Source organism: Streptomyces asoensis (genome assembly GCF_016860545.1).
Taxonomy (GTDB): Bacteria; Actinomycetota; Actinomycetes; order Streptomycetales; family Streptomycetaceae; genus Streptomyces; species Streptomyces asoensis.
Map to the genome: position 1 here is coordinate 285,659 of NZ_BNEB01000002.1, position 113,774 is coordinate 399,432.

Below are 113,774 nucleotides of genomic sequence, written 5' to 3' on the forward strand. Positions count from 1 at the left end.
CCTCCCCGCGACCTCGTAAGGTCGTGTCCGTGTTGGAGGAGATGCGGATACGGTCGCTCGGAGTCATCGACGACGCGGTCGTCGAGCTGTCGCCAGGCTTCACCGCCGTCACGGGTGAGACGGGCGCGGGCAAGACCATGGTGGTCACCAGCCTCGGGCTGCTGCTGGGCGGGCGCGCGGACCCGGCGCTCGTGCGGATCGGCGCCGAGAAGGCGGTCGTGGAGGGGCGGATCGCCCTGCCCGCGGACGCCTCGGTGCTGGTGCGGGCCGAGGAGGCGGGGGCCGAGCTCGACGACGGGGCGTTGCTCATCAGCCGTACCGTTTCCGCCGAGGGGCGGTCACGGGCGCACGTGGGCGGGCGCAGTGTGCCGATGGGCGTGCTGGCCGAGCTCGCCGACGAGCTGGTCGCCGTCCACGGGCAGACCGACCAGCAGGGGCTGCTGAAACTGTCCCGGCAGCGGCAGGCGCTCGACCGGTACGCGGGCGACGCGGTGACCGTGCCGCTCGCCAAGTACACCGGGGCCTACCGGCGGCTGCGGGCCGTGACCGCCGAGCTGGACGAGATCGTCACCCGCGCGCGCGAGCGGGCCCAGGAGGCCGACCTGCTGCGCTTCGGGCTCGACGAGATCGCCGCGGTGGAACCGCGGGCCGGCGAGGACGTGGAGCTGGCGGAGGAGGCGGAGCGGCTCGGGCACGCCGAGGCCCTGTCGTCCGCCGCCACGGCCGCCCACGCGGCCCTCGCGGGTGTTCCGGAGGACCCCGAGGGCATCGAGGCCACCACGCTCGTGGCGGGTGCGCAGCGGGCCCTGGAGGCCGTCCGCTCGCACGACCCGGCGCTGTCGGCGCTCGCCGACCGGATCGGGGAGATCGGCATCCTGCTGGGCGACGTGGCGGGCGAGCTCGCCGGGTACGCCGACGACCTGGACGCCGATCCGCTGCGGCTGTCGGCCGTGGAGGAGCGCCGGGCCGCGCTCACCGCCCTCACCCGCAAGTACGGCGAGGACGTGGGAGCGGTGCTCGCCTGGGCCGAGCGCAGCGCCGCCCGGCTCACCGAGCTGGACGGCGACGACGAGCGCATCGACGAGCTGACCGCCGAGCGGGACGCCCTGCGCGGCGAGCTCGGCGGCCTGGCCCAGGCGCTCACCGACGCGCGCACGGAGGCCGCCGAGCGGTTCGCCGCCGCGGTGACCGCCGAACTGGCGTCGCTGGCGATGCCGCACGCGCGTGTGTCCTTCGAGATCCGGCAGAGCGAGGACCCGGAGGGCGTCGAGGTCGGCGGCCGGCCGGTCGCCTACGGGCCGGCCGGCGTGGACGAGGTCGAGCTGCTGCTCGCGCCGCACCCGGGGGCGCCGCCGCGGCCCATCGCGAAGGGCGCCTCGGGCGGTGAGCTCTCGCGTGTGATGCTCGCGGTGGAGGTCGTGTTCGCGGGGACGGACCCGGTGCCGACGTACCTCTTCGACGAGGTCGACGCGGGGGTCGGCGGCAAGGCGGCCGTCGAGATCGGGCGGCGTCTCGCCCGGCTGGCCAGGACCGCTCAGGTCGTGGTCGTGACGCACCTCCCGCAGGTCGCCGCGTTCGCCGACCGGCAGCTGCTGGTCGAGAAGACCAACGACGGCTCGGTGACCCGGTCCGGGGTGAAGGTCCTGGAGGGCGAGGACCGCATCCGGGAGCTGTCGCGGATGCTGGCGGGCCAGGAGGACTCCGAGACGGCCCGGGCGCACGCGGAGGAGCTGCTGGCGGCGGCCCGCGCGGACGGCTGAGGAGGACGCCCTGCGGCCTCCTCCCGCAGGAGGAGGCCGGATCCACGCGCGCGGCACACGACGCGGCCCCGGCCGCGGCGGCCGCCCCGCCCCGGCCCGGCCGGGACGACCTGGACGGCGACTGCCGTGCTGGGCGCGGTGCCGTCCCGTGCGGCGCGCACGCCGGAAGCGGACGAACCACGCGGGCCGGACGGCCGAGCCGCACCCCGGCCCGCCCATCGCCTTGGCGGGCGCGCTCACGGCGGCCCGTATTGCCCCGGCCGCCGCGTTCGCTTTGGTCGCCGCCGGGGCCTGCGGGACTTAGGACGGTGTCGCCGGTGCCGGTGCCGGTGATGCGCGGCGCGGTGAAGCTGTCCGGGGTCTCGGCGGGCGCGCTGACGGAGGGACGGCCCGTGGACGGCGCCGGTCGCGGCGGCGGGACGTCAGGGTAGCGCGGGGCGCATGCGCGGGGCGCGCTGCCCGGGGCGGCGGTGGCCGCCGGGAACGGGCGTGCGGATCCGCTCGCGCACGCCGTCGCCGTGGTGACCGCGGGGGTGTTCGGGGACCGGGTGAGCGAAACGGCGAGGTCGGTATTCGGGTAATCGAACGGAACCCCGACTTCGCTCACCCGTGCGGGTGATGCCGTAGGCGCTGTGACCGGGTGTCAGGGCGCTCGGCGGCACGGAACACCCGTGCGTGCTGGCATCCTTGGGCGTAGTGCGTGGAGGACTTCCGGCGGTCCACCCCTCCGCCCGGTCCTTCTGTACGTTTCTTCGTGACCGTCCGACGCCGAACCAGGAGCCCGGCCACGTGAGCAGCCACTCACCGCACGGCCAGTCGCCGCTGCGCACCGTGCAGGTGCTGGGCGGCGGCAACGCCGGCAGCAGCGCGCACGTGCGCTCCCTGGCCGCGGGGCTCGTCGCACGGGGCGTGCGGGTGACGGTGTGCGCCCCCTTCGAGGCCGACGACGCCTACGACTTCACGGGTACCGGCGCCGCACACGTGCACGTGCCGCGCAGCAGCGACCCGGGCTCCGTCGCGGTGCTCCGGGCGGCCTGCACCGACGCCGACCTCGTCCACGCGCACGGGCTGCACGCCTCCTTCCGGGCCGTCCTCGCGCTCAGCGGCCGACGCACCCCGCTCATCGTCACCTGGCACGACCGCGCGCACGCCGAGGGCGCCCGCGCCCATCTGCTGAGGCTGCTGGAACGGCGGGTCGCGAGGGCCGCGACCGTGCTGCTGGGCACCAGCTCCGACCTCGTCGACCGGGCCCGCGGGACGGGCGCGCGCGACGCCCGGCTCGCCGCCGTGGCGCTGCCCCGGTCCCGCCGGACCGCACACGAGGGCACCGAGGCGGCAGGACCGCGGTCGGCCAAGCTGCGGGCCGAACTCGGCGCGACGGGACGCCCGTTGTTCGTGGCCGTCGGCTCCCTGGAGCGCCGTCGCGGCCACGGGCTCCTGCTGGACGCCGCCCGCGTGTGGCGCGAGCTGGACCCGTCGCCGCTGGTCGTGGTCGCGGGGGAGGGGCCGCAGCGGGCCGAGCTCCAGCGCCGCATCGAGGACGAGGAACTGCCGGTCCGCCTCCTCGGACGTCGGGACGACGTGAGCGAGCTGCTCTCCGCCGCCGATCTGGCCCTGCTGCCCGGCCGCGGGGAGTCGCGGTCGGTCCTGGCGCAGGAGGCGCTGCACGCGCGCGTGCCGCTGGTCGCCGTGGTGTCGGGCGGCATCCGTGAACTCGTCGGCGACGCCGCCGAACTGGTCCCGCCGCACGACCCGGCGGCCTTCGCCGCGGCCGTCGTCCGCCTCCTCGACGACCCGGGACGGGCCGAGCAGCTGCGTGACCTCGGCACCCGGCAGGCGGCCGGCTGGCCCACCGAGGACGAGACCGTCGCCCAGGTGCTCAGCGTCTACGACGAGCTGACGCAGCCCCAGCCGATGATCTGACGGCTCACGGCACGTGCCGCCGGGCCCGCAGGGCCAGGCTCAACGCCAGCACCGTCTGCGGGTCGTCGAGGTCGGTGCCCAGCAACTCACCGATGCGGGCGAGGCGGTTGTACAGCGTCTGGCGGTTCAGGTGCAGTTCGCGGGCCGTCTCGGCCTTGCGGCCCGCGTGCGCCAGATAGACCTCCAGGGTGGGCAGCAGCGGCGGCTTGGAGCGGTGGTCGTGGTCGCGCACCGGGCCGATCGCGCGGTCCACGAAGGCCGCCAGGTCGGGGTGGTCGCGCAGCCGCCACAGCAGGAGGTCGATGTCCAGCCGGCGGGCGTCGAACCAGGGACGGTCCGGCAGCCCCTGGGCGGCGGTCGCCGTCTCCGCCGCGTGCCGCAGCCCCGCCGAGGCCGCCGCCCAGCCGCCCGCCATCCCGACCACCACCACGGGCGGCTGCGCGCCGGGCCGCTGCATCCCCGCCCGCTCCACCCCGGCCCGCAGCGCCGCCGCGACCCGGTCCGCGACCGCCGGCCGCTCCTGCTCCGACCGCAGCCCCAGCAGCAGCGGCACCCGGCCCTCCACCGGCCGCACGCCCAGCAGCGCGGGCACACCCACCGACGCCAGCTCCTCGGCGACCGCCCGCGCGAGCACCGCCCAGCCGCCGCCGGGGGCGAGGCCGTCGCCCAGCCGCATGACGACCGGGAGCAAGGGGCCGGTGCCCGGCTTGAAGCCGAGGACCCGGGCCTGCGCCGGCGCGTCCTCCGCGACGATCCGGCCCTCGGCGAGGTCCGTGAGGAAGTCGCCGCGGCCCCGTGCCGCGAGCTCCTCCTCCTGGCGGGCCTGCATCAGCACCACGGCCAGGATCCCGGCCGCCCGCTCGGCGGCGATCCGGTGCACGGGTGCCAGCGGCCCCCGCACGGGCAGCAGCACCAGCCGGGCGCGCACCGACCCCGTCCCCGGCCCGCCCCCGGGCACGTCCACCAGCACCGAGCCGGCCGGCGGCGGCGCGTCCTTGTGCGGCCCGCGCAGCCCCTCCCACACCTGGAGCGGATCGGTACCCTCGGGACCGGCCCCGGCTGCGTACAGCAGCTGGCCCTCGGTCGTCTCCAGGAAGACGGGGTTGTCGCCGAAGTCCGCCAGGATGCCCAGGACCTGCGGTGTACCGCCCCCGCCCAGGAGGGCCTGCGTACAGCGCCGGTGCACCTCCTCGGCCTGCTGGAGCAGCGCGTAGTGGCCGTTGACGATCTCGGTGTGGATCTCCTCGGTGACCGTCACGAACGGCACCTCGCGGTGCAGCTGCACCAGGGGCAGCCCGGTCGCGCGGGCCGTCTCGACCAGGGCCGCGGGCAGCCGGGCGAAGCGCGGGCCCAGCTCGATCACCAGGGCCGCGATGCCCCGTTCGGCCAGGGTCCGCACGAACACCCGCTGCTCGGCCGGACGCGTCCCCAGGCCGTAGCCGGTGGTCAGCAGCAGTTCGCCGCCCTTGAGCAGCGAGGCGATGTTCGGCACCTCGCCCGCGTGCACCCAGCGCACCGTGCGGCCCAGCCGGTCGGCGCCCGCGAGGATCTCGGGCAGTCCGCTGCGCAGGCCGGGCAGTTCCAGCGCGCGTCGCACGGTGATACCGGCGCTGCTGCTGTCGAATCGGTGGTCGGGGCGGCTGTCCATGCAGCGGACGCTACCCGCGCGGGCCCTGCGGTGACATCCGCGGGCCGTGTCTCAGGCGGGCCGGATGTTGTGGTTGAAGCGGAACACGTTGTCGGGGTCGTACCGGCGCTTCACGTCCGCGAGGCGCCGGGCGTTCGTCTCGCCGACGCCCGCCACGACCCGGTCGGCGCCCTCGTCGCCGATGAAGTTCAGGTACACCGCTCCCGTGCTCCACGGCTGTGCGTCGGCCCGGACGTCGCGCACCCACCGCACGCACCGCTCGTCGTCCGCCGGGTCCTCCCAGAGCCCGAAGGGGTGCACGCCCCAGGGAGCGTCCCGGTACGGCACGGGGAACTCGTGGGGGCCGCTGCCGATCGCGCCGCCCTGCGGGAACAGCGCGTGCATGGTGCCGGTGGGCACGGGCAGGGCGAGACCGCGGGCGCAGTACACGTCGACGAAGTCGTCCGGGGCGCCCGTCAGGTACTCCGCCGACCAGTAGTTCCGCATGCCCGGCGGGTCGTCGAGCATGCACTGGACGTCGGCGTAGGGCATCGCCCCGACGACCTCCGCCTCGTGCGGCAGCGCCAGCAGCGGCTGCGCGAGCTTGCGCAGGTCCTCCTCGGTGCCGGCGTACGTCAGGAGCATCCCGCACAGCAGGGTGCCCACCAGGTGCGGAGGGACGAACTCGGCCGGCGGGCCGGTCAGGTAGAGCACCGCGCCGCCCGCCTCGTCCGGGCCGGCCGCGATCACGTCCCGGTAGGTGCGGGTGACCTCGGGGCCGAACTCGGGCCGGAAGAGCAGGAGGGCGATGGAGAACTCGGGCAGTTCGTGCAGCTTCAGGGTGAGGGCGGTGGCGACGCCGAAGTTGCCGCCGCCGCCGTGCAGCGCCCAGAACAGGTCCGGGTTCTCGTCGGCGTCCGTGTGCACGAGCCGGCCCTCGGCGGTGACCAGTTCGACGCCGAGCAGGTTGTCCACCGCCAGGCCGAACCGGCGGTCGAGCCAGCCGGTGCCGCCGCCGAGGACGAAGCCGCCGACGCCGGTGGTGGAGGCCCGGCCGCCGGTCGTGGCCAGCGCGTGGGGCTGGCAGGCGCGGTCCAGATCGCTCATCGTGGCCCCGCCGGCTACCCGCACGGTCCGCGCCTCGGGATCCACCAAGGCCGCGCGCATGTGACGCAGGTCCACCACCACGGCCCCGTCGCCCAGGGCCATGCCCGCGACGCTGTGCCCGCCCCCGCGCACCGCGAGGGGCAGGTCCAGCTCACGGGCGAAACGCACCGTCCGCACGACGTCGGACTCGTCCACGCACTGCGCGATCACGGCCGGACGGCGGTCGATCATCGCGTTGAAGACCGTCCGGGCCTCGTCGTAACCGGGATCCCCCGGGGCGAACACGTCGCCGACCAGATCCTCGCGCAGCGCGGCAAGGGCCACGCCCGCCTTCGATGGGGAGGCCATGTGGCGCCCCCTTCCGGAAAGGGGCTGCTGTCGGCTCCCAGCCTAGGCGGGCGGGCCGCGTCGGGCGCGTTCAGCCGCCGTACGCCCCCGACGCCGTCAGGCGCAGGGCCGTGTCGATCAGCGGGACGTGGCTGAAGGCCTGCGGGAAGTTGCCCACCTGGCGCTGGAGGCGCGGGTCCCACTCCTCGGCGAGCAGACCGAGGTCGTTGCGCAGGGAGAGCAGCTTCTCGAACAGCTTGCGGGCCTCGTCGACCCGGCCGATCATCGCGAGGTCGTCCGCCATCCAGAACGAGCAGGCCAGGAAGGCGCCTTCGTCACCGGGCAGGCCGTCGACGCCCTCGTCGCCGCCCGAGGTCGGGTAGCGCAGGATGAAGCCGTCCGTGGTGGACAGTTCACGCTGGATCGCCTCGATGGTGCCGATGACGCGCTTGTCGTCCGGGGGCAGGAAGCCCATCTGCGGGATGAGCAGCAGCGAGGCGTCCAGCTCCTTGGAGCCGTAGGACTGCGTGAAGGTGTTGCGCTCCTTGTCGTAGCCCTTCTCGCACACGTCCCGGTGGATGTCGTCGCGCAGTTCGCGCCACTTCTCCAGCGGGCCGTCCGCGTCGCCGGACTCGATCAGCTTGATGGTGCGGTCCACGGCGACCCAGGCCATCACCTTGGAGTGCACGAAGTGGCGGCGCGGGCCGCGCACCTCCCAGATGCCCTCGTCCGGCTCGTTCCAGTGGTCCTCCAGGTAGCGGATCAGCTTGAGCTGGAGGATGGAGGCGTAGTCGTTGCGGGCCAGGCCGGTCATGTGGCCCAGGTGCAGGGCCTCGGTGACCTCGCCGTACACGTCCAGCTGGAGCTGGTGCGCGGCGCCGTTGCCGACCCGCACGGGTGCGGAGTTCTCGTAGCCGGGCAGCCAGTCCAGCTCGGCCTCGCCCAGCTCGCGCTCGCCCGCGATGCCGTACATGATCTGGAGGTTCTCGGGGTCGCCCGCGACCGCCCGCAGCAGCCATTCGCGCCAGGCGCGGGCCTCCTCGCGGTAGCCGGTGCGCAGCAGCGAGGACAGGGTGATGGCCGCGTCGCGCAGCCAGGTGTAGCGGTAGTCCCAGTTGCGGACGCCGCCGATGTCCTCGGGCAGCGAGGTGGTGGGGGCCGCGACGATGCCGCCGGTGGGGGCGTACGTCAGCGCCTTGAGGGTGATCAGGGAGCGGATCACCGCCTCACGGTAGGGGCCGTGGTACGTACAGTGCTCGACCCACTCGCGCCAGAAGTCCTCGGTCGCCTGGAGCGACTGCTCGGGCTCCGGCAGCGGCGGCGGCTGCTTGTGCGAGGGCTCCCAGGAGATCGTGAACGCGATCCGGTCGCCGGGCGCCACGGTGAAGTCGGCGTACGTCGTCAGCGACTTGCCGTACGTCTCGCAGTCGGTGTCGAACCACACGGAGTCGGGGCCGGCGACGGCGACCGTGCGGCCCTCGTGCTTGTGCACCCAGGGCACGACCCGGCCGTAGGAGAACCGCATCCGCAGCGTGGATCGCATCGGGACCCGGCCCGAGACGCCCTCGACGATGCGGATGAGCTGGGGCGCCCCGTCGCGCGGGGGCATGAAATCGGTCACCCGGACCGTGCCGCGCGGGGTGTCCCACTCCGACTCCAGGATGAGCGAGTCGCCGCGGTAGGCGCGCCGGGCCGCGCGCGGCGGGGGCGCGTCGGAGGCGTGCGCGGGGCCGAGGCGCCAGAAGCCGTGTTCCTCGGTGCCGAGCAGACCCGCGAAGATCGCGTGCGAGTCGAAGCGGGGCAGGCACAGCCAGTCGACTGTGCCGTCCCGGCAGACCAGTGCGGCGGTCTGCATGTCTCCGATGAGTGCGTAGTCTTCGATGCGCCCGGCCACGTGCAACTCCAGTCGAACGGCCACGTCACCCCCGTGCGGAACGGGGGCTGTCGCTAGTGCGGTCAAGGGGTCGTTTGTAATGCGTCGTTGAGCGCTGAAGCAAAGCAGCCGCTCAGCCGTATAGGCAAAACGCCGATTCCTGCTCAACGAACTGACGAGCTCTCGTTGTTCCGGTGGGGGTACGGGCGGGGGTGTGCCGTCTTGCCGACCGGGCTCGGCAGCGAGTGTCCGAGCAGGATACGACGCACGTAGATGATCTGCGTGCCGCTCCCGACAACGCGGGTGGGCCGAACGGGTGAGCAAGCGGTGACGAACCGGTGCTCGGGGGCCACCCGTGTCGGCCCGTGCGCGGAGCGTGGCCGGAAGCCATCTCCCTGAGGCGCTGATACCCTGGTAGCCCGTGGACCGGTGGTCTCGAAGCCCCCGAACCGCACCTCCGAATCGCGACCACGGGAGCCCCCTCTTGGCCATGACGCCCAAATCCACGACGACCAAGCACATCTTCGTCACCGGGGGTGTCGCCTCCTCGCTCGGCAAGGGTCTGACGGCCTCCAGCCTCGGCATGCTGCTGAAGGCGCGCGGTCTGCGGGTCGTCATGCAGAAACTCGACCCGTACCTGAACGTCGATCCGGGCACGATGAACCCCTTCCAGCACGGTGAGGTGTTCGTCACCAACGACGGCGCCGAGACCGACCTCGACATCGGACACTACGAGCGCTTCCTCGACCGCGACTTGGACGGCTCCGCCAATGTCACTACAGGCCAGGTCTACAACACCGTGATCGCCAAGGAGCGGCGCGGCGAGTACCTGGGCGACACCGTGCAGGTCATCCCGCACATCACCAACGAGATCAAGCACCGCATCCGGCGTATGGCGACCGACGAGGTCGACGTCGTGATCACCGAGGTCGGCGGTACGGTCGGCGACATCGAGTCGCTGCCCTTCCTGGAGACGGTCCGCCAGGTCCGGCACGAGGTCGGCCGCGACAACGTGTTCGTGGTGCACATCTCGCTCCTGCCCTACATCGGTCCCTCGGGCGAGCTGAAGACCAAGCCCACCCAGCACTCCGTCGCCGCGCTGCGCAACATCGGTATCCAGCCGGACGCCATCGTGCTGCGCTGCGACCGCGAGGTGCCGACCGCGATCAAGCGCAAGATCTCGCTGATGTGCGACGTCGACGAGGACGCGGTGGTGGCCTGCCCCGACGCCCGGTCGATCTACGACATTCCGAAGACCGTGCACGGCGAGGGTCTGGACGCCTATGTCGTCCGCAAGCTGGACCTGCCGTTCCGCGACGTGGACTGGACGACCTGGGACGACCTGCTCGACCGCGTCCACAACCCCGACCACGAGATCACCCTGGCCCTGGTCGGCAAGTACATCGACCTGCCCGACGCCTACCTCTCGGTCACCGAGGCGCTGCGGGCCGGCGGCTTCGCCAACAAGGCCCGCGTGAAGATCAAGTGGGTCACGTCGGACGACTGCAAGACCCCGGCCGGCGCCAAGGCGCAGCTCGAGGACGTGGACGGCATCTGCATCCCGGGCGGCTTCGGCGACCGCGGTGTGCTCGGCAAGGTCGGCGCGATCCGCTACGCCCGCGAGAACCGCATCCCGCTGCTCGGTCTGTGCCTGGGCCTCCAGTGCATCGTGATCGAGGCCGCGCGCAACCTGGCCGACATCGGCGACGCCAACTCCACCGAGTTCGACCCGGCCACCGCCCACCCGGTCATCTCCACGATGGCCGAGCAGCTCGACATCGTGGCCGGCGAGGGCGACATGGGCGGCACGATGCGGCTCGGGATGTACCCGGCCAAGCTGGCCGAGGGCTCCATCGTGCGCGAGGTGTACGACGGCAAGGAGTACGTCGAGGAGCGGCACCGGCACCGTTACGAGGTGAACAACGCCTACCGGGCCGAGCTGGAGAAGAAGGCGGGCATCCTGTTCTCCGGCACCTCGCCGGACGGCAAGCTCGTGGAGTACGTGGAGTACCCGCGCGACGTCCACCCCTACCTGGTCGCCACCCAGGCGCACCCCGAGCTGCGTTCGCGGCCCACGCGTCCGCACCCGCTCTTCGCCGGTCTGGTGAAGGCGGCGGTGCGGCGGACCGTCGAGGCGGGGAAGAGTTCCGAGTAACACACCAGTTGTACGGTGGCCGGGGTGCAAACCTTCAAAGGTGGGCACCCCGGTTTTCGTTTGCGCACGTCGCACGTGGAAGGACGCATGGCATGACGATCGAGGACACCGCCGAGGCGTGGGAGATCCGGGCGAGCGAGACGCCCTTCGTCGGCAACAAGACCTCCGTCCGCACGGACGAGGTGGTCATGCCCGACGGCTCGGTGGCCCGCCGGGACTACCAGGTCCACCCGGGGTCCGTGGCCGTGCTGGCCCTCGACGACGAGGACCGAGTCCTGCTCATCAAGCAGTACCGCCACCCGGTGCGGCACAAGCTGTGGGAGATCCCGGCCGGTCTGCTCGACGTGCCCGGCGAGAACCCGCTGCACGCCGCCCAGCGCGAGCTGTACGAGGAGGCGCACGTCAAGGCCGAGGACTGGCGGGTGCTGACCGACGTCTACCCGACGGCCGGCGGTTGTGACGAGTCGGTGCGCATCTTCCTGGCCCGCGGTCTGTCCGAGGCCGACGGGGAGCGCTTCGAGGTGGCGGACGAGGAGGCCGACATGGAGCACGCGCGCGTGCCGGTCGGTGAACTCGTGCGGCGGGTGCTGGCGGGCGATGTGCACAGCAACTGCCTCGTCGTGGGGGTCCTCTCCCTGGTCGCCGCGCGGACCGGCGACGGACCGGACGCGCTGCGCCCGGCCGAGGCGCCCTGGCCGGCGCGCCCGTTCGAGGCCTGACGCCGCCCCGCACCCCTGGTCCGCGGGTGCCGCCCGGGCGGCACCCGTGCGCGCACCCCACACCCGTTCGTGAACCCTGGTGCGCGCATCACACCCCCGCCGGTGTGACGATCGGCTGATCCGATCGAGGGATTCCCGGCGGGGCCACCCTGCTCCTCCCGGAACGTCGCAGAGCGTGAACTAGGCTCGGGAATCGCCCGATCCGGAGTCCCGGCGGGCTTGCGCGCGCGGTGGGACGGGAGTGTGGCCCGTGACGGACCAGGCAGTGGACACAGACGGCGTGAAGCTGTCGGGACACGCTGCGACGGAGGGCCATTTCCTGGGCCGCACCCGGGAGTTGAAAGAACTGCGCGCCGACATCGAGCGCACCGGGCTGGACACCATCTCCGGGCGCAAGGCACCTCGCGCGCGCGTGCTCCTCATCGCCGGCCGGCCCGGCTCCGGGCGGACGGCGCTCGCCGAGGAACTCGTCCGGCAGGTCGCCGCCCGCTACCCCGACGGCGTGCTGCGTGCCCGGCTCGCCGAACCCGACGGCACACCCGTGCCGGTCGAGCGCGCCGCCCGTGACCTGCTCGCCGCGCTCGACGTGCCCGCTCCGGCCGGCGCCGACGAGGACGACCTCGCGGCCCTGCTGCGCCAGGCCCTCGCCGGGCGCCGCATGCTGCTCCTGCTCGACGACGCGGCGGGCGCCGAACAGGTCGACGCGCTGCTCCCGGACACCCCCGAGTGCCTGCTCGTCGCCGTGTCCGCAGGACCGCTCACCGGTATCGCCGACGTCCGCCCCTGCACCCTGGGCGGCCTGGACACCAAGTCCGGGCTCGACCTGCTGACCCGGTACACCGGCTCGGTCCGCATCACCGTCGACCCCCTCTCCGCCGAGGGGCTCGTGGAGGCCTGCCAGGGCCAGCCCGCCGCCCTGAACCTGGCCGGCGGCTGGCTCGCCGCCCGTCCCCAGGCGGCCGTCGCCGACCTCGCCAAACAGCTCCACGCGGAGAGCGACGAGGGCACCCCGCTCAGCCGGGTCTTCCGGCTCGTGCACGCGGCGCTGCCCGCCCCCGCCGCCCGGACGCTGCGCCTGCTCTGCCTCGCCCCGGCCGGCCTCGCGGACCCGCACACCGCCTCCGCGCTCGCGGGGTGCTCCGTGGACGCCGCCCGCACCACCCTGGACGGCCTCACCGCCCTGGGCCTCCTGCGGGCCGTGGACTCCCCGCTCCCGCAGTACGAGGTCCCCGGATGCCTGCACCCCCTGCTGCGCGCCGCCGCGGAGGCCCACGACCGCCCGGCCGAGCTCCGGCTGGCCCGTGCCCGCATGCTCGAGCGCACCGTACGGCTGCTCCAGTCCTGCCGGGCCATCACCGAGACCGACAACCCCCAGGCCCGCGAGAAGCTCCAGGGCACCCCGGCGGCCCTGCGCTTCCCCACCCCCCGGGCGGCCGCCGAGTGGCTGCGCGCGCGCCGGCCCGCCCTGCTCGCCTCGGCCCGGCTGGCGGTCGCCGACGGGGAGCTGGACACCCTGGCCAGGCGGCTGATGTCCCAGCTGGTCAGGGCGATGGTGGCGCACTTCGGCACCCAGGCGGCGGCGCCCGACCTGTACGGGGTCCACCAGCTCGTCCTCGACGTCGCCGAGCGCCGCGACCTGCCCCGCGAGAGGGCGGCTGCCCTGCTGAACCTGGCGGACGTCGACGCCAGGACCGGCCGTACGGCGGAGGCGCTGGCACGCTACCGGGCCGCGCTGGACGCCGGCCGTGCGGCGAACGACCCGTACGCGATCGGGCGCGCGATGGAGTCGGTGGGCGGCGCGCATCTCGAGCTCGAGGACTACGACCGGGCCGCCGACTGGTTCGGGCGCGCCCTGGCCCAGCGCCTGGCCCGTGACGAGCGCGCCGAGGCCGCCCGGCTCTACGGGCGCATCGCCACCGCGCACACCTACGCGGGCCGCTACGGCGAGGCCCAGCGGGCCTGGCGGGCCGCGGCCGCCGGACACCGCAAGAACGGCGACGTCGGCGCATACGCGCGCGCGTCGAGCGAGCTGGCCCGGGTCCAGGAGTACGCGGGGCGCCCCGAGGAGTCGCTGCGCACCTGCCAGGAGGCCGTGGAGTGGGCCCGGCGGGCCGAGGACACCCGGTTGCAGGCGGCCGTGCAGCTGAGGATGGCGGACACCCTGGAGCGCCTCGGCGACCCGGCGGCGGCCGGACTGCACCGGAGCGCGGCCGAGCGCATCCTGGGAGAGGAGATCCCGGACCGCGACGCGGAACCGCATCCGCGACCGGGTCCGCGACCGCGGGAGGAACAGGGCCCGCGACCCGGCCCGCGCGCGGGTGCGGATCCGGGGCCCCGGGCCGATCCGGCGCCGAAGGCGGCTCCGGAGCCCGATTCCGGGGCGAGTTCGGGGCCGCAGGCCGAGCCAGAACGGGCGGATCACCTGGAACATCGCGCTAACACCTGCGAAATCCGCAGTACACCTGCTGAAGATTGATGCAATGAAAGGCTAGACAGCGGGAACACCTTCATTAGACTGGCTCTGCCGCACGTTCTCCTGCGGTGCGTCCCGGTGTGCGCATTACCTCCGGGAATGTCTTTCTGTGCCCCCACACCACCCTCTGAGCCAAGGACCGTGATCCACGTGAAGGTCGGCATCCCCCGCGAGGTCAAGAACAACGAGTTCCGGGTGGCCATCACCCCCGCCGGAGTGCACGAGCTCGTGCGCCACGGCCACCAGGTCGTCGTCGAACGAGGCGCCGGTGTCGGCTCGTCCATCACGGACGAGGAGTACCTGGCCGCCGGCGCGCGGATCCTGGAGACCGCCGACGAGGTGTGGGCCACGGCCGACCTGCTGCTCAAGGTCAAGGAGCCCATCGCCGAGGAGTACCACCGCCTCCGCAAGGACCAGACGCTCTTCACCTACCTGCACCTGGCCGCGTCCAAGGAGTGCACCGACGCCCTCGTCGAGTCCGGCACCACGGCGATCGCCTACGAGACCGTGGAGCTGCCCGGTCGCGCGCTGCCGCTGCTCGCCCCGATGTCCGAGGTCGCGGGCCGGCTGGCCCCCCAGGTCGGCGCCTACCACCTGATGCGCGCCAACGGCGGCCGCGGTGTGCTGCCCGGCGGTGTGCCGGGCGTGCTGGCCGCCAAGGCCGTCGTCATCGGCGGCGGCGTCTCCGGCTGGAACGCCGCGCAGATCGCCATCGGCATGGGCTTCCACGTGACCCTGCTCGACAAGGACATCAACAAGCTCAAGGAAGCCGACAAGGTCTTCGGCACGAAGATCCAGACCGTCGTCTCCAACGCCTTCGAGCTGGAGAAGGCCTGCCTCGAGGCCGACCTCGTCATCGGCGCGGTCCTCATCCCGGGCGCCAAGGCCCCGAAGCTGGTCACCAACGAACTGGTGTCCCGGATGAAGCCCGGAAGTGTCCTTGTCGACATCGCGATCGACCAGGGCGGCTGCTTCGAGGACTCCCGTCCCACCACCCACGCGGAGCCGACCTTCCCGGTCCACAACTCGGTGTTCTACTGCGTCGCCAACATGCCCGGCGCGGTCCCCAACACCTCCACCTACGCGCTCACCAACGCCACGCTGCCCTACATCGTCGAACTCGCCGACAAGGGCTGGGTCGAGGCGCTGCGCCGCGACGCCGCACTGGCCAAGGGCCTCAACACCCATGACGGCAAGGTCGTTTACCGCGAGGTCGCGGAGGCGCACGGCCTGGAGCACGTGGAGCTCGACCAGCTGCTCGGCTGAGCCGCCGGGCCGAGCGGATCGGCCAAGTGACCCCCGCGGAAAAGGCGATACGTCAACACAGGTCGTCAACCCCGCACACCCGGCCGGACCTTGCCCGACAAGGTCCGGCCGGATGTGTGTATGGTCACTTTGCGGCTCTCGGTCAACTCGCCTCGAACGTAACCCTTGGACCGATTCGTACACCGGCGAAACCTGCCGTGCGACGGCCGTACGCCCTTGACAGCGGGATGTTTCATTGCCGACACATCGGGCCGGGTCCGGCGGATTGTGTTGCTGCGGACGCCCGACACGCCATAGAGTCGCCGACTGTCGGCATGGTGCCACGCTGACCTTGTCTAGAAGTTTCCTGGTCACCAAGGAGGTAAGACGACTTGTGAATGAGTCGACATTTGCTCCCGGGGGTGGTCAACCAGGAATGCCGACGCGGGCCCAGGTCTCCGCGGGGCCCGAGGCTGTCGGCTCCGTCGCTGTCCGAACCTTCGCAGCCCACCAGAGCCAGCGCAGCACCCATGTGGCTCTGTCAGCACACCAGAGCATGGATGGCCATCACGTGAACGCCATGGCCGGCGACGGAAGTGGCGCGCCCCGCAACCACTTCGCCGACTACGACGAACTGCCCGAAGGGCATTTCTACGACCCCGATGCCGAGTACGAGCCGGATCCGGAATACGCGGCCACGCTCGCGCCCGACGCCGCCCGACAGCGCCGTGAGCGCGTCGGACCGACCGGACGCCCGCTGCCGTACTTCCCGATCCCGGGCCCGCTGACCCAGCACGGCCCCGCGACGATCATCGCGATGTGCAACCAGAAGGGCGGCGTGGGCAAGACGACGTCGACCATCAACCTGGGTGCCGCGCTCGCGGAGTACGGCCGGCGCGTGCTGCTCGTGGACTTCGACCCGCAGGGCGCGCTGTCGGTCGGTCTCGGCGTCAATCCGATGGAGCTCGACCTCACCGTCTACAACCTGCTCATGGAGCGGGGCATGGCGGCGGACGAGGTGCTCCTGAAGACGGCGGTCCCCAACATGGACCTGCTGCCCAGCAACATCGACCTGTCCGCCGCCGAGGTGCAGCTCGTCTCCGAGGTCGCGCGCGAGTCCACGCTCCAGCGTGCGCTCAAGCCGCTGATGGACGACTACGACTACATCGTCATCGACTGCCAGCCCTCGCTCGGCCTGCTCACCGTGAACGCCCTCACCGCCGCCCACAAGGTGATAGTGCCGCTGGAGTGCGAGTTCTTCGCCCTCCGGGGTGTGGCGCTGCTGACCGAGACCATCGAGAAGGTCCAGGAACGGCTCAACCCGGAACTGGAACTCGACGGCATCCTCGCGACGATGTACGACTCGCGCACCGTCCACAGCCGTGAGGTGCTCGCGAGGGTCGTCGAGGCCTTCGACGACCACGTGTACCACACGGTCATCGGGCGCACGGTCCGCTTCCCGGAGACCACGGTCGCCGGTGAGCCGATCACCACGTACGCCTCCAACTCCGTCGGCGCCGCCGCCTACCGTCAGCTCGCCAGGGAGGTGCTCGCCCGGTGTCACGCCGAGTGAGTCTGCCGGGGGCCGACGAACTCTTCCGTACGACAGGGGGAACGGCGCTTCAGCCGTCCGCGCCCCGGCGCTCAGCCAACGGCGAGGCCCGGGTACCGGCGCCGGCCGGTGAGAGCGACGCGGTGGCGGGCGGCGGCGCGCAGGACGCGCCGCCGGCGGTGCCCGCGCAGGGCGGGGACGGCGAGGGCGCCGAGCACGTGGCGGCCGACGGGGGCCGGACCGACGCCGGGGAGTCCCGCACCCGGGGCGCGCCCGGGGACGGCGCCGAACGCCGGCCGGCCCAGCAGGAAGGTTCTGCCTCCGCCGACGCCCAGGCGCGCAAGCGCGGTCGGCAGGCGGCCCGCAGGCCCAGCGGCCGGGAACGGCACGACGAGAAGATCACGGTCTACGTCTCCGCCGAGGAGCTCATGGACCTGGAGCACGCCCGTCTGGTGCTCCGGGGCGAACACGGTCTGGCCGTGGACCGGGGGCGCATCGTCCGCGAGGCGGTCGCCGTGGTCCTCGCCGATCTGGAGAGCCGCGGGGACGCCAGCATCCTCGTACGACGACTTCGCGGACGCTAGCGGTAGCCTGCGGAGGCCATGACCTCGAACGACGCTTCCCCACCTGCTTCCGGCGGATCGGCCGGTCGCAGGCGTGCGCTGGGGCGCGGGCCGGGCTCGGCCCCGCCGTCTCCGGCCCCCTCGGCACCGGAGACGGCGTCACCCCCGGCCCCCGAGCCGCCCACGGCCCCCGGCCCACCCGCCGCGGCCGCCCCACCCGAGCCCCCCACCGCGCCGGAGGCGCCCACCGAGCCGGGGGCTCCTGCCGAACCCGAGGCGCCCGCCGACACCGCGAGGCCCGCCGCATCCGGCCTGCCCGCCGGGCCCGCCCCGCCCCTCGAAGCCGTGCCGCCCGCCGTGGCCGCGCCGGCCGCCGAGGCCGGGGCTCCTGTCGAGGCAGGCGGGGTGTTCAAGGTTCGGCTGGTCAACTTCGAGGGGCCCTTCGACCTGCTGCTCCAGCTGATCTCCAAGCACAAGCTGGACGTCACCGAGGTCGCGCTGTCCAAGGTCACCGACGAGTTCATGGCGCACATCCGGGCGATGGGCCCCGACTGGGACCTGGACCAGACGACCGAGTTCCTGGTCGTGGCCGCGACACTGCTCGACCTCAAGGCGGCCCGGCTGCTGCCCGCCGCCGAGGTGGAGGACGAGGCGGACCTGGCTCTCCTGGAGGCCCGTGACCTGCTGTTCGCCCGGCTCCTCCAGTACCGGGCCTACAAACGGGTCGCCGACATCTTCACGCAGCGGCTGGAGAGCGAGGCCCGGCGTTACCCCCGTACCGTCGGCCTCGAACCGCACCACGCGGAGCTGCTGCCCGAGGTCGTCATCAGCATCGGCCCGGAGGGGTTCGCCAGGCTCGCGGTCAAGGCGATGCAGCCCCGGGCCAAGCCCCAGGTGTACGTGGAGCACATCCACGCCCCGCTGGTGAGCGTGCAGGAACAGGCCGGGGTCGTCGTCGCGCGGCTCAGGGAGCTCGGCGAGGCCAGCTTCCGGACGCTGGTGGAGGACACCGACGACACCCTCACCGTCGTCGCTCGTTTCCTCGCGCTGCTGGAGCTGTACCGGGAGAAGGCCGTGGCGCTCGACCAGGAGACCGCGCTCGGGGAGCTGCTGGTGCGCTGGACCGGCGGGGAGGGGGCCGCCGAGCCCGTGGTCACGGACGAGTTCGACCGGCCGCCCGAGGAGCCCGACAAGGAGACGAAGCCATGAGCGAGGAGAGCGTCGCCGAACTCGACCTCAAGCCGGCCCTGGAGGCCGTCCTGATGGTCGTCGGCGAGCCCGCCACCGAGGAGCACCTCGCGAAGATCCTCCAGCGGCCCCGGCGCAGGATCGCGGACGCGCTGCGCGAGCTGGCCGACGAGTACACCGTGCAGGGGCGCGGCTTCGAGCTCAGGGTCGTCGCCGGAGGCTGGCGGTTCTACTCCCGCCCCGAGTACGCGGCGGCCGTCGAGGGCTTCGTGCTGGACGGGCAGCAGGCCCGCCTCACCCAGGCGGCGCTGGAGACCCTGGCGGTCGTCGCGTACCGCCAGCCGGTCAGCCGCAGCAGGGTCTCGGCGGTGCGCGGAGTGAACTGCGACGGTGTGATGCGCACCCTGCTCCAGCGCGGTCTGGTCGAGGAGGCGGGCGCGGAACCCGAAACAGGTGCGATCCTGTACGTGACGACGAACTACTTTCTGGAGCGGATGGGCCTGCGAGGCCTGGACGAGCTCCCGGAGCTCGCGCCGTTTCTCCCCGAGGCGGAGGCGATCGAGGCCGAGACGCTGGAAGCGGTTCCGTCGTTCGATCCGGACGCACCGGATGCAGACGCAGACGACACGACGACGACGGAACTTTGATGCGAAGCAGTGGCAGCGGCAGTGGCAGGAACAACGGGCGCGGCAGGCCCCGGGGCGCCGGTGGGGGCGGTTCCCAGCCCAGGGGCGGCTCGGGAGGGCGTGACGACCGTCCCCAGGGCGCGGGAGGCCGCGACGACAGGCCCAAGCGTCCCGGCAAGCCCCGCCCCGAGGAGCGCCGCTACGACGTGGGCCCCGGCGCCACCCACGAGGGCCCGAAGGCCGGGCGCGGCGGCGCGGCCCGCGGGGGCGCCAAGGGCGGCCCCAAGCAGGGCCAGCAGCGGGGCGGCCGCACCGAGCCCGCCCGCTCCCGTGAGTACGAGACGCGGGCCGAGGAGCGCAACCGGGACCGGTACGCGGGCAAGAAGGAAGTCCGGCTGCCCAAGACCTTCCCGGGCGCCGAGCAGGAGGGCGAGCGGCTCCAGAAGGTCCTCGCGCGCGCGGGCTACGGCTCCCGGCGGGCCTGCGAGGAGCTGATCGAGCAGGCGCGGGTCGAGGTCAACGGCGAGATCGTCCTGGAGCAGGGCAAGCGGGTCGATCCGGAGAAGGACGAGGTCAAGGTCGACGGCCTGACGGTCGCCACCCAGTCGTACCAGTTCTTCTCGCTGAACAAGCCGGCCGGCGTGGTCTCCACGATGGAGGACACCGAGGGCCGGCAGTGCCTCGGCGACTACGTCACCAACCGTGAGACCCGGCTGTTCCACGTCGGGCGGCTCGACACCGAGACCGAGGGTGTCATCCTGCTCACCAACCACGGCGAGCTGGCGCACCGGCTGACCCACCCCAAGTACGGCGTGAAGAAGGTCTACCTCGCGCACATCGTGGGCCCGATCCCGCGTGACCTGGGCAAGCAGCTCAAGGACGGCATCCAGCTGGAGGACGGGTACGCGAAGGCGGACCACTTCCGGGTCGTCGAGCAGACCGGCAAGAACTACCTGGTCGAGGTGACCCTGCACGAGGGCCGCAAGCACATCGTGCGCCGGATGCTGGCGGAGGCCGGCTTCCCGGTCGACAAGCTGGTCCGCGTCGCCTTCGGCCCGATCACCCTGGGCGACCAGAAGTCCGGCTGGCTGCGGCGGCTGTCCAACACCGAGGTCGGCATGCTCATGAAGGAAGTCGACCTCTAGGGGTTCAGGCCCTTGTGCGCGACCGCACCCCCTTTTTATAGTCGTAGTGACTATTAAGAGGGGGTGTCCGGCGTGCGGGGTTACGACAAGTACGCCCACGAACCCTTCGCCGTCACCGTCGACCTCGCCGTCCTCACGCTGCGCGCGGGCGCCCTGCACGTGCTGCTCGTCGAGCGCGGCCGGGAACCGTACGCCGGCCGGTGGGCGCTGCCCGGAGGCTTCGTGCGGCCGGACGAGTCCGCCGAGACGGCCGCCCGGCGCGAACTCGCCGAGGAGACCGGCCTCGACGACGTCTCCGGGCTCCACCTCGAACAGCTGCGCACCTACAGCGAGCCCGGCCGCGACCCCCGGATGCGGGTCGTGTCCGTCGCCTTCGCCGCGCTGCTGCCCGACGCCCCCGAACCGAGGGGCGGCGGCGACGCGGCCCGCGCGGACTGGCTGCCCCACGGGGGCACCGCACCGCTCGCCTTCGACCACGACCGGATCCTGGCCGACGCCCACGACCGGGTCGGCGCCAAGTTCGAGTACACCTGCCTCGCGACGGCCTTCTGCCCGCCCGAGTTCACCCTCGGCGAGCTCCAGCAGGTCTACGAGACCGTGTGGGGGACGGTGCTCGACCGTCCCAACTTCCGCCGCAAGGTGCTCGCCGTCCCCGGCTTCGTCGAACCCGTGCCCGGCGCCGTACGCCTGACCGGCGGCCGCGGCAAGCCCGCCGCCCTCTACCGCGCGGGCACCGCCACCGCGTTGCACCCGCCCCTGCTGCGACCGCCCCGGGAAGGACGATCCGCATGACCACCTCCACCACCGTCCGCAAGCGCGCCACCGGATCCCTGCTGGGCCTCGCGCTCGGTGACGCGCTCGGATACCCCACTGAGTTCGACGACGTCCCGTCGATCCTCGCCAAGTGCGGCCCGTGGCGCGGCATGGAACTGCCCGGGCGCGCCTTCGTCTCCGACGACACCCAGATGACGCTCGCGGTCGGCCGGGCCATGCGGACCGCCATGGACCGCGGGCTGCTCGTGCCGACGGCGCTCACCCGCACGCTGCGCGAGGAGTTCGTGGACTGGTACCAGTCCCCGGACAACAACCGGGCCCCGGGACGGACCTGCCTGACCGCCTGCGAGCTGCTGAAGGACGACAGGCGCGACTGGCGGGACGCCAGCCGAATCGGCTCCAAGGGCTGCGGTGCCAACATGCGGGTCGCCCCCATGGGCCTCGCGCCCGGGCTCAGCGACGAGCAGCGCGCCGGTGCAGCGCAGCTCCAGTCCGCCCTCACCCACGGGCACCCCACCGCGCTCGCCGCGTCCGACCTCACCGCCCACGCGGTCCGGCTGCTCACCCAGGGCGCCGAGCCGGCGGCCCTGACCGGGCTGCTCCGGGCGTACGCCGTGGAGAACCGCTCCCGGTACCACCACCGCTGGCTGGGTGATCTGTGGACCCGCAGCCAGGACCCGGACCCGGAGCACTTCATCGAGCGTGGCTGGGACGAGTGCCTGCACATCCTGGAACGCCTCGAGGAGGCCCTGCACGCCTCCGACCCCGAGAGCGACCCGTGCCTCGCCACGGGCGCCGGGTGGATCGCGGAGGAGGCCATGGCCACCGGTCTGCTGTGCTTCCTGCTCTTCCCGGACGAACCGGTGACGGCGCTGCGCCGGGCGGCCTGCTCCTCCGGCGACTCCGACTCCATCGCCTGTCTGACGGGCGCGTTCGCGGGCGCGCACGCCGGGGCGGACGCCTGGCCGACGGCGTGGGCGGACCGGGTCGAGTACCAGGGCGAGCTGGTCACGCTCGGGGCGCTCTGGGACCAGTGAGCCCCGGGTGACGCGCCGGCGGGTCAGGCCAGCTTGATCGAGCCGCCCTCGACCGTGATCCGTTCCGCGGGCAGGGGCGACGGCGCCGGGCCGCCGGCCACCGATCCGTCGGCGATGCGGAACTCGCTCCGGTGGCAGGGGCAGTGGATGATGCCGTCGGTGACCGAACCGACGGTGCAGCCCTGATGGGTGCAGACCGCCGAGAACGCCTTGAAGTCCCCCTGCGTCGGCTGGGTGACGACCACCTTCTCCTCGGCGAAGATCTTGCCGCCGCCGACCGGGATGTCGGCCGTCTTCGCCAGCTCCTGGCCGGCCGTGGCCCCGGAGGACTTGTCGGAGGTGGAGCTGTCGCCGTACCGGCTGCATCCGGCGGTGAGCGCCGCTGCCGCGCCGCCCGTCGCCAGGAGGACCGTGCGCCGTGTCGCGGGGTGGGTCATGTCGTCACTCCGAAGGTGCGGAAGAACCAGAGGGCCGAGGTCAGCCAGACCACCGTGAGCACGGCGAAGACGAGTCCGCCGACGACCGGCAGCAGCCATCCCGGGAGTCGCTCCGAACGGAGCAGCAGCATCTTGGCACTGAATGCGCCGAAGAAGAAACAACCCAGGAGGGAGTGCCACATTACGCGCGTTTCGTATGTCTGGTATCCGAGCGCGTACAGGCAGTGCACCGCCACGGGGACCGCGACCAGGAAGGCCGCCCGCCCGGACCAGCGGTGCACGGTGGCGGACCAGGCGGGCCCCGGCAGCCGTCCGTAGAGCATCAGCGCCGAGACGAGCTGGACCAGGGCGAAGAACACCGCGGTCGTCGCCAGCCACGACTTGACCGCGCCGGTGCTGCTGAAGCCGGCCAGGCTGAAGGCCGTCCCGGCCGGGTCGTGGACCTTGCCGTAGACGCCCAGGGCGAGCGCCACCGCGGCGGCGACGAGCGCCGGGACCAGATAGCGGGCCGGGTGCGGGGCGCGCGGGACGGGCCCGGGGAATCCCTGGGTGGCGGCGTTCGGGTCGACGGTCATGGTGGTGGCTCCCTGCTCGAGGGGGTCAGGGGTCAGCGGTCGGGGGCAGGTGTCGGGGGAGGCGTCAGGGCGTGGCGGGGCGGGCCGTGAGCCGCTCTCCGTCGACCGTCACCGCGCCGGTCGCCGGGTCGATGCGGGGCGCGGGGGAGGGCTCGCCGTCGCGGGTGACGATCCCCACCTGCGTGCCGTCCTTCAGCACGATCCAGCCGCCGTCGATCCGCGCGGAGCGCACGGTGGCCGTCGCCCGCCACAGTCCGGACGGCTTTCTCGCCCGGTCCGCCGTGAAGGCGTGCCGCCCGCCGTCCACCGTCACCGTGCCGTCGACGCGCGCGCCGTCCGTCAGGGTGCCGTCGAGTCTCGCGCCGTCCCCGCCGGTGAGCCGCAGCGTGCCGTCGTCCTCGACGTCGCCCTTGAGCCAGGACTCCTCGGCACGGCCGTCGCAGTAGTAGGCGATCGCCCTGCCGTCGTCCACGGAGACGGCGACCGACGCGGTGCCGTCGTCGGTACGGCCGGCGTAGTCGGCGTCGGCGGCCCGCACCCGGGACGGCGAGGGGGAGACGGGGGAGACGGAGCGGGTGGGCGCCGCCGGGGCCGCGCTGCGGACGGCAGCCGGGCCCGGTGACCCCTCCTCGTACGGGGAGGAGGCGGTCCGCGTCCCGGTCGTCGCGTCGAGCGTCAGCAGGGACAGGCCGAGCACCAGTCCCGCGAGAAGGGTGAGCAGGGGTCCTGGACGCTTCATGCCGGGCCTTCCCCGATGGGTGTACTGCCGTCCGACTGCCATGACAGCGCAGGCCGCACCCCGCGTAAAGGGCGTGCGGGGGCGCGGTCGTCTCGGCACGCGGGCGGCGTGCACCGCGGTGGCGCGGGCTGACTAGGCTGGCTGCGACAGGAGTCGTAGTCGGCACGCGCGCGCGAGCAGTGCGCACGTGGGTACGTGAGCAAGGAGCAGCGCCGTGGCGGTACGAGCGGTCCGGGGAGCCGTCCAACTCGACCGGGACGAGGCGGGTCACATGGACGAGCGGGTCGGGGCCCTGCTCACCGCCGTCCTGGAGCGCAACGCGCTCGGCGCGGACGACCTGATCAGCATCTGGTTCACCGCCACCCCCGACCTGCACAGCGACTTCCCGGCGGCCGCGGCCCGCAAGCTCGGCATCGTCGACGTGCCGCTGATCTGTGCCCAGGAACTCGACATCGCGGGCGCCATGCCGCGCGTCGTCCGCATCCTCGCGCACGTCGAGTCCGACCGGGCGCGCGCCGACATCAGCCATGTCTACCTCGGTGCCGCCGCCGCCCTGCGCAAGGACATCGCCCAGTGAGGACGGCGCTCGTCATCGGCACCGGCCTGATCGGCACGTCCGCCGCGCTGGCCCTCGCCCAGCGGGGGGTCGTCGTCCACCTCGCCGACCACGACCCCGGTCAGGCCCGTACGGCGGCGGCGCTCGGCGCCGGCACCGACGAGGAGCCCGCGGGCCCGGTCGACCTCGCGGTGATCGCGGCCCCGCCCGCCCATGTCGCCGCCGTCGTCGCCGACGCGATGCGCCGGGGGGTCGCCCGCGGCTACCTCGACGTGGCCAGCGTGAAGGGCGGCCCGCGCCGGGAGCTCCAGGCGCTCGGTCTCGACCTGTCCGCGTACATCGGCACCCACCCCATGTCCGGCCGGGAGAAGTCGGGCCCGCTGGCCGCGACCGGCGACCTGTTCGAGGGCCGTCCCTGGGTACTGACGCCGACCCGCGACACCGACACCGAGGTGCTGAACCTCGCCCTCGAACTCGTGTCGCACTGCCGGGCCGTCCCGGTGGTCATGGACGCCGACGCCCACGACCGCGCGGTGGCCCTGGTCTCCCACATGCCCCACCTGGTCTCCAGCCTGGTCGCGGCGCGCCTGGAGCACGCCGAGGAGGCCGCCGTACGGCTGTGCGGCCAGGGCATCCGGGACGTCACCCGGATCGCCGCGTCCGACCCCGGGATGTGGATCGACATCCTGTCCGCGAACCCGGGACCGGTGGCCGACCTGCTCACGGACGTCGCCGCCGACCTCCAGGAGACCGTCGGGGCCCTGCGCTCCCTCCAGTCCTCGGACGACGCCGAGCGGCGCGAGGGCGCCGGGGGCATCCAGGACGTGCTGCGCCGCGGCAACGCGGGCCAGGTCCGGGTGCCCGGCAAGCACGGAGCCGCCCCCCGGGTCTACGAGGTGGTCGCGGTGCTCATCGACGACCAGCCGGGCCAGCTCGCCCGTATCTTCGCCGACGCGGGACAGGCGGGCGTCAACATCGAGGACGTCCGCATCGAGCACGCGACCGGGCAGCAGGCGGGCCTCGTCCAGCTGATGGTGGAGCCCAAGTCCGCCGCGGTGCTGTCCTCCGCGCTGCGGGACAGGGGCTGGGCCATCCGGCAGTGAACCCGGGGCCCGGGCCCGGGGGAGCCGACGTGCGGCCGGACGAGTGACCCGTGCCCGGTAACCTTGTGCGGGGCGCGGTCGCGCCCCGCACATCCACCGCCTCGCACCAGGAAGGTGTCCCTCCGTGGAAAACGGCGCCGCCCAGCCCGTGATTGTCGCCATCGACGGCCCCTCGGGCACGGGCAAGTCGAGCACGTCCAAGGCCGTGGCCGCCCGGCTCGGGCTGAGCTACCTGGACACCGGCGCCCAGTACCGGGCGATCACGTGGTGGATGGTGACCAACGGGATCGACATCGAGGACCCCACGGCGATCGCCGCCGTCGCGGGCAAGCCGGAGATCGTCTCGGGCACCGACCCGTCCGCACCCACGATCACGGTCGACGGCACCGACGTGGCCGGCCCGATCCGCACCCAGGACGTCACCTCCAAGGTCAGCGCGGTGAGCGCCGTCCCCGAGGTGCGGACCCGGATCACCGAGCTCCAGCGCTCCCTCGCGGCCTCCGCCGAGCACGGGATCGTCGTCGAGGGCCGGGACATCGGTACGACCGTGCTGCCCGACGCCGACCTCAAGGTCTTCCTCACCGCGTCCCCGGAGGCGCGCGCCGCCCGGCGCAGCGGCGAACTCAAGGGCGCCGACATCCACGTCACCCGTGAGGCGCTGATCAAGCGGGACGCGGCCGACTCCTCCCGCAAGACCTCCCCGCTCGCCAAGGCCGACGACGCCGTCGAGGTGGACACCACCGAGCTCACGCTGACCCAGGTCATCGAGTGCGTCGTCACCCTCGTCGAGGAGAAGCGGGCCACGAGGTGACTTCCGGTTCCGCGCCCTCCCCGAAGGGCGCCGAGGTCGGGCGGCGCATCGGCGTCGGCCTGATGTACGGGCTGTTCAAGCCGCGTGTGCTGGGCGCCTGGAAGGTGCCGGCGAGCGGCCCGCTGATCTTCGCGATCAACCACTCCCACAACGTCGACGGCCCGATGGTGATGGGAGTGGCGCCCCGGCCGACGCACTTCCTGATCAAGAAGGAAGCGTTCGTCGGCCCCCTCGACCCGTTCCTGACCGCCATCGGCCAGCTGAAGGTCGACCGCGACACCACCGACCGGACGGCGATCACCCGCGCGCTGGGCGTGCTGGAGAGCGGCGGGGTCCTCGGGATCTTCCCCGAGGGCACCCGCGGCGAGGGCGACTTCGCCGCGCTGCGGGCCGGCCTCGCGTACTTCGCGGTGCGCGGCGGGGCGCCCATCGTGCCCGTCGCCGTGCTGGGAAGTTCCGAACGGCCGGGACGGTTGATAAAGGCGCTGCCCCCGCTGCGCTCCCGCGTCGACGTCGTCTTCGGCGACCCGTTCGAGGCGGGCGACGGCAGCGGCCGGCGTACCCGCAAGGCCCTGGACGAGGCCACCGGACGCATCCAGAAGCACCTGGCCGCACACCTGGAAAACGCCAGGCGCCTGACCGGGCGCTGAGCGACACTGAATACCGAGTAGTGGATCAGTCCGCACACGACGGCCGCTCCACCGATCACCACGAATGAACGACGAGGTACGGACTTCATGAACGACCACATCCAGCCCGACGGCTCGGACGCCTTCGAGCACGATCACGGGGCGCTCGGCGACGCCGAGTACGCGGAGTTCATGGAGCTCGCCGCCGTCGAGGGCTTCGACATCGAGGACGTCGAGGGCGCGATCGAGGAGGCCGGTCACGGGCCGCTGCCCGTGCTCGCCGTCATCGGCCGCCCCAACGTCGGCAAGTCCACCCTGGTGAACCGGATCATCGGCCGCCGCGAGGCCGTCGTCGAGGACAAGCCGGGCGTCACCCGCGACCGGGTCACCTACGAGGCCGAGTGGGCGGGCCGCCGCTTCAAGCTCGTCGACACCGGCGGCTGGGAGCAGGACGTCCTCGGTATCGACGCGTCCGTGGCCGCGCAGGCCGAGTACGCGATCGAGGCCGCCGACGCCGTCGTCTTCGTCGTGGACGCCAAGGTCGGCGCCACCGACACCGACGAGGCGGTCGTGCGGCTGCTGCGCAAGGCGGGCAAGCCCGTCGTGCTGGCCGCCAACAAGGTCGACGGCCCCAGCGGCGAGGCCGACGCGGCCTACCTGTGGTCCCTGGGCCTCGGCGAGCCGCACCCCATCTCCGCGCTGCACGGCCGCGGCACCGGCGACATGCTGGACGCCGTCCTGGAGGCGCTGCCGGAGGCGCCCGCGCAGTCCTTCGGCACCGCGGTCGGCGGCCCCCGCCGGATCGCGCTCATCGGCCGGCCGAACGTCGGCAAGTCCTCGCTGCTGAACAAGGTGGCGGGCGAGGAGCGCGTCGTCGTCAACGAGATCGCGGGCACCACCCGCGACCCGGTCGACGAGCTGATCGAACTCGGCGGGGTGACCTGGAAGTTCGTCGACACGGCGGGCATCCGCAAGCGCGTCCACCTCCAGCAGGGCGCCGACTACTACGCCTCGCTGCGCACCGCGGCCGCCGTCGAGAAGGCCGAGGTGGCGGTCATCCTGATCGACGCCTCCGAGTCCATCTCGGTCCAGGACCAGCGCATCGTCACCATGGCCGTCGACGCGGGCCGCGCCCTCGTCATCGCCTACAACAAGTGGGACACCCTCGACGAGGAGCGCCGCTACTACCTGGAGCGCGAGATCGAGACCGAGTTCGCCCAGGTGGCGTGGGCGCCCCGGGTGAACGTCTCCGCGTACACCGGCCGGCACATGGAGAAGCTGGTCCCGGCGATCGAGACCGCCCTGGCCGGCTGGGAGACCCGCGTCCCGACGGGCCGTCTCAACGCCTTCCTGGGCGAGCTGGTCGCGGCCCACCCGCACCCGGTCCGGGGCGGCAAGCAGCCGCGCATCCTCTTCGGTACGCAGGCCGGTACCAAGCCGCCGCGGTTCGTGCTGTTCGCCTCCGGCTTCATCGAGGCGGGCTACCGGCGGTTCATCGAGCGCCGGCTGCGCGAGGAGTTCGGCTTCGAGGGGACCCCGATCCACATCTCGGTGCGGGTGCGCGAGAAGCGCGGCGCCACCAAGGGCAAGAAGAAGTAACGCGGCACGACAGGAGGGCGGCACCCGTCACGGGTGCCGCCCTCCTGTCGTGACCGCCGCTCAGAAGGTCCTGCGGGCGGCCGGTGGCAGCGCCGCCGGGATGTGCTGCATCGCGGTGGGCGCGGGCTGCTGGCCGAGCTGTCCCACCCGCTGCCACTGGGACTGCTGTCCCGTTCCGTGCCGTGCGCTCTGCGCCCCCGCGCTGTAGGCGCTGTACGTGCTGCTGAACGACCCGGGGCGGGGCGCCGGATAGGAGCTCGTGCGGTCCGGGATGTTCCCGAAGGCGGTGAACCCCAGGTCTTCCTCGCCGCTGCGGTCGCCCGGCAGCGAGCGGAACGTCTTGACGTACTCGGCGTAGAGCGCGTCGTAGATCGGCGTGGCCGATGGGCCGCCCTGGGAGTCCTGCGCGGGGCGCGCGGACGGGATCGACTGGAAGGACGGGCGGCGGGGGACGTCGTAGGTGTGCACGTATGTCCAAACGACGCGGCACTGGAAGAGATGCGGCCCGGCCTCCGACCCCGGCCCGTCCGCGGCCGGGCCCGCGCCGCGTCTGGCCCGGCATCGGCCCGCGCCGCCCCTGGCCCCGGTCCGGCCCGCCCGTGCCCCGGCTCGCCTCGCGTCCGGTCGGCGCCCCGAGCGCCTCACGTGCGGTCCTTGGCCCGGACCGGGCCGCGGCCCTCGTCCGCACAACGGCTGTGCCGACGCCCGCGCACGGTCCTGACCGGCTGTCCGGGAGGCCGTGTCGCCGCCAGCACGGTTGTACCGGTGCCCGTGTGCGGTGCCGGCCGCTGGTCCGGGGTGTCCGTGCCGTTGGCCGGGCAGGGCCTGGGCCGAGGCCCGGAGACGGACCGGGTCGGTTGTCCGGGCGGCCGTGTCGCTGCCCGCACGGTTGTGCTGGTGCCCGTGTGCGGTGCCGGCCGCTGGTCCGGGCCGCCCGTGCCGTGGGCCGTGGACGTCCTCGGTCGGTGCCCGGGGACGGTTCTGACCGGTTGTCTGCGCCCCCGTGCCGCTGACCGCTCGGCTGTACCGGCGCCTACGTGCGGCTCCGATCGCGGTCCGGGCCGCCGGTGCCAGTGGGCGTACACGGCCCCGGCCGTGGCCCGGAGACGGACCGGGTCGGTTGTCCGGGCGGCCGTGCCGCTGTCCGCGTGACTCCGCCGGTGCCCGCGTGTGGCGCCGACCGCCTGCGTGTGGCGCCGGGCGTCGGTCCGGGGTGCCCGTGCCGTTGGTCGTGCATGGCCAACGGCCGAGGCCCCGGTACGGACCGGGGCGGCGGTCCGTGTCGCTGCCCGCGTGGCTCCGTCGGTGCCTGTGGACGGCTCAGGTGTGCTGTCCGTGGGCCCGGGCTTGGCCGGGGGCGGGTGGTTGCGGACGTCGGTTGCCGGCCGGTCCGGAGGGGGATCAGGTTCCGGCGAGGGGCAGGGCCGCGCCGACCAGCTGGCCGTTGGCCGCGGCCTTGTCCAGCGCGTCCCGCAGCAGGTCCTCGCGGGGCTGACGACCGATGGAGCCCACCGGCGCGGCGAACATCAGCACCTGCTGGTGCTTGTTGGCGGCGGCCCGCCACCCCTCCGTCACCTGCAACGGCTGGTGCGCCTGCCACCAGGCGACCGGCTGCCCGCCGTTCGCCGAGGGCTGGAGCACCGCGTGCAGCTGTCCCATCGCCAGCAGCACGGACCACCCGTGCTGCACCGGCGGCACCTCGGCCAGCTGGGACAACGGCATGAAGCCCTGCTCGATGAGGAGCGGCAGGAAGTCGTCACCGGCGCCGGTGGTGCCGGGCCGCACGATGGGCGCGGTGGGCTCGACGACCAGGGCGGGGTGCAACTCCCCGGCGATCAGCACGAGTCCGCTGGTGACGCCGAGCACCGCCTGCTCGGGCACGACCTTGCCGGGGTCGAGGTCGACCGTGTCGCCGCTGATGGAACGCACCGCGCCCTGGAGCTGCTCCTCGGTGACCTGGACGACCTGGGAGGGCAGGCAGGTGGAGTGGGCGAAGGCGAGCACGGCGGTCTCGTCCCCGATGAACAGGACGGTGCTGGTGTGCTCGTTCTCGGAGTCGCCCGGAGTGCGGCAGGAGGTGCAGTCGTAACTGCCCGGGGCGTTGTCTCCGGCGAGCAGCCGGTCGGCTTCTTCGTCGCCGATCTCGGCGCGTACCTCGTCGCTGACGTCGAGCATGCGCGGCACGGGTGACTCCCTCGGATGCGGTGCGTGGGCGAGGCGGGTGGCTCCCGGCTCGTGACCCGGGTCGGTCCCCGGCTCATGAAGAGACAACGGGCGATCTGTGGCCGGGGTCACGCCGGAAGGCGAACGGAATCGAACCGTCCCGTGCGCGCGGTCACGATCCGCACGGAATCCGCCACTCCCTGTCAAGTAACGGGGAGGTCACGGAAGTTGATTAGGTGAGCTGACTCACAGGTGGCACGGCCGGCCATCCGACAAATACGGAAATGAGGGAACGAAGTGGCTGGCCGGAAATCGACGCTACCAAAGGTAACCGGCAACTGGCCTGGGAGGACGGGCGGTTGGTTGATAACACCCCGTCAGCTGCCTAGATTGCTCCGCCGTGTGCAACGAGCACCGCCCGGGTACGTCCGCCGGCCGCGCAGAGCAAGACATCGCGCAGCACGACCGCCGGCGGACGGGGGCGGAGCGCGCCGACCGCGTCCTTGCGCGGCGGCACGCTCCGGTCAGGGGGAGTCCCGGGTCCGTAGAGAGGGATCCACATGTCCGATTGTGCCGATATCCACACCCGCAAGTCGTCGCGCAGGACGGCGGTCGCAGCCGGGGCGATCCTGCTCGCCCCCCTCGGACTGCTGTCCGCGACCGGTCACGCCTCGGCGGCCGACAGCGGGGTGTGGGACCGCATCGCCCAGTGCGAGAGCGGCGGCAACTGGTCGATCAACACCGGCAACGGCTACTACGGCGGGCTCCAGTTCTCCGCCGGTACCTGGCGCGCGTACGGCGGCACCGCGTACGCGTCGACCGCCGACAAGGCCAGCAAGGCACAGCAGATCTCGGTCGCCACGAAGGTGCAGAACGCCCAGGGGTGGGGCGCGTGGCCGACCTGCTCCGCTCGCGCCGGAGCGTCGGGCGGCGCACCGCAGGGCGGCTCGTCCGTAGGCTCGTCCGAAGGATCCTCCACCCGGTCGGGTTCCTCGAAGTCCGGTTCGTCGGCGTCCCGTTCCTCGGGCTCCTCGCAGCACTCCGCGGAGTCGAGCTCCGCGCACTCCGGTTCGTCCCGGTCGGCCTCGTCGAACCCGCCCGAGCGGTCGTCGACCCCGGCGTCCCGGGGCGCGGACCGCGGCGACTACACCGTCCGCGCGGGCGACACCCTCAGCACCATCGCGGCCCGCAACGGGCTCACCTGGCAGCGGGTCTGGGCCGCCAACAGGGACGTCGTCGGGGCCGACCCCGACCTGATCGTGCCCGGCCAGCGCCTCACGCTCTGACCGTCCCTCCGGGGTACGCGGCGGCGGCCCCACCCGGCGGGACGGCCGGGTGGGGCCGCCGCGCCCCGTGGGACAGACTGTGCGCATGCTGGAGACCTCCGCCCGACTGCTGCGTCTGCTGTCCCTGCTCCAGGCCCACCGCGAGTGGTCCGGCGCGCAGCTCGCCGACCGGCTGGGCGTGACGGTCCGCACGGTCCGCCGGGACGTGGACCGGCTGCGCGAGCTGGGCTACCCGGTCAACGCCAGTCCGGGCACCGGGGGCGGCTACCAGCTGGGCCCCGGCGCCGAGCTGCCGCCGCTGCTGCTGGACGACGACGAAGCGGTCGCCGTCGCGGTGGGACTGCGCACGGCCGCCGGACAGGGCATCGAGGGCATCGGCGAGACCTCCGTGCGGGCCCTGGCCAAGCTGGAACAGGTGCTGCCGCACCGGCTGCGCCGCCGGGTGGGCGCCCTGGCCGCGTTCACCGTGCCGATGCTGCGCGGACCGCGCTCCTCCGCCGTCGACCCGGCCGTCCTGACCGAGGTCGCCCATCTGTGCCGGGACGCCGAACGCCTGCGCTTCGACTATCTGGGCCACGACGGCACGGCATCCCGGCGCACGGTCGAACCGCACCGCCTGGTGTGCACCGAGCGCCGCTGGTACCTGGTCGCCTGGGATGTCGACCGCGCGGACTGGCGGACGTTCCGCGTGGACCGTCTCGTGCCGAGGCCGCCGCACGGGCCGCGCTTCACCCCGCGCGAGCCACCGGCCGAGGACCTCGCCGCCTATGTCTCCCGGGGTGTCTCCACGCGCGCGTACGCCACCAGCGCCACCGTCCGGCTCCTCGTGCCGCTGGCCGAGGCCGCCGAACGGATCTCGCCCTCGGCCGGGACGCTGGAAGCGGACGGCGACCGGGCCTGCCTCCTGCGCACCGGGGCGGCGAGTCTCGACGTCATGGTGATCCACGTGATGATGACCGGCTTCGCGTTCGAGGTGCTGGAGCCCGTCGAGCTCGTCGAGGCGATCAGGACGGCCCGCGACCGTCTCGACGGCGCCCTGTCCCGGGCCGCGGCGGCCGGCCCGCCCGGCGGCGCGTAGCGGGCCCGCGCGGTCCGCAGGATGTGTGGGAAACGTGCATTTCCTATGAGCGCACGACTGCGGTGCCCCGGCCCGAAATCGCAATGGGGTGCGGTCCGGGGACGGTTCTCGGCCCGCTTTCCGCCGGGTTTTGCGGGGCATCCGGACGACGCTCGGTAATTGCGTTCGAATACCCGCGGAAGGCGTACGTAACCGTCCGTCCGTGCGACGGAGTTCGGCCGAAACGTATGTCGTGATCCTGTGACAGAAGTGTGACCCGGATGATCCGCATCGCCGGACCGGGGTTCCCGGGGCGGTGCGCGCGGCCTAGCGTGGCGGTATGGCATCGAATCCCACTCCGCCGCCGGAGCCCCAGGACGATCCGGACCGGTACGTCGGCCTCGAGGGCGCCCGGGCCGAGCGCCTCGCGCGTGAACAGGGGTGGACGACGGTCCGCCCGCTGGCCCCCGGCACCCTCGTCACCATGGAGTACCGCTTCGGGCGGCTCAACCTCGAGATCGACGACGGACGCGTGGTCCGCGCCTGGAAGGGCTGAGGGCGCGGGCACGGCGAAGGCCCCGGTTCCCGTGGTCGGGAACCGGGGCCTTCGTGCGCGGAACCGGGGGTCGTGCGTACCGGGGTCCCGTCGTCCGGGGAGGCTTTCGAGGAGGTCAGCCGCCTGCGAGGGGGCGGGCCGCGGAGGCCGCCGTGCCGCGCGGGAGGCGGTCCGAGTGCGGCGGGCGGCGGCTGCCGACCGGGGTCACCGGCGTGCGCTCCGAACGGGTGGTGTGCGGGCCGGGGGCGAGGTAGACCGGGGCGCGCGGCGAACGGGCCGGCGCGGCCGTCTCGCGGGCCGGCTGCGCGGCCTCGCGGGCCGCGGTGGTCTCGTCCTGGGCCGTAGAGGCCGTCGCGGCCGTCTTGAACGGCACGGGCAGGGCGACGGGGGCGGCCGGCACGGGTGCCGGGATCCTGCCGTCGCGGCGCTCGCGCCAGCGGTCGCGCAGGTCGAAGATCGCGACCTCGGCGCGGGCGATCAGCGGCTCGCACCAGGGCAGCGCCAGCAGGATCAGCAGACCCGCGGCCCAGCCGAGCACCACGTCGCTGAGCCAGTGCGTGCCGAGGTAGACCGTGGCGAGGCCGACGCCGAGCGAGGTCACCGCGGAGAGCGCGGACAGCCAGCGCCGCGCCCTCGGGGTGGAGGCCAGATACGCCAGGATTCCCCAGGTCACGACCGCGTTGGCGGTGTGGCCGCTGGGGAATATATCGCCGCCGAGACCCATCTCGTTGGAACCGATGGTGGTCGCGTAGTGCGGTCCGAGCCGGCCCATGCCCAGTTTCGCGGCGCCGACGGTGAGGTTCAGCAGCAGCAGCGAGGCGCCCAGGGTGAGCAGCGGACGCAGGGTGTGCTGCCGCCAGGATCTCCAGCCGAGCCAGGCGGCGACCATCACCGCGGTCGGTCCGCGCTGGCCGAGGACCACGTAGTAGTCGACGAACCAGTGGATGCCGGACCACTGCTGGTACGGCCGGAAGAACATGACCAGCCAGTCCAGACGGACCAGCCACGACGTGATCACCACGAGCCACACGATCGCCAGATAGAAGGCCAGGGTCGCGCCGAAGAGCGCGATCCTGTGCCTGCTCATCTTCGGCACGTCGAGGTGGGCCGGTCGTTCCGGCTCACGGTCGAGCCTGGCGAACACCCGGTCCAGACGGGTGAGGTTTTGTTCGGTACGCACCTAAACGACGTTACAGCGAGTGAGCTCGGGACCCGGCCGAATCCGCGGGTTTGTGATGACGATGTGATGTGGGATTGCTCTCAGAACGGCGACTATTCCTATGGAACAGCTAATCGTCGCGGCCCGATCCCTTCAATTCCTTTGATCATTCCAGGGGATAGTTTTAGAGAACGTATAAACGGTTCCCCGAAAAGCGGATTCCATCTGTAGGGGGCCGGTGCTCCCTACGGGGGACCGCTGCCGTTCAGCCACCACGCCCCGTACACGGCGGACCCCACCGCCAGGCACCCCAGCACCGCCGCCGACCTGGACGTCCGCAGCCGGCTCAGGGCCACGGCCGGGGGCAGCAGCAGCGGGAAGGCGGGCAGCAGCAGACGCGGTTTGGAGCCGAAGTAGCTCGACGCGCACAGGGCGAGCGCGAGGACCACACCCCCGTACACCAGCAGGGGGAGCGGCTGGCGCTGCCGGACGCAGACGACGTACAGCCACAGCAGCAGGCCGACGCCGGCGATCAGGCCGAGACCGGCCAGGGCGGACGGGAACGACGTGAACTTGGCGGCGACGAAGCGGGCGAACGCGTAGCCGCCGTCGAAGCCGTTGCGCCAGCCCGCCTGGACGTGGAGGTATCCGAGCGGCCCCCGGCCGGTGCGACGGCCGACCCACAGGACGTATCCGGCGGCGCCGAGCGGCGCGAGGAGCATGCCGAGGACGACGGCCGTGCGGGGGGCGCGAGCGCCGACGGACGCGCCGGGCCCGGGCGCCGGGCCGCCGATTCGCCCGGACGGGTCCGCCGGGCGGGCCCCCCGGTCCCGCAGCAGGGACACCGCACCCGCCGCCCACACCGCGGCGACCACCGCGAGCCCGATCGGCCGGGTCAGGCCGGACAGCGACGCGAGGGCCCCGGCGGTCACCCACCGGCCGGTGAGCACCGCGTACAGCGACCAGGCGGCCAGCGCGGTGAACAGCGACTCGCTGTACGCCATCGACTGCACGATCCCGACGGGCAGGGCGGCCCACACCAGCACCGCGCACACCCCGGCGCGGCGCCCGTACACCCGGTCGGCGACCGCGAAGATCCCCCAGGCCGCCGCGAGCGAGGCGAGCAGTGACACGAGGAACCCGGCGCCCCCGTAGGAGAGCGGGGCCGCCGCGTGCAGGAGCCTCTCCAGCCAGGGAAGCAACGGGAAGAAGGCGAGATCGGAGTGGACGTCCCCGTTCGGCAGACGGATCTCGTAGCCGTATCCCCCTCCGGCGACCCGCGCGTACCAGAGGGCGTCCCAGCGGGCGGTCAGCAGCGTGTACGCGTCCTTGTCCCGGGCGGCGCTCCACAGGGCGAGGGCGAGCAGACCCAGGGCGCGCACGGCCGCGTACCCCAGGAGGGCGGGGGCCGCCCGGCGCAGGGCAGCGGCGGGGCCGGGGGGCGCCGCGCGCGTCTGGAGATCGGTCACGGGCCGATTATCGACGCCGCGTGCGCCGGTCCGGACCGGCGCACGTCCGGGCCGCTCCCGCAAGGCGACAGAGAAACGGGGAGCGGAGCGGTGCGGGGAAGTGCCCGTGAGGTGGAACGGGGGTGACGGGGAGGTGGCGCGGGAGTGGCGTACGCCACAGGGGTTGCCTCGGGGCGGTGAGAGGTCCGCCACGTGGCCCTGGCGCGAACTCGCGTACGCTGCGTTCCACTCGTGTTCGTCTGCGCGGGCCGGAGATCACCGCTCCTCTCCGGCCGAGCCGCGGGGAGTCCCCACCCCGTGAGCCCGCCGAACCGGGGGATCACCTGGGAGGTACGTTCATGTCCGGGACGACCACGGCCGCCGCTGGGCTCCGCCGTCGGGCGGCCGGGGCCGGTGCCAACCGCTGGGTCGTCCTGGTGGTGCTGTGCGTCAGCCTGCTGCTGGTCGCGGTCGACGCGACCGTGCTGCACGTGGCGGTGCCCGCCGTCACCGAGGACCTGCGGCCCGGCGCCATCGAGCTGCTCTGGATCGTCGACACCTATCCACTGGTCTGCGCCTCGCTGCTGATCCTGTTCGGCACGCTCGGCGACAAGGTGGGCCGCAGACGGGTCCTGCTGCTCGGTTACGCGCTGTTCGGCGTCGCCTCCGCCCTGGCGGCCTTCGCGGGGAGCGCCGAGACCCTGATCCTGGCGCGCGGTCTGCTGGGCGTGGGCGGCGCGATGATCATGCCCGCGACCCTGTCGATCCTGCGCCAGGTGTTCCCGGACCGGCGTGAGCGGGCGCTCGCGATCGGCATCTGGAGCGCGGTGGCCGCGGTGGGCGCCGCCGTCGGCCCCCTCCTGGGCGGCTTCCTGCTGGAGCACTTCTGGTGGGGCTCGGTCTTCCTCGTCAACATCCCGCTGATGCTGGTCAGCCTGCCGGTGGGGCGCCTGCTGCTGCCCGAGTCGCGGGGCACGTCGGACGGCCCCTGGGACGTGGTCGGCGCGCTGATGGCGGCGGCCGGTCTGTTCGGCGTCGTGCTCGGCGTGAAGCGGCTGGGCGGCGGCGAACTCGGGCCGCTCACCGTGGCCCCGCTGCTGACGGGCGCGGCGCTGATCCTGCTGTTCGTCCGCCGTCAGCGCCGTCGCCGCCACCCTCTGGTGGACCTGCGGATGTTCGGCCGGCCGGCGTTCAGCACCTCGGTGGGCTGCATCGTCCTGGCGATGCTGGCGCTGGTGGGCCTGGAGTTGATCGCCGCGCAGTACCTCCAACTGGTGCTCGGGCTGTCCCCGCTGGAGACGGGCCTGCGGCTGCTGCCCCTGACCTTCGCCGCGATGGCGGCCGGACTGGCCGGGGCGCGGCTGCTGCGGCGCTTCGGACCGCGCCGGATGGTGTGCGGCGGGTTCGTCCTCACCGCCCTGGCGGTGCTGACGCTCACGGCGATGGGCAGCTCCGACAACACGGGGCTGCTGCTGTCCGGGTTCCTGCTGCTCGGCTTCGGCCTGGAGACGACCCTGTTCGCGGCCTACGAGTCGATGCTGAGCGAGGCGCCGCCCGAGCAGGCCGGCGGCGCGGCCGCCATCGGGGAGACGTCGTACCAGCTGGGAGCGGGGATCGGGATCGCGCTGCTCGGCAGCGTGATGAACGCCGCGTACGCGCCCCGGCTGAGGTCGGTGCCGGGTGTGCCCGCGTCGGCCTCGGACGCGGCGGGGCATTCGCTGGGCGAGGCCTACGAGGTCGCCGGGCGGCTCGGGGGGCCGGCCGGGGCGGCCCTGCGACAGGCGGCCCGGGACGGGTTCGTGCACGGTCTGCATGTGACGCTGCTGGTGAGCGCGGGCCTGCTGCTGCTCGGGGCGGTGATGGCGCTGCGGCTGCCGCAGGTCATGCAGTGCGAGGCGCCCGCGGCGCAGGTGTCGCTCCCCTCGCCCAGGGAGGTCGACCGCTCCCGCGTCTCCGCGTGAGCGCCCCGCCCGCGCGGCACCGGTCCGCCGGTTCCCGCGCCCCGGGCGTCCGCCGTGGGGGGTGACCCGGGGACGGCGGCTTGCGGTAGCGTCGGACGCGTTGGTTAGCGGTGCTAGTTTCAGTGTGGCGGAGGGTTTGCCGATGTCTGCGTCCTCGAAGTTGCCCCCGTTCGATCCGGCCGACCCCCTGGGGATCGACGATCTGCTGGAGCCGGAGGATCTCGCGATCCGTGACACCGTGCGCGGCTGGGCGGCGGACCGGGTGCTGCCCCGTGTCGCCGAGTGGTACGAGCGCGGGGAGCTGCCGGAGATCCGGGAGCTCGCGCGCGAGCTCGGTGCGCTCGGCGCGCTCGGGATGTCGCTCGACGGGTACGGGTGCGCGGGCGCCAGCGCCGTGCAGTACGGCCTCGCGTGTCTCGAACTCGAAGCCGCCGACTCCGGGATCCGGTCCCTGGTGTCGGTGCAGGGCTCCCTGGCCATGTACGCCGTTCACCGCTTCGGCAGCGAGGAGCAGAAGCAGACCTGGCTGCCGGGGATGGCCGCCGGTGAGGTGATCGGCTGCTTCGGCCTCACCGAACCCGACCACGGCTCCGACCCCGCCGCGATGCGGACGTACGCCAAGCGGGACGGGTCGGACTGGGTGCTGACCGGCCGCAAGATGTGGATCACCAACGGGTCCGTCGCCGGGGTGGCCGTGGTCTGGGCGCAGACCGACGACGGCATCCGCGGCTTCGTGGTGCCCACCGCCGCTCCCGGGTTCTCCGCGCCCGAGATCAAGCACAAGTGGTCCCTGCGGGCCAGCGTGACCAGCGAGCTCGTGCTCGACGAGGTGCGGTTGCCCGCCGACGCGGTCCTGCCGGAGGTGACCGGGCTGCGCGGGCCGCTCAGCTGTCTGTCCCACGCGCGCTACGGCATCGTCTGGGGCGCGATGGGAGCGGCGCGCTCCTGCTTCGAGACGGCCGTCGAGTACTCCAGGACCCGTGAGCAGTTCGGACGGCCCATCGGGGGGTTCCAGCTCACCCAGGCGAAGCTCGCCGACATGGCGGTCGAGCTGCACAAGGGGATCCTGCTCGCCCACCATCTGGGGCGGCGCATGGACGCCGGCCGCCTGCGCCCCGAGCAGGTCAGCTTCGGCAAGCTCAACAACGTACGGGAGGCGATCGAGATCTGCCGGACCGCGCGTACCGTCCTCGGCGCCAACGGGATCTCGCTCGAATACCCCGTCATGCGGCACGCGACCAACCTGGAGTCGGTGCTCACCTACGAGGGCACCGTCGAGATGCACCAGCTCGTCCTGGGCAAGGCGCTCACCGGACTCGACGCCTTTCGCTGACCCGGCCCGGAGCCGGGGCAGGGCCGGTGAGCGGCCCTGCCTCAGCTCTGGTTGAAGAATCCGTCCGTCCGGTGCGCGGACGGGTCTCCGTTCACGATCTCCGTGTTGGAGGGGGTCAGCAGGAACACCCGGGTGGACACCCGCTCGATCGAACCCCGCAGGCCGAAGATCAGCCCGGCCGCGAAGTCGACGACGCGCTTGGCGTCCCCGGCCTCCATGGCCGTGAGGTTCATGATGACCGGGACGCCCTCCCGGAACAGTTCACCGATCGCTCGCGCGTCCCGGAAGCTGTCCGGGGTGACGGTGCCGATCCGGCGGCCCTTCTCCTCGGCCGTGTCCGTGGCCACCTTCACGCGGGGGTCGGTGACCCAGGCGTCCCCGGAGTCGGTCCCCTCGGAATAGTCGTCGTCGTAGTAACGCTCGTCATCGTTGTCGTCGACGAGGCCAAGCCAGGCACTTGCCTTGCGCACCGATCCCATGGACGCCTCCTCTCACAGCGGGCTTTCTGCTTTCCGCATTCCCCATGGTCGTCCATGATGCGGATGTCGCGCCAAGTGGTTAGGCGCCGCGCGGGGGGTTTGTGACGGTACTGGTGCACAGCGAATACGTCGAGAGCCCGCGTCTCCCAAGGGTCGTACCGCATGCGGCTGCTGACTGTGAGTGAAATATGATTCTTCGTGGCGGATGGGTGACGGACGGTGCGTCCGGGTGAACCGGGTACCCCCGATCCGGCATGACAATCGGTCGATAACATGCGGCAGCTCAATGTCCCAGGGACGACGGGGGTTGTCGTGTTCGGAATCGTCAGGCCGTGTACACACCGGCTCGGAGAAGGTCTCAAGGCCCAGTGGATGGCGCACCTGTGCGGGCTCTGCCTCGCGCTGCGCGGCGACCACGGGCAGTTCGCCCGGGTCGTCACCAACTACGACGGCCTGCTCATATCGGTTCTGACGGAAGCTCAGGCCGAGCGGGCCGGCGCCGGGGGGCGGCGGCGCACGGCGGGACCCTGTCCGCTGCGCGGGATGCGCACCGCGTCCGTCGCGCAGGGCGAGGGCGCGCGGCTCGCCGCCGCGGTCTCGCTGGTGCTCGCCTCGGCCAAGGTGCGCGACCATGTCGCCGACGGGGACGGGCTGCTGGCCCGGCGGCCCGTCGCCGTCGCCGCGCGCCGGGTCGCCGCCGGCTGGGGGCGGGCCGGGGAACGGAGCGGGGCCGCCGTCGGGTTCGACACCGCCGTCCTCGTCGACGCCGTCGAACGGCAGGTCGGCATCGAGGCGCTGGCCGGGCCCGGCATCCCGCTGACGGCCGTCACCGAACCGACCGAGACGGCCACCGCGGCCGCCTTCGCGCACACCGCGGTCCTGGCGGGCCGGCCGGGCAACGCCGTGCCCCTCGCCGAGGCCGGCCGCCTCTTCGGACGGCTGGCGCATCTGCTGGACGCGGTCGAGGACCGGGAGGCCGACGCGGCGGCCGGTGCCTGGAACCCCCTGACGGCCACCGGCACCCCGCTCACCGAGGCCCGCCGCCTCGCCGACGACGCCCTGCACGGCATCCGGCTCGCCCTGCGCGACGTCGAGTTCACGGACGGCAGGCTCGCGCATCTGCTGCTCGCGCACGAGCTCGGGCGGTCCGTGGACCGGGCGTTCGGCACCCGGTCGTGCGCACACCCGGCCGAGGGCGCCTTCGGCCCGCCGACCGGACCGTACGCCCCGCGCGGACCGGTGGACCCGCACGGACCCGGCAACCCCTACGGGGGCAACCCCTTCGGCGGCGAGCCGCCCCGGCCCGACCGGCGGGGCTTCTGGGCCGGATGCGCGGTCGCACTCGGCCTGTGCTGCACCTGCAAGGCCTGCTGCGCCGACGAGTTCGAGGGACCCTGGTCGCGGCGCAGGCGCGAGGGCTGGTGCAGCGACTGCGGCGACTGTTGCAGCTGCTGTGACGCGTGCGAATGCTGTGAGTGCTGCGCCTGCGACTGCTCCTGCTGACCTGAGCACGGACCCCTGGCGCAGGGTCGGGTGAGTGGGTGGGGGTACGGGGACGTATCTGAGGGCGGGGCGGGACCTCGGGCGGGCGGTCGTCGGTGTCGGCGGCAGCCGCTCGTGGGTCGCGGACCCGCGGAGCGACCGGCTCCGGATGCTCGAAAGGATCAGGGATGATGTCCGGGCGCTCTGACAGCACCGTCCCGCTCGCCGTGAAGATCGTGGTGAGCGGCGGCCTCGGGGCCGGCAAGACGACCTTCATCGGCACGGTCTCCGAGATCGAGCCGCTCGGCACCGAGGCGGCGATCACCCAGGTGTCGGTCGGGATCGACTCCCTCGAAGGCGTGGAGTCCAAGACGAGCACCACCGTCGCGCTCGACTTCGGCCGGATCGTGCTCGATCCCGCCATCACCCTCTACCTGTTCGGTACGCCCGGGCAGGGCCGGTTCTCCTTCCTGTGGGACGACCTGGTGGAGGGCGCGCTCGGAACGGTCGTCCTCGTGGACACCCGGCGGATCGAGGAGTGCTTCCCGGCCCTCGACTACTTCGAGGCCCAGGGTGCGCCGTTCGTCCTCGCGGTGAACCGCTTCGACGGCGCCGAACGGTTCGAACCGGAGGTGGTGCGGGAGGCCTTGGGGCTGAGCGCCGAGGTGCCCCTGCTGGAGTGCGACGCCCGTGAGCGCGGCTCCGTACGGGACGTGCTCGGTGCGTTGATGGACCGGGTGGTCGGCTTCCGCGCCGCTGAGGGACGCCCGGCGGTCGGGGCGCGCTGAAGACCGCGGGACGGGGGCGGGGCAGAGGCGAACAGGGCCGGGGGCGGGGCGGACGAGACCGGTGGAGAAGGCACGGGAAGACGCGGGAGGGCGAAGGGAGGTGCGCGGGCGAGGGGAGGGCGCGCGTGTGAAGGCGGGACCGGGCGAAGAGGGATCGCGGGGCCGCGCGAAGGGAGTTCGCGGGACCGGGCGAGGGAGAACGCGGAAGAGGGCGCCCCGGGAACGGGCGCCGCAGTGGGTCAGCTCAACAGGAACAGGACCACACGCGACCGAAGTCGATGTGGGAGCGGGTGACCAGACACTGCTGCGGATGCATGGGCCAAGTGGAACAGGTCTCCGGTGGTGCGTCAACCGACTTGAGACGTACCGCTCACAGTGTGGACGGCCTTGACAGTGAGGGGAAAAGCGCGCGTAATCTCGCCGCACGGCCCTGCTGAGGGGCTCGGCCGTGTCTGCGCCGCGCGGCGCGCTTCTTCCGGTGTGTGAAGGCACCTCCCGTGTTCGACCTCAGCTGTCACGGAGCCTTCGCATGTCTTCCGAAACCCTCGGCCCCGAAACGCCCGCCACCCTCGTGATCGTCGGGGCCGGGCCCCGGGGGACGGGCCTCGTCGAACGGATCGCCGCCAACGCGCCCGAGCTGTACGCCGGTCCGGGGCTCGAGATCCATCTCGTCGACCCGCATCCCCCGGGCGCCGGACGCATCTGGCGCGCCGCCCAGTCACCCCTGCTGTGGATGAACTCGCACGCCGAGGACGTCACCATGTTCACCGACGAGTCGGTGGAGATGGCCGGACCGGTGCGGCCGGGTCCGACGCTGCACGAGTGGGCCGGCATCGACGGACGGACCTTCGCCGACCGGCAGGTCCAGGGGTCCTATCTGCGCTGGGTGCACGAACAGGCCGTCGCCGCGCTGCCCCCCGGGATCACCGTCCACCACCATCCGGCGCGCGCGCTGCGGGTGAGCGGCCCGCGCGACGGGCGCCAGCTGATCCGCCTGGAAGGCCGGGACCAGCCCCTGGCCGCCGATCTCGTCGTCCTCGCGCTCGGCCACCTCGACGCCGAACCGGACGACGAGCAGGCCGGGTTGACCGCGTACGCGGCGGAGCACGGGCTCGTCCACCTGCCGCCGGACTTCACGGCCGACAGTGACCTCTCGGCGCTCCCGGCCGGTGAACCCGTGCTGGTGCGCGGCTTCGGGCTCGCCTTCACCGACCTGATGGTGCTGCTCACCGAGGGGCGCGGTGGCCGGTACGAAGGGGACACCTACCTGCCCTCGGGGCGGGAGCCGGTGCTGTACGTCGGCTCGCGGCGCGGAGTGCCGTACCACTCGAAGATCGGGTACGACTGGACCGGCGAACGGCCCCCGCTGCCCCGCTTCCTGGGACCCGCCGAGACCGACGCGCTGCTGGCGCGGCCCGGGGGCTTCGACTTCCGGCGGGACGTGTGGCCGCTGGTGGAGAAGGAACTGGGCTTCGCCCACTACCACCGGCTGTTCACCGCCCACCCCGAGCGGACCGCGATCGCCTGGACCGACTTCGAGGAGAAGTACGAGGCCGCGTCCGAGGGTGCCGAACGGGAGGCCCTGGTGGCGTCCGCCGTGCCCGATCCGCGCGACCGGCTCGACCTGGCCGCGCTCGACCGGCCGCTCGACGGGGTGACGTACGGGTCCTTCGAGGAGTTCCAGGAAGGGCTGCGCGGATACGTGGAAAGCGACCTGGGCCGCCGTCACGACGCCGGGCACAGCGCCGACCTGGCCGTCTTCCTGGGGCTGCTGTCCGTGTACGGGCAGCTCGTCCGGCTCGGGAACATCGGCCCCCGGTGGCACGGCTTCTTCAGCCACCTCGCCTCCGGGCCGCCCGGCCCCCGGCTGAGACAGCTGCTCGCGCTCTCCCGGGCCGGGGTGCTGAAGTTCGTCGGCGCCGACATGGCCGTGCAGGCGCGGGACGGGGTGTTCCGGGCGTCGAGTCCGACCGTGCCGGGCGTCTCGGTCGAGGCGAGGGCGCTGGTGGAGGCCCGGCTGCCGGAGCCGACGCTGCGGCGCGCCCTCGACCCGCTGCTGCGGCGGCTGCACGCCGACGGGGCGGGGGAGACCCCGGACGGCCTGCTGCGGGTGGACCGCGCCGACGGGCGGGTGCTGGACCGGTCCGGCCGGCCGCACCCACGGCGGTTCGCGCTCGGGCCGCACACCGACGGCCGTACGCCGGGCGCGTTCACCCGGCCGCGCACCGGGGGTCCCGCCTTCCGGCAGAACGACGCCACCGCCAGGGCCGTCCTGGTGTTCCTGCGGGATCTCGGCGCCGATGCCGTCGGGTGAGCGGGTCCCCCTCGAAGCGTTACGGAAGAAAGGGTTCTCCCAGATGACCTCACCGTACGGCCGGGGCCGCCCGCTGCACCTGGCCGCAGCCGTCGACCAGCCCGGGGTCCACGACGCCGGCGCCCATGTCGAGCTGACCCGGCTCGCCGAGCGCGGCGGGCTCGACTTCGTGACGCTGGACGACGCCTTCGCCCGGCCCGGCCCCGACGCCTCGGCCGTGCTGGCCCGGGTGGCACCGGCCACGCACCGCATCGGACTGGTGCCCACCCTCACCACCACCCACACCGAGCCCTTTCACCTCCAGGCGACGGTCGCCACCCTCGACTGGGTCAGCAGGGGCCGGGCCGGCTGGCGGATCGACGTCTCCACCACCGAGGGCGAGGCCCGGCTCTTCGGCCGCCGGTACTCCGCACCGCTGGACGCCCTGTGGCGGGAGGCCGGTGAAGTCGCCGACGCGGCCGCGCGGTTGTGGGACAGCTGGGAGGACGACGCCGAGATACGGGACGTGGCGACCGGCCGCTTCGTCGACCGGGACAAGCTGCACCCCGTCGGCTTCACCGGCGAGGCCTTCTCCGTGCGGGGCCCCTCCGTCGTGCCCAGACCCCCGCAGGGCCATCCCGTGCGCGTGGTCGACGCCACCGAGGGACCCGCCCGGTCCACCGCCGCCCGCCACGCCGACGTGGCCCTCGTCCGCGCGGTGAGCCCCGGACAGGCCCGCGCGGTCCGCGACCTGCTGCGCGCCGGCGCGGCCGGTGCGGGGCGCGACCCGGACTCGCTGCTCGTCCTGGTGAGCCTGCTGATCGACCTCGGGGACGGCGAGCACGCCGCCGAACCCGGCCACGGCGGGGGCGGCCCCCGGCAGACGGCGCAGGGCCCGCTCTACCGGGGTGGCCCCGTCGACCTCGCCGACCTGATCGCCTCCTGGTACAAGGACGGCGCCGCCGACGGTTTCCACCTCGTCCCCGTCGAACCGCGCCGCGATCTGGAGCGGCTGGTCAACGGCACGGTGGCACTGCTCCAGCACCGCGGCCTGTTCCGCACCTTCTACCCGGGCAGCACCCTGCGCGAGCACCTGGGGCTGGCCAGACCCGCCAACCGCTACGCGGGGGGAGCGGCATGAGCGGCCGCCGACCGCGGGACGCGGGGCCGCAGGGCAGGCGCTGCCACCTCGCCGTCGTCCCCCACGCCCCGCTCCGCGCGGAGGGCGCATCCGCAGTCCCCGGCGTCGGCGACACGGCCGTCTGGAGCGCGCCCGGCGCCCGTAACCCCACGAGGCCGCAGATCGAGTTCGCCTCCTTCGAACGTCTGGCCCGGACCGCCGAACGCGGCCTGTTCGACTTCCTCCTCCTCGCCGAGGGGCTGCGGCTGCCCGAGCACCGGGGCCGGGTCCACGACGTGGACGTGACGGGACGCCCCGAACCGCTCACCGTCCTCAACGCCCTCGCCGGCGTGACCGCGGACCTGGGGCTCGTCGCCACGGTGGACGCCGCCTTCCACGAGCCGTTCGACCTGGCCCGCAGGCTGGCCACGCTGGACCACCTCAGCGGCGGCCGGGCGGGCTGGCATGTGGTGACCACCTCCGACGCCCTCACCGGCGGGAACTTCCGCCGGGGCGCCTACCTCGGGGCCGCCGACCGGCACCACCGGGCCGCCGAGTTCGTCGCCACAGCCTCGCAGCTGTGGGACTCCTGGACCCCGGACGCGGGCCCCCGGCCGTTCGCGCACCGGGGCCCGCACTTCGACATCGCCGGGGAGTTCACCCTCCCGCGCTCGCCGCAGGGGCGCCCGGTGGTGATCCGGACGGTGGACCCGGTGAACGGCTCCGGGGAGGAGGGCCGGGGGCAGGACGCCCCGGGGCGGGACGACCGGGAGTCCGCGGCCGCCACCGCCGACGTCGTCCTCACCCGGCACGACACGCCGGAGGCCGGACGGGCCCGCTACGCCGACCTCAAGGGGCGGCTGGCCGGGTACGGCCGGGAGCCCGGCGAGCTGAGGATCATGTCCGCGATCACCGTCGTCCTCGGGGACACCGCGGCCGAGGCGCAGGAGCGGGCCGCCACGATCAGACGGCAGCAGGTCTCCCCGCGCCACGCCCTCCTCGCCCTGGAACGGCTCTGGGGACGGGACCTCTCGGCGTACGACCCCGACGGACCGTTGCCCGGGCTGGACCCGGTCCCGGAACCCCTGACGGGTCCGCCCGCCGGGGGCCGCACCCGGCGTGGGCAGGCCCTCGCGACGGTCCGGAGGCTGCGGGCGCTGTCGCAGGAGAAGGGGCTGTCGATCCGTCAGACCGTGATCGAGACGACCGCCCGGCAGTCCTTCGTCGGCACCCCCGAGGCGGTCGCCGCCGACCTGGCGGAGCTGGTGCGCGAGGAGGCCACCGACGGCTTCGTCCTCGTGCCGCAGCTGGTCCCCGAGGGGCTCGACGAGTTCGTCGACCGGGTGGTGCCGCTGCTCCAGGAGCACGGCGTGTTCCGTACGGAGTACGAACCCGGCACCCTGCGCTCGCGCCTCGGACTGCCCGCTCCGGTCGCCGTGCAGGACGGGGCGGCCCGGCGACCTCTTCGGCCACTCGGACCACAGGGGTGACTTTGGTCGGGTCTTACTGCCTCCGTGCGCCTTTGTGGATGCATTCCCCCGCTCTTCCCCGCCGCCGGGGAAGACATAGGGCGTGGCGGTCGAGGCAGGGGAGCGCAACCTGGTCTGAGCTGGGGCAAGAGGCTGCAAGAGGGCTCAACTCAGGCAGTTCGTTGAAGGTCTGACGGCCGAAAGGTGCCCTTGCGCCTACCGGCCGTTCGGCCGAATACTCCCCCTCAGCGCTTGTCAGGGTCACGGCGTGTCCGCAATCCGGACGAACGTCGGTCCCTGGCTGCGCCTCACGGGCCCCGACCCCACACGACGGGCCCCCGACTTCCCCTGGGAGGGAACGAAACGTGAGGATCAAGCGCACCACCCCCACCACCCCCACGAGCGGTGTCTCGAGACGGACCAGGCTGACCGCCGTGGCCACCGGACTCGTGGCCGCGGCCGCCATCGCGATCCCCAGCGCGAACGCGGACGACACCGCGACCTTCAGCACCGCGCAGCTCAAGAGCGTGAGCGCGTCCGTGCTCACGGCGGACGTGCCGGGCACCGCCTGGGCCGTCGACAGCAAGACCAACCGGGTCGTCGTCACCGCCGACAGCACGGTCTCGCAGGCCGAGATCGCCAAGATCAAGGAGCAGGCCGGCGGCAACGCCGACGCGCTCACGATCAAGCGCACCCCCGGCCAGTTCAAGAAGCTGATCACCGGCGGCGACGCCATCTACGGCGGCGGCTACCGCTGTTCGCTCGGCTTCAACGTGCGCAGCGGCAGCACCTACTACTTCCTGACCGCCGGCCACTGCGGTGAGGTCGCCAGCACCTGGTACTCCAACTCGGGGCAGACCTCCACCCTGGGGACGAACGTCAGCTACAGCTTCCCGACGAACGACTTCGCGCTGGTGCGCTACACCAACTCGTCGGTCGCCCACCCGAGCTCGGTCGGCAGCCAGACGATCACCAGCGCGGCCACCCCGAGCGTGGGCACCACGGTCTACCGCCGCGGTTCCACCACCGGTACCCACAGCGGCCGGGTCACCGCGCTGAACGCCACCGTGAACTACGGCGGCGGCGACGTCGTCTACGGCATGATCCAGACCACGGTCTGCGCCGAGGGCGGCGACAGCGGCGGTCCCCTGTACGGGGGCAGCGTGGCCTACGGTCTGACCTCCGGCGGCAGCGGCAACTGCAGCTCCGGCGGCACGACCTTCTTCCAGCCGGTCACCGAGGCGCTGAGCTACTACGGCGTGAGCGTCGGCTGACGGTCCCGCCCGGCGCGTTCCACCAGTGAGGGCCGAGCCCCCGTACGCAACCGGCGTACGGGGGCTCGCTCCTGCGGGGGCGGCCGCGCGGTGGTGAAGGCATCGAGGGCGCGCGGTGCCCACCCTGTGCGCGTCCCGAGGTCGACCTTGTGTGCTCCCTGTGCGGTTCGGAAGAGTGAACGCCCGTCGACCAGCCTTCCGGTCCGGTGCGGTCCCCATCGCCGTCCGGGCCACCCCCCACAGGAGGACGCGAGTTGAAGCACCGAAGCACCACCGGACGGCGGACGGTCATGGCGGGCGCGGGTGTCGCCGCCCTCGTCGCGGCCGGAGTCACCTTCCAGACCGCGAACGCCAGCGAGCCCGCGAAGACCCCGCGGCCGGCCCCCCTCTCGGCCCTCGCGGCCGGGAAGCTCGCCTCGACGCTGGGCCGGGACCTCGGCGCCGACGCGGCGGGCACGTACTACGACGCCAAGAGCGGGAGCCTCGTGGTGAACGTCCTGGACGCGGTCGCCGCGAAGACCGTCGAGGCGGCGGGCGCCAAGGCCAGAATCGTGGAGAACTCCCTCGCCGAACTGACCGGCGCCCGTACGACGCTCAAGGCGGACGCGTCCGTCCCCGGCACCGCCTGGGTGACCGACCCGACCACCAACAAGGTCGTCGTCACGGCCGACCGCACCGTCTCCGACGCCGAGTGGGCCAAGCTCACCGAGGTCGTCGGCGGTCTCGGCCGGGTGGCCGAACTCCACCGCACCAAGGGCGAGTTCACACCGTTCATCGCCGGTGGTGACGCCATCGCCGGAGGCGGCGGGCGCTGCTCCCTCGGCTTCAACGTGGTCAAGGACGGCGCGCCGTACTTCCTGACCGCCGGACACTGCACCGACGCCATCTCCACCTGGTCGGACCCCTCGGGCGCCGAGATCGGCGTCAACGAGGTGTCCCGCTTCCCGGGCGACGACTACGGCCTGGTCAAGTACACCGCCGACATCGCCCACCCGAGCGAGGTCGACCTCTACGACGGCTCGTCCCAGCGGATCACCGGCGCCGTCGACGCCACCGTCGGCATGAAGGTCACCCGCAGCGGGTCGACCACCCGGGTGCACTCCGGCACGGTCACCGGTCTGGACGCCACGGTGAACTACGGCAACGGCGACGTCGTCGACGGTCTCGTCCAGACCGACGTCTGCGCCGAGCCCGGGGACAGCGGCGGCTCCCTCTTCTCGGGCAGCAGCGCCGTCGGGCTGACCTCGGGCGGCAGCGGCGACTGCACCTCCGGCGGGGAGACGTTCTTCCAGCCGGTGACGGAGGCGCTCTCGGCGACCGGGGCGCGGATCGGCTGACCCGCCGACGCGTCACCGCCACAGGTCCCGCCCCGCACCGACGGGGGCGGGATCTTTCGCGTGCCGGGCGCACCCTGCGGGCGCCGGGCTGGGGTGGCGGCCGAGGTGCGGGGCGGGGTGGCGCCGGGCCCCGTCCGTGTCATGTCCCCATCGTCCGGATGTGCGGTGTTTCCGCAGGTGGGAGGCGCTCGAACGGTTGTCGTACACACGTTCGGGAATTGGTCTATGGTGGGGGTGGGAGAGTTGGGAACTGATGTTCGATTGTGGAGGTGTGGATGCCAGGGTTCACGCATCTGCACACCGTCTCCGGGTTCTCCCTGCGCTACGGCGCCTCGCATCCGGAGCGGCTGGCCGAGCGTGCCTCGGAGCGGGGGATGGACGCCCTCGCCCTCACCGACCGCGACACCCTCGCCGGGACCGTCCGCTTCGCCAAGGCCTGTGCGAAGGCCGGCGTGCGCCCGCTGTTCGGGGTGGACCTGGCGGTGACGCCTCCCGAGCGGGCGCAGGGGGACGCGTCCGTACGGCGGGACAGGCCCCGCACCCCCGTGCGGGGCGGCGCCTTCCTCGACGAGTCCGCCCCCCGCGTCACCTTCCTCGCCCGTGACGGCGCCCGGGGCTGGGGAGACCTGTGCCGGATGGTCACGGCGGCGCACGCGGGCGAGGGCGTGCCGGCGCTGTCCTGGCCCGACAACCACGGCGCCGGTCTGACCGTCCTGCTCGGCCCCGCCTCCGACGTCGGCCGCGCGCTCGCCGCGGGCCGCCCGGACCGTGCGGCGAGGCTCCTCGTCCCCTGGCGGGAGGTGTACGGCGACGCCCTGCGCCTCGAGGCCGTCTGGCACGGGCGCACCGGCACCGGACCCGGTTCCCTGCGGCTGGCCGCGCGTACCGTCGGCTTCGCCGCCGAACAGCGGATCCGGCCGGTCCTCAGCAACGCCGTCCGGTACGCCGATCCCGGCCAGGGCCAGGTCGCGGACGTCCTGGACGCCGCCCGCCGGCTCGTCCCCGTCGACCCGGCGAAGGAGCTGGACTCGGGGGAGGCCTGGCTCAAGGACGCGGACGCGATGCTGGGCGCGGCCGAGCGGATCGTCGAGGCCGCGGGCTACCGGCGGGACATCGCGCACCGTCTGCTGGAGCAGACACGGGCGACGGCCGCCGAGTGCCTGGTCGACCCCGAGGACGACCTCGGCATGGGCGCCGTCCACTTCCCCGAGCCGCACCTCGTCGGCGCGGGCCGCCGCACCGCCCAGCGCACGCTGGCCTCCAGGGCGGCGGCCGGGATGGTGCGGCACGGGTACTCCGCCAGGCGCGCCTACTGGGAGCGGATGCACCGGGAGCTGGACATCATCGCCCACCACGGCTTCGCCTCGTACTTCCTGACGGTCGCCCAGGTCGTGGACGACGTGCGCGGGATGGGCGTCCGGGTCGCCGCCCGCGGCTCCGGCGCCGGATCGCTGGTGAACCACCTGCTCGGCATCGCGAACGCCGACCCGGTCGAGCACGGGCTGCTGATGGAGCGCTTCCTGTCCAGGGAGCGGGTGGTCCTGCCCGACATCGACATCGACGTGGAGTCGGCCCGCCGGCTGGAGGTCTACCGGGCGATCATCGACCGGTTCGGCACCGAACGGGTCGCGACGGTCGCCATGCCGGAGACGTACCGGGTGCGCCACGCCGTCCGGGACGTGGGCGCCGCGCTGTCCATGGACCCGGCCGACATCGACCGCATCGCCAAGTCCTTCCCGCACATCCGCGCGCGTGACGCCCGGACGGCCCTGGAAGAACTGCCCGAACTGCGGGAACTGGCGCGGGAGAAGGAGCGGTACGCAAAGCTGTGGGAGCTGGTCGAGGCCCTCGACGCCCTGCCGCGCGGAATCGCCATGCACCCGTGCGGCGTCCTCCTGTCCGACGCCTCCCTGCTCTCCCGTACGCCGGTCGTGCCGACCAGCGGCGAGGGGTTCCCCATGGCCCAGTTCGACAAGGACGACGTCGAGGATCTCGGGCTGCTCAAGCTGGACGTGCTGGGGGTGCGGATGCAGTCGGCGATGGCGCACGCGGTCGCCGAGGTGAGCCGGGCGACGGGGGAGCGGATCGACCTGGACGCACTCGCGGACGGCGACCCGCGGACGTACCGGCTCATCCGGTCGACCGAGACGCTGGGGTGCTTCCAGATCGAGTCGCCGGGGCAGCGGGACCTGGTCGGGCGGTTGCAGCCGGCCACCTTCGACGATCTCGTCGTCGACATCTCCCTCTTCCGGCCGGGCCCGGTCGCCGCCGACATGGTGCGGCCGTTCATCGAGGCGCGGCACGGGCGGGCGCCGGTCCGGTACCCGCACCCGGATCTGGAGGAGGCGCTCCGGGGGACCTACGGGGTCGTGGTCTTCCACGAGCAGATCATCGACATCGTCGCCGTCATGACCGGCTGCGGGCGCGGTGAGGCGGACCGGATCCGGCGCGGGCTGTCGGACCCGGAGTCGCAGGGGCGGATCAAGGTGTGGTTCGCGCAGCACGCGGCGGTCCGCGGCTATGACGCAGAAACGATTCGTCGGACCTGGGAGATCGTCGAGGCGTTCGGGTCGTACGGCTTCTGCAAGGCGCACGCGGTCGCCTTCGCCGTGCCGACGTACCAGTCGGCGTGGCTGAAGGCGCACCACCCGGCCGCCTTCTATGCGGGGCTGCTCACGCACGACCCCGGGATGTACCCGAAGCGGCTGCTGCTGGCGGACGCGCGACGGCGGGGGGTGCCGGTGCTGCCACTGGACGTGAACAGGTCGGCGGTCGCCCACCGTATCGAACTGGTGTCTGATTCACGGGAGGCCGAGGGGGATCCGGCCGGGAAGGCGGCCCCGGCGCGGGGTCCGAAGACCTGGGGACTGCGGCTCGCCCTGTCCGACGTGTACGGCATCACCGAGGCGGAGGCGGCACGGATCGAGGACGGGCAGCCGTACGCCTCGCTGCTGGACTTCTGGGAGCGGGCCCGGCCCAGCCGCCCGCTCGCCACCCGGCTCGCCCAGGTCGGCGCGCTGGACGCGTTCGGCGCCAACCGGCGTGACCTGCAACTGCACCTGACCGAACTGCACCGGGGCGCCCGGGGCGCCGGCGGTGGCCAGCTCCCCCTGGAGGGCGGGCGGAAGACCGGCCCGGCCGGGCTGCCGGACCTGTCCTCCGCCGAGAAGCTCAGCGCCGAACTGGGCGTGCTGTCCATGGACGCCTCACGTCATCTGATGGACGACCACCGCGGCTTCCTCGACGAACTGGGCGTGGTGTCCGCACGCCGGCTGCGCGAGACCCGGCACGGCGAGACGGTCCTCGTGGCGGGCGCCAAGGCGGCCACCCAGACCCCGCCGATCCGGTCCGGCAAGCGGGTCGTCTTCACCACCCTGGACGACGGCACCGGCCTGGTCGACCTCGCCTTCTTCGAGGACTCGCACGACGCCTGCGCGCACACCGTCTTCCACTCCTGGCTGCTGCTGGTGCGCGGGGTGGTCCAGCGGCGCGGCCCGCGCAGCTTCAGCGTGGTGGGCGCCGCCGCCTGGAACCTCGCCGACCTGCTGGAGGTGCGCCGGGAGGAGGGGCTCGAAGGGGTCGCGGCCCGGCTGGCCGGCCCGGCCGGCGCCCCGGAACCGGGGGCGCAGGCGGACGGCGACGGCCCGGAGCGCAGCCGGCTCGCCGGTTCGGACGGCCTGCCCGCGCCTACGGGCTCGGCCGCCCAGGACGCGAGCGAACGGCGTCGCATCCGTATGTCCACGGGGTACGAGATGCACCCCTGGGCCGATCTGCGCCCCGCGGGTGAAGGGCCCGCGGTGGGAAGGAAGTTGTGGCACCAGAGTCCGGGGAGTGCGGGATGACCATCCTCTGCGTACGTTTCCAGCTTCCTCCGGCGCGCGAGGCCGCCCTGCCGGGGCTGCTCGGGTTGCTGGAGGAGTTCACACCGGTCGTCGAGGCGCTGCCGCCCGACACGGCGCTGGCCGATCTGCGCGGCGCCGAACGGTACTTCGGGCGCAGCGCGGTCGAACTGGCGTCGGTGATCAGGGTGCGGGCGCTCGCGCTGCACGGGCTCGACTGCGTGATCGGCGCGGGCCCCGGCCCGATGTCGGCCCGGATGGCGCTGCGGGACGCCCGGCCGGGGGTGACCTGCGCGGTCCTCGAGGACGGTGTGCGGGAGTTCCTCGCCGAGAAGCCCGTGGTGGCACTGCCGGGTGTCGGCACGGCCACCGCCCGCACCCTGTGCGAGTACGGCCTCGACACCCTCGGCCGGGTCGCCGACGCCCCCCTGTCCACACTCCAGCGCCTGGTCGGCGCGAAGGCGGGCCGGGAACTGCGCGACAAGGCCGCCGGTGTCGACCGCGGCCGGGTGGTCCCGAACGCCGTCTCCCTCCCCCACTCTCGGCTTCGCTCGAGCGGGGGGACCCCCGTCCTGGCCGCGGAACGCCCCTTCGGGCGCGACGAGCTGGATCCCGACCGGCACCGCCGGGCGCTGCTCTCGGCCGCCGGGGAGCTGGGCGCCCGGCTGCGGGCCGTGGAGAAGGTCTGCCGCACCCTGACCCTCACCGTGCGCTACGCCGACAGGTCCTCCACCACCCGCAGTCGCACCCTCGGGGAGCCGACCGCGCACTCGGCGGCCCTGACGAGAACGGCGTACGGGCTGTACGAGGCCCTCGGACTGCAACGCGCCCGGGTCCGTGCGGTCGTGCTGCGCGCCGAGGGGCTCGGCCCCGCCGAGCAGGCTTCCCACCAGCTCACCTTCGACCCGGTCGACGAGAAGGTCCGCAGGATCGAGGAGGTGGCCGACCGGGTGCGGGAGAAGTTCGGGCCGGGCGCGGTGAAGCCCGGGACGCTGGCTGCGTGAGGGGCGCCGACCGGACCCGGATCAGTTGGCCCACGGGGGAGTGATCCGGGTCCCGTCGGCCAGCTCGGCCTCCAGACCGATGGAGGTGGTGACCCACGAGAGCGCGGTGTGATCCGTCGGGTTCTCGACGGCGAGGGTCGCACCCGGGTTGACGATCACCGTGTCGCCCGCGGTGATCCGCTCGGCACGGCCGTCGAGGGTGAGGACCAGCTCGCCGACGAGCAGATGGAAGATCTCCTCCCGGTTGACGGTGTGTGCGGGGGCCTTCGTCCCGGCGGGGATCTCGCCCCGCCAGGCGCACAGCTCCTTGCTGCCGGTGCGGGGCGTGGCGTACGAGACGAAGCGGGCGCCGTGGATCTCGTGGGTGACGGCGTCGGACGAACGGATGACGGGCACGGGGCCTCCTGGCTGCTTCTGCCGGACAGGGGAAGGGGTACGGGAAAGTAGTCAAGCTGCTTGACCATCTGCTCATATGGTCAAGCAGCTTGACCGATCTGTCAAGGATGTTTCAATGCAGGCGTGCAGAACTCCGAGGCCCTCGCCCTGACCGCCGCCCTGCTCGCCGCCGCCGGTGAGCTCACCCAGCGCATCAACGACGGTGTCGTCGCCCGCGGGTTCGAGGCGCGGCCTGCCTACGGCTTCGCCTTCACCCGGCTCGCCCGGGGCGGTGCCACGATCACCGAGCTGGGCGTCCATCTCGGGGTCACCAAGCAGGCGGCGAGCCAGCTGGTCGAGGAACTCGTGCGCAAGGGGTACGTCGAGCGCCGGCCGCACCCCGAGGATGCGCGGGCCCGGCTGATCGTGCTCACCGGACGCGGCCGGGAGTGCACCAGGGCGGCGGAGGCGGCGGCCGCCGAAGCGGTGCAGGCCTGGTCCGACCTGCTCGGCGAAGAGCAACTGCGGATCCTGGGCACTCAGTTGGGGTGCATTGCCCCCAATGGCCCCATCAAGCCCGCTTGGTGACGCCCTATCAGCAGCAACCGTCGCGCGTGACTACCACTGAAAGTTTTTACTGACGCGTAACTTCACAGTTCAGCTACTCACCCGTAACTTGACGAGTGAACAGCATCCTCGTGATCCGGGTCACAGGGCGTAAGGCCATCGCACCTCCCCTTGAGCCGCAAGGAGATCACCCGATGCTGCCCTGGAAGCGCGTGCTCGGACCACTCGCCGCACTGCTGCTGGCCGCCACGGCCGCCACCGTCCCCGTCACCGCCGCCCACGCCGACACCGCCGCCACCGGGGCGGCCACCGCCTCCGCCTCGTCGAGCGGCTGGAACGACTACAGCTGCAAGCCCTCCGCCGCCCACCCCCGCCCCGTCGTCCTCGTGCACGGCACGTTCGGCAACTCGATCGACAACTGGCTGGCCCTCGCCCCCTACCTCACCGTCCGCGGGTACTGCGTCTTCTCCGTCGACTACGGCCAGCTGCCGGGTGTCCCGCTCTTCAACGGCCTCGGTCCCATCGACAAGTCCGCCGCGCAGCTCTCCGCCTTCGTCGACAAGGTGCTCGCCGCGACCGGCGCCGCCGAGGCCGACCTCGTCGGACACTCGCAGGGCGGCATGATGCCGCGCTACTACCTGAAGTTCCTCGGCGGGGCGGCCAAGGTCAACGCGCTCGTCGGCCTCGCCCCCGACAACCACGGCACCACGCTGAGCGGACTCACCAACCTGCTGCCCTACTTCCCCGGCGCCGAGGATCTGCTCTCGGCCGCCACCCCCGGCCTCGCCGACCAGATCACCGGCTCGGACTTCCTGGCCAAGCTCAACGCGGGCGGGGACACCGTCGCCGGTGTCCGCTACACCGTCATCGCCACCCGGTACGACGAGGTGGCCACGCCGTGGCGCACCCAGTACCTCAGCGGATCGAACGTACGCAACGTCCTGCTCCAGGACCTGTGCCCGCTGGACCTCTCCGAGCACGTGGCGATCGGGCTGTTCGACCGGATCGCCTTCCACGAGGTGGCCAACGCGCTCGACCCGGCCCACGCCACCGCCACCACCTGCGCGTCCGTCTTCAGCTGACGCGCAGGTGTTCCGCCGGGGCCTGTCCGGCCTGAGCCGCCGGTCAGGCCCCGGAGTCTTTCTGGAGGCGGCGCCTCAGCGGCCGTGCCGCCCGCCCGCCGCCGCCCGCCTGCGCACCGACCCGAACAGCAGCGCCGAACCCAGGGCCAGCACGGCCGCGCCGCCCACCAGGAGATACGGGGTCCCACCGTCGCCACCGGTCTGCGCGAGGCTCCCGACGGAATCCGTGCGGGCACCGGCCGCGCGCGGCGCGGCGGAGGAGGACGACCCGGCCGTCGCCGACGGCCCGGGCGCGGAGGCCGTGGCCGACGGCCCGGAGGTCGGGTCCGTCGTCGTGGTGGCGTCGTCGTCCCCGTGGCCGTGGTGCTCGATCGTCGACTTTCCGGCGCCGTCCTCGATCTGCTCCTGCGAGGGCGCGGAGGCGGACGGCGCGGTGCCGGACCCCGACGCCTGCCCCGACCCCGACCCCGATCCGGTCCCGGCGCCCTGGTCCGGGCCCGCGAACACGACGTCCGAGCACGAGTAGAACGCCTCCGGGCTGTCCGAGCGCTGCCAGACCGCGTACAGCAGCTGCCGGCCGGAACGCTCCGGCAGGGTCCCCGGGAAGGTGTAGAAGCCGCCCGCCGCGACCGGGTCGGTGGCCGTCGCCACCGGGTGCTCCAGATCCAGGTCGGACCAGGCCAGCGGCCGGGCGGCGTCGTAGCCGGCCTTGGTCAGGTAGACCTTGAAGGTCCCCTTGTGCGGGGCGGTCACCCGGTACCTGAAGGTGTACGAGCCGCTCCGTACGCCGGTCGCGGGCCAGTCGGCGCGGGCCAGGTCGAGACCCTTGAACTCCTCGTTGCCCGCGCTGCACAGCCGGCCGTCCGGGATCAGCTCCTGGTGGCGCCCGTCGGCGTCGCCGATGCGGATGCCGTTCCAGTCGTACAGCGCCTGGGTCCCGCCCGCCGCGACCGCGGCCTTGCAGGCGTCCGACCTCGGGCTCTCCGGACCCTCCGCGTAGCACTGGGCGACCCGGCTGACCGGATCGCCCATCGAGCCGTGCGCGGCCGCGGGCGCGGCGGACAGCGCGGTCAGGGCCGCCGGGACCAGCCCGAGGACGGTGGCGACGGCGGCGGCCTTGCGGCGTGCGGGCATGGGGGAGCTCCTCGGAACCGGGACAGGTGGTGGCCTGATGTGTGCCGGAACCAAGAAACCGCGAAATCGCCTGCCGAGGGCGGTCCGCGGCGATCTTTAGGGTCGCCTTAAGGAAGCGCTGAGACTGCGATCAGGTAGGTAGCGTTCAGGGCATGACCAGCGAGGAGATCCGGCCCGCCACGGCGGCCGACGTGCCGGCCGTGAAGGCCGTGACGGACGCGGCGTACACCCACTACATCGAGCGCATCGGGCTGGCGCCGCTGCCCATGGGGGCGGACCACGCGGCGGACGTGGCCGCGGGGAAGGTGTTCGTGACCGGCGGCGACGCCGTCGGCGAGGTGGCCGGCCTCGTGGTCGTCGAGGCGTTCGCGGACCACCTGTTCCTGGAGAGCATCGCCGTCCGTCCCGACGCCCAGGGCAAGGGCGTCGGGCGGCGGCTGCTGCGCTTCCTGGACGCGCACGCGCGGGCACTGGGCCTGTCCGAGGTCAGGCTCTGCACCAACGTGCTGATGTGGGAGAACCAGAAGATCTACCCGAAGTACGGCTACGAGGTCGTCGAACGCCGTACGGACGGGCCCTACGACCGCTTCCTCTACCGCAAGCGACTCGGCTGAGCGCGGCTCGACGCGGACCGGCGACGCAGGCGGCGGTCAGCCGTCCGGCCACCAGGTGCGGGCGATGTCCTTGCGCACCTCGGGGCGTCCGGCGGGCCGTTCCTCGGCCTCTTCGCGGATCCTGCGGGAGTCCGTCTTCCTCAGGGGCTTCTGCACGGTCGTACGGCGCATGGCTGCCTCCTTCAGGAACTACCTAGTTCCGCGTTCTCACGGAGGTAGACCCTTTCGGGGAGACTTCCCCATCGGTCGCCGTTCTGTCAGTGGCGGTTGTCACGATTCGAGTGTCAGTGGCGGGTGTCACTCCTGGGCACATGAGTGAAAAGAGTGACGAATCGACTTCGCCCCGTGGCTGCCAGGGCCGGGCCTTCGCCTCGCGGGCGAGTTCGATCCGACCCGGATCGAACTCGCCGGGCGTGACGCGGTGTTGCCGACCGATGACGTTCCGACGTCCCCGGTCGGCGTCCGCGCGGTCCCGGGGCGGTCGGTCGGCTCAGGCGAGCAGCGACTCCAGGCCGCCTCCGACGGTGGCGAGCGCCTCCAGTTCGTCGAGGGCGGCCAGCGCGGCGGCCGTCGCCGCCGGATCCCGTCCGGCCAGCCCGCTCTCCTCGAACTCGTCCTCGTCCAGTCTCCGTACGTCCGTGCCGTCGGCGGAACGCCACAGGTCCAGGTCCAGGTCCTCCACGACCAGTTCGCCCCCGGACAGCACGGCCGGGCGGGTGACGTCGCAGTACCAGCCCTTCAGCGCGCCCGACGCGTCGCGGACCTCCTTGACCGCGTACCAGCGGTCCCGCCAGTAGTACTCGGTGAACACGTCACCCGCCTCGAAGCGCACGAAGCCGAAGTCCCGTACGCCGTCACCGGCCCAGGGGGCCCGCACGGTGATCCGGGTGCCGTCGTCGGCCAGCAGCCCGGCCGCGTAACGGATCTTCATGCGGCCGCCCTTGACGAGGACCACGTCCACCGGGCGTGCCGGTTCAGCCGAGTTCACGGACATACCGCACCTCCGTCGCGCGGATCTCGTACCCCAGCCACGTGTTGATCGCGAGCATCGGCCCGTTCCCGGCGTCGTTGCCCGTGTACGCCCGCGTGTACCCCGCGGCGCGGGCCCGGTGCAGCGAGTGGTTCTTGACGAGCTTGGCCAGTCCCCGGCCGCGGTGGTCCCGGGCGGTGCCCGTCATGGCCGTCGTGTACCGGGCGCCGTCGTGGGTGTGGGCCACGCTGAAGGCGACGGGGCGGCCGTCGGCCACGGCGACCGAGGTCAGCTCCCGGTCCAGGTGGGGATGGCGCCAGTGCTCCTCCACCCACGCCTGGTAGTCGGTGAACTCGGTGGCGATGTCACCCGGCTCGTCCGACCCTGCCTCGGCGTCCAGCACGAACAGCGGACGCGGGTCGTCGGCGAAGTCGGCGGCCGTGCGCAGTACGACGCCGGACGGGGGGTCCTGGAGCGGCGGCAGCGCGGCGCCGGCCAGGTCCAGGCAGAGGAAGTGCGCCGAGCGGCTCGGCCGGTAGCCGTGCCGCTCCGCGAAGGCGCGGTGGGCCGGCTCGTCCAGGACCCAGGCGAACAGCTGCTTCGCGCCGTGCGCCGCCAGGTGCTCCTCGGCGGCGCGGACCAGCAGGGTGCCCGCGCCCCGTCCGGCGTGCCCGGGATCCACGTACACGTTGACGTACCCCTGGCCGGCCTGCGGACTGTCCGGGGCCAGACCCACCTGGGCCGTGCCGATGATCTCGCCGTCCCGCACGGCGACCAGCCGGCGCGCATGGGCGCCGGGGCGGGCCAGGGACAGGCCGTGCAGCAGCGAGGCCGGACTGAAGAACACATAGGGCAGGGCGAGGTGCCGGACCCGGACGAAGCCCTCCAGGTCGGCGGGCGTGCCGGGGTGCAGATCGCGCACGATGACGGTCATGGGAGTGCACGCTACGGTCGGGCCGCGGCCGTACGCCTCCCCTTTTCGGCGGCCCCGCGGGCCCCCGTCCCCCGGCCGGTGCGGGACAATCGGGCCGTGACCTTGAAGATCCGCATCGATGACAGTGCCGCCCCCTACGAGCAGGTGCGGGCGCAGATCGCCGAGCAGGCGCGGTCGGGAGCGCTGCCGGTCGGCTACCGGCTGCCGACGGTGCGGGGGCTGGCCGAGTCCCTCGGCCTCGCCGCGAACACCGTCGCCAAGGCGTACCGGGCGCTGGAGGGGGACGGGGTGATCGAGACCCGCGGGCGCAACGGCACGTTCGTCGCGGCGGCCGGGCCGGCGGCGGAGCGGGAGGCGGCCGCCGCGGCGCGTGCCTACGCCGAGCGGGTCCTGCGGCTCGGCCTCACCGAGGAGCAGGCCTCGGCCGCCGTCAGGGACGCCCTGCGGGCGCTCTACCGGCGCTGACCGCCGGTGTCCCGCGGGCGGCGGGCGCTCAGCGCGGTGCGGTGAGCGCACCCGGCGTGCGGGTGGCACGCAGTCCCGCCCGGCGCGCCGTCCGGCCGAACGCCGCCGCGTCCCGCACGGCCGCGCCGCCGGGGTCGTTGTTGAAGTACGCGTGGACCTCGGCGTCGTCCGGCCAGGTCGTCGCGATGCGGTCGAGCCACGTCTCCAGGGCGCGGCGGCCGTAGCGCGGCCAGGGGTCGGCCCGGCCCTGGTGGAAGCGGACGTACCCCCAGTCGGCGGTGCGCCACAGCGGGGTGACCGGGCGGGAGCGGGCGTCGGCCCAGCACAGGGCGGCGCCGCGGGACTCGAGCACCTGCCGCACCTCGGGCGTCCACCACGAATCGTGGCGCGGCTCCACCGCCACGCGGGTGCCCGGCGGGAAGCAGGACAGGCAGGCGTCGAGCAGGCCGGCGTCGCCCCGCAGGGTCGGCGGCAGCTGGAGCAGCACCGGGCCGAGCCGGTCGCCCAGCCCGGCCGCGTGGGCCATCAGCCGCTCCACCGGTTCGCCGGGGTCCTTGAGCCGTTTGATGTGGGTCAGGTAGCGGCTCGCCTTCACGGAGACGACGAAGTCCGCGGGGACGCGCGCGGCCCACGACGCGAACGTCTCCCGCGAGGGCAGCCGGTAGAAGGCGTTGTCGATCTCGACGGTGGCGAAGTGCCCGGTGTACTCCTCCAGCCATCGCCGCACGGGCACGTCGGCCGGGTACAGGACGCCCTTCCAGTCCTTGTACTGCCAGCCGGACGTGCCGACGTACAGCGTCATACCTCCATCAAAGCACCTACAGGTACAGTCCCGCGTCCGAGCGCCCCCGGGGCTCCGGCAGCGCGGTCGGTGACGTGCCCCGGCGCAGCGCGTACAGCTCCGCCAGGGTCGCGCCCTCGCGGTCCACGGCGTCCTCCTGCCCGGCGGCCTCCCTGCCGAGCCAGTCCACGGCCTCACGGCGGGTCAGCCGGCCGACCTCGATGCGGGCCAGACAGCGGCCGGGGCGCACGACGGCGGGATGCAGACGTTCGAGGTCCTCGTTGGTCGTGACGCCGACCAGGACGTTGCGGCCCTGGCCGAGGAGGCCGTCGGTGAGGTTCAGCAGCCGGGACAGGGCCTGGCCCGCCGTGTGCTTGGCCTCGCCGCGGATCAGTTCGTCGCAGTCCTCCAGGAGCAGCAGCCGCCAGCGGCCCTTCCCGGTGGCGTCCTCCTCGCCGATCGCGATGTCCATCAGGTAGCCGACGTCGGAGAAGAGCCTTTCGGGGTCCAGGACGCAGTCCACCTGGCACCACTCCCGCCAGGAACGGGCCAGCGTGCGCAGCGCGGAGGTCTTGCCGGTGCCGGGCGGGCCGTGCAGCAGGAGCAGCCGGCCGGCGATGTCCTGCGGGGTCGTCCCCATCAGCTTGTCCATCGCCTCGGCGACCGGCGCCGTGTAGTTGGGGCGCACCTCGTCCCAGGTGCCCGCGGAGATCTGCCGGGTGGTGCGGTGCGGGCCGCGCCGCGGGGAGACGTACCAGAAGCCCATGGTGACGTTCTCCGGCTGCGGTTCGGGTTCGTCCGCCGCCCCCTCGGTGGTCTGCTCCAGCACCTGCGCGGCCAGTTCGGCGGTGGTCGCGGTGACCGTCACGTCGGCGCCGCGGTTCCAGCGGGAGACCAGCAGCGTCCAGCCGTCGCCCTCGGCCAGGGTGGCGCTGCGGTCGTCGTCACGGGCGACGCGCAGCACGCGCGCGTGCGGGGGCAGCAGCGCCGCTCCGGAGCGCACGCGGTCGATGTTCACCGCGTGCGAGTACGGCTGCTCGCCCGTCGCGAAGCGGCCGAGGAACAGTGCGTCGACGACGTCGGACGGGGAGTCGGAGTCGTCGACGTTGAGCCGGATCGGCAGAGCGTCGTGCGGGGGTACGGACATGCCGCCATGATCCGGCACCGGCGCGTCCGTCGCACCCGGTTTCCGCAGTGCGCGAGGTACGCCCGGTGTGTCGTGGTGTGTCGGGTCCGCCGCCCGCGCCGCCGTGCCGCGCCACGGGTCCGGGGCGGCCGAAAGTTTTGGCATGAACACTTCCGATCAACGCGCGTAGTTGCTACGACAGTTGTGGCAGAGATCCTGCTAAAGGAGGTTCCATGAGACGTTCCCGACTTGTCGTATTCGTGAGCTCACTCCTCCTCGCCCTCGGCACCGCCCTCACCGGGGCGGCATCGGCGCAGGGCGCCCAACTCGCCGCCACGGGCGGCTATGTGGCGCTGGGGGACTCCTACTCCTCCGGTGTCGGCGCGGGCAGCTACATCAGCTCGAGCGGCAACTGCAAGCGCAGTACCAAGGCGTACCCGTACCTGTGGAACGCCGCCCACGCCCCCTCGTCGTTCACCTTCGCGGCCTGCTCGGGCGCCCGAACGGATGAAGTTCTGGCGAGTCAGCTCGGCGGCCTCAGCTCCTCCACCGGCCTGGTCTCCATCACCGCGGGCGGCAACGACGCCGGCTTCGCCGACGTCATGACGACCTGCGTCACCGGCTCCGACAGCACCTGTCTGTCCCGCATCGACACGGCGAAGGCCTACGTCGACTCGACGCTCCCCGGCAAACTCGACTCCGTCTACTCGGCGATCAGCGCCAAGGCCCCCAACGCGCGCGTCGTCGTCATCGGTTACCCCCGCTTCTACAAGCTCGGCACGGTCTGCCTGGGCCTGTCCGAGGCCAAGCGCTCCGCCATCAACAACGCGGCCGACTACCTCGACGCGGCGACCGCCCGGCGCGCCGCGGCCCACGGCTTCGCCTTCGGCGACGTCCGCACCACGTTCACCGGCCACGAGATCTGCTCCGGCAGCTCCTGGCTGCACAGCCTCAACTGGCTGAACATCGGAGAGTCCTACCACCCGACCGCGTCCGGCCAGTCGGGTGGCTACCTGTCGGTCCTGAACAGCGCCGCCTGATCCGTCACGGAGAGACGGAAGGCGAGGGGGAGGCCCCGTCCGGCGGGGTCTCCGTCTCACAGGTGACGGAGAACGGCACCGAGCCGGACGTCTTCCGCACCGGATCGCGCACCTCGACGGCGATCGCGTTGCGGTACGTCCCGCTCTCGGCGTACGTCGACACGATCACCTTGTCCTGCTTGGACTTCCCCCCGCCCTCGGGGAATTCGAGCGTCTTCCAGGTCTGCCCGGACAGCTCGCCGTCCTGCGACACCCAGCGGTAGGGCACCGTCGCGGGCAGCCGCCCCACCGTGATCGTCGCGGTGAACGAGGGTGCTTGGGCGTCCGGCGGCGGACAGCTCCCCGAGTAGTCCGTGTGCGTGCCGCTGACGCTGACCGTCACCGACTGCGCCGGAGCCTTCGAGCTGTGGCTCTCGCTGGGCTCGGGGCTCGACGGTTCGCTGCTCGCCTCGCTCGACTCCGGCCGCGTCGGCGGCGGACTCAGGACCTCCGAGGCGCTCTGGGTGACCCCGTCGCCCGCGTCGCCGCCGTCGCCGCCACCGCCGTCGTGGTTCAGCAGCCCGTACGTCAGCCCGGCCACCGCCAGCGCCAGCACCGCGACCCCGGCGGCCAGGACGGCACCGGCCCGCCGGCCGCGGTCCGGCCGCTGCGGTCCGGTCGTCGCCGGGGCGGCCGTCCAGGGCTGGGGCGGGGTGCCGGCCCGCAGTTCCCGGCGCAACGGCTCGGCGGGCGTGGCGGCCGTCGGCGTGTACGGCCCGTACGGCGCCGGGGGCGTCGAACGGAGGGTGTCGCCGAACGGCGTACCCCCCGCGGCGACCAGCCGCAGGTCCTGCTCGGCGCGGTCGCCGGACAAGCGCTCCGCCGGGTCCTTGCGCAGCAGCCCCTCGATCACGGGCGCGAGCGGCCCGGCGCGGCGCGGCGGCGGCAGCTCCTCGTCGACGATCGCACGCAGCGTGCTCAGCGGAGTGTCGTGCCGGAAGGGGGAGTTGCCCTCGACCGCCGCGTACAGCAGCACCCCCAGCGACCACAGGTCCGACTCCGGGCCCGGGGTGCGTCCCAGCGCCCGTTCCGGCGCCAGGAACTCGGGTGAGCCGATGACCTCACCGGTCATGGTCAGCGCGGAGGTGCCCTCGACGGTCGCGATGCCGAAGTCGGTCAGCACCACCCGGCCGTCGTTCGACATCAGCACGTTCGCCGGCTTCACGTCCCGGTGCAGCACCCCGGCGTCGTGCGCCGCCCGCAGCGCGGACAGCACCTCGGCGCCGATACGGGCGGCCCGCGCCGGGTCGAGCGGCCCCTCGGCGTCGAGCAGTTCGGCGAGGGAGATCCCGTGCACGATCTCCATGACGATCCACGGCCGCCCGTCCTGGGTGGCAACGTCGTACACCGTGACGACGTTGCGGTTCGCGACCCGGGCCGCGGCCCACGCCTCCCGCTCCAGCCGGGCGTACATCCGCTCGACGTCCGAGGCGGCCAGCCCGTGCGGGGCGCGCACCTCCTTGACGGCGACCTCGCGATGCAGCACCTCGTCGCGGGCGCGCCACACCGTTCCCATGCCGCCCTCGCCCAGCGGGGTCAGCAGACGGTACCGGCCCGCGATCAGACGTTCACTGCCCGGTTCTTCGGACACAGCGCCCCCATTTCGCTCTTCGCATCCGGGCGAAAACCTCCCCAACCCCACCAACGTAGCTCAGCCGAGTACGGATGCCGCCCCCTTGAGCACCAGTCCGGCGCCCAGGGCCACGACGAGGAACGCGGACCACAGCGGCAGGTTGCGGCGCACCAGCGACACGACCGGGTGGGCCGTCCAGCGCGGCTGCCGGTCCAGGAGGGCGGTCGCCCGGCTGCCCAGCCGGACGACGGCGAACCCGGCTGCGGTCAGGGTCAGGGCGAGGCCGACGCCGTACGCGACGACGAGCAGCAGCCCGAACCAGGCGTGCCCGAGGGCCGCCGCGCCGACCAGCACGACCACGGCGGACGGGCTGGGGACCATGCCGCCGGCGAAGCCGAGCAGGAGCGTGCCGCGCAGGGTGGGGGCGACGGCGTGGGTGTGGGTGCGGCCCCCGTGGCTGTGCGTGTGGGTGTGACCGTGGTTGTGGGTGTGACCGTGGTCGTGACGGTGACCGTGGTCGTGGTCGTGGGTGTGCCCGTGGTGCCCGTCGTGCTCGTGGTCGTGGGTGTGGCCCCGGTCGTGGTCCGGTCCGTGGTCGGGTCCGTGCTCCGGATGGGCATGGGTGTGCGGGGTGGGGGCGCCGACCAGGGCGAGTTGACGGCCGGGGGTCTTCACCGGCCCGTGGGTGTGGGGGCGGCCGCCGTCGGGACGGGGGTGCGGGTGGCCGTCACCGGCGGGGTGCGGATGCGGGTGACCGTGCGGGTCGCCGGGGTTCCGCCCGCGCCAGGCCCGCCGGGCGAGGCTCGCGCCCGCGAAGAGCACCAGTGCCCCGCTCGCGAGGCCCAGCCAGGCGATCACCGAGGGCGCGGCGGCCGAACCGGCGGTGACGAGCAGACCGAGGGCGACGACGCCCAGGGTGTGGGTGACGGTGACGGAGGCGGCGAGCGGCAGGACGTCCTTCATCCGGGCCCGCCCGCCGCGCGCCGCGGCCGTCGCCGCCATGATGGTCTTGCCGTGGCCGGGCGCGAGGGCGTGCATCGCGCCGAGGCCGATCGCGATCACCAGGGCCAGCGCGGCGAAACCGACGGTGAGGTCCTGCCGGGCGACCAGGTCGTCCAGGGCACGGGTCCAGCGGTCGGCGCCACGCGGCAGCACGGACGCGGCCGGTGCGTCCCGGCCGTCCTCGACGAGGGCCGCGCCGCCGGGCCGCACCCGCAGGGACGCGGTGGATGTGTCCGCCGGCGAGGAGAGCAACTCCTTCGGATAGCTGGTCAGTTCACCCGACACCGACTTCGCCGGAACGTCGGAGCCGGTCAGCGTCATGCGGTCGCCGCGCGCGGTGATCTCGCGCCAGCCGGGCCCCGAGGACGCGCCCTCGCTGTGGAAGGTCAGGTCGACGGTGTCGCCTGCCGACGTGCCGGGCAGCGGAGCCGTCAGCCGGCACTCCACCCGCAGGGTGTTCAGCCCGGCCTGACCCGGCCGGACGACCGCTTTGCCCGGACCGGCCGTGAGGGTGACGGCGCGGCCGTCCACCGTGAGCCGGCTGCCGCTCGCGGCCGTCGCGCACCGCTGCCGGGCCCACTCGCCCATGCCGAGCCGGTCGATGTCCGGCTTCGCCTGGGTCGCGGGGATCTCGGCGAGGTCCTCGACGTGGTCGACGCGGAGCTGCCCCGGGGCGGCCACGAGGCCGTCGTAGCGGTTGACGGTGAAGTTGCCCAGGGGGTGCGCGCTCGCGCTGGCGGAAGGAACCAGCGCGAGCGCGCAGCCGGCCGTGAACACGGCCGCGCAGGAGGCGAACAGACGACGGGACATCACTTGCTCGCCTCCAGCGTCTCGAGTGCCGTACGGGCCTCGCGGGCGCCCAGCGGGGAGAAGCCGGGGTTCAGCTTCAGGGCGGCGGCGAGGTGGGTACGGGCGTCGGCGGCGTGACCGGTGGCCTTCTCGATCATGCCGCGGTGGTAGAGGAAGGCCGCGTTGCGGTAGCCGGTGGCCGTGGCCTGCCGCGCGTAGGGGAGTGCCTCGGCGTCCTTGCCGTTGACGTGCAGGGCCCAGGCCAGGGCGTCCGCCGTGTGCACGGTGTGCCGGCGGGACCAGTCGTCCCGCGCCGCGCGCAGGGCGGTGGCCCGGCCGCCGTGGTCGGCTGCGGCGAGCGCCGTGTCGAGGTCGGCGTTGACGCCGTTGGCGCGTGCGATGGCCGTCCAGGCGTCGACGAGGGAGTACTGGTCCTCGGCCTTCGCCCGGTCGCCCTCGGCGCCCCGCGCCTCGTACAGCTCACCGAGCTCCACCAGCGGCCCGGGCAGCGGGTAGCGCGCGACGATCAGCTCCAGCCCCTTGATCGCCTCCGCCCGCCGGCCGCTCGCCGCCTGGGCGCGGGCCCGGCCCTCCAGCGCGGGGAGGTAGTTCTCGTCGGCGGCGAGGGCGCGGGCGTAGTGGGTGAGCGCCGAGGCGTAGTCGCCCTGGTTCCAGGCGAGCTGGCCCAGCTGGGAGGCGACGTAGGCGATGTCGCCCGGGGAGGTCGACGCGGCGAGCGCCCGGTCCAGGACCCGGCGGGCGGTCGCGACGTCACCACGCAGTTCGTGGACGTACGCGTAACGGGTGAACACCGGTACCCCCGGGCGCCGTTCGTCGGCCGTCCGGACGGCCGCGTCCGCGTCGGCGTAGCGGCCCAGTTCGACGAGGGCGTCGATGCGCGAGCACAGGGCGCGTTCGCTGTACGGGTTCTGCTCCAGCGCGCGGTCGGCGAGTTCCAGGGCGTGCGCGAAGTCGTGCCGGGCGGCGGCGAGCGCGGCCCGGCCGGCGAGGGCCTGGTCGTTGTCGGGGCGCAGGGCGAGGGACCGCCCGAGGGCCTGGTCGGCCTGCGGGTAGCGGGACGGGTCGCCCTTGGTGCGGGCCTGCTCGACATAGGCGAGTCCGAGGGTGGCCCAGCCGCCGAAGTCCTTGGGCTGGGCGCGCAGATGGGCCTGGAGCGCCGTGATGCTGGCGTCGAGGTCGCCACTGGCGAGCAGTCCGGGGGCGACCGCGGCGGCGGTCGCCACGGGCACGTTCCGCCCGTCGCGCACCGCCCCCAGCGCGACCGCCCCGGCGGTGAGGGCGACGGCCAGCATCGCGGCGCAGGCGCTGAGCTGAGCGGCCCGCCAGCGCCGGCCGGCGGCCCCGGCCCGCCGCACGGCGGCGACCCGGTCGTCCCCGCGCCCGGCCTCGTGGGTCTCACCGTGCTCGTGGTCGTCGTCGGCCGCGTCGCCCGCACGGGACCCCGCACCGCCGGAGCGGCCCGCGTCGCCCCCGGCCCCGGCGCCCGACTCGGCGACGGCCGCGGAGCCGGTACCGGAGTCCGTACCGGTGTCGGTGTCGGCGGTCGTGCCGGAGTCGGCGTCCGACTCGGCGACGGCCGCCGAAGCGACGGCTCCGGAGGTCTCCGTGGCGCCGGTGTCGGACCCGCGGGCCGTGACCGCTTCGGTGTCGGGACCGGGGCCGGTGGCGCCGGGCGCCGGCGCGGACGGCGTCCGGTCCGTCGCCCCGGCGGCGGCCTCCCCGGCGTCCGGGCCGGTGGTGCGCGCCGGACGCACCGGGTGTCCCGGGTCCGTGACGGGTGTGCCGGCGTCCGGTCCGTCGGTGGCCGGCTCGCCGGTGGTCGGTGCCGGCCGGTCGAAGGCCCGTCGGGTGGGCTCCGGTTCGCCGTCGTTCGTCCGCGGGGACATGCCCTCTCCTAGGTCGCCTGAGGTCGTTCAGCCTGCTCGCACAGGGTGGCGCGGCCCGCGCCGTGGGGGATTGGTACGCGGGCCGCGCCAGTCGGTGGGGCAGGGCCGGGGAGCGCAGGATTCTCCCCGGCCCGCCAAGGGGTGGGCCTAGTAGGCCCGCCGCCGCCCGCGCCACCACATCAGCCCGCCGCCGATGAGGAGGATGCCCGCCGCACCGGCGCCCGCGGAGGACGCGATCAGCGCGGTGTTGCTGTCGGAGCCGGTGAGCGCGTCACCGAGCTGGCTGCGGACGTCGGCGCCGCTCTTGGCGCTCGCGCCGCGCGAACCCTCGGTGGGCAGGGCGACGTAGGGGAAGGCCTTCTCGAAGTCCTTGTCGTTCTTGTCGACCGCGTCGCCCAGGTCGTTCTTGGAACCGACCAGCTCGCCCTCGACGACCTGGAGGGAGGCGTCGATCACGTCGTCGGTGAGCCGGCGGCCGTTCGGGAAGCCCGCGTTGTCACCGTCGAGGACACCGAGCCGCTTGGGGCTGGCGGTGGGCTTGATCGAGGTGTTGAGGCGCAGTTCCTCCGACGGCGTCACGTACGGGGGCTGGTTGAGGCCCTTGACGCCCTTCAGGAACACGTCGACGAGGTCGTTGCGCGGCTCGGCCGGCGCCTTGATCTTGTAGATCGCCTCGATGAGCTTCGGCAGCTCGGGGTTGGTGACGTTCTTCAGGAACTGGCCGTCGTCCTTCGGCTCGGACGCGTTGAACTTGTCCTTGTCCTTGATGGGGTTGACGACCTCGTTGACCAGGGGGTTGCCCAGGCGCGAGACCTGCGTGTAGTAGCCCCGGGCGTTCTCGCGCTGGGTGGTCGACCAGACACCGACGATCGGCTGCTTCTTGGACTCGGTGATCATGTCGGTCGGGACCTGCAACGCGATGGAGTTGACGTTGTAGCCCTTGAGCGTGTCGTTGCCGACCTCGGAGAGGTCACCGCCGTACAGCAGGTCGAAGACGCGCAGGTCGAGGAAGAACGGGTCGTCGGCCTGTCCCGCGAAGGTCTTGGCGCCGTTCGGCAGCTTGTAGATCGCGTGGTCGCGCAGCATCGAGTAGTGCGGCATCGACGCCTTGCCGACGTTCGACGGCGCCACCGGCACGTCGTCCGCGAGCTTGGTCTTGCGCTCGACCTTGCCCTTCTTCGACTTGATGAGTTCCAGGTCGTACGTCTGCGTGATGTTCAGGTCGGGGTCGTCCAGGCTCTCGACGACGCCGGTGTTGTAGAGGAACGTCTTCTTGTTCTTCGTGTGCGTCTTGAAGGTGTACCGGAAGGTCAGGTCCTCCTTCGCGTCACCGTTGTTGTCGATGTGCAGGTCGTACTGGGCGTCCTCGGCGAACGGGAAGAAGTTCGGACCGCCGGCCGGCTCCTCGAACGGGATCCAGTTCGCGACGATCGTCGTCGAGTCCGGGTGGTCCGGGCTCACGAAGGCGTACACGTCGGTGTTGTCGTACTGCGGAGTGCCCGAGATGAGAGGAGCCTCGCGGTGGCTGGAGGCGTAGGCCGCCCCCGGGGCCAGCGCTGCGGCGCCGGCGGCTGCGAGCCCCCCGGCGGCCAACGCACCGCATATGAGGGTCGCGACGCTCCTGCGTCCGTTGCCGCTCCTGGAGAAAGCTGTCATGCCGTCCGTCCTCTGTGCCAAGTTGCCTGACGGACAGTGATACGGAGCGAGGGGTGGGTTCGGATTGGTCGAAACCAAAAAACTTTTTCTTTCCTGCTCACCCGCGTTTTCGGCCCTTCGATACGTACCCCCCATCCGGAGGTGTGTTCGTTGCGAATGCCTGGTGTGACGGGGCGGCCCGGGTGCGGCGGCCGCAGAGAGGGGGACGGCATGGAGGCGGACGAGCTTCTGGTGCTCGTGGCGGGAGGCGACCAGCGGGCGTTCGAACGGCTCTACGCACTCGTGTCCGGGCCGGTGTTCGGCCTCGTGCGCCGTGTCGTCCGCGATCCCGCCCAGTCGGAGGAGGTCGCCCAGGAGGTGCTCCTGGAGGCCTGGCGCTCCGCCGGCCGCTTCGACCCGAGCCGCGGCAGCGCCCTCTCCTGGATCCTCACCCTCGCGCACCGCCGTGCCGTCGACCGGGTGCGCAGCGCCCGCGCCGCGGTGGACCGCGAGCAGCGCGAGGCGGGGCGCTTCCACGACCCCGCCTTCGACCAGGTGGCCGAGGAGGTCGAGGCGGGCCTGGAACGCCAGTTGGTCCGCCGCTGCCTCGACCGGCTGACGGCGCTCCAGCGCCAGTCGGTCACCCTCGCCTACTACGACGGCTACACGTACCGTGAGGTGGCCGACCGGCTGTCGCTGCCGCTGGGCACGGTGAAGACCCGGATGCGTGACGGACTCACGCGGCTGCGCGACTGCCTGGGAGGTGCCGCATGAGTGTGCTCGGCCTGTTCCGCCGCGAGGACCTGCACTCGCTGGCCGCCCCCTACGCGCTCGACGCCCTCGAACCCGACGAACGCCGCCGCTTCGAGAAGCATCTGACGGGCTGTGACCGCTGCTCCGCCGAGGTGCGGCTGCTGGCCGAGGACGCCGTACGGCTCGCCTGGTCCCAGGCGGCGCCGCCCCCGGCGGCCATGCGCAGCCGGGTGCTGGCGGCGGTCCAGAGAACGCCCCAGGAGTCCTCCCGCGCGCCGGCGCGCGAGCACGCGCCCCAACTGCCCCCGCACGTCTGGGGCACGCAACCACCGCCCGGACGCCTCCGTGCGCCCCGCGCGCGCCGCCCGCTGTTCGTGCCCTTCGCCACCGCGACCGCGGCGGCGGCCCTCGTCGTCGCCGCGCTCTTCGCCGTCCAGGCGGGCCGCAGTCAGGACCAACTCGACGCCGCGCGCGACCAGGCACGTGAGATCGCCCACGTTCTCGCAGCTCCGGACGCGCGGTCGAGCACCGGGAAGGACGCCCGGGGCCGCAGTATCGGAGTGCTGGCCTCCGCCGAGGAGGGACAGGCGGTCGTCACCCTGAGCGGATACGGCGCTCTGCCCTCGGGGCAGGTGCATCAGCTGTGGCTCATGCGCCCCGACGCGCAACCGCGCTCCCTCGGGCTCTTCGACGCCGACACGCCCTTGGTCGCCACCGGCCTCGACAAGAGCGCGACGTCACTCGCTGTGACCGTCGAGCCCGACGGGGGATCCCCGCAGCCCACTACTCAGCCGATTGTCCAACTCACCCTGAAATCGGTCGGATTCGGAGAGTAATCGGGGAGGAGTCGTCAACCCCCTTACGGGGAAGGTGAATCCCGACAGCTCGATACACGGGTGCCTCGACGGGACGATAGGGTTACCCTGCCCGGGCCGGGTGGACTCGTACGGGTGGGGAGTGACATGGAACAGATAACGATGCACAGCAGGGCGAGGGTCCCCGCGATCACCTGCGGGAGCAGCGCGACCAGTTCGCGCCTCGACCGCCATCTCTCGGTACTGGCGGGTCCCGCCATACCGCAGCGCGAGACGCTCGAGGCGACCTCGCTCATGCGGGAGCTGACGGCACGTGAGCCCGCACGTGGTCACGGCCCGAGGACCACGCGGGCGCGGGTGAGCCGGGTCTCGCTCTTCGCACCGCTGCGCCGACTGCGCCGTTCGCTCTTCGGCGGCCACAAGCACTGACCGGCCGGCGCGCCCTCACCAACCGAGTCCCGCGCTCAGGCGGCCACACCGTCCCGGCGCAGCGCTGCGATCTCCTCGTCCGTCATCCCCACGGCACGCAGCAGCGCTCCGGTGTGCTCCCCGAGCGCGGGAACGTCCCCCATCCGTGCCTCCGTCCCGCCCGGCAGCGTGATCGGGGGCAGTAGAGCCCGCAACGGTCCGACCGGCGTCCCCACCTCCCGCCACCGGTCACGGGCCGCCAGCTGCGGATGCTCCGCCAGCTCGTGCAGGTCCCTCAGGCGCGCGCACGCGATGCCCGCGCCCTCCAGCCGTGCCAGCGCCTCGTCGGTGGTCAGCGCCCCGAGCGCCCCGGCCACCAGGGCGTCCGTGCGGTCCCGGTTCGCCACCCGCGCCGCGTTCGTCGCGTACGCCGGGTCCGTCGCCGCGTCGGCCCGCCCGAGGACCTGCCCGGCCAGGCGCCCCCACTCCCGGTCGTTCTGCACGGAGAGCAGCACCCGGCCGCCGTCGGCGGTGTCGTAGGCGTCGTAGGGCGCGATCACCGCGTGCGCGAGGCCGGTGCGGGCCGGGGCGGCGCCGCCGTGCATCGTGTGGTGCAGCGGATGCCCCATCCACTCGGCGAGCGCGTCCAGCATCGACACCTCCACCGGCCCGCCCCGCCCGGTCGTGCCCCGCCGCACCAGCGCCGCCAGCACGCCCGAGAAGGCGTACATGGCCGCCGCGATGTCCGCCGCCGGGATGCCGGCCTTCACCGGCCGCTCCGGCGTCCCGGTCACCGACACCAGCCCCGCCTCGCACTGCACGAGCATGTCGTAGGCCCGCTTGTCCGCGTACGGCCCGCCCGCCCCGTACCCGGAGATGTCGACGGCAACCAGCCGCGGGTGCGCCGCGCACAGGGTGGCCGCGTCCAGGCCCAGCCGGGCCGCGGCACCCTGCGCCAGGTTCTGCACGAACACGTCCGCGCCGGCGACCAGCCGCCGTACGACGTCCAGGCCCCGCGGGTCCTTGACGTCCAGCGCGATGGACTCCTTGCCCCGGTTGCACCACACGAAGTGCGAGGCGAGACCGCCCGCGGCCGTGTCGTAGCCGCGGGCGAAGTCGCCGCCGTCGATCCGCTCGACCTTGATCACCCGGGCGCCGAGGTCGGCGAGCTGCCGGGTGGCGAACGGGGCCGCGACGGCCTGTTCGACGGCGACGACGGTGAGGCCCTCCAGGGGCAGCGGCGGCACGGGGCTCTGGTCCATGGGGTGGATGCTAGATCAGCGCGAACTGGCCCTCCGGGCCCTCCTCGTGGTGGTCGAGGACCGTCGCCGGACGGCGGGCCGGGGCGGGCACGGGCAGGACGCCCGCCGCCCGCAGCTCCTCCGCCGTGACCGTGTCCGGCACCGTCAGCTCCTCCTGCCGTGCGCGCACCTGGGCGAACAGCGCCAGCACGGTGATCAGTTCGAGGAGCTCGGACGTCCAGGCCTGCGGCCAGGCGGCCGGACCGATCGCGGCCAGCGTCCCCGGCTCGGCGGCCTGCGCCGTGCGGGCCGTGAACCACTGCTCCAGGACGCGCACCCCGCCCGCCTCGAAGTCCCAGGCCTGTGGGGGGACGGGGGAGACGCGCCCGCCGTCCAGGTGCAGGGTCTCCTCGTCGCGGTCGTAGCGCAGCGTCAGCGGCCGGGCCGGCAGCGGGGCGCGGACGTAGGGGCGGCGGCCGCCCGGGAGCCGGGGGCGTTCGCCGTCGCGGCGCAGCAGCCACAGGGCGCGGCGGCCCAGTTCGACCCCCCGCGCCCAGAGTTCCGGGTCGCGGGTGAGCGGCACCGTGAGGCCGGGCCGCACGGCGGTCAGGGTCCAGGCCAGGAAGTCCACCGGATCGGGGGAGTGACCGAGGTGTTCGAGCAGCCCCGGCGCCAGGTTGGGTTCGGTGCCGCCGGGGCGCCGGTACAGCGGCCGGACGCGGCCCGGCCGCGCCAGCGGGAGCAGCGAGGTCGCGAGCAGCGGCGGGCCCGGCGGGGCGGGCGTCTCCAGGACGAAGACCTGACGGGCGTCCGCCACCCGCCACAGCTCCGGGCGGGCGGCGTCGATCAGCCGGTGGTCGGGGATCAGCCACTGCTCGTCGAAGGGTGCGGCCAGGACCCGCACGGGCTCCGCGCAGGGCCCCGAGGCGCGGTCCAGCCGCTCCGTGCCGCCGGTGAGGCCGGGCAGCTGCCCGACCGCCGTGTGCGGGGTGCGGGAGCGCGTCGGCCGGAACAGGGCCTCGCGCTGCGGCCCCTCGGCCTTCAGCAGCGTGTCCCAGCGGGTCTTCAGACAGGCCGGGTCGGGGCCCGTCGGCCACCCCCGGCCCAGCCGCGGCGGTGCGACGGACCACGGCATGAGGTCCGCCAGCGGCGGAGCGTCGTCGGGCGTCACGCCGGGCATCGTACGACGGGCCGGGCGCCGTCCTTCACGTCGCGTCGAGGGTGACGGTGAAGGAGAAACGGTCACCCCGGTAGTGGATGACGGCCGCGTCGAGGACCCGCCCGCCCGTGTCGTAGGTGACGCCCGTGTAGTGCAGGATCGGGCTGAGCAGCGGGACCCGCAGCAGCTGGGCGGTCTCCGGGTCGGCCAGCCGGGCCTCGACCGTGTCGGTGATCCGGCCGATGTCCGCGCCCACCAGGTCCCGCAGCACCTTCGTCATGGGCCTGCCGACCAGATCGGCCGGGTCGATCCGGGCGGCGAGCTCGGGACGGACGTAGTTGCGGGCGTGGTTGGTCGGCTCGCCCGTCTTCGCGTCGCCGCGCAGCCGGTGGTACGTCGCCACCTCGGTCAGGTCCGGGAAGTACTCGGCGACCTCGGCCGGGACGGCGGTGCGGCCGTGGCCGAGCACCTGCGTCGTCATCCCGGACTGCTGGGCCACGATCGCGTCGACCGAGCCCAGGAGGCGGACCGGGGCGCCCCGCAGCGCCGTCGGCTCGATGAAGGTGCCCCGCCGGCGGTGCCGGGTGATCAGCCCTTCGTCCTCCAGTTCCTTCAGCGCCTGCCGCATGGTCAGCACGCTCACCCCGTAGTGGCCCGCCAACTGCTCCTCGGTGGGCAGCCGCAGCGGGTCCTGCGGCGAGCGGCCGAGTATGGAGGCGCGCAGCGACTGCGACACCTGGTACCAGAGCGGCAGCTTGCGGGTGAGGACGATCGAGTCCGGGGCGAAGGAGGTCACGGGCTATCCGTACCGGTCGGCATCGTTCAGTGCAATGTTCCGTCGGACGGACGGAAGTGCCGTTCGAGGCCCTGCCAGACGTCGTCGTAACGCGGTTGCAGGTGGTCCGCCCCGGCCGCCTGCCCGGTGAGCGCGATCGGCCAGCGGGTCTCGAACATGAAGGCCAGCCCGTCGTCGATCTTCTGGGGCCGCAGCTCGGCGGCGCTCGCCCGGTCGAAGGTCTCCCGGTCCGGGCCGTGCGCCGACATCATGTTGTGCAGCGAACCGCCGCCCGGGACGAAGCCGCCCTTGCCGGCCGTCTTTGCGTCGTACGCGCCCTCGATCAGGCCCATGAACTCGCTCATCACGTTCCGGTGGAAGTACGGCGGCCGGAAGGTGTCCTCGCCGACCAGCCAGCGCGGGGCGAAGACCACGAAGTCCACGCCGGCCAGACCCGGGGTGTCGGACGGGGACGTCAGCACCGTGAAGATCGACGGGTCGGGGTGGTCGTAGGAGATGCTGCCGATGACGTTGAAGCGGCGCAGGTCGTAGACGTACGGCAGATGGTTGCCGTGCCAGGCGACGACGTCGAGCGGGGAGTGGCCGTAGGTCGCGCTCCACAGGTGGCCGCAGTACTTGTTGACCACCTCCACCGGGCCCTCGACGTCCTCGTAGGCGGCGACCGGCGCCCGGAAGTCGCGGGGGTTGGCCAGACCGTTGGCGCCGATCGGGCCGAGGTCGGGGAGGCGGAAGGGGGCGCCGTAGTTCTCGCAGACGTAGCCGCGCGCCGAGGCGTCCAGGAGGTCGACCCGGAAGCGGACCCCGCGCGGGACGAGCGCCACCTCGCCGGGTTCGGCGTGCAGCAGGCCGAACTCCGTGCGCAGCAGCAGACCGCCGTGCTCGGGGACGATCAGCAGTTCGCCGTCGGCGTCGCTGAACACGCGTTCCATGGAGGCGTTCGCGTGGTACAGGTGCACGGCCACGCCGGTGCGCTGGGTGGCGTCGCCGTTGCCGCCGAGGGTCCACAGGCCGGCCAGGAGGTCCGTGCCGGCGGGCGGCTCGGGCAGGGGGTCCCAGCGCAGCCGGTTCGGATCGGGGACCGTCTCCGTGAACGGGCCGGTGCGCAGGGCGCCGTCGTCGACGCGGGTGAACGCCGGATGCGCCGCCGACGGGCGGATCCGGTAGAGCCACGAGCGGCGGTTGTGGGCGCGCGGCTCGGTGAACGCCGTACCGCTGAGCTGTTCCGCGTACAGGCCGAGAGGCGCGCGCTGCGGCGAGTTGCGGCCGTCGGGCAGGGCGCCCGGAACGGCCTGTGAGGCGTGCTCGTTGCCGAACCCGGAGAGATAGGTCAGGCCCTCGGCCGTCTTGCGTGCGTCCCCGCTGCTCATGATCGCTCCCTCCGGCGCCCCGCGGGTGCGCCTGCTGATTCCTATGCATCACCGTAGGATTGCGTTTTCACCGGCGCAAGAGGTGCGCCCGGTCCTCCTCCCTGAGGACGATCAAGTCGGCCGGAACCAGACCCCAGGGGGATTCGCGTGCCGGACCGTTGTTCTACGCTCCACCGCATGTCGTGGACGCGCGGAAGCCTCGCCGTGGCCGCGGTCTGTGTCCTGCTGCTGACCGGATCCGCCGGCTGCGGCACCGGTGACGCCCGGGAACGGGGGGACGCGACGACCGCGGCCTCGCCCGCGCCCGTGGGCAAGGTGCTGGACGACACGGACGACGAAGGGCGGCACTACCGCGAGGTGGAGAAGAAGGGGGCGCCCGGGGTGGGTGTCGAGGTGCAGCCCGAGGCCGACGGCAGCTGGGACGTCCGTCTGAAGGTGGAGAACTTCCGGTTCACGCCCACGGGGGCGAAGGCGCGCGCGGTCCACGGCCGCGGCGCCGCCCGGCTCTACGTCGACGACCAGCCGGTGGCCGACCTGCGCACCCCGTCCTACCGGATCCCGGCCGGCTACCTCCCGCACGGCACCCACCAGGTCACCGCCCGGCTGTACGCGGACGACGGCACGGTGTGGGCGGTGGACGGCAAGCCGGTGCAGAGCACCGCGTACATCACGGCGTCGGAGCCCTCACCGTGACGTCCGCGCGCTGACGGCCTCGCCGTGACGCCCGGCGTCGTGACGCCCGGCGTCGTGACGCCCGCCGCCGTGACGCCCGCTTCCCCTCCCGCCGGCCGCCCCGCGGCCGGACGCCTCTTTCGGTGCCCCGCTCATTGAGTGCACCAGGCATCTTTCTCCGTACCCAGGGGTGAGGTTCACCCGGCCGCGACGGAAAGGCATCATGAGGTCCGTGCCCGAAGCGACATCACTCCGTCGTGCGCCCGTGCAGCGGCGCAGTGCCGAACGTCTGACCAGGATCCTCGACGCCTGTGCCGGCCTGCTGGACGAGGTCGGCTACGACGGTCTGAGCACCCGGGCCGTCGCCGAGCGCGCCGGTGTGCCCATCGGCTCCGTCTACCGCTTCTTCGGGAACAAGCGGCAGATGGCCGACGCGCTCGCGCAGCGCAACCTGGAGCGGTACGCGGAGCGCGTCACCGAGCGCCTGAAGGGGGCCCGCCGGGGCGACTGGCGGGCCGCCATGGACGCCGTGCTCGACGAGTACCTGGCGATGAAGCGCACCGCGCCCGGGTTCTCCCTCGTCGACTTCGGCAACCAGATCCCGGTCGGCGCCCGGCACGCCGAACCCAACCACCGGGTCGCCGACCGCCTCACCGACCTGCTCTCCGACTATCTCGTGCGGGAGCCCGACGACGACCTGCGGCGCACCTTCCTGATCGCCGTGGAGACCGCCGACACCCTCGTCCAGCTGGCCTTCCGGGTGGACCCCGAGGGCGACGCGAAGGTCATCGACGAGACCCGTGAGCTGCTGCGCGCCTATCTGGCGCGGTCCCTGGACTGACCGCCGCGGCCGCCCCCTCCCCAGGAGCCATACCGGTCGGTATGCTCACTCGGGAGAAGGCAATGCCGCCCCCAGGAGGACCCGTGTCCCGCACCGCCCTGCGAATCTGCCCGTTGTGCGAGGCCACCTGCGGGCTCACGCTCACCATCGAGGGGACGAAGGTCACCGGCGCCCGCGGTGACCGGGAGGACGTCTTCAGCAAGGGCTTCATCTGCCCCAAGGGCGCTTCCTTCGGCGCGGTGGACGGTGACCCCGACCGGCTGCGGACCCCCCTCGTACGCCGGGACGGCGAGCTGCGCGAGGCCACCTGGGAGGAGGCCTTCGACGCGGTCGCCGCCGGTATCAGGCCGGTGGTCGAGCGGTACGGCGCGAACTCCGTCGGAGTCGTCCTCGGCAACCCCAACGTCCACACGATGGCCGGCGCGCTCTACCCGGCCGTCCTGATCGCGGGCCTCGGCACCCGCAGCCTCTTCACCGCCTCCACCGTCGACCAGATGCCCAAGCACGTCTCCAGCGGACTGCTGTTCGGCGACGCCAACGCGATCCCCGTGCCGGACCTGGACCACACCGGCCATCTCCTCCTCATCGGCGCCAACCCCCTGGAGTCCAACGGCAGTCTGTGCACCGCCGCCGACTTCCCGGGCAAGCTCAAGGCGCTGAAGGCCCGCGGCGGCACCCTCACCGTCATCGACCCCCGCCGGACCCGTACCGCCAAGCTCGCCGACCGGCACATCGCGATCAGGCCCGGCACCGACGCGCTCCTCCTCGCCGCCATGACACGGACGCTGTTCGAGGAACACCTCGTCGACCTGGGCGAGTTGACCCCCCATGTCGAGGGCCTGGACGAACTCGCCGGAGCCATCGCGGACTTCACCCCCGAAGCGGTCTCGGCGGCCTGTGACGTGGACGCGCCGGTCATCCGCGCCCTGGCCCGCGAACTCGCCGCCGCCCCCACCGCCGCCGTCTACGGCCGGATCGGCAGCTGCACGGTCCCGCACGGCACGCTCGCCAGCTGGCTCGTCGACGTCCTCAACATCCTCACCGGCAATCTGGACCGGCCCGGCGGCGCGCTGTTCCCGCAGGCCGCCACCGACCGCACTCCCCGTCCGGCCGGACCCGGGCGCGGCTTCCGGCTCGCGCGCTGGCACTCCCGGGTGAGCGGACACCCCGAGGCCAAGGGCGAACTGCCGCTCTCGGCGCTCGCCGAGGAGATCGACACCGCGACGGCGCAGGGCGAGCCGGTCCGGGCGCTCGTCGCCGTGGCCGCCAACCCCGTCCTGTCCGCCCCGGACGGCGACCGCCTCGACAAGGCGCTCGGCTCCCTGGACTTCATGGTCAGCGTCGACCCCTACCTCAACGAGACCTCCCGGCACGCCGACGTCGTCCTGCCCCCGCCGCCGCCCTCGCAGAGCCCCCACCACGACTTCGCCTTCAACACCCTCGCCGTGCGCAACCAGGTGCGCTACAGCCGCCCGGCCGTCCCGCTCGAACCCGGCCGGATGGCCGAGACCGAGATCCTCGCCCGGCTCACCCTGGCGGCCACCGGGATGCACGGCGCCGACCCCTCGGCCGTCGACGACCTGGTCATCGGCCAGACCCTCGGCAAGGCGGTGACGGAAGCCCACTCGCCCGTGCACGGCCGCGACCCGGAGGAACTCGCGGCGCAGCTCACCGGCGAGAGCGGCCCCGAGCGCCGGCTGGACATGATGCTGCGCCTCGGCCCGTACGGCGACGGCTTCGGCGCCCGCCCCGACGGCCTGGGCCTGGCGCGGCTGCTCGCCCACCCGCACGGCATCGACCTGGGACCGCTCCGGTCGCGCCTGCCCCAGCCGCTGAAGACGCGCAGCGGGCGGATCGAACTGTTCCCGCGGCCGATCGCCGACGACCTCCCCCGGCTGCGGGAGGCCGCGCGGCAGCGCACGGACGGCCTGGTCCTCGTCGGCCGGCGCCATCTGCGCTCCAACAACAGCTGGATGCACAACGTCCCCGCCCTCACCGGCGGCACCAACCGCTGCACGCTGCACATCCACCCCGAGGACGCCGAGCGGCTCGGCGTGCGCGACGGCGCGCCGGTCCGGGTCAAGGGCGCCGGGGGAGAGGTGACCGCCCCGGCCGAGGTGACCGACGGCGTGCGCCGGGGTGTCGTCAGCCTCCCGCACGGCTGGGGCCACGACCGTCCGGGCACCCGGCTGAGCCACGCCGCCACCGACCCCGGTGTCAACGTCAACCAGCTGCTCGACGGCAGCCTGCTGGACCCGCTGTCGGGCAACGCGGTGCTCAACGGAGTACCGGTGGACGTGGCCCCCGTGGCGGCCCGCTGACCTGAGCAAAGCTGTGACCTGGACTTTCGCGCTTATTGCTCGCAGGTCAACTCCTTGTTAACACCGTGCGAACGGACCTAACGTCAACGCACCGCCGACCCCCAGGTGGGATGTTCAAGGGCGAACGTTAGGTATCCATTCATGCTGACCATCCTCGGCTTCGCCATGATCGCGACCTTCCTGGTCCTGATCATGCTGAAGAAGATGTCGCCGATCGCGGCGCTCGTGCTGATCCCGGCGCTGTTCTGCGTCGTCGTCGGAAAGGGCGCCAAGCTCGGTGACTACGTCATCGACGGCGTCACCAGCCTCGCCCCCACGGCGGCGATGCTCATGTTCGCGATCGTCTACTTCGGTGTGATGATCGATGTCGGTCTCTTCGACCCGATCGTCCGGGGCATCCTGAAGTTCTGCAAGGCCGACCCGCTCCGCATCGTCATCGGCACCGCGCTGCTCGCCGCGATCGTCTCCCTGGACGGCGACGGCTCCACCACCTTCATGATCACCGTCTCGGCGATGTACCCGCTGTACAAGCGCCTGAAGATGAGCCTGGTCGTGATGACCGGTGTGGCCGCCATGGCCAACGGCGTGATGAACACGCTGCCCTGGGGCGGCCCGACCGCCCGGGCCGCCACCGCGCTCAAGCTCGACGCCAGCGACATCTTCGTGCCGATGATCCCGGCCCTCGCCGTCGGCCTGCTCTTCGTCTTCGTCCTCTCCTACGTCCTCGGCCGCCGCGAGCGCGCCCGGCTCGGCGTGCTCACCCTGGACGAGGTGCTCGTCGAGGAGACCGGCGTCAAGGAGACCGAGACGGTCCTGGTGGGCTCCGGCGGCTCCGGCGACGCCAGGACCCCCGTGCGGACGGGCGGTTCCGGCTCCGGCACCGACGCCGACGCGCCCGACGAGAAGGCGTCCGAGGACGGGGACGACGACGGTTTCCAGCCGCTCGACCCGCACCGCTCCACCCTGCGCCCCAGGCTGTACTGGTTCAACGCGCTGCTCACGGTCGCGCTGCTGACCGCCATGATCATGGAGTACCTGCCGATCCCGGTGCTGTTCCTGCTCGGCGCCGCGCTCGCCCTCACCGTCAACTTCCCCCACATCCCCGACCAGAAGGCCCGGCTCGCCGCTCACGCCGACAACGTCCTCAACGTCTCCGGCATGGTCTTCGCCGCCGCCGTCTTCACCGGCGTCCTCCAGGGCACCGGGATGGTCGACCACATGGCCGAGTGGATGGTGGACGTCATCCCCGAGGGCATGGGCCCGCACATGGCCCTCGTCACCGGGGTGCTGAGCCTGCCGCTCACCTACTTCATGTCCAACGACGGCTTCTACTTCGGCGTCCTGCCGGTCCTCGCCGAGGCCGGCGCGGCCCACGGCGTCACTCCGCTGGAGATGGCCCGCGCCTCGCTCGTCGGCCAGCCCCTGCACATGTCGAGCCCGCTCGTCCCGGCCGTCTACGTCCTGGTCGGCATGGCCAAGGTCGAGTTCGGCGACCACACCCGGTTCGTCGTGAAGTGGGCCGCCTGCACCTGCCTGGCCATCCTCGGCGCGGGCATCCTGTTCGGCATCGTCTGACCGTCCTGTGGAGGAACTTGTGAGGCCCGGCAGGAACCGCGGCTGGCTGCTCCGTCTCGTCATCGCCTTCGGCTTCGCGCAGGGGGCGGTGTCGATGGCCCGGCCCGCCGTCTCCTACCGGGCCCTCGCGCTGGGCGCGGACGAACGGGCGATCGGTGTCATCGCGGGGGTCTACGCGCTGCTGCCGCTGTTCGCCGCCGTCCCGCTCGGCCGCCGTACCGACCACGGCCGCTGCGCGCCCCTGCTGCCCGTGGGCGTGGTCCTGATATCCGGCGGCTGCGTGCTGAGCGGTGTCGCCGGATCGCTGTGGGCGATGGCGCTGTGGAGCGGGGTGATGGGGCTCGGCCACCTCTGCTTCGTCATCGGCTCGCAGTCGCTCGTCGCCCGGCGGTCCGCGCCGCACGAACAGGACCGCAACTTCGGCCACTTCACCATCGGCGCCTCCCTGGGCCAGCTGGTCGGCCCGATCGCCGCGGGTGCGCTCATCGGCCGAGCCGACATGGCGGGCAGCAGCGCGCTCGCCCTCCTTGTCGCGGGCGCCGGCTGCGCGGTCGCGCTCACCTCGCTGTGGCGTCTCGAACCCCCGGACACGCGGCCCAAGTCCCGTGCGGGGCAGGGCGACCGGGTCCCCGTCGGCCGGATCCTGCACGCCCGGGGCGTCCCGGCCGGCATCCTGATCAGCCTCTCCGTGCTGTCCGCGACCGACATCCTCACCGCCTATCTGCCGGTGGTGGGCGAACACCGGGGCATCGCGCCGTCCGTCGTCGGCGTGCTGCTCAGCGTCCGCGCGGCCGCCTCCATCGCCTGCCGGCTCGTGCTCACGCCCCTGCTGCGCCTGCTCGGCCGGGCGTTGCTGCTCACCGTGACCTGTCTGCTGGCGGCCCTGCTGTGCGCGGGGATCGCGCTGCCGGTGCCGGTCTGGGGGCTCGGCGTGATCCTCGCGGTGCTCGGCTTCTGCCTCGGCGTCGGGCAGCCGCTGTCGATGACCACGGTCGTCCAGGCCGCACCCGAGGGGGCCCGGTCCACCGCCCTCGCGCTGCGCCTCACCGGCAACCGGCTCGGTCAGGTCGCCGCGCCCGCCGCCGCGGGACTGGTGGCGGGGGTCGCGGGGGTGGCCGCGCCGTTCGTGATGCTGGGGGCGCTGCTGCTGGTGTCCTCGGCGGTGGCGGTCCGTTCGCCGGGGGAGGCGCGGGGGGTCCCGGCGGCGGGCACGCCGGTGCCCCGGCGCCGGTCAGGACGGGGGTTGCGCCGGTCGAGCGATGTGTGACGGCGCGTCGGGCGGCGCTCCCACGCTCGCGCGCGCCGATGTGAAAGAGAGTCAGGTGCAAGAACGATTTGTATGAAAATCGTCCTGACTCGGAGGAATGCGCATGCCCAGCTCGACGCTCCCGTCCGCCCTCGGCTCCCGCCTCGGCGTCACGGCCCTCACGGTGCTCGCCGCGGCGGGCCTCACCACCCTCTCGGCGCCGTCCGCCACGGCCGTGGGGGAGGCCGGTGACATCAGGATCCACCGCGAGCAGGTGCCCCCGGGCGTCTCCAAGGACGACCCGGTGGCCTGCCGGTTCTACCTCGACGCCGCCAACTTCGGCGAGCTGCCGACCGTCGGCTACATCATCAAGGCGCGGCCCCCGGCCCCCGACACCGCCACCGTCACCGGCAACATCACCCTGACCGACGGCGCCGGGCACACCGACACCCTGGGGCTGGCCGAGGGCTCCTACACCCTCGAGTGGACCCTGCCGCCCGCCCCCGGCGTCCCCGCGGCCCCTTCGCCCAAGGTGAAGGTCTTCAAGATCAACTGCCCCGAGGGCCGGCGCGACGGGAACGAAGGCCCGAACCGTCCGATCACCGACGACGGCCGCGAGGCCGCCGCGCCGAACGGCCAGGGCGGCCGGCCCGGTGGCGGCCAGGGCGCCGGCCAGGGCGCCGGCCAGAACGGCACCACGCAGAGCACCGGCGGACGGGAGGGCGGCGCACAGGGCGGCGGCGCCTGGAGCGGCGAGAAGGGCGGCCCGGAGGGTGGCGTGCACGCCGGCGGCGGCGGCCTGGCCGACAGCTCCCCGGCCTTCACCCCGCTGGCCGGAGCCGCGGCGGTCGGGCTGGTGGCCGCCGGTGGATTCGCCTACTTCCGACTGATCCGCCGGCGCACCCATGGTGCCGCGTAGGCGCGGACGCAGGCCCTGGCACCGGACCCGTGCCTACCGCCTCACCAGGACGGCCGTGCTCACGGTCGTCCTGGTGACGGTCGGCGTCCGGTGCGGGGGGCACGACGGCCCGGCCGTGGCGGCCCGCGCCGGGGAGACGGCGTCCGGCGGGGCGCACTCCGGCCCGCCCCCCGGGGCCGGCCCGGACGGTCGCCCGGCGGAGAAGAAGGCGTCCGCCGCTCCCGCGCCCCCGCCCCGCCCGCTGCCACGGTCCCCGGCCACCACCCTGCGCGTGCCGTCCCTGGGTATCGACGCGCCGATCGTGCCGCTGCGGCTCGGTCCCGGCCGGCACCTCGGGACACCTCCGCTGGACCGGCCCTCACTGGTCGGCTGGTACGCGGGCGGTCCCACGCCGGGGGAGCGGGGCACGGCCGTCGTCGTCGGCCACCGCGACACCAAGACCGGCCCTGCGGTTTTCGCCGGACTCGCGCGCGTGGCCCGGGGCGCCCGGATCGAGGCCCGGCGCGCCGACGGCCGCACCGCCGTCTACACCGTGGACCGGGTGCGCGTCTTCGACAAGGCCACCTTCCCCGACAAGGAGGTGTACGGGCCGGCCCGCCGCCCCGAACTGCGCGTCCTCACCTGCGGAGGCCTCTTCCGGCGCGCGACCGGATACACCAGCAACGTCGTCGTCTTCGCGCATCTGACGGCGACCCGCTGACCGTCCGCGGGGGCGGGGCCGACGGGCACGGCGCGCCCGCTCCGCCGCCGGCCCGCCCCGCAGCCCCCGCCGTCCACGGCCCGCCGGTCTCGTCCCCGGCCGCGCCCCGGCGGCCGACGCCGGCTGAACCGGGGAGTCCGGTTTCTCACAGGTCGGACGGAAGCGTCCGATCCCGGCCGGTCCCTTCCCCCGGGTGCGCACGGTCCGTTAACTTCCGTGACTCACAAGCCCCGTTCGAGCCGCGCGGGGCGGGTCGGACAGCGGAGCACCGGCCGGGTCAGCCCGGCACACGAGTCCCCGGGGACACTTCTCATGACACGCGCCATCTCGTTGCACGACGTCAGCAAGGTCCACGCCCGAGGCGTCCGGGTCGTGGACCGGCTGTCGCTGGACATCACGCCCGGCGAGTTCCTGGTCCTGCTGGGCCCCTCCGGCTGCGGCAAGTCCACCGTGCTGCGCATGATCGCCGGCCTGGAGCAGATCACGGAGGGCGAGTTACTGCTCGACGGCGACCACGCCAACGACCTGGCCCCCTCGGCGCGGGACATCGCGATGGTCTTCCAGAACTTCGCCCTGTACCCGAACATGACCGGCCGCGACAACATCGGATTCCCGCTGCGCATCGAGGCCCCGGGCGCCGACCCCGGCCCCCGTGTGGACGCCACCGCCCGGATGCTCGGCATCGAGGACCTCCTCGACCGGTTCCCCGGCCAGCTCTCCGGCGGCGAGCGCCAGCGTGTGGCCATGGGCCGGGCCATCGCCCGGCACCCCTCCGCTTTCCTGATGGACGAACCGCTGTCCAATCTGGACGCCAAGCTCCGCAACCACCTGCGGGCCGAGATATCCCGGCTCACCAGGGCGCTGGGCGTCACCACGGTCTACGTCACCCACGACCAGGCCGAGGCCATGTCGCTCGGCGACCGGGTCGCGGTGCTGCGCGGTGGCGTGCTCCAGCAGGTGGGCACCCCGCGCTCCGTCTACGCCCTGCCGCGCAACGTCTTCGTCGCCGCCTTCATCGGCACCCCGCGCATCAACCTCCTGCGCGGCCTGGTGCGCGCCCCGCTCGACGGGGCCATGACGATCAGTCTGGGCAAGCAGGCACTGCGGCTGCCCGAACCGCACTCCCTGGACCACAAACTGCTGCGGGTGCAGCAGGGCCGGGAGGTGATCGTCGGACTGCGCTCGGAGGCCGTCCGCATCGCGACACCGGCCGAGGCCCGGCCGGGCGAGACCCACATCACCGGCCTGGTGGAGCACGTGGAGTTCCAGGGGCACGAGGTGCTGGTGCACTTCAACACGGGTTCACGGCTCGCGGTCGTGCCCGAGCTGGAGGCGCCCCGCCCCGTGCCCCGCCAGCCGCGGCGGCGGCGCCGGGAGGGCGGCGTGCTGGGCCGGCTGCGCAGGGGCGCGGGGGGCCGGCGGGCCGGTTCGGTCGGGGTCCTGGACGAGCCCTCGGAGCGGGAGGCGCCGTCCGCGTCCCCGGAGGCCCGCCCGTCGGGCGACCTCGTGGTGCGCACCACCCCCGACTTCGACCTGCGGCACGGCATGCAGGTGCCGCTGCTCGTGGACATCGCCCACCTCTTCGTCTTCGACCAGCACGGCGAACGCATCAGCCCGGCCCCGGCCCGGCTCCCGGACCTGGACGAGTGAGACGCCACCGCCCGGCACCGCGGGCCCGGCGCGCTCGGCGCACGTGCGCGGAGGTCCGCCTTCCGGGGCGTCCGTTCCGCTTCCCTCCGCCGTGAGACGCGGTTTCGCCGCCCGGCCGGTCCGGCGGGCCGGTTCGGCGGGCCGGGCCGCCTTCCTCTGGTGCCGGAAAACTAACAACGCTAGTTTAGGTCGCGGACGACGACGCCCGCCCGAAGGGAACGCGATGAAGGCACACGACGGCATCTACCTCGACGGCGCCTGGCGCCCGGCCGCCGGCCGGGACGTCATCGAGGTCGTCGACCCGGTGGACGAGCAGGTGATCGGCCGTGTCCCGGCCGGCGACGCCGCCGACGTCGACGCCGCGGTACGGGCGGCCCGCGCCGCCCTCCCGGCCTGGGCCGCGACCCCGCCCGCCGAACGCGCGGCCCGGCTGACGGCCCTGCGGGACGTCCTGGCGGCCCGCAAGGACGAGATCGCCGAGACGGTCACCGCCGAACTCGGCTCCCCGCCGGCCTTCTCCCAGGCCGTCCACGCGTCCGTACCGATCGCGGTGGCCGGCTCCTACGCCGAACTGGCCGCCACCCACTCCTTCGAGGAGAAGGTCGGCAACTCGGTCGTCCACCACGAGCCGATCGGCGTGGTCGGCGCGATCACCCCCTGGAACTACCCGCTGCACCAGATCGTCGCCAAGGTCGCCCCGGCCCTCGCCGCGGGCTGCACCGTGGTGCTGAAGCCCGCCGAGAACACCCCGCTGACCGCCCAGCTCTTCGCCGAGGCGGTCCACGGGGCGGGCGTGCCGGCCGGCGTCTTCAACCTGGTCACCGGCCTCGGCCCGGTCGCCGGCCAGGCCCTCGCCGAACACCCCGGCGTCGACCTGGTGTCCTTCACCGGCTCGACGGCCGTCGGCAGGCGGATCGCGGCGACGGCGGGCGCGGCCGTCAAGAAGGTGGCCCTCGAACTCGGCGGCAAGTCCGCCAACGTCATCCTGCCGAGCGCCGACCTCGCCAGGGCCGTCAACGTCGGCGTCGCCAACGTGATGTCCAACTCCGGCCAGACGTGCAGCGCCTGGACCCGGATGCTCGTCCCCCGCGAACGGTACGACGAGGCGGTCGGGCTCGCCGCCGCGGCGGCCGCCAAGTACGGCGACCGCATCGGCCCGGTCGTCAGCGCCCGGCAGCGCGAACGCGTGCGCGGCTACATCGAGAAGGGCGTCGCCGAAGGGGCGCGGCTGGTCGCGGGCGGCCCCGAGGCCCCCCGCGAGCGGGGCTGGTTCGTCAGCCCCACCGTCTTCGCCGACGTCACCCCCGACATGACCGTCGCCCAGGAGGAGATCTTCGGGCCCGTCCTGTGCGTCATCGGCTACGAGGACGAGGAGGACGCCCTGCGGATCGCCAACGGCACGGTCTACGGCCTCGCGGGCGCCGTCTGGGCCGCCGACGAGGCGGAGGCGGTGGCGTTCGCCAGGCGCATGGACACCGGCCAGGTCGACATCAACGGCGGCCGCTTCAACCCGCTGGCGCCCTTCGGCGGTTACAAGCAGTCGGGCGTCGGCCGCGAGCTCGGCGCGCACGGTCTCGCCGAGTACCTCCAGACCAAGTCCCTCCAGTTCTAGAGGAGTCGATCGAACATGGCCGTCCGCGCCGCCGTACTCCCCGCCGTCGGAGCTCCGCTGGAGATCACGGAGATCGACCTGCCCGCACCGGGCCCCGGCCAGGTCCGGGTCCGGCTCGCCGCCGCCGGGGTCTGCCACTCCGACCTGTCCCTGTCCGACGGCACCATGCGGGTGCCGGTGCCCGCCGTCCTGGGCCACGAGGGCGCGGGCACCGTCGTCGCCGTCGGCGAGGGCGTCGGGCAGCCGGCGCCCGGCGCCGGAGTCGTCCTCAACTGGGCGCCGTCCTGCGGGAGCTGCCATCCGTGCAAGCTGGGCGAGGTGTGGCTGTGCGTGAACGCCCTCGCCGGGGCCGCGCAGGTGTACGCCCGCACCACGGACGGCACGGACCTGTACCCCGGGCTCAACGTGGCCGCCTTCGCCGAGGAGACGGTGGTCCCGGCCTCCTGCGTCCTCCCGCTGCCCGACGGCGTCCCGCTCACCGACGCGGCCCTCCTGGGCTGCGCCGTCCTCACCGGCTACGGCGCCGTCCACCACAGCGCCCGGGTCCGCGCCGGCGAGACGGTCGCCGTCTTCGGCGTCGGCGGAGTCGGCCTGGCCACGCTCCAGGCGGCCCGGATCGCCGGCGCCTCGGCGATCGTCGCCGTGGACGTCTCCCCGGAGAAGGAGGAGCTGGCGCGCGCGGCCGGAGCCACCGAGTACATGGTCGCCTCCGACCGCACCGCCCGCGATGTCCGGGCCCTCACCGGCGGACAGGGTGTCGATGTCGCCGTCGAGTGCGTGGGCCGGGCGGTCACCATCCGCACGGCCTGGGAGTCGACCCGGCGCGGCGGCCGCACCACGGTCGTCGGCATCGGCGGCAAGGACCAGCAGGTCACCTTCAACGCCCTGGAGCTCTTCCACTGGGGCCGCACCCTCTCGGGCTGCGTCTACGGCAACTCCGACCCGGCGAAGGACCTCCCGGTCCTCGCCGACCACATCCGCGCCGGCCGCTTCGACCTCGGCGCCCTGGTGACGGAACGGATCACCCTGGAGGACATCCCGCAGGCCTTCGACAACATGCTGGCGGGCAAGGGCGCCCGAGCCCTGATCACCTTCTGACCCACCCGGGCCCCGCGGAGCCCCGGCCCGCCCCGCCGCCCCGACGGCCGCCGTCCCGCCCGAACGCCGGTCGGCCGGGAGGCCGGGGGTGGTCGCCGGATCGCCGCGGGTCCCGGTCCGTCGGCCCCGCGCCCGCGGTCCGGTGGCACGCGCTCCGTGCCCCGCGGCCTGCGCCGGCTCCGCGGCATGCCTCGGGACGCGCGGATCCTGCCCTGTGGGCCCGCGTCCTGCGGACCGGGCCCCGACCCTCCTGACCTGGTGGTCCCGCGGTAGGGGCCCGGGGCCCGGCGCTCACGGCCAGGTGGTCTTGCGGTCGGACCCAGGGATGTCTCCAGGACGGCGGGGTCCGCGGGCCTGCGGCCCGGATCCGCCCGTGCTCGCAGCTCGGTGGCCCGGTTGATCGCGCCCCGAGGTGGTGCGGGGTCAGCTGGTTCGGGGGGTGACCTCCTGGTCGGGGCCGGGCTCGGGGAACCCCGCGTCCCGACCGGGGTCCGGAACCCCCGCGTCCCGACCGGGGTCCGGAACCCCCGCTTCGGGGCCGGGGTCCGGGATCCCCGCTTCGCCCGCCACCCGCGGACGCGGCGCCCGCGAGGTCCGGGGGCGTGAACGGGACACGGCCACGCCCGCCAGGCACAGCGCACCGCCCGCCAGGGTGAGCGCCCCCGGCACCTCGCCCAGCGCCAGCCACGACATCAGGACGACCAGCGCGGGCACCGCGTACGTGGTCGCCCCCATGCGGCTCGCGGTCGTCCGGGCCAGCGCGTACGCCCACGTGGTGAAGGCGAGCGCCGTCGGGAAGACACCCAGGTAGACCATGTTGAGCGTCGCGGAGACCGGCGCGTCGGCCGCCTCGTGCACCAGCTGCCCGGCGAACGGCAGACAGACCACCGCGCCGATGACACACCCGAAGGTCGTCACCTGGAGCGCGCTCGCCCGGCCCAGCGCGGGCTTCTGCGCGACGACCCCGCCCGCGTAGCCGAAGGCGGCGAGCAGGCACAGCACCACACCGAGCACCGACGATCCGCCCTCGCCCGACATCGACAGCCCCACCGCGACCGCGCCCGCGAACGACACCGCCATCCCGGCCAGCAGCCGCGGCGGCATCGCGTCCCCGAGCAGCCGCGCGCCGAGCAGGGCGATGAGGATCGGCCCGATGTTCACGACCAGCGCGGCCGTACCGGCGTCCACCTGCTGCTCGCCCCAGTTGAGCACGACCATGTAGAAGCCGAACCACAGCACGCCCGACACCGCGATCCCCCGCCACGCGGACCGCGGCGGCCGTCCCGCGCGCCGCACCACGCAGATGGCGCCCAGCACCAGCGCCCCGGAGACCAGCCGCCCGAGTGCCAGCGCCCCCGGCGAGTACGCGTCGCCCGCGCTGCGGATGGACACGAAGGCGGATGCCCACAGCACGACGGTCACGGCGGCCGCTCCGGCGGCGAGCAGCTCCGTACGGCGTTCGGCGGGGCGGGTGCGGTTCATCATGCTCCTCAGGCTAGGAAGAAAGGCGGGCCGAAGGCTCGCGGATTTCGGACGGGGCCCCGCCGACCGGGGCGGGGCCGTGCGCCGGCCGGTCAGCGCAGGGCGTCCGGCTCGATGCCCAGCAGCTCGCCCAGGGCCCGTTCGCCCGCCGTGGTCACCCGTACGGCCCGCTCGGAGCCGATGCGCACGCACCAGCCCGCGTCGAGGGCGTGCCGGCAGAGCGCCGCGCCCGCCGCGCCCGCCAGGTGGGGGCGGCGCTCGGTCCAGTCGAGGCAGGCGCGGGCGAGCGGCCGCCGGGTCGTGCGGTCGAGCGGGACGCCGCGGTCCTCGAACCACCGCAGCCCGGCCCCGGTCAGGGCGAACCCGCCGGCCCGCTCCCGGACGGCCGTCGCCGCCGGACCGCGCACGCCGGGCCCCTCGCCGGCCGTGCTCAGCAGCCCGCGGGCGGTGAACGCGTCGGTGACGGCGATGCCGAGCCGGCCCGCGAGGTGGTCGTAGCAGGTACGGCCCCGGGCCATCGCCGAGCCGGCGCTCGCGGCGCGCAGGGTGCGCGGACGGGCGGACGGCCGCGGGGCCACCTGGGCGGCCAGGTCCTCCAGGAGCTGGGCGACCCGAGGGCCGGCGAGCCGTACGTACCGGTGCCGCCCCTGCCGCTCCTCGGCCAGCAGCCCGCCCGCCACCAGCCTGCCCAGATGCCCGCTCAGCGTCGACGGGGCCACGCCCGCGTGCCGGGCCAGCTCACCGGCGGTCCACGCCCGCCCGTCGAGCAGCGCCAGCAGACAGGCGGCGCGTGTCTCGTCGGCGACGAGCCCGGCGAGCGCGGCCAGTCCCGGCGCCCGGGCGTCCCTGTCGTCGCGCGTGTTGTCGATGCTCACGTGTCCCAGGATGGGCGATGGACGGTTCGGCGGGCACCGAACCGTCTACGACAGCTGCGCGAACTGCTGGGAGAGGCCGTCCAGCAGGGCCGTCAGCCCGGTCTCGAACGCCCGCTCGTCGATCTTCTCCTGCTGTTCGGCGAGGAGGTGGGCCTGTCCGAGGTGCGGGTAGTCGGCCGGGTCGTAGGCGCTCACGTCGTCGACGAAGCCGCCGGCGAACGAGCCGAGCGCCGAGCCCATGACGAAGTACCGCATCAGCGCGCCGATGGAGGTGGCCTGTGAGGGCGGCCACCCGGCGCGGACCATCGCGCCGTAGACGGCGTCGGCGAGCCGCAGTCCGGCGGGCCGCCGGCCGGGTCCCTGGGCGAGCACCGGGACGATGTTCGGATGGTCGCGCAGCGCGGCACGGTAGGAAAGGGCCCAGTCGTGCAGCGCGGTCCGCCACTCGCGGCCGTCCTCGAACATCGACAGGTCGACCTGCGCGCTCACCGAGTCGGCGACGGCCTCGAGGATCTCGTCCTTGGTGCGGAAGTGGTTGTACAGCGAGGGTCCGCTCACCCCGAGTTCGGCCGCGAGCCGCCGGGTGGAGACGGCCGGCAGGCCCTCCGCGTCCACGAGTGTCCGTGCGGTCTCGACGATCCGGTCGGTGCTGAGGAGGGGCTTGCGCGGTCGGGCCATGGCGCACATAGTAGGGCTGCGCAGTGAAAACTAGCAGTGATAATTTAAAGCCGGAATGTCAGTGCCTTCCCGTGTGGGGTGATCTCGTGGTGAATCTGGGGCTCAGCGAGGAGCAGGAGGCCGTCCGCCGGCTCGCCAGGGACTTCGTGCACCGCGAGGTAGCCCCGCACGTCGTCGACTGGGACCGCGCCGAGGACGTGGACCGGTCCCTGGTCACGAAGCTCGGCGAGGTCGGCTTCCTCGGCCTGACCATCGACGAGGAGTACGGCGGCTCGGGCGGCGACCACCTCGCCTACTGCCTGGTCACCGAGGAACTGGGCCGCGGGGACTCGTCCGTGCGCGGGATCGTGTCGGTCTCCCTCGGGCTGGTCGCGAAGAGCGTCGCGGCCTGGGGCACCGAGGAGCAGAAGCGCCGCTGGCTGCCGGGGCTGACGTCCGGCGAGTACCTCGGCTGCTTCGGCCTGACCGAGCCCGGCACCGGATCCGACGCCGGGAACCTCGCGACGCGTGCGGTCCGCGACGGCGACACGTACGTCCTCGACGGGACGAAGATGTTCATCACCAACGGCACCTGGGCCGACGTGGTCCTGCTCTTCGCCCGCTCCACGGACGCGCCGGGTCACAAGGGCGTCTCCGCGTTCCTGGTCCCCACGGACACCCCGGGCCTGAGCCGCCGCGCCATCCACGGCAAGCTCGGCCTGCGCGGACAGGCGACCGCCGAGCTGGTCCTGGACGGCGTCCGGGTGCCGGCCTCCGCGATGCTGGCGCCCGAGGGCAAGGGCTTCTCCGTCGCCATGTCGGCGCTGGCCAAGGGCCGAATGTCGGTCGCCGCCGGCTGCGTCGGCATCGCACAGGCCGCTCTGGACGCGGCGGTGCGCTACGCGGGGGAGCGCGAGCAGTTCGGCCGCAGCATCGCCCACCACCAGCTCGTCCAGGAGCTGATCAGCGACATCGCGGTGGACGTCGACGCCGCCCGGCTGCTCACCTGGCGGGTCGCCGACCTGATCGACCGGGGGCTGCCCTTCGCGACCGAGTCCTCCAAGGCCAAGCTCTTCGCCTCGGAGGCCGCCGTGCGGGCCGCCAACAACGCCCTCCAGGTCTTCGGCGGCTACGGCTACATCGACGAGTACCCGGCGGGCAAGCTCCTGCGCGATGCCCGCGTGATGACCCTCTACGAGGGCACGAGCCAGATCCAGAAACTGCTGATCGGCCGGGCGCTGACGGGGGTCTCGGCGTTCTGAGCGGCGCCGCCCCGGCCTGAGTACGTGTCCGGCCGGGTCTGAGTAGGCGCGCGGATGTCCGGCCCGGCCGCCCCGGCCGAAGCTGTCCCCATGAGTGACACACCGGTCAAGCAGCAGAGCACGGCGGCGTTCTACGGACAGGCCGTCGCCTCCTTCGGGATCGCCATCGCGGCCACCGCGATCGGCATCTACAACCTCCACACCGACGCCTGGGTGCGCGGCTTCCTGGCGATCGCCGTCCTGTACCTGGTGACCTCCGCCTTCACGCTGGCGAAGGTGATCCGCGACCGGCAGGAGGCCGGGCAGATCGTGAGCCGGGTGGACCAGGCGCGGCTCGAGAAGCTCCTCGCCGACCACGACCCCTTCGAGAAGATCTGAGCAGGCACGCTAAGCGGGCGCTCACCTTCGGCGGTATGGTGTAGCTCCTGTACCGAGAGGGGCGAACGAGCGATGAGTACGGCGGAGGAGACGGCCGGCGGCGAGATCGAGCCGTGGGAAGAGGTCACCCCTGACGCGGCGCGCCGCCTGCTGGTCGCGGCCGTGGAGGCCTTCGCCGAGCGCGGCTACCACGCGACGACGACCCGCGACATCGCGGGCCGCGCGGGGATGAGCCCGGCCGCCCTCTACATCCACTACAAGACCAAGGAAGAGCTGCTGCACCGCATCAGCCGGATCGGCCACGACCGCGCGCTGGGCATCCTGCGCGCGGCGGCCGCCGGCGAGGGCGACGCCACCGCGCGCCTCGCGGACGCGGTCAGCTCCTTCGTCCGCTGGCACGCCGGACGGCGCACGACGGCACGGGTCGTCCAGTACGAACTGGACGCGCTCGGCCCCGACGCCCGCGCCGAGATCCTCGACCTGCGCCGGCAGGTCGACGGCGAGGTGCGCCGGATCATCGAGGACGGCGTGGCGAGCGGCGAGTTCGCCGTCCTGGACGTGCACGGCACGACGCTCGCCGTGCTGTCCCTGTGCATCGACGTGGCCCGCTGGTTCAACATCGACGGCCCCCGTACGCCCGACGAGGTCGGCGCGCTGTACGCCGACCTCGTGCTGCGGATGGTGGGCGCGGCGAAGTAGCGCCCGCGGGCGGGGGCGGGGTGTCAGAGGTAGTAGCGGGACACCGACTCCGCCACGCACACGGGCTTGTCCCCGCCCTCGCGCTCCACGCTGAAGGCGACGGAGACCTGGACGCCGCCGGTGACGTCCTCGACGCCGGTGATCGTCGCGGTGGCGCGCAGCCGCGAGCCGACGGGCACCGGGGCGGGGAAACGGACCTTGTTGGTGCCGTAGTTGACGCCCATCTTCACGTTCTCGACCTTGATCAGCTGCGGACCGAAGAGCGGCAGCAGGGAGAGGGTGAGGTAGCCGTGCGCGATGGTCGTGCCGAAGGGGCCGGCGGCGGCCTTCTCCGGGTCGACGTGGATCCACTGGTGGTCCCCGGTGGCCTCCGCGAAGAGGTCGATCCGCTTCTGGTCGACGTCCAGCCAGTCGGTGTACCCCAGCTGCTCGCCCACCGCCGCCTTCAGCTCGTCGGCGGACGTGAAGATCCTCGGCTCTGCCATGTCTGCGGCCCTCTCGCGTCACTAGCTGCCCATGTCACCGTGCCATGAGTCTAAGCGACTGCTTAGCATGCTCGGCTGCGGGGCCGATGTCAACGGACTCCCGGCGTGGCGGTGGGTAGGCTCCGAGGGGTGCCCCAGATTCCCGAGAAGATCCACGAGCTCACGGTCGGCCAGCTCGCCGCGCGCAGCGGTGCCGCCGTCTCCGCCCTGCACTTCTACGAGTCGAAGGGGCTGATCAGCAGTCGCCGGACGTCCGGCAACCAGCGCCGCTACCACCGGGACACACTGCGCCGCGTCGCCTTCGTGCGCGCGGCGCAACGCGTCGGCATCCCGCTGGCCACGATCCGCGAGGCCCTCGCCGAACTGCCCGAGGAACGCACCCCCACCCGGGAGGACTGGGCCCGGCTCTCGCACACGTGGCGCGCGGAACTCGACGAGCGCATCAAACAGCTGAACCGGCTCCGCGATCACCTCACCGACTGCATCGGCTGCGGCTGTCTGTCCCTCGCCACCTGCGTCCTGTCCAACCCCGACGACGCCTTCGGCGAACGCGGCTCCGGCTCGCGCCTGCTGGTGGAACGGGCCCCGCGCCGGGCCGTCCCGGCCGACCGCCCCGCCGCGGCCCCGTCCCGCGCCGAGGAGGCCGGCCGGCCGGACCGGACCGCGCCGGCCCCGACCACCCCCTGCTGCTGACCCGTCCCCGCGCTCGCCCGGCGGGTCACTCGTACTCGGTGCCGCCCTTACGGGTCAGATAGGCGCCGCTGACCGCCTTGGCGATCGCCCGGCCCCCGGTGACCGGGCTGTGGCGTTCGACGGCCGGGCGGATCACCACACCCTCCCGCAGGTGCAGCCCGCGTCCGGACACCGTCTCCCGGCCGGTCGCGATCTCCAGCACCCGCTCGCTGTCGTACGGGCCCTCGAACAGGGTCGGTACGAGGGGCAGTTCACCGGTCAGCAGATCCGCCGCGGAAAGCCAGCGCACGGTGCCGTCGATCTCCGCGGACACGTCGAACACCGCGTAGCCCAGGGTGGCGCCCCGGCCGTCCGCGCCGTACGTCAGGTCCTGCACGCCAGCCCCGTACACCTCGCCGAAGACGCCGATCCGGCGCGCGCCCAGCCGCTCGGCCAGCCGGGCCGCCGCCTCGGGGACGCCGTGGCCGCGCACGGCCCGCCAGTACAGGTTCCTCGGATCCTCTTTCAGGGCGAGGGACTTGGCGCCGAACCCCTTCGAGGAGACGAACACCCGCCGCTCGTCCGCGACATAGGTCAGCAGGCAGGCCGAGCCGTGCAGTTTCTCGGTCAGGACCACCGGTTCGCCGGGCTCGAACAGGCCGGGGTAGCGCTGGATGTTCTCGATGTCGACCCACGGCAGCAGATCCGGCGCGGCCTCGACGTCGCCGTTCATCGTCGGGGGGATCGGCGGCACCCACTTGACGATGCCCAGCCGCTCCGCGAAGTCGGTGCCCCGCGCCGCGGCGAGCGCCAGGTCGACGTCGGCCAGCGCCTTCGGACGGCACACGATCCCCTGGGAGAGCTCGCCGCGCAGCCGTACCGCCTTCACCCGGTCCGCCCCGCTGCCCGCCAGCCGCCCGGTCAGCCCGAGTTCCTCGATGAGTCCGGCGGGAAGCACCGACTGCTCGGGGATGTACACGGCCGTCTCACCGGTGCGGTACGCGCCCTTGGCGACGACGGCCCGGTAGAGGCCGACCTGGGCCAGTTCGAGGGCGTCGGCGTCGGGGTGTTCGTGGACGGTCAGCACTTCGGCGGTGACGCGCAGCGTCGACATGCGGGGCTCCTTCAGGTCCAGCCACGGACGGCTCGGTCGGGATTCATCGCCCCAACTGTCGCCGCGCACAAACAGATGGAGCGACCCGATTAGCCCCTGCTACCGTCGACGACCCGCCCCACGAAGCAACGCAGACGTGCCACCCCACCCCACGAAGCAACGCAGACGCGCCCCGCGCTACGCCCGACAGGTCGGCGCGCCAGGTGGCAAGTCGGGGCGGCGGGTCGGGGGCCGGAGTTCGGGCGTGTGCGGTCGCGGGTCGGGGGAGCGGTGGGTGTGGGCTGGTCGCCGTCCGGCCGGGGCGCGGCCGCGCGCCGAGGGACGGCGCGCGGGCTGTTCGCCGTCCGGCGGGACCGCGGCCGCACGGTTCACGGGGGCCGCCGGGCGTACGGGCGCGGCACGGGGCCGGCCGTGGGCGCCCGGGCCGGCAGGACAGGGGGTGCGGCATCCCCGGCGCACCCCCGCCGGGCTCGCGAGTCGGTCACGGACCGGCCCCGGGCAGGGTTCAGGCCGGTGTCAGGCCGACACCAGCAGCCGTCCGCCCCTGGCGTACGCCAGCGCCTCGGGCGTGAGTACGGGGCGCGGGACGAGGATTCCGCAGTCCGCGCAGACCGGGCCCGCCGACGGTTCGTGGTCCAGGTCGTACCTCCAGGGCAGCCTCTCACCGCCGCACACCGGGCACCCCGTGCCCGGATCGCGCTCCAGCGCGGCGATCAGCCTGCGCAGGACCTCGGCCAGCGGCTCACGGGGGTGCAGCCGCGGGTCGTCGCACCAGGCGACCCCGAACCCGCCCCAGGTCAGGCGGTGCCAGTCGTCCACGCTGCCGGGCCTGCGCAGCCCGTCGTGCTTCTCCTTCTTGCGGCGTTCGGCGAACTCGACCTCGTAGGCGAGCCACACCGCCCGAGCCTCCTCCAGCTCGTCCAACGCGGCCACGAGCCGCGCAGGATCGGGGGAGCGGTCCTCGGGACCGAACCCGGCCCGGGACGACAGGTGGTCCCAGGTCGCCCTGTGCCCGTAGGGAGCGAACCGCTCAAGGCACTTGCGCAGCGAATACCGCCGCAGCGCCAGATCGCAACGCGGGTCTCGCACCTGTCTCGCCAGACTCCGGAAACCGGCCATCGCCTTGCACCTCCGTCACATCTGTACCTGTACTTCGGTCACTTCGGCGTCGTCGTACGGACGTCGTCGAATAGACGTATCGACATGCGATTCGGCTCCATCCGATCTCCGATGACCTCCACCTGCCGAAAACTTGACGCATGTTCATCTTCAATCCCGGGGATACCGGCGGTAACCTTCCGGCCACCCCCGTCGCTAGGAGCAGCCGATGCCTCGGCGAACCCCACGCAACTCTCTCGACAGACTGAGAACTCCCGGCAGATTCCCCGGGTTCCTGAAGACCGCTTCCGTATGCGCCCTGATCGCCGGTCTTTTGTCCCCCATTACCCAAGTGGCGGCAGCCGCCGAGGTCACGGCCGCGAACGACTACTGCGGCGGCCAGTGCTCCGACATCCTCCCGCCGGGCGAGAACGGCAACGCCACCCTCGCGCAGATCCTCCTCAACCAGGCCTTCGGCACCCAGCCCGACCACGCCGAGGACCAGCTCGGGCCCTACGCCAACCTGGCCAAGGGCTACCCCACGCTCACCAACGCCACCATCAACACCTTCTTCAACGACGCGTCGTTCGGTGTCGCCTCCGATCAAGTCGCCTCCACCTCGAACCCCGCGGGGCGCAGCGACGTGACGATCGTCCGCGACAAGAAGACGGGCGTGCCGCACATCACCGGCACCACCCGGTACGGCACCGAGTTCGGCGCCGGGTACGCCGCGGCCCAGGACCGGCTGTGGCTCATGGACGTCTTCCGGCACGTCGGCCGCGGCCAGCTCACCGCCTTCGCGGGCGGCGCCCCCTCCAACCAGGGGCTGGAGCAGCAGTTCTGGCGCAACGCTCCGTACACCGAGGCAGACCTCCAGGCCCAGATCGACAACGCCGTCGCCGCCAACGGCACCCGCGGCCAGCAGGCGCTCGCCGACGCCAACGCCTACCTCGCCGGCATCAACGCCTACATCGACGCCTCCGACAGCGGCCGCTACTTCCCCGGTGAATACGTGCTGACGGGCCACAAGGACTCAGTCACCAACGCCGGCACCATCGACCACTTCAAGATCACCGACCTGGTCGCGCTGGCCTCGGTCATCGGCGCGCTCTTCGGCTCGGGCGGCGGCGGCGAGGTCAACAACGCGGTCTCGCTGCTCGCCGCCCAGGAGAAGTACGGCGTGCAGCAGGGCACCGAGGTCTGGGAGGCGTTCCGCGAACGCAACGACCCGGAGGCCGTCCTCACCGTCCACAACGGCCAGAGCTTCCCTTACGCCACCAAGCCCGCGAGCCCGCAGGGCGCGGCGCTGCCCGACGCCGGCTCGGTCACGACGCAGCCGCTGGTCTACGACGCAACGGGCACCGGCGGCGACCAGAACGCCTCCGCCGCCTCCGCCACGGCGACCGCCGCCGCCCTCGGTTCGGCGCGGCGCGGCATGTCCAACGCCCTGGTCGTCAGCGGCCAGGCCACCGCGAGCGGCCACCCGATCGCCGTGTTCGGCCCGCAGACCGGCTACTTCGCCCCGCAACTGCTCATGCTCCAGGAGATCCAGGGCCCGGGCATCAGCGCCCGCGGCGCCTCCTTCGCGGGCCTGAGCATGTACGTCGAACTCGGCCGCGGCCAGGACTACGCGTGGAGCGCCACGACCTCCGGCCAGGACATCATCGACAGCTACGCCGTCGAACTGTGCCAGGACGACTACCACTACCTGTTCCACGGCACCTGCACGGCCATGGACGTGGTGGAGCAGAAGAACGCCTGGAAGCCCACCACCGCCGACGGCACGGCGGCCGGCTCGTACACCATGCGCGTGTACCGGACCAAGTACGGTCCGGTGGAGTACCGGGCGACCGTGGGCGGCAAGAAGGTCGCCTACACGACGCTGCGCTCGTCCTTCATGCACGAGGCCGACTCCATCATCGGCTTCCAGATGCTGAACGACCCGGACTACGTCAAGAGTCCGCAGACCTTCCAGAGCGCCGTGCAGCACATCAACTACACCTTCAACTGGTTCTACGCCGACTCCACGCACACCGCGTACTACAACAGCGGCGACAACCCGGTGCGGGCGAGCGGTGTCGACGCAGAGTTCCCGGTGTGGGCGCAGGCGGCGTACGAGTGGAAGAACTGGGTGCCGGCCACCAACACGGCCGAGTACACCCCGGCCTCGGCGCACCCCAACTCCATCGACCAGGACTACTACATCTCCTGGAACAACAAGCAGGCCCTGAACTACTCGACGGCCTCGTGGGGCGACGGGTCCGTGCACCGCGGCAACCTGCTCGAGGACCGGGTGAAGAAACTCGTCGCGGCAGGCGGCGTCACGCGCGCGTCCCTGACCAAGGCGATGGCGGACGCGGCGCTCGCGGACCTGCGGGCCGAGGACGTCCTGCCCGACCTGCTGAAGGTGGTCAACAGCTCCACGGTCACCGACTCCACGGCCGCGGCCGCGGTGACCAAGCTCCAGGCCTGGCTGACGGCGGGCGGCAAGCGGACGGAGACGACGGCCGGTTCGAAGACGTACGCCAACGCCGACGCGGTCCGCATCCTCGACGCGTGGTGGCCGCTGCTGGTGAAGGCCGAGTTCGAGCCGGGCCTCGGCACCGGCCTGTACACGGCGTTCACCGCGAACCTGCCCATCGACGAGACCCCGTCGGCCGCGCACGGCCCGACCGGTGCGCACGCCGGCAGCTCCTTCCAGTACGGCTGGTGGAGCTATGTCGACAAGGACATCCGGGCCGTGCTGGGCGAGACGGTCCAGGGCGGGCTGACGCAGAAGTACTGCGGCGGCGGCACCCTCACCGGCTGCCGGGACGTCCTCATCAGCACCCTCAAGGAAGCCGCGGGCAAGACGGCCGCCCAGGTCTACCCGGGCGACACCCTGTGCGCGGCGGGCAACCAGTGGTGCGCCGACTCGATCGTCCAGCGCACCCTGGGCGGCATCAAGCACGGCAACATCAGCTGGCAGAACCGGCCCACCTTCCAGCAGGTGGTGGAGTTCACCTCGCACCGCTAGCACACGCGGCGGCGGGGCGGTCCTAGCCGATCCGGCCCGCCGCCAGCACCAGCCGCGCCAGCTCGGGGTGCACGATGTCACTGTGCGCCCCGGCCGGCGCCCCGCCGCGCCGGACCACCGCCGCCGCGTCGACGTTCACGCATCCCGACCGCGGCAGCGGCCCGGACAGCGCGTCGGCCAGCACGCACGCGTGCGTCCCGGGCACGGCCTGCGCGCCGTCGTGTCCCAGAGCGCCCCACCTGGCGCCCAGCATCTCCCCGACGAGCCCCCGGGCGTCCCCCGCCATCCGCGAGGCCAGCGGATACATGGTGCCCAGCGCCTGGTCGAACCGCGAGTAGCAGCAGACCAGGGGGCCGTCGATACGGTTCTGCTGCCCCTGGAGCACACCGCCCGCCCGCGCGTCGTGCGGCAGCCGTTCGGCGAACGCGTAGTGCGAGAAGGCCCCCTGGAGCAGCGTCACCGACTTCACCGTGCGCACCCCCTGCGGCAGCCCCCGCAGCGCGAACGACACCAGCCGTCCGCCGAAGCTGTGCCCCACCAGGTGCACCCGCACGCCCGGCGCCCGCGCCGCCAGCCGTCCCACGAAGGGGCCCAGTCCCCGCTCGCCGACCGTCCCGGCCCGCCGTTTCATCGCGTAGTACGTCGCCTGCCGCAGCAGCTCGTGCGCCCCGTCCCACGGGTTCGGCAGCGCGAACTCCTCACGGGCAGGGCCGGATCCGAGGTCCGCCAGGGCCCCCGCGAACGCCTCGCACGCCACCGCCGCCGGGCAGGAGAACATCCCGGGGCCGTCCGGTGCGACCCCGTCCACCAGGGTGTCCGCGCCGAACAGCGCCTGCGGTCCCGTCGGAGCCACCTCCACCAGCAGCCGCACCAGCCGCCCGAACTCCTCGATCCCGGCGTCCCCGGAGGGCTGCTCCTCCAGCAGCCGCGCGAGGCCTTCGACCACGGCGGCCCGGCCCGGGAACGTCCCGAGCAGCGCGTGACGGGTGTCCGTGTCCAGGGCCGGGCGCCGGCCGGCGGCGGCCGCCGCGGAGTGCGGGAAGTCGGGGATCGGCTCGTCGCAGAACCGCATCGACGGCCACACCACGCCCACGTAACCGATCCGCGCCGCCGGGGCGAGCGCCGGGACGGGTGCGAAGAAGCGGCTGTAGAGCCGGGTGGCGCCGGAGCGGTCGCTGTTCCAGCCGTGCGAAAAGAGGATCAGGTCGCGCACGCCCTGCCGCGCCACCCCGGTCAGCAGCCGGTCCCGCCCCGGTACGTCGACGTCCCCGTCGGCGTCGAAGGTCAGCTCCCAGTAGGGCGTCACGCTCATCGCCGGATCCGCCATCACAGGCCCCCTCGTCCCCGCAGGGATGCGCCGAGTACGGGCATCGTCCTGCGAACGCGGGCATGTGGCCATACGTCACGGCTCATCCGTACAAGACGTCGTCCCGGAGGTGCCCGGGGAGCCGGACGCGATCCCGGGGTAACCCCTTCCGCCGCTACATACCGACTGGTTAGTCTGACGGGAGAGCCGATTCGAACCGCAGTCGCGTCGAAGGAGACCGATGGTGGAAGCCGTGCAGGATGCCGCAGTGGTCGTGACCGGAGCGGGGGGCGGTATCGGGGCCGCCCTGGCCCGCCGCTTCGCCGCCGAGGGAGCCCGGGTCGTCGTCAACGACCTGGACGCCGACCGGGCGCGCGCCGTCGCCGAGGAGATCGGCGGGATCGCGGTCCCCGGCGACGCCTCCACGATCGTCGAGGACGCCCGCGAGGCGCTCGGCGGCAGCGTCGACGTGTACTGCGCCAACGCCGGCGTCGCCTCGGGCGGCTCGGAGTCGGCCGAGGAGTCCGTCTGGGCCCTCGCCTGGGACGTCAACGTCATGGCGCACGTCCGCGCGGCCCACGCGCTGCTCCCGCACTGGCTGGAGCGCGGACAGGGCCGGTTCGTCTCCACGGTCTCCGCCGCCGGGCTGCTCACGATGATCGGAGCCGCGCCCTACAGCGTCACCAAGCACGGCGCGTACGCCTTCGCGGAATGGCTGTCGCTGACCTACCGCCACCGGGGCGTCAAGGTGCACGCCATCTGCCCCCAGGGCGTGCGCACCGACATGCTGGACGCCACCGGCAGCGCGGGCGACCTGGTGCTCAAGCCGACCGCGATCGAGCCGCAGGACGTGGCGGACGCCCTGTTCAAAGGCATCGCGGAGGACCGCTTCCTGATCCTGCCGCACCCCGAGGTCGCCGACTACTACCGGCTGCGGGCCGGTGACCCCGACCGCTGGCTGTCGAACATGAACCACCTCCAGCGCAAGTGGGAGGCCGCCGGATGACCACGCCCGCCTCGCACTACGCGGCCAGGCCCTGGGTGGCCCTCCTCGACGAGTCCCAGCGCGCCCCGGTCGACCCCGCCGACTCCCTCGTCGACGCCTTCCGCAGGTCCGTCGCCGAGGCCCCCGACCGGACCTGCCTCGCCTACTTCGACGGACGGCTCACCTACCGCGAGGTGGACGAGCTCAGCGACTCCGTGGCCGGTCACCTCGCCGCCCGCGGCCTGGAACCCGGCGACCGGGTCGCCGTCCTCCTCCAGAACTCCCCGCAGTTCGTCCTCGCCCTGCTGGGCGCCTGGAAGGCGGGCGCCACGGTCGTCCCCGTCAATCCCATGTACAAGTCGGCGGAGGTCTCCCACGTCCTGCGGGACGGCGAGGTCGCCGCGCTGATCTGCTCCGACCGGGCCTGGGAGTCGTACCTGCGGCAGACGGCGGACGGCTCGACCGTGCGGATCGTGCTCACCGGCTGCGAACGGGACTTCCAGACGCGGGGCGACGAGAGGGTGCTGGCCTTCGAGCGGCTCCCGCGGCCCTCCGACACCGACGACCTCACCGCCGTCGCCCGGGCCGGACACAAGGCGCCGCAGGTCCCCGCCCCCGCCCCCGCCGACACCGCCCTGATCAGTTACACCTCGGGCACCAGCGGCGCCCCCAAGGGCGCCACCAACACGCACGGCAACATCATGTACAACGCCGAGCGGCAACGCACCGGGCTGCGGCTTCCCGAGGCGCCCGTCTACTACGCGCTCGCCCCGCTGTTCCACATCACCGGCATGGTCTGCCAGCTCGGCGCCTGTCTGAACAGCGCGGGCACGCTCGTGCTGACGTACCGCTTCGAGGCGGGTGTGGTGCTGGAGGCGTTCGCCGAGCACCGGCCGCACTACACGGTCGGCCCCTCCACCGCCTTCATGGCGCTCGCCGCCCACCCCGGCGTCACCCGGGACCACTTCGCGTCCTTCGTGAACATCTCCTCGGGCGGCGCGCCCGTGCCGCCGGCCCTGGTGGAGAAGTTCCGGGCGGGCTTCGGGCCGTACATCCGCAACGGCTACGGGCTCACCGAGTGCACGGCGCCCTGCGCGTCCGTGCCGCCCCAGCTCGAGGCGCCGGTCGACCCGGCCTCCGGGACCCTCGCCGTCGGCGTGCCCGGCCCCGACACGGTCGTGCGCATCGTCGACGACCAGGGGGCCGAGGTCCCCTTCGGGGAGCAGGGCGAGATCGTCGTACGGGGGCCGCAGGTGGTCCCCGGCTACTGGCGGCGCCCCGAGGCCACCGCCGAGACCTTCCCGGACGGCGAACTGCGCACCGGGGACATCGGTTTCATGGACGAGCAGGGCTGGCTGTACGTCGTCGACCGCAAGAAGGACATGATCAACGCGTCCGGGTTCAAGGTGTGGCCGCGCGAGGTCGAGGACGTGCTCTACACCCATCCGGCGGTCCGCGAGGCGGCCGTCGTGGGGGTGCCGGACGGCTACCGAGGGGAGACCGTCAAGGCCTATATCAGCCTGCGTCCCGGCGCCGACGCGGATGCCGATACGCTCGCGGCCTACTGCAAGGAGCGGCTGGCGGCCTACAAGTATCCGCGCCAGGTGGAGATCCTGCCCGACCTGCCCAAGACGGCGAGTGGGAAGATCCTCAGGCGGGAGCTGCGTTCCCGCCCGCGGGACGGCCGTCAGCCCTGACAGCCGGTGGCGCGGTCGCCGGGTCACCGGCGGACCGGCGCCACGACAGCAGCAGCACAGCAGCACGACAGCCGACCGGGCTCGTCGGCGAGGATCGAGGAAGGCAGGTGGCGGCAGTGCCCAGGACGACGGACGGTGACGGGACACCCGTGCCGCAGCGGCTGCTGGCCGCCGCCACCCGGCTCTTCGCCGAGCAGGGCTACGACCGCACGTCGGTGCAGGAGATCGTCGAGGCGGCCGGCGTCACCAAGGGGGCGCTGTACCACTACTTCGGCTCCAAGGACGACCTCCTGCACGAGGTGTACGCGCGCGTGCTGCGCGTGCAGCAGGAGCGTCTCGACGCCTTCGCCAACGCCGACGAGCCGATCGAGAAGCGGCTGCGGGGCGCCGCGGCGGACGTCGTCGTCACGACGATCGAGAACCTCGACGACGCGTCGATCTTCTTCCGCTCCATGCACCATCTGAGCCCGGAGAAGAACAAGCAGGTGCGGGCCGAGCGCCGGCGCTACCACGAACGCTTCCGCGCCCTCGTCGAGGAGGGCCAGCAGGCCGGTGTCTTCTCCACGGCGACCCCGGCCGACCTGGTCGTCGACTACCACTTCGGATCCGTGCACCATCTGTCGACCTGGTACCGGCCGGACGGGTCGATGGGCCCCAAGGAGGTCGCCGACCACCTCGCCGACCTGCTGCTGCGGGCCCTGCGGCCCTGACCCGCCCGGTCCCGGACCGGCACGCGGGTGGGGGCGGCCGCCACGGCGACCGCCCCCACCCGCGTGTCTTGTGCCCTACAGGTACTTCTTCAGCTCCCGGCGCGCCAGCGACCGCTGGTGCACCTCGTCGGGGCCGTCGGCGATCATCAGCGTGCGGGCCCCCGCGTACAGCTCGGCGAGCGGGAAGTCCTGGCTGACACCGCCCGCGCCGTGCAGCTGGATCGCCCGGTCGATGATGTCGACGACCGCGCGGGGCGTCGCGATCTTGATGGCCTGGATCTCCGTGTGCGCGCCCCGGTTGCCGACGGTGTCCATCATCCAGGCCGTCTTCAGCACCAGCAGCCGCAGCTGCTCGACCGTCACGCGCGCGTCCGCGATCCAGTTGTGGACCACGCCCTGCTGCGCCAGCGCCTTGCCGAAGGCGTCACGGGAGACGGCGCGGCGGCACATCAGCTCGATCGCCCGCTCCGCCATGCCGATCAGCCGCATGCAGTGGTGGATGCGGCCCGGGCCGAGCCTGGCCTGCGCGATGGCGAAACCGCCGCCCTCCTCGCCGATCAGGTTCGCGACCGGCACCCGCGCCCCGTCGAAGACCACCTCGGCGTGACCGCCGTGGGAGTGGTCCTCGTAGCCGAACACCTTCATGGCCCGCTCGACCGTGACCCCCGGGGTGTCGCGCGGCACCAGCACCATGGACTGCTGACGGCGGATGTCGGCGCCGTCCGGGTCCGTCTTGCCCATCACGATGAAGATCTTGCAGTCCGGGTTCATCGCCCCGGAGATGTACCACTTGCGGCCGGTGACGACGTACTCGTCGCCCTCACGCCGGATCAGGGTGGTGATGTTGGTGGCGTCGGAGGAGGCCACCTCGGGCTCGGTCATCGCGAACGCCGAGCGGATCTCGCCCGCCAGCAGCGGCTCCAGCCACTGCTTCTGTTGCCCCTCGTCGCCGAACTGGGCGAGCACCTCCATGTTCCCGGTGTCGGGGGCGGCACAGTTCAGGGCCGTCGGCGCCAGCTGCGGGGAGCGGCCGGTGATCTCGGCCAGCGGCGCGTACTGGAGGTTCGTGAGACCGGCGCCGTGCTCGGCGTCGGGAAGGAACAGGTTCCACAGGCCCTGCCTGCGCGCCTCGGCCTTCAGCTCCTCCACCACGGCCGGGGTGTCCCACGGCGAGGCGAGCAGCGCGCGCTGCTCCTCGGCGACGGGCTCGGCCGGGTAGACGTACTCGTCCATGAAGGCGAGCAGCCTGGCGCGGAGCTCCTCGGTACGTGCGTCGAACGCGAAGTCCATGCCGGTCAGCCTTCCTGAAGAGTGGTCAGTCCGTGCTCGATGAAGACGGGGACGAGCTCCCCGATGCGGTCGAAGCCGCGCCCGACCGTCTGGCCCAGCGTGTAGCGGTAGTGGATGCCCTCCAGGATCACGGCGAGCTTGAACCAGGCGAACGCCGTGTACCAGGACACCGCCGAGACGTCCCGTCCCGAACGGGTCGCGTACCGCTCGATCAGCTCGGCCGGCGACGGGTGCCCCGGCGCCGAGGCCGTCGTGGAGATGGGCGAGTCCGGGAGTTCCAGCGGCACGCTGTACATCACCAGCAGCCCGAGGTCGGTCAGCGGGTCGCCGAGCGTCGACATCTCCCAGTCGAGGATGGCCCGGATGGTGTCGTCGGGCCCGATCAGCACGTTGTCGAGCCGGTAGTCGCCGTGCACGACCGCCGGCGCGGGGGAGTCGGGCAGCCCGCGGCCGAGCGCCGCGTGCAGCTCGTCGATCCCGGGCAGGTCGCGGCTGCGGGAGGCGTCCAGCTGCTTGCCCCAGCGGCGCAGCTGCCGGTCCAGGAAACCCTCGGGGCGGCCGAAGTCGGCCAGCCCCACCGCGGCGGGGTCCACCGCGTGCAGCTCCACCAGCGTGTCCGCCAGCGACAGCACGGCGTCCCGGGTGCGCTGCTCGCCGAGCGGGGCGAGTTCGTGGGCCGTGCGGTAGGGCGTGCCCTCGACGAACTCCATGACGTAGAACGGCGCCCCGGGCGCCGCCCCGTTCTCGGGGTCCTCGCACAGCAGCACCGGACGCGGCACGGGCACGCTCGTCGGGTGCAGGGCGCTGATCACCCGGTGCTCGCGCCTCATGTCGTGCGCGGTGGCCAGCACGTGCCCGAGCGGCGGCCGCCGCACCACCCACCTGGCCGTGCCGTCGGAGACCGCGTACGTGAGGTTCGACCGCCCGCCCTCGATGAGCCGGCCGGTCAGCGGACCGGCGACCAGACCGGGGCGCTCACGCTCCAGCAGGTCGCGCAGCCGGTCGAGGTCGAGGCCTGGCGGATGGTCGGGGCTCATGCGTCGCTCCTGTGGACGGGACGGGGAATCGGCACGTGCACCATGATGCCGACCGGTCGGTATGCCGTCCAGTGGTCCTGCCCAAAGTGATCGGGGCCACGATAGGGCGACGGCCCCCCGGCGGAGCGACCGGGGAGCCGTGCGGAAGCGGTGCGGACATCGTGTGCGGGACCGTGCGGGAGTCGCGCGAGCCGTACGTGAGCGGTGCGGCGGTCGGCGTGAGGGTCAGTGGTCGTCCCAGTGGCCGTCGTGCTCGGCCTGGAGGGCGGTCATGGGGGGGGTGCTCACCTTCGAAGCGGGGCGTGATGACGTCGGCCAGGCTGTCACGCGGACTGCGCATATCGGCTCATTCCGCTTGCGTGGCGTTCGGGGACCCCGGAGGGTCGGACCCATGAAGGCGATCAGCTACTCCCGCTACGGCGGCGCCGGGACGCTCGAGTACGGGGACGTCCGCGAGCCCAAGATCGGCCCCGACTCGGTGCTGGTGAAGGTCCGCGCGGCGGCCGTGAACCCCGTCGACTGGAAGGCCCGCGAGGGTTATCTGGACCCGATGATCGACGCCGTCTTCCCGGTGATCCCCGGGTGGGACGTCTCCGGCGTGGTCGTCCAGCTCGGGGTGTCCGTCACGGAGTACGCCGTCGGCGACGAGGTCATCGGCTACGTCCGCGAGGACTTCCTCTCCCGTGGCACCTTCGCCGAGTACGTCGGCGCCCCGGTGCGCACCCTCGCCCGCAAGCCGCGCAACCTCACCTGGGAGGAGGCGGCGGGCCTGCCGCTGGTCGGGCTCACCGCCTACCAGGTGCTGACCAAGGCCCTCCAGGTCAGACGGGGCGAGACCGTGCTCGTCCACGCGGCGGCGGGCGGCGTCGGCTCCATCGCCGTACAGCTCGCCCGCCACCTGGGCGCCCGGGTGATCGGCACGGCGAGCGAGGCCAACCACGACTTCGTGCGCTCGCTGGGCGGTGAGCCGGTGACCTACGGCGAAGGGCTGGCGGAACGGGTGCGCGGGCTCGCGCCCGAGGGTGTGGACGCCGCCTTCGACACGGTCGGCGGCGACACCCTGAGGGTCTCCGCCAACCTGCTGGCACCGGAAGGGCGACTGGCGTCGATCGCCGACGGGGACGTCGTCGGCTACGGCGGCCGCTACTACTGGGTCAGGCCCGACGCCGAGGACCTCACCCGGCTGACCGAACTCGCTGAACAGGGCGTGGTCTCGGTGCACGTGTGCGAGACGTTCCCCCTGGAGCGCGCGGCGGACGCCCACCGCCTGAACGAGGAGGGCCGCACCCGGGGCAAGATCGTGGTGACGGTGGACTGGGCGGACGAGAGCGCGGCGGACGGCCAGAGCTGAGCCGCGCAGGCCGGGGCCGCGCCGGCGAACACCGGGGTACCGGGCCAGACACCCCCCTAGACCACCACCAGCGCGGTGGCGCACACGGCCGTCGCGACCGCGCACAGGGCCACCGCCGTCGCGTGGCGCGGGGTGAGGGCCGCCGGGCTCGGTGTGGTGGACAGGGCGTGGATCCTGCGGTGCGCGAGCAGCAGGAACGCCAGCCACAGGCCACAGCACAGCGCACAGGCGACGACCCCGGACACGGACACCTCGCCGTGCAGCGCCGCCCGCACGGCGAGCACGGCCGCCACGGTGCTCGCCAGCGTGGTGCGCCGCCAGGCGAGCCGGGTCCGCTCGGGCTGGAGGCCGGGATCGCGGGGAGGAACCTCCTCGGTCATCCCTCCCACCCCACCAGCACCACGACGACCATCGCCACCGCCACCACGGCGACCAGCACCCCCAGCAGCGCCGGGAAGCGTGACATCGGCAGGTCCTCGCCCCGGCGCATGGCCCGCTCGCAGCGCATCCAGTGGTTGACCGCGCGCAGGGAGCACAGCACGCCCGCGGCCAGCAGCGCGAGCGCCAGCCCGACCCGCCAGCCCCAGCGCAGGTCCGGCAGGAACTGGTCCACCGCGAAGCCGCCGCCGATCAGCGCGAGCGCGGTGCGCAGCCAGGCCAGGAACGTGCGCTCGTTCGCCAGCGAGAACCGGTAGTCGGGTGTGCGGCCCTCCTCCCTGACCTGCTCGGGAGCGAACCACAACCGGACGTTCCGCACGAACTCGATCACCTGAGGGACCCTACCCGCAGCCCGTCACGGGACCGGGTCCGGGAGCCCGGCACAGCGACGCCCGGCGCACTGAAGCCCGGCACGGCGAAGCCCGTCCCCCCGGGTCCGCCGGGCCCCCTGGCTCAGCCTGCCGTCCGGTGCTCCCGGAGCCGCTCGTACGCCGCCAGTCCGTCCGGCACCCACTCCCAGACGGACAGCCGCCGTTCGATCTCCTCCTCCGGGAGGAACTCGTGCCAGGCGACCTCCTCCACCTGCGGCCGTACCGGCAGATCGCAGCGGACCTCGTAGACGGCCGACCACCAGCTCCCGGCGGCGCCGCCGTCGTACAGGAACTTGAAGAGGAACTCGGGCCGGGGCAGGCCGCTCACACCCAGCTCCTCCTCGGCCTCGCGCAGCGCCGCGTCGTCGTACGCCTCACCCGCGCCGACCACCCCGCCGACGAACATGTCGTACAGCGACGGGAAGACCAGCTTCTCCGCGGTCCTGCGGTGGACGAAGGTCCGGCCCTCGGCGTCCCTGGCCCGGACGAAGACACAGCGGTGGCGCAGGCCCTCGGCGTACGCCCGCCCGCGGGGGGACCGTCCGACGACCACGTCGTTCTCGTCGACGATGTCGAGGATTTCGTCAGCAGAGCTCATGGGCCCATCCAAGCAGGCCGCCGCCGGCCGGCCGAAGCCTCGGCCGGATCGCCCGCGACAGGGCCCGGCTACCGGGACTGGAGGTCCGGGACCTTCTCCCGCGGCGCCGTGCCGCGCGGCATCGCCGGGTGCATCCCGAGCAGCACGATGCCCGCCACGATCGCCGCCAGTCCCGCCGCCTCCCAGGCCAGCGCGCCCGTGTCGGTGTGCAGCCGGTCGCCGAGGAAGCCGACCCCGCAGATGATCCCGGCGAGCGGCTGCGCCGCCGTCAGCGCGGGCAGCGACATGCGCAGCGGCGCCGTCTCGAACGCGCTCTGGACCAGGACCAGGCCGGTCACGCCGAGTGCGAGCACCGCGTACGGCTGCCAGCCCGCCAGCAGCTCGCCGAGGCCGCCCGCGCCGAACCGCTGACCGCTCACCCGGGTCAGCGCGTCCTGGACGCCGTACAGCAGACCGGCCGCGAGGGACAGGAGCACCGGGCCGGAACTCAGCCGGGAGCGCTTGGCGTACGTCGTGAGGAGCAGGGCCACCCCGATCATCACCCCGATGATCAGCCAGTGCCGCAGCGGATCCGTGACCGCGCTGCCACCGCGCGGCTCGCCCGCCACGATGAAGGTGCTGACCCCGCCCGCGAGCAGGACCAGGCCGGCCCAGCCCTGGCGGCCCAGCGGCTGTTTCGTCTGATGCCGGGAGAGCGCCAGCGCGAAGAGCAGGTTCGTCGCGAGCAACGGCTCCACCAGCGAGATCTCGCCCTGGCTCAGCGCGATCGCGCCCAGGACCATGCCGGCCACCATCAGCGCGATGCCGCCCAGCCAGCGCGGAACCCTCATCAGGTCCAGCAGCAGCCGGGGCGAGAGGAAGTCACCGAGGGGCGCCCGCTGGGCCGCGTTCTGCTGGAGTACGAACCCGAAGCCCAGGCAGCAGGCGGCACTCACGGCGAGGACCAGAACCAGAACCGACACGCTGCCTACCTCGATCATCCGGTCGGACCACGGACGGGATGCGTAGTGGCCGACTGTAGCGTCCCAGCGCCGTCCGTGCCCCTGGCAGTGCCCGGATCACGCGTTCCGGAGCCGTCCGGAACCCTGCTTCCGGGAGTACCCGCGAGCGGGCGTCCGACGCGGCCGCGGCACCCCGGACGGAGCCGGGGGAGTGGGGCGGCCTACGGCCATGGTGGGCGCAACGGACGGGCCGCGCCATGGCGTACGCCACACCGGCCCGGCCCGGCCCGCGCCCCTCCCTCACCCCGCCCGGTGCGTGCGGGCGAAGAGCCGGGCGGCAAGTCATGACGGAATTCTGACGGCCGCCCGGGATCCCTGGCCCCGGCGGTCCCCCGAGTGCTCGAATGGAAGGGTGAACCCCGAACCGTCCGAGCCGACCCGGCCCCCGGAGCCCCCCGGACCGCCCGAGCCGTCCCGGGCTCCCCGGCCCGCCCGCCCGAACCCCGCGGAGTCCGCGAGGTCCGAGGAGTCCGCGAGGTCCGTGGCACGCGGTGCTCCCGTCGGCCGGCGGGTCTTCCTCGGCACGCTCGCCCTCGGCGCCCTGGGCGTCGTGGCGGCGCCACCGCTCCAGCGCGGTGTGGAGGCCTTCCTCGGCAGTGCCGCCGACAAGGACCCCACCGGCCTCACCGGTCTCCTCCCCAACGGCGGCGGCTTCCGCTACTACTCGGTGACGTCGTCGGTCCCGCACAAGAACGCCACCGACTACCGGCTCACCGTGGACGGCCTGGTCGACCGCCCCGGCACCTACACGCTGGCCGACCTCAGGGCCCTGCCGCAGACCCGGCTGGTCAAGGACGTCCAGTGCGTCACCGGCTGGCGGGTGCCCGGCACCCCCTTCGAGGGCGTCCGGCTGTCCGCCCTGCTCGACGCGGCCGGGGTACGCGCCGACGCCGGAGCCGTCCGCTTCACCTGCTTCGACGGCGCCTACACCGAGAGCCTCACCCTCGAACAGGCCCGCCGCGCGGACGTCCTGGTCGCGCTGCGCATGCAGGACAAGGACCTCGGCCACGACCACGGCGGGCCGGTCCGCCTCTATGTGGCGCCCATGTACTTCTACAAGTCCGCCAAGTGGCTCTCCGGCATCACGGTCACCGAGAAGGTGCGGCGCGGCTACTGGGAGGACCGCGGCTACGACGTCGACGCCTGGGTCGGCCGTTCGAACGGACGGGACGATGAGCCTACGAGCTGAGGCGCCGCAGGCGACCACCGACATCCCGCGCTTCACCCGCGCCGCACGCTGGGTGCACCGCACCACGGCCGTCCTGATGGGCGTGTGCGTGGTGACGGCGGCCTTCCTGTACATCCCGGAGTTCGCCCAGCTCGTCGGCCGCCGCGAACTGGTGGTCCGGGTCCACGAGTGGGCGGGCCTGGCCCTTCCCGTGCCGGTCCTGGCGGGCCTCGTCTCGCGCGCGTTCCGCGCCGACCTCGGGCACCTCAACCGCTTCGGCCCGCACG

Annotated in this window: 100 protein-coding genes (1 of these 100 cut by a window edge); 61 read left to right on the plus strand and 39 right to left on the minus strand. The window is 73.3% G+C overall.

All coding sequences use genetic code 11. From position 1 onward, the window contains the following. Nucleotides 1–41: 41 nt before the first annotated feature. Together recN and Saso_RS04445 are read left to right on the plus strand one after the other, a co-directional pair. On the plus strand, nucleotides 42–1,760 hold the full coding sequence (recN, locus tag Saso_RS04440; RefSeq protein WP_189927658.1) for a DNA repair protein RecN: 1,719 nt from the start codon (nucleotides 42–44) through the stop codon (nucleotides 1,758–1,760). Nucleotides 1,761–2,549: 789 nt separating this feature from the next. Continuing rightward, nucleotides 2,550–3,683: a glycosyltransferase family 4 protein gene (locus tag Saso_RS04445; protein ID WP_189927641.1), complete on the plus strand. Its 1,134-nt coding sequence runs from the start codon at nucleotides 2,550–2,552 to the stop codon at nucleotides 3,681–3,683. A 4-nt stretch (nucleotides 3,684–3,687) separates the two neighbouring features. On the opposite strand, the gene Saso_RS04450 is transcribed toward Saso_RS04445, so the two are convergent. The 3 genes from Saso_RS04450 to Saso_RS04460 form a co-directional block, all read right to left on the minus strand. Beyond that, a complete protein-coding gene (locus Saso_RS04450; protein WP_189927640.1) occupies nucleotides 3,688–5,331 on the minus strand; it encodes a PucR family transcriptional regulator in 1,644 nt (547 codons plus the stop codon). Nucleotides 5,332–5,382: 51 nt separating this feature from the next. After that, nucleotides 5,383–6,765, minus strand: coding sequence for an FAD-binding oxidoreductase (locus Saso_RS04455; RefSeq protein ID WP_189927639.1), 1,383 nt, complete (start codon nucleotides 6,763–6,765; stop codon nucleotides 5,383–5,385). Between the two features lie 70 nt (nucleotides 6,766–6,835). Then, nucleotides 6,836–8,638 carry a glycoside hydrolase family 15 protein gene (locus Saso_RS04460; protein WP_189927657.1) on the minus strand — a complete coding sequence of 601 codons (1,803 nt, stop codon included), beginning with the start codon at nucleotides 8,636–8,638 and terminating at the stop codon, nucleotides 6,836–6,838. Nucleotides 8,639–9,107: 469 nt separating this feature from the next. Between Saso_RS04460 and Saso_RS04465 the strand changes: the two genes are divergently transcribed. From Saso_RS04465 to Saso_RS04515, 11 genes are all read left to right on the plus strand, one after another. Next, nucleotides 9,108–10,772, plus strand: a complete 1,665-nt coding sequence (locus tag Saso_RS04465; RefSeq protein ID WP_189927638.1) for a CTP synthase — start codon at nucleotides 9,108–9,110, stop codon at nucleotides 10,770–10,772. 92 nt (nucleotides 10,773–10,864) lie between these two features. After that, nucleotides 10,865–11,491 (plus strand): NUDIX domain-containing protein, encoded by a 627-nt coding sequence (locus Saso_RS04470; protein ID WP_189927637.1) that lies wholly within the window; start codon nucleotides 10,865–10,867, stop codon nucleotides 11,489–11,491. Nucleotides 11,492–11,741: 250 nt separating this feature from the next. Next, nucleotides 11,742–13,967: a tetratricopeptide repeat protein gene (locus Saso_RS04475; RefSeq protein WP_189927636.1), complete on the plus strand. Its 2,226-nt coding sequence runs from the start codon at nucleotides 11,742–11,744 to the stop codon at nucleotides 13,965–13,967. 138 nt (nucleotides 13,968–14,105) lie between these two features. Next, nucleotides 14,106–15,230, plus strand: a complete 1,125-nt coding sequence (gene ald / locus Saso_RS04480; protein WP_189927635.1) for an alanine dehydrogenase — start codon at nucleotides 14,106–14,108, stop codon at nucleotides 15,228–15,230. A 415-nt stretch (nucleotides 15,231–15,645) separates the two neighbouring features. Beyond that, nucleotides 15,646–16,782, plus strand: a complete 1,137-nt coding sequence (locus tag Saso_RS04485; RefSeq protein ID WP_189927634.1) for a ParA family protein — start codon at nucleotides 15,646–15,648, stop codon at nucleotides 16,780–16,782. Further along, the gene (locus Saso_RS04490; RefSeq protein WP_189927633.1) at nucleotides 16,767–17,345 is read left to right on the plus strand and encodes a hypothetical protein; all 579 of its coding nucleotides are present in this window, start codon (nucleotides 16,767–16,769) and stop codon (nucleotides 17,343–17,345) included. The genes Saso_RS04485 and Saso_RS04490 overlap by 16 nt, the downstream gene beginning before the upstream one ends. Before the next feature lie 18 nt (nucleotides 17,346–17,363). After that, nucleotides 17,364–18,533, plus strand: a complete 1,170-nt coding sequence (locus Saso_RS04495; protein WP_189927632.1) for a segregation and condensation protein A — start codon at nucleotides 17,364–17,366, stop codon at nucleotides 18,531–18,533. Further along, nucleotides 18,530–19,159: an SMC-Scp complex subunit ScpB gene (scpB, locus tag Saso_RS04500; protein WP_189927631.1), complete on the plus strand. Its 630-nt coding sequence runs from the start codon at nucleotides 18,530–18,532 to the stop codon at nucleotides 19,157–19,159. The genes Saso_RS04495 and scpB overlap by 4 nt, the downstream gene beginning before the upstream one ends. Beyond that, nucleotides 19,159–20,283, plus strand: coding sequence for a pseudouridine synthase (locus Saso_RS04505; protein ID WP_189927630.1), 1,125 nt, complete (start codon nucleotides 19,159–19,161; stop codon nucleotides 20,281–20,283). The genes scpB and Saso_RS04505 overlap by 1 nt, the downstream gene beginning before the upstream one ends. A 63-nt stretch (nucleotides 20,284–20,346) precedes the next feature. Next, a complete protein-coding gene (locus Saso_RS04510) occupies nucleotides 20,347–21,075 on the plus strand; it encodes an NUDIX hydrolase (protein WP_189927629.1) in 729 nt (242 codons plus the stop codon). Further along, on the plus strand, nucleotides 21,072–22,094 hold the full coding sequence (locus Saso_RS04515; protein ID WP_189927628.1) for an ADP-ribosylglycohydrolase family protein: 1,023 nt from the start codon (nucleotides 21,072–21,074) through the stop codon (nucleotides 22,092–22,094). The genes Saso_RS04510 and Saso_RS04515 overlap by 4 nt, the downstream gene beginning before the upstream one ends. A gap of 23 nt (nucleotides 22,095–22,117) precedes the next feature. Here Saso_RS04515 and Saso_RS04520 read toward each other — a convergent pair whose 3' ends face one another. The 3 genes from Saso_RS04520 to Saso_RS04530 form a co-directional block, all read right to left on the minus strand. After that, a complete protein-coding gene (locus tag Saso_RS04520; protein WP_189927627.1) occupies nucleotides 22,118–22,531 on the minus strand; it encodes a Rieske (2Fe-2S) protein in 414 nt (137 codons plus the stop codon). Next, a complete protein-coding gene (locus tag Saso_RS04525) occupies nucleotides 22,528–23,106 on the minus strand; it encodes a DUF6529 family protein (RefSeq protein WP_189927626.1) in 579 nt (192 codons plus the stop codon). Before Saso_RS04525 ends, Saso_RS04520 begins: the two co-directional genes overlap by 4 nt. Nucleotides 23,107–23,170: 64 nt before the next feature. Then, nucleotides 23,171–23,845: a hypothetical protein gene (locus Saso_RS04530; RefSeq protein WP_189927625.1), complete on the minus strand. Its 675-nt coding sequence runs from the start codon at nucleotides 23,843–23,845 to the stop codon at nucleotides 23,171–23,173. A 214-nt stretch (nucleotides 23,846–24,059) separates the two neighbouring features. On the opposite strand from Saso_RS04530, the gene aroH reads away from it, so the two are divergent. From aroH to der, 5 genes are all read left to right on the plus strand, one after another. Then, complete coding sequence (aroH, locus tag Saso_RS04535; RefSeq protein WP_189927624.1) at nucleotides 24,060–24,422, plus strand: chorismate mutase; 363 nt, start codon at nucleotides 24,060–24,062, stop codon at nucleotides 24,420–24,422. Continuing rightward, nucleotides 24,419–25,504, plus strand: coding sequence for a prephenate dehydrogenase (locus Saso_RS04540; protein WP_189927623.1), 1,086 nt, complete (start codon nucleotides 24,419–24,421; stop codon nucleotides 25,502–25,504). The genes aroH and Saso_RS04540 overlap by 4 nt, the downstream gene beginning before the upstream one ends. 124 nt (nucleotides 25,505–25,628) lie before the next feature. After that, nucleotides 25,629–26,315 carry a (d)CMP kinase gene (gene cmk / locus Saso_RS04545; protein WP_189927622.1) on the plus strand — a complete coding sequence of 229 codons (687 nt, stop codon included), beginning with the start codon at nucleotides 25,629–25,631 and terminating at the stop codon, nucleotides 26,313–26,315. After that, entirely contained in the window at nucleotides 26,273–26,965 is a 693-nt protein-coding gene (locus tag Saso_RS04550; RefSeq protein ID WP_189927621.1) for a lysophospholipid acyltransferase family protein, read from the plus strand. Before cmk ends, Saso_RS04550 begins: the two co-directional genes overlap by 43 nt. 87 nt (nucleotides 26,966–27,052) lie before the next feature. Continuing rightward, nucleotides 27,053–28,543, plus strand: coding sequence for a ribosome biogenesis GTPase Der (gene der / locus Saso_RS04555; RefSeq protein WP_189927620.1), 1,491 nt, complete (start codon nucleotides 27,053–27,055; stop codon nucleotides 28,541–28,543). Nucleotides 28,544–28,603: 60 nt separating this feature from the next. On the opposite strand, the gene Saso_RS04560 is transcribed toward der, so the two are convergent. Together Saso_RS04560 and Saso_RS04565 are read right to left on the minus strand one after the other, a co-directional pair. Further along, nucleotides 28,604–29,011: a hypothetical protein gene (locus Saso_RS04560; protein WP_189927619.1), complete on the minus strand. Its 408-nt coding sequence runs from the start codon at nucleotides 29,009–29,011 to the stop codon at nucleotides 28,604–28,606. A gap of 933 nt (nucleotides 29,012–29,944) precedes the next feature. Then, entirely contained in the window at nucleotides 29,945–30,727 is a 783-nt protein-coding gene (locus Saso_RS04565) for a hypothetical protein (protein WP_189927618.1), read from the minus strand. 539 nt (nucleotides 30,728–31,266) lie between these two features. Between Saso_RS04565 and Saso_RS04570 the strand changes: the two genes are divergently transcribed. The 3 genes from Saso_RS04570 (at nucleotide 31,267) to Saso_RS04580 (ending at nucleotide 33,605) form a co-directional block, all read left to right on the plus strand. Further along, nucleotides 31,267–31,992, plus strand: coding sequence for a LysM peptidoglycan-binding domain-containing protein (locus Saso_RS04570; RefSeq protein WP_189927617.1), 726 nt, complete (start codon nucleotides 31,267–31,269; stop codon nucleotides 31,990–31,992). Nucleotides 31,993–32,077: 85 nt separating this feature from the next. Continuing rightward, a complete protein-coding gene (locus Saso_RS04575; protein ID WP_189927616.1) occupies nucleotides 32,078–33,070 on the plus strand; it encodes a helix-turn-helix transcriptional regulator in 993 nt (330 codons plus the stop codon). Nucleotides 33,071–33,389: 319 nt separating this feature from the next. Continuing rightward, complete coding sequence (locus Saso_RS04580; protein ID WP_189927615.1) at nucleotides 33,390–33,605, plus strand: I78 family peptidase inhibitor; 216 nt, start codon at nucleotides 33,390–33,392, stop codon at nucleotides 33,603–33,605. A 115-nt stretch (nucleotides 33,606–33,720) separates the two neighbouring features. Here the strand turns inward: Saso_RS04580 and Saso_RS04585 are convergent, their stop codons facing one another. Further along, nucleotides 33,721–34,785, minus strand: a complete 1,065-nt coding sequence (locus Saso_RS04585; protein ID WP_189927614.1) for a phosphatase PAP2 family protein — start codon at nucleotides 34,783–34,785, stop codon at nucleotides 33,721–33,723. Nucleotides 34,786–35,009: 224 nt separating this feature from the next. Then, nucleotides 35,010–36,233, minus strand: a complete 1,224-nt coding sequence (locus Saso_RS04590) for a glycosyltransferase family 39 protein (protein WP_189927613.1) — start codon at nucleotides 36,231–36,233, stop codon at nucleotides 35,010–35,012. A gap of 338 nt (nucleotides 36,234–36,571) precedes the next feature. On the opposite strand from Saso_RS04590, the gene Saso_RS04595 reads away from it, so the two are divergent. Both Saso_RS04595 and Saso_RS04600 read left to right on the plus strand, forming a co-directional pair. Beyond that, nucleotides 36,572–38,173, plus strand: a complete 1,602-nt coding sequence (locus Saso_RS04595) for an MFS transporter (protein ID WP_189927612.1) — start codon at nucleotides 36,572–36,574, stop codon at nucleotides 38,171–38,173. A gap of 142 nt (nucleotides 38,174–38,315) precedes the next feature. Further along, entirely contained in the window at nucleotides 38,316–39,506 is a 1,191-nt protein-coding gene (locus tag Saso_RS04600) for an acyl-CoA dehydrogenase family protein (RefSeq protein ID WP_189927611.1), read from the plus strand. A gap of 41 nt (nucleotides 39,507–39,547) precedes the next feature. Here the strand turns inward: Saso_RS04600 and Saso_RS04605 are convergent, their stop codons facing one another. Further along, nucleotides 39,548–39,985, minus strand: coding sequence for a cell division protein SepF (locus tag Saso_RS04605; RefSeq protein ID WP_189927610.1), 438 nt, complete (start codon nucleotides 39,983–39,985; stop codon nucleotides 39,548–39,550). Nucleotides 39,986–40,258: 273 nt separating this feature from the next. Here Saso_RS04605 and Saso_RS04610 point away from each other — a divergent pair, with 273 nt between their 5' ends. The 9 genes from Saso_RS04610 to Saso_RS04650 all read left to right on the plus strand — a co-directional run bounded on the left by Saso_RS04610 (nucleotide 40,259) and on the right by Saso_RS04650 (nucleotide 54,591). Next, a complete protein-coding gene (locus Saso_RS04610; RefSeq protein ID WP_189927609.1) occupies nucleotides 40,259–41,488 on the plus strand; it encodes a DUF5685 family protein in 1,230 nt (409 codons plus the stop codon). Nucleotides 41,489–41,658: 170 nt separating this feature from the next. Then, nucleotides 41,659–42,255 carry a GTP-binding protein gene (locus Saso_RS04615; protein ID WP_189927608.1) on the plus strand — a complete coding sequence of 199 codons (597 nt, stop codon included), beginning with the start codon at nucleotides 41,659–41,661 and terminating at the stop codon, nucleotides 42,253–42,255. Nucleotides 42,256–42,784: 529 nt separating this feature from the next. Further along, nucleotides 42,785–44,569: an FAD/NAD(P)-binding protein gene (locus Saso_RS04620; protein ID WP_189927607.1), complete on the plus strand. Its 1,785-nt coding sequence runs from the start codon at nucleotides 42,785–42,787 to the stop codon at nucleotides 44,567–44,569. Nucleotides 44,570–44,612: 43 nt separating this feature from the next. Beyond that, nucleotides 44,613–45,689, plus strand: coding sequence for an LLM class flavin-dependent oxidoreductase (locus Saso_RS04625; RefSeq protein WP_189927606.1), 1,077 nt, complete (start codon nucleotides 44,613–44,615; stop codon nucleotides 45,687–45,689). Next, nucleotides 45,686–47,158 (plus strand): NtaA/DmoA family FMN-dependent monooxygenase, encoded by a 1,473-nt coding sequence (locus tag Saso_RS04630; protein WP_189927605.1) that lies wholly within the window; start codon nucleotides 45,686–45,688, stop codon nucleotides 47,156–47,158. The genes Saso_RS04625 and Saso_RS04630 overlap by 4 nt, the downstream gene beginning before the upstream one ends. Before the next feature lie 344 nt (nucleotides 47,159–47,502). Beyond that, nucleotides 47,503–48,411, plus strand: a complete 909-nt coding sequence (locus tag Saso_RS04635; RefSeq protein WP_189927604.1) for a S1 family peptidase — start codon at nucleotides 47,503–47,505, stop codon at nucleotides 48,409–48,411. Between the two features lie 254 nt (nucleotides 48,412–48,665). Further along, nucleotides 48,666–49,748 (plus strand): S1 family peptidase, encoded by a 1,083-nt coding sequence (locus tag Saso_RS04640; RefSeq protein WP_189927603.1) that lies wholly within the window; start codon nucleotides 48,666–48,668, stop codon nucleotides 49,746–49,748. A 275-nt stretch (nucleotides 49,749–50,023) separates the two neighbouring features. After that, nucleotides 50,024–53,590 (plus strand): DNA polymerase III subunit alpha, encoded by a 3,567-nt coding sequence (locus tag Saso_RS04645; RefSeq protein ID WP_189927602.1) that lies wholly within the window; start codon nucleotides 50,024–50,026, stop codon nucleotides 53,588–53,590. Further along, nucleotides 53,587–54,591, plus strand: a complete 1,005-nt coding sequence (locus Saso_RS04650; RefSeq protein ID WP_189927601.1) for a DNA polymerase Y family protein — start codon at nucleotides 53,587–53,589, stop codon at nucleotides 54,589–54,591. The genes Saso_RS04645 and Saso_RS04650 overlap by 4 nt, the downstream gene beginning before the upstream one ends. 21 nt (nucleotides 54,592–54,612) lie before the next feature. Here Saso_RS04650 and Saso_RS04655 read toward each other — a convergent pair whose 3' ends face one another. Further along, the gene (locus Saso_RS04655) at nucleotides 54,613–54,987 is read right to left on the minus strand and encodes a cupin domain-containing protein (RefSeq protein ID WP_189927600.1); all 375 of its coding nucleotides are present in this window, start codon (nucleotides 54,985–54,987) and stop codon (nucleotides 54,613–54,615) included. Nucleotides 54,988–55,110: 123 nt separating this feature from the next. Here Saso_RS04655 and Saso_RS04660 point away from each other — a divergent pair, with 123 nt between their 5' ends. Next, nucleotides 55,111–55,554, plus strand: a complete 444-nt coding sequence (locus Saso_RS04660) for a MarR family winged helix-turn-helix transcriptional regulator (RefSeq protein WP_189927599.1) — start codon at nucleotides 55,111–55,113, stop codon at nucleotides 55,552–55,554. Nucleotides 55,555–55,727: 173 nt separating this feature from the next. Then, entirely contained in the window at nucleotides 55,728–56,615 is an 888-nt protein-coding gene (locus tag Saso_RS04665; protein WP_189927598.1) for an esterase/lipase family protein, read from the plus strand. A 75-nt stretch (nucleotides 56,616–56,690) separates the two neighbouring features. Here Saso_RS04665 and Saso_RS04670 read toward each other — a convergent pair whose 3' ends face one another. After that, the gene (locus Saso_RS04670) at nucleotides 56,691–57,749 is read right to left on the minus strand and encodes a lytic polysaccharide monooxygenase auxiliary activity family 9 protein (RefSeq protein WP_189927597.1); all 1,059 of its coding nucleotides are present in this window, start codon (nucleotides 57,747–57,749) and stop codon (nucleotides 56,691–56,693) included. Nucleotides 57,750–57,901: 152 nt separating this feature from the next. Between Saso_RS04670 and Saso_RS04675 the strand changes: the two genes are divergently transcribed. Further along, entirely contained in the window at nucleotides 57,902–58,363 is a 462-nt protein-coding gene (locus tag Saso_RS04675) for a GNAT family N-acetyltransferase (RefSeq protein ID WP_189927596.1), read from the plus strand. A 36-nt stretch (nucleotides 58,364–58,399) separates the two neighbouring features. Here the strand turns inward: Saso_RS04675 and Saso_RS38725 are convergent, their stop codons facing one another. The 3 genes from Saso_RS38725 to Saso_RS04685 form a co-directional block, all read right to left on the minus strand. Then, nucleotides 58,400–58,534, minus strand: coding sequence for a hypothetical protein (locus tag Saso_RS38725; protein WP_267926878.1), 135 nt, complete (start codon nucleotides 58,532–58,534; stop codon nucleotides 58,400–58,402). A gap of 319 nt (nucleotides 58,535–58,853) precedes the next feature. Next, nucleotides 58,854–59,357, minus strand: coding sequence for a ribonuclease FAU-1 family protein (locus Saso_RS04680; protein WP_189927595.1), 504 nt, complete (start codon nucleotides 59,355–59,357; stop codon nucleotides 58,854–58,856). Next, on the minus strand, nucleotides 59,338–60,267 hold the full coding sequence (locus Saso_RS04685; protein WP_189927594.1) for a GNAT family N-acetyltransferase: 930 nt from the start codon (nucleotides 60,265–60,267) through the stop codon (nucleotides 59,338–59,340). Before Saso_RS04685 ends, Saso_RS04680 begins: the two co-directional genes overlap by 20 nt. A gap of 96 nt (nucleotides 60,268–60,363) precedes the next feature. Here Saso_RS04685 and Saso_RS04690 point away from each other — a divergent pair, with 96 nt between their 5' ends. Further along, nucleotides 60,364–60,732: a GntR family transcriptional regulator gene (locus Saso_RS04690; RefSeq protein WP_189927593.1), complete on the plus strand. Its 369-nt coding sequence runs from the start codon at nucleotides 60,364–60,366 to the stop codon at nucleotides 60,730–60,732. A 28-nt stretch (nucleotides 60,733–60,760) separates the two neighbouring features. Here Saso_RS04690 and Saso_RS04695 read toward each other — a convergent pair whose 3' ends face one another. Further along, nucleotides 60,761–61,534, minus strand: coding sequence for a DUF72 domain-containing protein (locus Saso_RS04695; protein WP_189927592.1), 774 nt, complete (start codon nucleotides 61,532–61,534; stop codon nucleotides 60,761–60,763). A gap of 16 nt (nucleotides 61,535–61,550) precedes the next feature. Continuing rightward, nucleotides 61,551–62,660, minus strand: coding sequence for a DUF5925 domain-containing protein (locus Saso_RS04700; protein WP_189927591.1), 1,110 nt, complete (start codon nucleotides 62,658–62,660; stop codon nucleotides 61,551–61,553). Nucleotides 62,661–62,872: 212 nt separating this feature from the next. Between Saso_RS04700 and Saso_RS04705 the strand changes: the two genes are divergently transcribed. Continuing rightward, the gene (locus Saso_RS04705; RefSeq protein WP_189927590.1) at nucleotides 62,873–63,679 is read left to right on the plus strand and encodes an SGNH/GDSL hydrolase family protein; all 807 of its coding nucleotides are present in this window, start codon (nucleotides 62,873–62,875) and stop codon (nucleotides 63,677–63,679) included. Between the two features lie 4 nt (nucleotides 63,680–63,683). Here the strand turns inward: Saso_RS04705 and Saso_RS04710 are convergent, their stop codons facing one another. The 4 genes from Saso_RS04710 to Saso_RS04725 form a co-directional block, all read right to left on the minus strand. Further along, a complete protein-coding gene (locus tag Saso_RS04710) occupies nucleotides 63,684–65,309 on the minus strand; it encodes a serine/threonine-protein kinase (RefSeq protein WP_189927589.1) in 1,626 nt (541 codons plus the stop codon). A 60-nt stretch (nucleotides 65,310–65,369) separates the two neighbouring features. Continuing rightward, complete coding sequence (locus Saso_RS04715; protein ID WP_189927588.1) at nucleotides 65,370–67,106, minus strand: urease accessory protein UreH domain-containing protein; 1,737 nt, start codon at nucleotides 67,104–67,106, stop codon at nucleotides 65,370–65,372. Further along, nucleotides 67,103–68,989: a tetratricopeptide repeat protein gene (locus tag Saso_RS04720; protein WP_189927587.1), complete on the minus strand. Its 1,887-nt coding sequence runs from the start codon at nucleotides 68,987–68,989 to the stop codon at nucleotides 67,103–67,105. Before Saso_RS04720 ends, Saso_RS04715 begins: the two co-directional genes overlap by 4 nt. Before the next feature lie 147 nt (nucleotides 68,990–69,136). Then, entirely contained in the window at nucleotides 69,137–70,645 is a 1,509-nt protein-coding gene (locus tag Saso_RS04725; protein WP_189927586.1) for a DUF4331 domain-containing protein, read from the minus strand. A 210-nt stretch (nucleotides 70,646–70,855) separates the two neighbouring features. Here Saso_RS04725 and Saso_RS04730 point away from each other — a divergent pair, with 210 nt between their 5' ends. From Saso_RS04730 to Saso_RS04740, 3 genes are all read left to right on the plus strand, one after another. After that, a complete protein-coding gene (locus Saso_RS04730; protein ID WP_189927585.1) occupies nucleotides 70,856–71,398 on the plus strand; it encodes a sigma-70 family RNA polymerase sigma factor in 543 nt (180 codons plus the stop codon). Continuing rightward, complete coding sequence (locus Saso_RS04735; protein WP_189927584.1) at nucleotides 71,395–72,213, plus strand: anti-sigma factor; 819 nt, start codon at nucleotides 71,395–71,397, stop codon at nucleotides 72,211–72,213. Before Saso_RS04730 ends, Saso_RS04735 begins: the two co-directional genes overlap by 4 nt. 126 nt (nucleotides 72,214–72,339) lie before the next feature. Continuing rightward, entirely contained in the window at nucleotides 72,340–72,621 is a 282-nt protein-coding gene (locus Saso_RS04740) for a hypothetical protein (protein ID WP_189927583.1), read from the plus strand. Nucleotides 72,622–72,656: 35 nt separating this feature from the next. On the opposite strand, the gene Saso_RS04745 is transcribed toward Saso_RS04740, so the two are convergent. Genes Saso_RS04745 through hmgA form a run of 4 tightly spaced genes read right to left on the minus strand, consistent with a single transcriptional unit; the run spans nucleotide 72,657 to nucleotide 77,163 of the window. Next, nucleotides 72,657–73,862, minus strand: coding sequence for a CaiB/BaiF CoA transferase family protein (locus Saso_RS04745; RefSeq protein ID WP_189927582.1), 1,206 nt, complete (start codon nucleotides 73,860–73,862; stop codon nucleotides 72,657–72,659). Between the two features lie 10 nt (nucleotides 73,863–73,872). Then, the gene (locus Saso_RS04750; RefSeq protein WP_189927581.1) at nucleotides 73,873–75,021 is read right to left on the minus strand and encodes a type ISP restriction/modification enzyme; all 1,149 of its coding nucleotides are present in this window, start codon (nucleotides 75,019–75,021) and stop codon (nucleotides 73,873–73,875) included. A 25-nt stretch (nucleotides 75,022–75,046) separates the two neighbouring features. Then, complete coding sequence (locus Saso_RS04755; RefSeq protein ID WP_189927580.1) at nucleotides 75,047–75,796, minus strand: GntR family transcriptional regulator; 750 nt, start codon at nucleotides 75,794–75,796, stop codon at nucleotides 75,047–75,049. 26 nt (nucleotides 75,797–75,822) lie between these two features. Next, nucleotides 75,823–77,163 carry a homogentisate 1,2-dioxygenase gene (hmgA, locus tag Saso_RS04760; RefSeq protein WP_189927579.1) on the minus strand — a complete coding sequence of 447 codons (1,341 nt, stop codon included), beginning with the start codon at nucleotides 77,161–77,163 and terminating at the stop codon, nucleotides 75,823–75,825. Nucleotides 77,164–77,340: 177 nt separating this feature from the next. Between hmgA and Saso_RS04765 the strand changes: the two genes are divergently transcribed. The 10 genes from Saso_RS04765 to Saso_RS04810 all read left to right on the plus strand — a co-directional run bounded on the left by Saso_RS04765 (nucleotide 77,341) and on the right by Saso_RS04810 (nucleotide 89,797). Next, the gene (locus Saso_RS04765) at nucleotides 77,341–77,856 is read left to right on the plus strand and encodes a hypothetical protein (protein ID WP_229901547.1); all 516 of its coding nucleotides are present in this window, start codon (nucleotides 77,341–77,343) and stop codon (nucleotides 77,854–77,856) included. A 202-nt stretch (nucleotides 77,857–78,058) separates the two neighbouring features. Then, on the plus strand, nucleotides 78,059–78,676 hold the full coding sequence (locus Saso_RS04770) for a TetR/AcrR family transcriptional regulator (protein ID WP_189927578.1): 618 nt from the start codon (nucleotides 78,059–78,061) through the stop codon (nucleotides 78,674–78,676). A gap of 83 nt (nucleotides 78,677–78,759) precedes the next feature. Beyond that, nucleotides 78,760–80,997 carry a molybdopterin oxidoreductase family protein gene (locus Saso_RS04775; protein WP_189927577.1) on the plus strand — a complete coding sequence of 746 codons (2,238 nt, stop codon included), beginning with the start codon at nucleotides 78,760–78,762 and terminating at the stop codon, nucleotides 80,995–80,997. A gap of 141 nt (nucleotides 80,998–81,138) precedes the next feature. Beyond that, nucleotides 81,139–82,572: a CitMHS family transporter gene (locus Saso_RS04780; protein ID WP_189927576.1), complete on the plus strand. Its 1,434-nt coding sequence runs from the start codon at nucleotides 81,139–81,141 to the stop codon at nucleotides 82,570–82,572. A gap of 19 nt (nucleotides 82,573–82,591) precedes the next feature. Further along, on the plus strand, nucleotides 82,592–83,839 hold the full coding sequence (locus Saso_RS04785; RefSeq protein ID WP_189927575.1) for an MFS transporter: 1,248 nt from the start codon (nucleotides 82,592–82,594) through the stop codon (nucleotides 83,837–83,839). A 103-nt stretch (nucleotides 83,840–83,942) separates the two neighbouring features. After that, nucleotides 83,943–84,737 (plus strand): hypothetical protein, encoded by a 795-nt coding sequence (locus Saso_RS04790; RefSeq protein ID WP_189927574.1) that lies wholly within the window; start codon nucleotides 83,943–83,945, stop codon nucleotides 84,735–84,737. Beyond that, nucleotides 84,724–85,437, plus strand: coding sequence for a class F sortase (locus tag Saso_RS04795; RefSeq protein ID WP_189927573.1), 714 nt, complete (start codon nucleotides 84,724–84,726; stop codon nucleotides 85,435–85,437). Before Saso_RS04790 ends, Saso_RS04795 begins: the two co-directional genes overlap by 14 nt. 312 nt (nucleotides 85,438–85,749) lie before the next feature. Then, nucleotides 85,750–87,087 carry an ABC transporter ATP-binding protein gene (locus tag Saso_RS04800; RefSeq protein WP_189927572.1) on the plus strand — a complete coding sequence of 446 codons (1,338 nt, stop codon included), beginning with the start codon at nucleotides 85,750–85,752 and terminating at the stop codon, nucleotides 87,085–87,087. A 223-nt stretch (nucleotides 87,088–87,310) separates the two neighbouring features. Next, the gene (locus Saso_RS04805) at nucleotides 87,311–88,699 is read left to right on the plus strand and encodes an aldehyde dehydrogenase family protein (RefSeq protein WP_189927571.1); all 1,389 of its coding nucleotides are present in this window, start codon (nucleotides 87,311–87,313) and stop codon (nucleotides 88,697–88,699) included. A gap of 15 nt (nucleotides 88,700–88,714) precedes the next feature. Then, the gene (locus Saso_RS04810) at nucleotides 88,715–89,797 is read left to right on the plus strand and encodes a Zn-dependent alcohol dehydrogenase (protein ID WP_189927570.1); all 1,083 of its coding nucleotides are present in this window, start codon (nucleotides 88,715–88,717) and stop codon (nucleotides 89,795–89,797) included. Nucleotides 89,798–90,220: 423 nt separating this feature from the next. On the opposite strand, the gene Saso_RS04815 is transcribed toward Saso_RS04810, so the two are convergent. The 3 genes from Saso_RS04815 to Saso_RS04825 form a co-directional block, all read right to left on the minus strand. Continuing rightward, nucleotides 90,221–91,279, minus strand: coding sequence for a DMT family transporter (locus Saso_RS04815; RefSeq protein WP_372442427.1), 1,059 nt, complete (start codon nucleotides 91,277–91,279; stop codon nucleotides 90,221–90,223). A 92-nt stretch (nucleotides 91,280–91,371) separates the two neighbouring features. Further along, the gene (locus Saso_RS04820) at nucleotides 91,372–92,148 is read right to left on the minus strand and encodes an ArsR/SmtB family transcription factor (protein ID WP_229901548.1); all 777 of its coding nucleotides are present in this window, start codon (nucleotides 92,146–92,148) and stop codon (nucleotides 91,372–91,374) included. A 51-nt stretch (nucleotides 92,149–92,199) separates the two neighbouring features. Then, nucleotides 92,200–92,832, minus strand: a complete 633-nt coding sequence (locus tag Saso_RS04825) for a TetR/AcrR family transcriptional regulator (RefSeq protein WP_189927568.1) — start codon at nucleotides 92,830–92,832, stop codon at nucleotides 92,200–92,202. Between the two features lie 89 nt (nucleotides 92,833–92,921). Between Saso_RS04825 and Saso_RS04830 the strand changes: the two genes are divergently transcribed. From Saso_RS04830 to Saso_RS04840, 3 genes are all read left to right on the plus strand, one after another. Continuing rightward, nucleotides 92,922–94,073, plus strand: a complete 1,152-nt coding sequence (locus tag Saso_RS04830; RefSeq protein WP_189927654.1) for an acyl-CoA dehydrogenase family protein — start codon at nucleotides 92,922–92,924, stop codon at nucleotides 94,071–94,073. Between the two features lie 90 nt (nucleotides 94,074–94,163). Further along, a complete protein-coding gene (locus Saso_RS04835; protein WP_020128241.1) occupies nucleotides 94,164–94,451 on the plus strand; it encodes a YiaA/YiaB family inner membrane protein in 288 nt (95 codons plus the stop codon). Nucleotides 94,452–94,523: 72 nt separating this feature from the next. Next, nucleotides 94,524–95,150, plus strand: coding sequence for a TetR/AcrR family transcriptional regulator (locus Saso_RS04840; RefSeq protein ID WP_189927567.1), 627 nt, complete (start codon nucleotides 94,524–94,526; stop codon nucleotides 95,148–95,150). Between the two features lie 23 nt (nucleotides 95,151–95,173). On the opposite strand, the gene Saso_RS04845 is transcribed toward Saso_RS04840, so the two are convergent. After that, entirely contained in the window at nucleotides 95,174–95,635 is a 462-nt protein-coding gene (locus Saso_RS04845) for a MaoC family dehydratase (protein WP_189927566.1), read from the minus strand. 129 nt (nucleotides 95,636–95,764) lie between these two features. Between Saso_RS04845 and soxR the strand changes: the two genes are divergently transcribed. Next, nucleotides 95,765–96,328, plus strand: a complete 564-nt coding sequence (gene soxR / locus Saso_RS04850) for a redox-sensitive transcriptional activator SoxR (RefSeq protein ID WP_229901546.1) — start codon at nucleotides 95,765–95,767, stop codon at nucleotides 96,326–96,328. Between the two features lie 25 nt (nucleotides 96,329–96,353). Here the strand turns inward: soxR and Saso_RS04855 are convergent, their stop codons facing one another. Then, on the minus strand, nucleotides 96,354–97,421 hold the full coding sequence (locus Saso_RS04855; protein ID WP_189927565.1) for an RNA ligase (ATP): 1,068 nt from the start codon (nucleotides 97,419–97,421) through the stop codon (nucleotides 96,354–96,356). Between the two features lie 516 nt (nucleotides 97,422–97,937). Beyond that, nucleotides 97,938–98,540 (minus strand): hypothetical protein, encoded by a 603-nt coding sequence (locus Saso_RS04860; protein ID WP_189927564.1) that lies wholly within the window; start codon nucleotides 98,538–98,540, stop codon nucleotides 97,938–97,940. A gap of 208 nt (nucleotides 98,541–98,748) precedes the next feature. Between Saso_RS04860 and Saso_RS04865 the strand changes: the two genes are divergently transcribed. Next, nucleotides 98,749–101,535, plus strand: coding sequence for a penicillin acylase family protein (locus Saso_RS04865; RefSeq protein WP_189927563.1), 2,787 nt, complete (start codon nucleotides 98,749–98,751; stop codon nucleotides 101,533–101,535). 22 nt (nucleotides 101,536–101,557) lie between these two features. Here Saso_RS04865 and Saso_RS04870 read toward each other — a convergent pair whose 3' ends face one another. After that, on the minus strand, nucleotides 101,558–102,862 hold the full coding sequence (locus Saso_RS04870; RefSeq protein WP_189927562.1) for a serine-threonine protein kinase: 1,305 nt from the start codon (nucleotides 102,860–102,862) through the stop codon (nucleotides 101,558–101,560). A gap of 220 nt (nucleotides 102,863–103,082) precedes the next feature. Here Saso_RS04870 and Saso_RS04875 point away from each other — a divergent pair, with 220 nt between their 5' ends. From Saso_RS04875 to Saso_RS04885, 3 genes are all read left to right on the plus strand, one after another. Next, nucleotides 103,083–103,847, plus strand: coding sequence for an SDR family oxidoreductase (locus Saso_RS04875; protein WP_189927561.1), 765 nt, complete (start codon nucleotides 103,083–103,085; stop codon nucleotides 103,845–103,847). Continuing rightward, nucleotides 103,844–105,523 (plus strand): class I adenylate-forming enzyme family protein, encoded by a 1,680-nt coding sequence (locus Saso_RS04880; protein WP_189927560.1) that lies wholly within the window; start codon nucleotides 103,844–103,846, stop codon nucleotides 105,521–105,523. Before Saso_RS04875 ends, Saso_RS04880 begins: the two co-directional genes overlap by 4 nt. Before the next feature lie 116 nt (nucleotides 105,524–105,639). Further along, nucleotides 105,640–106,233: a TetR/AcrR family transcriptional regulator gene (locus tag Saso_RS04885; RefSeq protein ID WP_189927653.1), complete on the plus strand. Its 594-nt coding sequence runs from the start codon at nucleotides 105,640–105,642 to the stop codon at nucleotides 106,231–106,233. A gap of 75 nt (nucleotides 106,234–106,308) precedes the next feature. Here Saso_RS04885 and Saso_RS04890 read toward each other — a convergent pair whose 3' ends face one another. Together Saso_RS04890 and Saso_RS04895 are read right to left on the minus strand one after the other, a co-directional pair. Further along, the gene (locus Saso_RS04890) at nucleotides 106,309–107,523 is read right to left on the minus strand and encodes an acyl-CoA dehydrogenase family protein (RefSeq protein ID WP_189927559.1); all 1,215 of its coding nucleotides are present in this window, start codon (nucleotides 107,521–107,523) and stop codon (nucleotides 106,309–106,311) included. A 5-nt stretch (nucleotides 107,524–107,528) separates the two neighbouring features. Next, entirely contained in the window at nucleotides 107,529–108,560 is a 1,032-nt protein-coding gene (locus Saso_RS04895; RefSeq protein WP_189927558.1) for a phosphotransferase family protein, read from the minus strand. A gap of 391 nt (nucleotides 108,561–108,951) precedes the next feature. Here Saso_RS04895 and Saso_RS04900 point away from each other — a divergent pair, with 391 nt between their 5' ends. Further along, entirely contained in the window at nucleotides 108,952–109,911 is a 960-nt protein-coding gene (locus Saso_RS04900; protein ID WP_189927557.1) for an NADP-dependent oxidoreductase, read from the plus strand. Nucleotides 109,912–109,967: 56 nt separating this feature from the next. On the opposite strand, the gene Saso_RS04905 is transcribed toward Saso_RS04900, so the two are convergent. From Saso_RS04905 to Saso_RS04920, 4 genes are all read right to left on the minus strand, one after another. Continuing rightward, a complete protein-coding gene (locus tag Saso_RS04905; protein WP_189927556.1) occupies nucleotides 109,968–110,291 on the minus strand; it encodes a DUF202 domain-containing protein in 324 nt (107 codons plus the stop codon). Continuing rightward, on the minus strand, nucleotides 110,288–110,680 hold the full coding sequence (locus tag Saso_RS04910) for a YidH family protein (RefSeq protein ID WP_189927555.1): 393 nt from the start codon (nucleotides 110,678–110,680) through the stop codon (nucleotides 110,288–110,290). Before Saso_RS04910 ends, Saso_RS04905 begins: the two co-directional genes overlap by 4 nt. A 122-nt stretch (nucleotides 110,681–110,802) precedes the next feature. Beyond that, nucleotides 110,803–111,318 (minus strand): NUDIX hydrolase, encoded by a 516-nt coding sequence (locus Saso_RS04915; protein ID WP_189927554.1) that lies wholly within the window; start codon nucleotides 111,316–111,318, stop codon nucleotides 110,803–110,805. A 68-nt stretch (nucleotides 111,319–111,386) separates the two neighbouring features. Next, nucleotides 111,387–112,280 (minus strand): DMT family transporter, encoded by an 894-nt coding sequence (locus Saso_RS04920; RefSeq protein WP_189927553.1) that lies wholly within the window; start codon nucleotides 112,278–112,280, stop codon nucleotides 111,387–111,389. Nucleotides 112,281–112,800: 520 nt separating this feature from the next. Between Saso_RS04920 and Saso_RS04925 the strand changes: the two genes are divergently transcribed. Together Saso_RS04925 and Saso_RS04930 are read left to right on the plus strand one after the other, a co-directional pair. Continuing rightward, entirely contained in the window at nucleotides 112,801–113,508 is a 708-nt protein-coding gene (locus Saso_RS04925; protein ID WP_189927552.1) for a molybdopterin-dependent oxidoreductase, read from the plus strand. Continuing rightward, nucleotides 113,492–113,774, plus strand: partial view of a cytochrome b/b6 domain-containing protein gene (locus Saso_RS04930; RefSeq protein WP_189927551.1) — the beginning only. The gene runs 341 nt beyond the window's last position; the window shows 283 of its 624 coding nt (coding positions 1–283); its start codon is at nucleotides 113,492–113,494; its stop codon lies off the right edge, out of view. Before Saso_RS04925 ends, Saso_RS04930 begins: the two co-directional genes overlap by 17 nt.

Excerpts from the sequence above, each read along its gene's own strand:
- recN (WP_189927658.1), top strand. The coding sequence starts at position 42 with ATGCGGATACGGTCGCTCGGAGTCATCGACGACGCGGTCGTCGAGCTG.
- Saso_RS04450 (WP_189927640.1), bottom strand. The coding sequence starts at position 5,331 with ATGGACAGCCGCCCCGACCACCGATTCGACAGCAGCAGCGCCGGTATC.
- Saso_RS04455 (WP_189927639.1), bottom strand. The coding sequence starts at position 6,765 with ATGGCCTCCCCATCGAAGGCGGGCGTGGCCCTTGCCGCGCTGCGCGAG.
- Saso_RS04465 (WP_189927638.1), top strand. The coding sequence starts at position 9,108 with ATGACGCCCAAATCCACGACGACCAAGCACATCTTCGTCACCGGGGGT.
- Saso_RS04470 (WP_189927637.1), top strand. The coding sequence starts at position 10,865 with ATGACGATCGAGGACACCGCCGAGGCGTGGGAGATCCGGGCGAGCGAG.
- Saso_RS04485 (WP_189927634.1), top strand. The coding sequence starts at position 15,646 with ATGCCGACGCGGGCCCAGGTCTCCGCGGGGCCCGAGGCTGTCGGCTCC.
- Saso_RS04495 (WP_189927632.1), top strand. The coding sequence starts at position 17,364 with ATGACCTCGAACGACGCTTCCCCACCTGCTTCCGGCGGATCGGCCGGT.
- scpB (WP_189927631.1), top strand. The coding sequence starts at position 18,530 with ATGAGCGAGGAGAGCGTCGCCGAACTCGACCTCAAGCCGGCCCTGGAG.
- Saso_RS04505 (WP_189927630.1), top strand. The coding sequence starts at position 19,159 with ATGCGAAGCAGTGGCAGCGGCAGTGGCAGGAACAACGGGCGCGGCAGG.
- Saso_RS04515 (WP_189927628.1), top strand. The coding sequence starts at position 21,072 with ATGACCACCTCCACCACCGTCCGCAAGCGCGCCACCGGATCCCTGCTG.
- Saso_RS04520 (WP_189927627.1), bottom strand. The coding sequence starts at position 22,531 with ATGACCCACCCCGCGACACGGCGCACGGTCCTCCTGGCGACGGGCGGC.
- Saso_RS04525 (WP_189927626.1), bottom strand. The coding sequence starts at position 23,106 with ATGACCGTCGACCCGAACGCCGCCACCCAGGGATTCCCCGGGCCCGTC.
- Saso_RS04530 (WP_189927625.1), bottom strand. The coding sequence starts at position 23,845 with ATGAAGCGTCCAGGACCCCTGCTCACCCTTCTCGCGGGACTGGTGCTC.
- der (WP_189927620.1), top strand. The coding sequence starts at position 27,053 with ATGAACGACCACATCCAGCCCGACGGCTCGGACGCCTTCGAGCACGAT.
- Saso_RS04570 (WP_189927617.1), top strand. The coding sequence starts at position 31,267 with ATGTCCGATTGTGCCGATATCCACACCCGCAAGTCGTCGCGCAGGACG.
- Saso_RS04575 (WP_189927616.1), top strand. The coding sequence starts at position 32,078 with ATGCTGGAGACCTCCGCCCGACTGCTGCGTCTGCTGTCCCTGCTCCAG.
- Saso_RS04580 (WP_189927615.1), top strand. The coding sequence starts at position 33,390 with ATGGCATCGAATCCCACTCCGCCGCCGGAGCCCCAGGACGATCCGGAC.
- Saso_RS04595 (WP_189927612.1), top strand. The coding sequence starts at position 36,572 with ATGTCCGGGACGACCACGGCCGCCGCTGGGCTCCGCCGTCGGGCGGCC.
- Saso_RS04600 (WP_189927611.1), top strand. The coding sequence starts at position 38,316 with ATGTCTGCGTCCTCGAAGTTGCCCCCGTTCGATCCGGCCGACCCCCTG.
- Saso_RS04605 (WP_189927610.1), bottom strand. The coding sequence starts at position 39,985 with ATGGGATCGGTGCGCAAGGCAAGTGCCTGGCTTGGCCTCGTCGACGAC.
- Saso_RS04610 (WP_189927609.1), top strand. The coding sequence starts at position 40,259 with ATGCGGCAGCTCAATGTCCCAGGGACGACGGGGGTTGTCGTGTTCGGA.
- Saso_RS04615 (WP_189927608.1), top strand. The coding sequence starts at position 41,659 with ATGTCCGGGCGCTCTGACAGCACCGTCCCGCTCGCCGTGAAGATCGTG.
- Saso_RS04620 (WP_189927607.1), top strand. The coding sequence starts at position 42,785 with ATGTCTTCCGAAACCCTCGGCCCCGAAACGCCCGCCACCCTCGTGATC.
- Saso_RS04625 (WP_189927606.1), top strand. The coding sequence starts at position 44,613 with ATGACCTCACCGTACGGCCGGGGCCGCCCGCTGCACCTGGCCGCAGCC.
- Saso_RS04630 (WP_189927605.1), top strand. The coding sequence starts at position 45,686 with ATGAGCGGCCGCCGACCGCGGGACGCGGGGCCGCAGGGCAGGCGCTGC.
- Saso_RS04645 (WP_189927602.1), top strand. The coding sequence starts at position 50,024 with ATGCCAGGGTTCACGCATCTGCACACCGTCTCCGGGTTCTCCCTGCGC.
- Saso_RS04650 (WP_189927601.1), top strand. The coding sequence starts at position 53,587 with ATGACCATCCTCTGCGTACGTTTCCAGCTTCCTCCGGCGCGCGAGGCC.
- Saso_RS04665 (WP_189927598.1), top strand. The coding sequence starts at position 55,728 with ATGCTGCCCTGGAAGCGCGTGCTCGGACCACTCGCCGCACTGCTGCTG.
- Saso_RS04670 (WP_189927597.1), bottom strand. The coding sequence starts at position 57,749 with ATGCCCGCACGCCGCAAGGCCGCCGCCGTCGCCACCGTCCTCGGGCTG.
- Saso_RS04675 (WP_189927596.1), top strand. The coding sequence starts at position 57,902 with ATGACCAGCGAGGAGATCCGGCCCGCCACGGCGGCCGACGTGCCGGCC.
- Saso_RS38725 (WP_267926878.1), bottom strand. The coding sequence starts at position 58,534 with ATGCGCCGTACGACCGTGCAGAAGCCCCTGAGGAAGACGGACTCCCGC.
- Saso_RS04680 (WP_189927595.1), bottom strand. The coding sequence starts at position 59,357 with ATGTCCGTGAACTCGGCTGAACCGGCACGCCCGGTGGACGTGGTCCTC.
- Saso_RS04685 (WP_189927594.1), bottom strand. The coding sequence starts at position 60,267 with ATGACCGTCATCGTGCGCGATCTGCACCCCGGCACGCCCGCCGACCTG.
- Saso_RS04695 (WP_189927592.1), bottom strand. The coding sequence starts at position 61,534 with ATGACGCTGTACGTCGGCACGTCCGGCTGGCAGTACAAGGACTGGAAG.
- Saso_RS04700 (WP_189927591.1), bottom strand. The coding sequence starts at position 62,660 with ATGTCCGTACCCCCGCACGACGCTCTGCCGATCCGGCTCAACGTCGAC.
- Saso_RS04705 (WP_189927590.1), top strand. The coding sequence starts at position 62,873 with ATGAGACGTTCCCGACTTGTCGTATTCGTGAGCTCACTCCTCCTCGCC.
- Saso_RS04720 (WP_189927587.1), bottom strand. The coding sequence starts at position 68,989 with ATGTCCCCGCGGACGAACGACGGCGAACCGGAGCCCACCCGACGGGCC.
- Saso_RS04725 (WP_189927586.1), bottom strand. The coding sequence starts at position 70,645 with ATGACAGCTTTCTCCAGGAGCGGCAACGGACGCAGGAGCGTCGCGACC.
- Saso_RS04730 (WP_189927585.1), top strand. The coding sequence starts at position 70,856 with ATGGAGGCGGACGAGCTTCTGGTGCTCGTGGCGGGAGGCGACCAGCGG.
- Saso_RS04735 (WP_189927584.1), top strand. The coding sequence starts at position 71,395 with ATGAGTGTGCTCGGCCTGTTCCGCCGCGAGGACCTGCACTCGCTGGCC.
- Saso_RS04740 (WP_189927583.1), top strand. The coding sequence starts at position 72,340 with ATGGAACAGATAACGATGCACAGCAGGGCGAGGGTCCCCGCGATCACC.
- Saso_RS04745 (WP_189927582.1), bottom strand. The coding sequence starts at position 73,862 with ATGGACCAGAGCCCCGTGCCGCCGCTGCCCCTGGAGGGCCTCACCGTC.
- Saso_RS04750 (WP_189927581.1), bottom strand. The coding sequence starts at position 75,021 with ATGCCCGGCGTGACGCCCGACGACGCTCCGCCGCTGGCGGACCTCATG.
- hmgA (WP_189927579.1), bottom strand. The coding sequence starts at position 77,163 with ATGAGCAGCGGGGACGCACGCAAGACGGCCGAGGGCCTGACCTATCTC.
- Saso_RS04765 (WP_229901547.1), top strand. The coding sequence starts at position 77,341 with ATGTCGTGGACGCGCGGAAGCCTCGCCGTGGCCGCGGTCTGTGTCCTG.
- Saso_RS04770 (WP_189927578.1), top strand. The coding sequence starts at position 78,059 with ATGAGGTCCGTGCCCGAAGCGACATCACTCCGTCGTGCGCCCGTGCAG.
- Saso_RS04780 (WP_189927576.1), top strand. The coding sequence starts at position 81,139 with ATGCTGACCATCCTCGGCTTCGCCATGATCGCGACCTTCCTGGTCCTG.
- Saso_RS04790 (WP_189927574.1), top strand. The coding sequence starts at position 83,943 with ATGCCCAGCTCGACGCTCCCGTCCGCCCTCGGCTCCCGCCTCGGCGTC.
- Saso_RS04795 (WP_189927573.1), top strand. The coding sequence starts at position 84,724 with ATGGTGCCGCGTAGGCGCGGACGCAGGCCCTGGCACCGGACCCGTGCC.
- Saso_RS04800 (WP_189927572.1), top strand. The coding sequence starts at position 85,750 with ATGACACGCGCCATCTCGTTGCACGACGTCAGCAAGGTCCACGCCCGA.
- Saso_RS04805 (WP_189927571.1), top strand. The coding sequence starts at position 87,311 with ATGAAGGCACACGACGGCATCTACCTCGACGGCGCCTGGCGCCCGGCC.
- Saso_RS04810 (WP_189927570.1), top strand. The coding sequence starts at position 88,715 with ATGGCCGTCCGCGCCGCCGTACTCCCCGCCGTCGGAGCTCCGCTGGAG.
- Saso_RS04815 (WP_372442427.1), bottom strand. The coding sequence starts at position 91,279 with ATGAACCGCACCCGCCCCGCCGAACGCCGTACGGAGCTGCTCGCCGCC.
- Saso_RS04825 (WP_189927568.1), bottom strand. The coding sequence starts at position 92,832 with ATGGCCCGACCGCGCAAGCCCCTCCTCAGCACCGACCGGATCGTCGAG.
- Saso_RS04835 (WP_020128241.1), top strand. The coding sequence starts at position 94,164 with ATGAGTGACACACCGGTCAAGCAGCAGAGCACGGCGGCGTTCTACGGA.
- Saso_RS04840 (WP_189927567.1), top strand. The coding sequence starts at position 94,524 with ATGAGTACGGCGGAGGAGACGGCCGGCGGCGAGATCGAGCCGTGGGAA.
- Saso_RS04845 (WP_189927566.1), bottom strand. The coding sequence starts at position 95,635 with ATGGCAGAGCCGAGGATCTTCACGTCCGCCGACGAGCTGAAGGCGGCG.
- Saso_RS04855 (WP_189927565.1), bottom strand. The coding sequence starts at position 97,421 with ATGTCGACGCTGCGCGTCACCGCCGAAGTGCTGACCGTCCACGAACAC.
- Saso_RS04860 (WP_189927564.1), bottom strand. The coding sequence starts at position 98,540 with ATGGCCGGTTTCCGGAGTCTGGCGAGACAGGTGCGAGACCCGCGTTGC.
- Saso_RS04865 (WP_189927563.1), top strand. The coding sequence starts at position 98,749 with ATGCCTCGGCGAACCCCACGCAACTCTCTCGACAGACTGAGAACTCCC.
- Saso_RS04870 (WP_189927562.1), bottom strand. The coding sequence starts at position 102,862 with ATGGCGGATCCGGCGATGAGCGTGACGCCCTACTGGGAGCTGACCTTC.
- Saso_RS04875 (WP_189927561.1), top strand. The coding sequence starts at position 103,083 with ATGGTGGAAGCCGTGCAGGATGCCGCAGTGGTCGTGACCGGAGCGGGG.
- Saso_RS04880 (WP_189927560.1), top strand. The coding sequence starts at position 103,844 with ATGACCACGCCCGCCTCGCACTACGCGGCCAGGCCCTGGGTGGCCCTC.
- Saso_RS04890 (WP_189927559.1), bottom strand. The coding sequence starts at position 107,523 with ATGGACTTCGCGTTCGACGCACGTACCGAGGAGCTCCGCGCCAGGCTG.
- Saso_RS04895 (WP_189927558.1), bottom strand. The coding sequence starts at position 108,560 with ATGAGCCCCGACCATCCGCCAGGCCTCGACCTCGACCGGCTGCGCGAC.
- Saso_RS04900 (WP_189927557.1), top strand. The coding sequence starts at position 108,952 with ATGAAGGCGATCAGCTACTCCCGCTACGGCGGCGCCGGGACGCTCGAG.
- Saso_RS04905 (WP_189927556.1), bottom strand. The coding sequence starts at position 110,291 with ATGACCGAGGAGGTTCCTCCCCGCGATCCCGGCCTCCAGCCCGAGCGG.
- Saso_RS04915 (WP_189927554.1), bottom strand. The coding sequence starts at position 111,318 with ATGAGCTCTGCTGACGAAATCCTCGACATCGTCGACGAGAACGACGTG.